The following is a 115,343-nucleotide window of genomic DNA, read 5'->3' on the forward strand; positions in this document are numbered from 1 at the left end:
CTATCCCCCGTTTTTCCACCGCCGCCTGGTACTTGCCGCAGTGTTTCATCTGGCAATCGATCTTGAAGCGTTCTACCAACGCCTTGAGGTAAGACTGACCACTGAGATTGAGCTTCAGGGTGGTCTTGGCAGTTGCGATATCGCCTATATAGTCTTCAGCGCCGATGTCATGGGGCAGGTCAATGGCGAAACCTGCGTTGCGTCCGGACGTGCCAAAACCGACTTCCTGTGCCTCGATGAGCACGATCGGCTGGTCTGGAAAATGCGACGCCAGTTGGCGAGCCGCGGCCAATCCGGTGTAACCGGCGCCCACGATTACCCACCGGGCTTGGGTATGCCCTTGATGGCCCGGCTTTACTTGCCGACCCTTGCTCAAGTGGTACCAGCCACAGGTGTTATCGTCAGCAGGCAGGGATGTTATTTTTGTCATGGGTTGAGTCCTGGTTCTCGCTGTATGGACTTGGCGGGATACAGCGGGCGCTACAGTTCATAGCGAAGTTCTTTTGAGGGCGGGTATCCAAATAATCGGCTGTAATTTCTACTGAAGTGGCTGGAAGACACGAAGCCGCAGGCAAGTGCCACATCCATGAGGGAAGACTTCGAATTCTGAATAAGGCGCCTTGCTTCGGTAATTCTAAGTTCCAGGTAATATTTCTGTGGCGTTGTTGAGAGCTGACCTTGAAAGAGCCGTTCCATCTGCCTCCGCGAAAGGCCGACGCAGCGGGAAAGTTGGACAGGGTCCAGAGGGTCCTCCAGGTTTGCCTCCATCAATTTGACGAGTTCGCGAAGGCGGCCAGTCAGCTTTTTAGTGTGGGTGGTTTCTATACTGCGGATTCGCGATTGATCGTAATCAAGTAAATCGATGACGGCGTCTGCAAGGGTACGGCCCGCGCATTTCTCCAACCATTTGATCATCATCTGAAAGGCACCGGCCGGGGTCGCGGCAGTGACGCGGTCCCGATCAAGCACCAGACTGTCCAATGTCACGCTTGCATGCGGTGAGCCTTCGGACAGGGCGAGGCGCTGTTCGGGATGAATGGCACAACGATAACCGTCCAGCAAGCCAGCTCTGCCCAGGTACCAGGCACCATTCCAAAGCCCCCCCAGCGTGATGGGAAGGTTGGCGAGCTTGAGCAGCAACGTATTGATCCAAGCCGGGACTGTCCGGGGTGATCTCAACCCCCCGCAGATGATGATCAGGTCAAGGTCGGCAAGGCGGATATCAGTAAGTGGGGTGTCAGGTCTTATAGGAATAGAAAGGTCACTCATGACCTCCGCGTGATTGTGGCTAAAGGTATGCATGCGGATGGAACCGGGCCGGATGACATTCGCGGTCACCAAAACATCAAGCGCCTGGGTAAAGCATGGCAGCGAAAAGTTATCCAGAAGTAGAAAGCCGACTTTTGATAAGGTCGGAGATGTTCCGCCGGGTCGGGTATATTGCAGATTACGATCTGCGAAGGTTGCACTGAAACCGGTGGATAAACTTTTCATGACGCTACCGCCTAGGCTGGGCCGTGAGCAATTTACGCTCTAGGCGCTTACATTGTTTTTATGTGCACGAAGTCGATGCCTGCAGAGATGCATTGAAATTTATTATTGAGCGCCCTTAACGTCCAGCAACATTTCTGGTCGCCAATGGATAACTCATGGTTATCCATTGGACGGCTTAAAGTTCTAACGGTACTCAATCTCGCAGGAAGCTGTCGTCGAATGGGTAGTGCGTAAGTAGCTCATACCCGGTTTCGGTGACCAGCAACTGGTTCTCAAGCTTGATGCCATCACGCCCCCCCACCTCGCCGATGTAGGCCTCTACGCACAATGCCATGCCGGGCTGCAGCTCCCCTTCGTAACCATAAGATTCGACATCCTCTGGATAGCGAATGCTGGGATACTCGTCACAGAGCCCAACACCATGAAAAAGCACGCCATAGCGCTGAGCACGACACGACTCCGGCAGCCGGTGGGCGCTCGCTGAGAGATCGGTGAAACGCACGCCTGGTTTGACCAACTCAGTGTTATGCATGATGTGCTCGTACGCGATACGGTATAAGCGCTTTTGCTCGGCCGTCGGCTCCCGGCCTCCACAGATCCAACTGCGAGACATGTCCACGCACATGCCATAAACGCCGATCAGGTCAGTATCAAACGACAGCAAGTCGCCATCGCTGAGGACGCGCGGCCCAGACTCCTGAAACCAGGGGTTGGTGCGGGGGCCGGAACTGAGAATGCGCGTTTCTATCCATTCGCCACCCCGGCGGATATTGCCTGCATGCAGCGCTGACCAGATATCATTTTCGGTGAGGCCTGCGCGCATGGTTTGCTGCATTTCAGCCACCGCTGCTTCGCAGGATGCTACCGCGCAACGCATGGCTTTGATTTCATCAGGCCCCTTGATCAGCCGGGCGAATTCGGTCACCTCTTGACCATTGAAAAGCTGTACGCCCAATGCATCCAGTGCGCGAACGCCCGCAACTTCTATTCGGTCCACGGCGAGACGGCGATTGGTGCCGGCGTGCGCGCGCAGCAGCTCATCAACCTGCGCGGCGAATCGACGCGCGTGCTCTTCGGTACGATCACCGGTTTCAAAGTAGAAGAACGATGCGCCGCTGCGCAGCTCCGTGACCAGTGGAAGGTGTGCGCTGAGGTGGTCGCAGCCATGGAAGTCCCATAGCACCACGTGGCCGCTAGCCGCCACGAAGCACGCGCGTGCTGGGTTATGGGTGGTCCATAGTTGCATGTTGGTGGTGTCAGTGGCGTAGCGGATATTAAGGGGATCGAACAGCAACACACCCGCCAGGTCGCGCTCGACCAGTTGTGCTCGAATGCGAGCCAACCGGTACTCCCTCATGGTCGGTAGGTGAGGGGGCTGCAACCCAAGTTGCTCCCACTCGGCAAAGGCCAAGGGTGTCGGACCGATCTCGCTCCGATCGTTGTCATCAACCGAACCATCTGCTTTGAGCGCTGTAGCACGGCGCCTGGCAGGATCGATACGACGCGCATCAGCGGTAATGGAAAAAGGCGATGACATCATGGTCTCCAGGCTATGTGTTTATTGTTCTGATGAATTTCCCTGACGCCGGATCGGGGGGCGTGCCGCTTGCAGATTCGCGCGGCAGGGCTGGCCGGGACGAGCGGTGAGGGCTGTGAAGCAGGTTCAACCTGCTTCACTTCTGCGGTTTCAGTTACTCGCCTGCGTGGCTGCGGCGCGGGCAGACTGCAGCCATGCATCAAATTGCTGGCGGTGCGCTGCGACCCATTCCTGCGCATGGCGCTGAACATCGGCAGGTTTCTTCTCACCCTGTTGCATCTTGAGGTTCTGCGCACTCTCATCTGCGGTGCTGATCTGCATGAGCGACAGGAATTTCAGCGCTGCAGGGTTCTCTTTGGCGAAGTCCTTGTTGAGCACGGCTTCTACCTTGTCGACCGCGAAGCCAAGGTTTTTGCCTTTATACGTGGTATCGACATTGTTGTTGCCGTCCGGCAGATCCGTTTTCGGCACCTCGAGCCAAACCACATCCTTGTCCTCAACCAGCACGGTGGCTATCCATTGCGGCACCCAGGTGAAGTAGAGGATGGGCTTTCCTTCCTTATAACGCGTGATGGTGTCTGCCATCAGGGCGAAGTAGGAGCCTTGGTTGACGTGTACGGTCTTGCTCAGGCCATAGGCTTTGATCTGATGATCAATGATCAGCTCGCAGCCCCAGCCCGGGTTGCAGCCGGTCAGGTCTGCCTTGCCATCGCCATCGGTGTCGAACAGCTTGGCGATCTCCGGGTTTTTCAAGTCTGTGATGTACTTGATGTTATGGGCATCGGCGGTTTTTTTGTCGATCAGGTAGCCCTGAAGCACCCCAGGCATGATTTCGCCTGTTTTCACCATCACGTCGTCGCCACCGGCCTGCTGGTAGAACTTGCCGTGCAACTTGTCCCACAGGTGCACGGTGAAGTCTGCGTCACCGTTGGCCAGCGCCATCATCATCACGCCGTACTCGGTTTCCTTGGGTTCCTCGACCTTGTAACCGAGCGCCCTCAAGCCAGCCATGGCTACCTCGCCGCGAAAACGTTCCTCTGCGATAGGTGGGAAGATCGGTGTGACCTTGACGCCCTCACCGGGTTGGTCTGCTGACGCGTTTGCGCACAATGCTGCCAGTGAAAGTGACACGGCGCCCGCGCCTTGCAGGAGGGCGCGCAGAAGTTTGAATTCAGACATCGTCGCTTACCTTGTTTTGGTCATTGTTTTGAATGCAGGCCTGTTGGGCGGTCAGGCTGAGTGCGGCTGCCTTGCGGGTCTGCCCGCACCATACAGGCGGGTGATCAGGCCCACCGGGCCAGTGTGATACCAGCGCAGGCTAGGGTCGGCAGCGGTACGCGCACCCATGGCTTGGGTTAGCCGGTCAAGGAAAATTGCCAGCAACACCAAGCCGACACCGCCAACCGTGGCGAGCCCCATGTCCAGGCGGCCAATGCCGCGCAGTACCATCTGCCCAAGGCCGCCGACCGAAATCATCGAGGCGATGACGACCATCGACAGCGACAGCATCAGCGTCTGATTGAGCCCTGCCATGATGGTCGAGGTCGCAAGGGGGAGCTGCACCCGGGTCAACATCTGCCGTGGTGTGCAACCGAAAGCGCGGGCAGCTTCGATCTTGTCTTCCGGCACTTGTCGGATACCCAGGTTGGTCAGGCGTACCAGCGGCGGCAGAGCAAACACGATGGTGACCAGTACACCGGGCACGTTGCCAATCCCGAACAGCATGACCACGGGTACCAGGTACACGAACGCGGGAAGTGTTTGCATGGCATCGAGTAATGGCCGTGTCACTTGCTCCAGGCGGTTGCTGCGAGCACACAGGATCCCTAACGGAATGCCGATAAGCGCGCAGAAAAATACCGAGGTCAGTACCAGGGCCAGGGTGGTCATCGAAGCAGACCAGACACCGATCAACCCGAGCAAGGTCAGCGTGATGAAACACAACAGTGCCATGCGCTTGCCCGCCAGCTGCCAGCCCAGCAGCGACGACAACAGGATGCCGATACTGGGCGGAATGCTTTGCAGAATGAACTCGATGCCGTTCAACACCTGATCGATCGGCCAGCGGATACCACGGAAGACATCGCGGAAGTGATGCACCAGGAAATTGAGTGTATGGGTGACCCAATCGCCAAGCGGGATAGCAACCGACTGAAAAGGGTCTAGGAAACTGAACTCGGACATCTGCACACTCCTCGTGAATCGTTGCCACAGACAGCGGTAGTCCGGCTGTGGGTATTTGACGTTCAGGACCGTGGCTAATTAATTGCGGCTCAAGGTCTGCAGAAGTTGGTTTTTCGACACTGTTCCCCTGAAGACTCCGTGGTGGTCGAGTACCGGCACGGGGTATGGCAGGCTGGCTGCAATGTTCAGTACTTCATGCAAAGGGGTGTCAAGGTAGACGGGGTGCTGCTCGTGGGCGTGGTGCCGGATGGCCTCGCTCGCGCTGTCATCGTGTGCATCGACAACCGCCAGCAGTTGCCCGTGATCGCCGAGCAGGTAACCGAAGTCGATGCCCGCTGCGAAGGTGGGTAAGTTGCCATTGGCACGGCAGGTTGCTGACGGATCCAAACGTGCGACATCGCCTGCTTTCAATACCCGCGAGCTGTCGAAGCCCTTGAAGAAGGTGCGCACGTAGTCATTCGCCGGCTGGTTGATGAGCTCCTGCGGGGTGCCTATCTGCACGACACGGCCACCCTCCATGATCGCGATGCGATGGCCGATGCGGATGGCTTCCTCAATGTCATGGGAAATGAAGATGATCGTGCGTTTCTGCTCAGCCTGCAGACGAATCAGTTCACCCTGCATTTCACTGCGGATCAGCGGGTCGAGAGCAGAAAATGCCTCATCCATCAGCAGAATCGTTGGGTCATTAGCCAATGCTCGCGCGAGGCCCACGCGTTGCTGCATGCCCCCGGAGAGCTGGTGCGGGTAACTGTGCTCGTGGCCAGCAAGGCCAACTTGGCAAAGGGCTTCACGAGCACGTTTGTTGCGCTCGGTCTCGCTGATGCCGGAAATCTCCAGGCCAAAGGCTGTGTTCTCCAACACGCTCATGTGTGGCATGAGGGCGAAAGATTGAAACACCATGCCCATTTCCTTGCGGCGTACGTCCAGCAGGGCTTTGTCCGAGAGGCCAGTAATTTCCTTGCCGTTCAGGTAGATGCTGCCCGACGTAGGCTCGATGAGACGATTGAACAATCGAACCATCGTGGACTTGCCGGAGCCAGACAGCCCCATGATGACGAATATTTCGCCGCGTTTAACTGAGAATGTGGCATCGAAAACGCCGATTACTTGGCCGGTTTTTTCGAATACCTCATGTTTACTGGCGCCCGCATGCACCATGTTCATTGCGACGTCCGCGTGGGGACCAAAAACTTTATAAATGTTTTTGACGGACAGGATTTCGTCAGCGTGAGTCATCGTTTCCCTCCAGGGTTTTGTGCCGTTGACGTTATCGTTGACGAACTGATAACGCGCGGTAGTGGCATGGAAGGGCAGTGTGGAACGTGTGTTTTACACATGAGGGGCTTTCCTGGTTTTTATTGTTGTGTGCCTGGAAACGGGCTTTTTTAAAAATCTATAAGCATCTCGGGTGTAGTACCACCAACATTTACACGCCTTCATGGATAACTTAAGGTTATAGACGGTGATGCGGGCGACAGCTTCAGTGCAATCGCGACAGCCGTGTAGTCATCCAAGCAGCGGCTGGGATAACCTCGGCCGCCTTTGGACCTGATCGTAAGGGAGCTATTATGTTGAGCCGGCACGTTGACCCAGACACCTTGCTGCTGCGTATGCCATCTTTGAGGGCAGTCAAGGCATTTGTCGCCGCCGCCAAATACCAAAGTTTTACCCGTGCCGCCGAAGCCCTGTGCGTTTCCCAAGCGGCCATCAGTCGCCAGATTCGTGAGCTCGAAACATTCTTGGGGGCGCAACTGTTCGTCCGGGTAGGGAGAACGGTTGAGCTGACGCCCGCAGGCTCGATTTTCTTCGAGGCCGCTCAGATGTCATTCGTCAACATCGCGCACGCTGCGGATAGAATCCGCAGTACGCCGACCGACAAACACGTACTTACAATCTGCTGTTCGCCCGCTTTTTCAGCGTTCTGGCTTTCGCACCATCTGCCCGAATTCCGAATCAATAATCCTGATATTGAACTCAATCTGTTCACTACCCAGAATTTCGTCAACATGGAACCAGGTGTTGAGCCTGACATCATTATTTCCAAAGTCTCCAAGGTGGGCTCAGGCTACAAGAGTTATCCGCTTTGCCATGACATCATCTATCCCGTCTGCTCGCCCGCCTTCCTGGCGCAACATCCAGAGGTCGCAACGCTTGAAGGATTGCGCGACAGTTCATTGCTTGATCTCAGTCCTTTCGGCAGGTCGGGCGTTTCCGAGCATGTGGATTGGAGTGTGTGGCTGGCGTTTCAGAACATTGATATCGACGAGCGCCCGCCCGAAAGCCCGCCTTTGTTTCATGCCAACGACTACAACCTGATCATCAACATGGTGCTTACCCATCAAGGCGTCGCCTTGGGTTGGAATCAGCTGGTGAGCGCGATGGTGGACAGAGGGGTTTTGGTGCGCCCGGTGCGTGAGCAGGTCACGTTGCGCAATAGCCTGCACTATCTGGCATGCCGCGAAGGCACGGATTATGACGAGGCGTGTCGCAGGGTACGTGACTGGGTGTTGTCGAAATTCACCCGCTGGAGTGTCTGAGCGCCCAGTCTGGGCCAGCGAGTGACCCATAACCTGCCCTTATCCATACGGGGTTGAAAAAGTCGTTTGTCGGCACTCCAGCACCTGCCTTAGCCTTGATCCAAGCATGGGTCAATATTGCCCGCACGCCGTGTTCAATGGCTGTTATGTGTTCACGGTGTTAGCGCCGAGGCCGGTAGCTGATCATTTCGGAATGGCAGTCTAAGAATAATGAGTAGGGCATGTTTATCATGCCCGAGCGGTTGATGAAGCGAGGATAATAATGAATAGCAAAGCGTCCGTTGTTGGCCTGATTAACAAGCGCAAAGCGCGCCATGCGTTGCCCCGCGAACTCTATATAGACCCTGATGTGTACCGTGCCGATCTCGAACATATCTGGCACACGGATTGGGTATTCGCTGGCCATACTTTTGAAATTGAGAAGCCGGGTCAATATTTCACCCTGCAGATTGGCGACTATCCTGTTGCCGTGGTAATGGGCAAGGACGGTAAGGTTCGTGCCTTCCACAATGCCTGTCGTCACCGCGGCGCAAAGGTCTGTGAGCAGGCTCAGGGCAAGGTTGCCAAGATGGTCTGCCCTTACCACAAGTGGACGTTCGAGCTAGATGGCAGCCTGCTGTTTGCAGGTAACATGGGTAGCGATTTTGACAAGACTCAGTACGGCCTGAAGACGGTTCACTGTGAAATCGTCCACACGTACATTTACGTGTGCGTCGCAGAAACGGCGCCAGATTTTGACAGTTTCCGCAGTTCGGTAAGCCCTTTCATCGCCCCTCACTTCCTGGATAACTGCAAGGTCGCATTCGAGTCGAACCTGATCGAAAAAGGCAACTGGAAGCTCGTCTTTGAAAACAACCGCGAGTGTTTCCACTGCGATGGTACCCACCCTGAGTTGATGAACTCCTTCGTCGAAAATCTTTCGGTAGCCGGCGTCGGCGGGGAAGATGACCCGGAACTGGCTATGCACTGGGATCGTTGTGAGCGTGCGGGGATGCCTAGCCGATTGGTTATGGACCCGAACGGCCGCTTCCGGATGACACGAATTCCGCTGTCGGCGGGTGCTGTCAGCTACACCATGGATGGCAAGCCTGCCGTTGCGGGCCGGCTGGACCAGAGCGGCGAAGAGAACATTGGCGCGCTGCTGTACTTCAATTATCCGTCTACCTGGAACCACTTCCTGGGCGACCATGCCTTGAGTTTCCGCGTACTGCCAATCGGCCCTGGTGAAACCTTGGTCACCACCAAATGGCTGGTGCCGAAAACGGCCGTGGAGGGCGTTGATTACGATCTAGACCGGCTCACCAAAGTGTGGCTCGCGACCAATGATCAGGATCGCAAGTTGGTAGAGGGGACCCATGCCGGTGTCAGTTCGCCGACGTACGAGCCTGGCCCCTTCTCCGACATTGCCGAGAATGGTGTTTGCCAGTTCGATGACTGGTACTGCGAGACCATGCTGACGCGGCTGCAGGGCCCCATTGCACTGCGGTCCGTGAGTTAAGCCCTGATTGGGTTCGGCGCGACCTTGAGCGAGTCGAACCCGCTTCTGTGTGAATCAATCTCGTGTCTGTCCATGCCGCGATATAGATAAGGCCGGCCCTACGCCCCTCTCGATTCTTCATCCCTGATCCTGTCCGGAGTGCCTGATACAAGAGACGTTTCGGTACTGCACGCAACGTTGTGTGAATTTGCCCACTGCTAACAATTACAAGAGGTAGCGCATGTCCGCATTTCCATTCCCCGGTATCAACTTGGCGATTACCACCCCCTTTGACGCGGATGGCAAAATCGACTTCGCCCGTTTTGAACATCTGATAGAGCGCTACCTCCACGCAGGCATACAAAGTTTTGTGCTCAGCTCTGGCACTGGCATGCATGTGTACCTCACCAGAGAAGAGTCGAGGCAACTCGTAGCCTTCGGCGCCAAGGCCATTGATGGTCGCGCCAAGGTGATAGTACAGACCTCTGCATTGCTGGTTGACGAAGTGGTGGAGCGCACCCGTCATGCCGCCGATTGCGGTGCTGATGGGGTAATGGTGTTACCCCCATTTTTCGAGGGGCCGACTGACGACCAGGGCATCATCGATTTCTATAGCAGCGTTGCCCAGGCGGGCCTGCCCATCATTGGCTACAACGTGCCGCAGGCGGTCGGGGTGGAAGTGAGCCCTGAACTGTTCGTCAAGTTGAGTGAAATCCCCAATTTCATTTCGGTCAAGGACAGCAGTGGCGACCTGATCGCCCAGGCAACGCTGGTGCGCACGGGCCTGCCGACCATGAACGGCGCCGATCCCCTGGCTGCCTACGCTTTGTATGCGGGCGCCGCAGGACTGATTTGGGGTGGCGCCAACATGGCGCCGCGTACCTGCGTTGCCTTCGTCAATGCCGCACTGGCTGGTGACTGGGTAGGTGCCCGGGAGATCTGGCGTAAGCTGGAGCCAGTGATGTCGCTGATCTGGCAGGGTGATTACGTGCAGTCTGTGTACGCAGCTGCCGAACTGACCGGCTACGGTGCTGGTATCCCGCGTCGCCCCCTCGCGCGGCTGGTGAGCGGCAAGTTTGCTGCCCTTGAGGCTGCGCTGGGTGACCTGATCGCGTCAGAGTCCGCTCACGCTTGAAGCAATTCAAAACATGATGGCATCGGATTGACAGGGCAGGGGAGCGAAGCATGACCGCGGTTACTCAGCAAACGAGTGTGTCAAACCACACCAGTGGCAGGCGAATAGGCCTCTGCCTTTGTCTGCTCTCAATGTTCATCTTCGCAGCCCAGGACGGTATCACCAAGGTGCTGGTCAAGGACCTTCCTATCGCGCAACTGGCTCTGTACGAAAAGTTTTGTGGGAGCGGCGGTGCGGCGATCCGACTTGCCCCGCGATCTGCCGCAACGCGGCAGCAAAGCCTGAGTTCGCGGCTTCTTTGACACCATTTGATATCGGGTACAGGAGCGCTTCGCACTCCATCGCGGGACAAGTCGGATCGCCGCACCGCCGCTCCCACAAAACTTTTCGTCAGGGCCTAGTCCGAAAGCGTGCCATATCCGCATCACGCTGGCAGGAGAGATGCCAGTCGCCTGACTCATTGAGCGAGTACTCCAATGGCTGGCATCTTTCGGCTTGGACTTCAGCACCTGATCCACGACAGCTTGCACTTGCTCATCAGTGATGCTGCGAGGCCGGCCTGAGCGCTGTTCGTCATTCAGGCCATCGAGCCGCAGTCGGCTGAACCGCACTCGCCAACGCGAAACGGTGTGTACCCCAATACCGAATCTGTTGGCTATAGAAGTACCCGACTCACCGCTTGCGCACGCCAAAATAATTTCGGCTCGAATTCGTGATTCGGCAGGCCCCTTGCGTTGCCGGGAGCGACGAAGCAACTCAGAGCGCTCTTCATCGCTCAACTCAATGGGAACAGCAGGTCGGCCAGTTTTCATATCGTTGCTCCAGTACTTTTGAGTGCTCAAAAGTCTAGCCCAAAATATGAGCGTTATTTCTGAAACACCACACTAGTCATGGTCCGTTACTGGGTCTTCCTGCTCTTCGCCTTGTGTTATGTGGCATTCAATGGAGGGGTGCGCAACGGGCTATTGCTACAGGCATTGAAATTCACGACTGCCGTGACACTGCAGCCATTCAATTACGCGTTGTTGGTATTTGCCTCGTTGATCGGTGTTTTCGTGTTCAGAGAAACGTTGGATACGTTGCTGGTAGTCGGCACCCTGCTCGTGATTTTTGGTGGGAAGTTCTCGGTTGGCCGAAACAAGACGAGCTGATACGCCGACCATTACCTGGTTCGATGTACATCTCAGCGCCAACGCTGAACCCTGTGGCCCAGCGCCAGGCAGCGGCCTGAAGGCCGCCGCTACGACCGCCCGATGCCCTCGGTGTGCATGATCTGCGCAATGATCGGCACCGGGGTCATCAGGTGCGAGTGCATCATGGCGCTGGCGCGCTTGGCATCGCGGGCCAGGATCGCCTCGACCAGCGCCGAATGCTCCTGGCGCTTGAGCTCAAGCGCCTGCTCGGAAAACACCGTCTGCGTCAGCCACAAATGGCGGTAACGCTCAGCCTGGTCGAACAGGTAGGTGCGGGCCTGCAGCAGGTGCTTGGAGCCGCACCCCGAGGCGATGGCGGTGTGAAACGCCTTGTGCCGTTCATCCCACACATCCAGCCGTTGCTCGCGGGTTTTCACCTCCACCACTTTGGCCAGGGTATGCGAACAGGCCAGCACCGACGCTTCCCAAGCGTCGTCGCCGCGTTCGATGGCCAGGCTGATGATCATGGCTTCCAGGTTGGCGCGGGCATCGTAGATGTCGTTCATCTCCGCCAGTGACATGGGCGCGACACGGTAGCCTTTCTGGCTGATGACAATCACCAGGTGCTCGGCCACCAACTGCGAAAGCGCCTCGCGCAGCGGCCCCACTCCCAGTTCGTAGCGGTCCTTGAGGGTGCTCATCAAGAGCTTCTCCCCAGGCTTGAACACGCCGCGGATGATGTCCTTCTTGAGCCTCTCATACCCGCTGAATGCTGAGTTTTGTCGGGGAGCGAGCGCTTCCAAAGTCCTGTTCCTCAAAACGTTTTGCCGATCATACCGAAACCGCTGGCGGACGAAAAACAATGGACATACAGGCGGATTATCTTCGTTTTATAAAAATGTAGACATTTTAAGCGGGTGGCGATATTTTTGCTTCGCCCGCACTGATCCAGATCACGACTGGACCGTGCTATCTCCTTTTTCTGCCAGGACCTAGCCATGAACGCTTTTACGCAGATCAACCAACCTGTGCTGCCGCTGCCGCTCGAACCGCGTGGTTACACCATCGCCCCGTCGAAGCAGTCGCCTCGTCTGCTTGAACTGACCTTTGCCCGCGAGACCGTGCAGGCGTTCGTCGAGGCTGTGGCCCAGTGGCCGGTGCAGGCGCTGGAATACAAGTCGTTTCTGCGTTTTCGGGTGGGCGAGATCCTCGACGAGCTGTGCCAGGGCACGCTGCGCCCGGTACTGCTCAACACCATCCTCGACCGCGCCAGTGGCGGCATGCTGATCACCCCGCTGGGGCTGGATGACGTGAGCCAGGCCGAGGACATGGTCAAGTTCACCACCGCCTGTGCGCACCTGATCGGCCGCTCCAACTACGACGCCATGAGCGGCCAGTACTACGCCCGCTTCGTGGTGGTGAACAGCGACAACTCCGACAGCTACCTGCGCCAGCCGCACCGCGTCATGGAGCTGCACAACGACGGCACCTTCGTGAATCAGATCACCGACTACGTGCTGATGCTGAAAATCGACGAAAGGAACATGGAAGGCGGCAACTCGCTGCTGCTGCACCTGGACGACTGGGAGCAGTGCGAGGCGTTCTTCCGCCACCCGCTGGCGCGCCGCGAGATGCGCTGGACCGCGCCGCCCAGCAAGAACGTGGCCGAGGACGTGTTCCATTCGGTATTTGACAACGACGCTGAAGGCCGGCCGACCATGCGCTACATCGACCAGTTCGTGCAGCCGGAAAACTTCGAGGAAGGCGTCTGGTTGAACGCCTTGTCCGAATCGCTGGAGGGCAGCGACAAGAAACTGTCCGTGCCGGTGGCGGTGGGCAGCTTCGTCTTGATCAATAATCTGTTCTGGCTCCACGGCCGCGACCGCTTCACACCGCACGACGGCCTGCGCCGCGAGCTGATGCGCCAACGCGGCTATGTCGCCTTCCCCAAGCCGCTGTACCAACGCGGCCAGTAAACACGGCGCGGGAGGTAACACTGTGTACGATTTCATCATCATCGGCGGTGGCATTGTGGGCATGTCCACCGCCATGCACCTGATCAAGGTGTACCCGGACGCCAAGATTCTCCTGCTGGAGAAGGAGTCCGGCCCGGCGCGCCACCAGACCGGGCACAACAGCGGGGTGATCCATGCCGGGGTGTACTACACCCCCGGCAGCCTCAAGGCACGCTTCTGCCTGGAAGGCAACAAGGCAACCAAGGCCTTCTGCACCCAGCACGGCATCGCCTTCGATGAATGCGGCAAGTTGCTGGTGGCCACCAACGACCTGGAAATGCAACGCATGAAGGCGTTGTGGGAACGCACCGCGGCCAATGGCCTGGAGCGCCAGTGGTTGTCGGCCGACGAGCTGCAAGAGCGCGAGCCCAATATCGTCGGCCTGGGCGGGATCTTCGTGCCCTCCAGCGGCATCGTCAATTACGCCGAGGTGACGGCGGCCATGGGCCGTGAGTTCCAGCGTGCCGGTGGCGAGATCCGCTACAGCGCCGAAGTGGTCGGCCTCGAGGAGCGCGCCAGCGAAGTGGTCGTGCGTACCCGCAGCGACGAGGTACACAGCCGCTTCCTGGTCACCTGTTCGGGGCTGATGGCCGACCGCGTGGTGAGCATGCTTGGCATCCGCACCCACTTTGTGATCTGCCCGTTCCGCGGCGAGTACTACTTGCTGCCCAAGCAGCACAACCAGATCGTCAACCACCTGATCTACCCGATTCCGGACCCGTCCATGCCGTTTCTGGGCGTGCACCTGACGCGCATGATCGACGGCACCGTGACCGTGGGCCCCAACGCGGTGCTGGCGATGAAGCGCGAAGGCTACCGCAAGGCCGACGTCAGCGTGGCGGACATGTTCCAGACCCTGACCACTCCCGGCATCCTCAAGGTGCTGGCCAAGAACCTGCGCCCGGGCCTGATCGAGATGAAGAATTCGCTGTTCAAGGGCGGCTACCTCAAGCAGGTGCAGAAGTACTGCCCGAGCATCACCAAGGATGACCTCACACCTTACCCGGCGGGTGTCCGGGCACAGGCGGTGTCACGCGATGGCAAGCTCATCGACGATTTCCTCTTCGTCAATTCGGCGCGCAGCGTGAACGTCTGCAATGCGCCATCGCCTGCCGCCACCTCGGCCATCCCGATCGGCGCCTACATCGTCGAGAAGGTCTGCGCACAAGTCGCCCTGCAGGGGGGCGGCTTGCCCAAGCCAGACCTGGCCGGCAAGCAGCGCGCTGCCGGCTGAGCAGGCCGGCAACCCCAGCGGATCTGCGTTTCGTTTTACTCAACCCGCCTGGCCCTACTCACCATTTAGGGCCGGGTGGGCTTTTTCGCGCCCGTGTTCGCTAGACGGCGCAGCGCGGGCATGACAAGAACAAGAAGGTAAGGCCATGCAAACAGACAAGAACAATTTGAGTCATGGGTTGAAATCGCGGCACGTCACCATGTTGTCCATCGCCGGGGTGATCGGCGCCGGCCTGTTCGTCGGCTCCGGTCGGGCCATCGCCGAGGCCGGGCCCGCCACCATCCTCGCGTATATCCTGGCCGGTGGGCTGGTGGTGCTGGTCATGCGCATGCTGGCCGAAATGGCGGTCGCCTCACCGGATACCGGCTCGTTTTCCACCTATGCCGACCTCGCCATCGGCAAGTGGGCCGGCTATACCATCGGTTGGCTGTACTGGTGGTTCTGGGTGCTGATCATCCCCATCGAGGCCAACATTGCCGCCACCATCATCAACACCTATGTGCCGCAGATGGAAATCTGGGTGCTGTCGTTGGTGATCACCCTGCTGCTGACGGCCACCAACCTGTTCAGCGTGAAGAACTACGGCGAGTTCGAGTTCTGGCTGGCGCTGGTCAAGGTCATTGCCATCGTCGCCTTCATCATTCTGGGCGCCTGCGCCATTTTCGGCCTGCTGCCCAGCGCCGGCGTCAGCGGTGTTTCGCGCCTGTGGGACACCGGCGGCTTCATGCCCAATGGCTTCGGCGCGGTACTCAGTGCCATGCTGATCACCATGTTCTCGTTCCTTGGGGCCGAGGTGGTGACCATTGCCGCCGCCGAGTCGGACGAGGCGGGCAAGCATATCTCCAAGGCCACCAACTCGGTGATCTGGCGGATCACGCTGTTCTACATCCTGTCGATCTTCATCGTCATCGCGCTGGTGCCCTGGACCGACCCGCGGTTGGCCACCGAGGGCTCCTACGTCACGGTGCTGGATACGCTTGGTGTGCCGCATGCCAAGGCCATCATCGACTTCGTCGTGCTGACCTCGGTCACCAGTTGCCTGAACTCGTCGCTGTACACCGCGTCGCGCATGGTCTATTCGCTGAGCCGTCGTGGTGATGCGCCGGCCTGTGCCCAAGTGACCAGCCGCAGCGGTACGCCGATTGTCGCGGTGCTGCTGTCCACCGGTGCGGCGTTTCTGGCGGTGATCGCCAATTACCTGGTGCCGGCCAAGGTGTTTGGCTTCCTGATGGCAAGCTCCGGCGCCATCGCCTTGCTGGTGTACCTGGTGATTGCTATTTCCCAGCTGCGCCTGCGCAAGCGCCTGACTGCGCAAGGCAAGACACTGAACTACCGCATGTGGCTGTTCCCATGGCTGACCTGGGCGGTGATCCTGTTCATCAGCAGCGTGCTGGTGGTGATGCTGTTGCGCCCGGACCATCGCCTTGAGGTGGTTTCCACCCTGGTGCTGGCGGTCTTCGTGGTGTGCTCGGGGTTGCTGATCACGCGCCGACGGGCGCGGGTGGCGCCAGGCAGCACCGTGGGGCAGGGCGCCTAGGCGGCCGGTAACAGACGAACGTTGCATCTCAGACGAGCAAGATCCATCAGGCTGTGAGAGGATGGCCGCCACCTCCACGGCTCGGCCACAGGACCCCAGAACTCAAGCCTGATGAAGACTCCAAAAAGAATCGAACCCCTGATCGAAGACGGCCTGGTCGACGAAGTACTGCGACCTCTGATGAGCGGCAAGGAAGCTGCGGTCTACGTGGTGCGCTGCGGTACCCAGGTGCGCTGCGCCAAGGTCTACAAAGAGGCCAACAAGCGTAGTTTCCGCCAGGCCGCCGAGTACCAGGAAGGCCGCAAGGTACGTAACAGCCGCCAGGCCCGCGCCATGGCCAAAGGCTCCAAGTACGGTCGTAAAGAGGCCGAAGATGCTTGGCAGAACGCTGAAGTGGCGGCCCTGTTCCGCCTGGCCAGCGCCGGTGTGCGGGTGCCCAAGCCTTACGATTTCCAGGATGGCGTACTGTTGATGGAGCTGGTGACGGACGCCGACGGCGACGCCGCCCCGCGCCTCAACGATGTGCACCTGGAAGCCGAAGAAGCTCGCGAATTCCACACATTCGTCATCCGCCAGATCGTCCTGATGCTCTGCGCAGGGCTGGTGCACGGCGACCTCTCCGAGTTCAACGTGCTGCTCGGCCCTGACGGCCCGGTGATCATCGACTTGCCACAAGCGGTGGATGCAGCCGGCAACAACCATGCCTTCAGCATGTTGCAACGTGATGTGTCGAACATGGCCCATTACTTCGGCCGCTTCGCCCCGGAGCTCAAGGACACCCGCTATGCCCAGGAAATGTGGGCGTTGTTCGAAGCGGGCGAACTGAAAGCGGACAGCCCGTTGACCGGCGTGTTCGCTGACGACGACGAGGAAGCCGACGTGGATGGCGTGTTGCGTGAAATCGAAGCCGCGCGGTTCGATGACGCCCGCCGCCGCGCCGCCTTGGCGGACGCCGAGCGTGGCCCGGTCAAGGGTGAAGAACCCCCTCCGCCCTGGATGCAGTAGTCCATTGGGGCCGCCTGGCGGCCCAACCCTGTGGCGCTGGCGAGGTTCAGTTCGCTGGCGGCACAAACCCGTTGCGCTGGTAGAACCGCTCCAGTTCATGGGCCTCAGGCTCAACCCCGGTGAAAATCCGCAGGTACTCTGGAATGAAGCGCATCCGCAGCGCCAGCGGTTCGTAGGTCTTCATGCTGATGTAGCCGATCTGCGCCAGGTAGATCGAGCGGGCGCGCGTGGCGGCGGCATCCTCGCTGAAGCCGAAGCGGTCGAACATCTGCTTCAGGGCCTCCATGCGCAGGGCGTCGGCCTCGACGATCTCGGCGGCTACCTGTTCCGACTGCAGGGCCCAACTGCGCATGGCGAATTCGAACTGCGAATCGAACAGTTCGCTGTTCAGCCAGCAATCGAACACATTGAGTATCGCCTCGCTGATCGACGCCGCATACGCCTGTGAATGGCTCACCAGGTTGCTGGTGTTCTTGCGCTTCCACTGCTCGATCAGCGCTGCCAGCAACGCCTCGCGGTCCTCGAAGTACCAATAGAAACTGGTGCGGGCAAGGTTGAGTTTTTTCGCCAGCGGCAATACCCGCACAGCATCCACCCCCGATTCCTTGAGGGTTTCGTAAGCGGCGTTCAGCCAGCTTTCGAGCGAACCGCGGGCGGCGAGTTCTGGGGTCTTCGAAGTCATGTTCATGGGCGCATTCTTCCGTATCCATGGCAGGCTGGCAAGCGCAATGTACACCTGTGTCTAATTAATTGACACCTATGTACATGGGGGCTAATGTCGTTTTTGCCTGATGCCCTGAACGCGAGAACAATCATGTCAAATGACCCGTTGCTTCAGCCGTACCAACTCAAGCACCTCACCTTGCGCAACCGCATCATCACCACCTCCCACGAACCGGCCTACCCCGAAGACGGCATGCCCAAGCAGCTGTACCGTGCCTACCATGTCGAGCGCGCCAAGGCCGGCGTGGCAATGACCATGACCGCCGGCTCCGCCGCCATTTCCCGAGACAGCCCGCCAGTGTTCAACAACGTGCTGGCCTACAAGGACGAGGTGGTCGGCTGGATGAAAGACCTCACCGACGAGTGCCACGAGCATGGCGCGGCGGTGATGATCCAGCTCACCCACCTGGGCCGGCGTACCCGCTGGGACAAAGGCGACTGGTTGCCAGTGGTGTCACCGTCGCACAACCAGGAGCCGGCGCACCGGGCCTTCCCCAAGCGCCTGGAGATCTGGGACATCGAGCGCATCATCAAGGACTACGCCGACGCTGCCGAACGCATGCAGGCCGCCGGGCTCGACGGCATCGAGCTGCAGGCCTACGGCCACCTGATGGACCAGTTCTGGTCACCGCTGACCAACGAGTTGCAGAACGTCTACGGCGGCTCCCTGGAAAACCGCCTGCGCTTCACCTTCGAAGTGCTCGCCGCGATTCGGCAGCGGGTGGGCGACGCGTTCATCGTCGGTATCCGCTACACCGGCGACGAAGTGCTGGCCGGCGGCTTGACCCGGCAGGAAGGCCTGCAGATTTCGCAGTTGCTCAAAAACAGCGGGATGATCGACTTTCTCAACGTGATACGCGGCAATATCGCCACCGACGCAGGCCTTACCGACATCATCCCGATCCAGGGCATGCGCAACGCCCCGCACCTGGACTTCGCCGGCGAGATCCGTTCGCTGACCGGCTTCCCGACCTTCCATGCGGCGAAGATCCCGGACGTGGCCACGGCCCGCCATGCCATCGCCGCAGGCCTGGTGGACATGGTCGGCATGACCCGCGCGCACATGACCGACCCGCACATCGTGCGCAAGATCATCGAAGGCCGCGAAGACCAGATCCGCCCCTGCGTCGGCGCCAACTATTGCCTGGACCGCATCTACCACGGTGGTGCCGCCTACTGTATTCACAACGCCGCCACCGGGCGCGAAACCAGCATGCCCCACGACATCGCCAAGGCGCCGGTGCGGCGCAAGGTGGTCATCGTCGGTGCCGGCCCGGCAGGGCTGGAGGCGGCGCGGGTGGCGGGCGAGCGTGGCCATGAAGTGGTGGTGTACGAGGTGGCTGACAAGGCCGGCGGGCAAATCCGCCTGACCGCGCAGTCCGAGCGGCGCAAGGAAATGATCAGCATCGTCGACTGGCGTCTGGCCCAGTGCGAGCGCCTGGGCGTGACCTTCCACTACAACGTGTGGGCCGACAGCCAGATCATCCTCGACGAGGCCGCCGATGTGGTCATCGTCGCGACCGGTGGGCTTCCCCATACCGAAGTGCTGGAGCACGGCAACGACCTGGTGGTGTCGAGCTGGGACATCATCTCCGGCGACGTGAAGCCTGGGCGCAACGTGCTGGTGTATGACGATGCCGGGGACCATGCCGCCCTGCAGGCCGCCGAGTTCATTGCGCAAAGCGGCGCACGCACCGAGATCATGACCCCCGACCGAACCTTCTCGCCAGAAGTCATGGGCATGAACCTGGTGCCCTACATGCGCACCCTGCAGCAACTGGACACGACCTTCACCGTCACCTGGCGGCTGAAGGCGGTACACAAGGGTGAAGCCGGCCTGCTGGCCAGCATCGGCACCGACTACAGCGAGCTGCGCCAGACCCGGCAAGTCGACCAGGTGGTGGTCAACCATGGCACCCGCCCGCTGGACGAGCTGTATTTCCAGCTGTGCCCGTTGTCCAGCAATGAAGGGGCGGTGGAGTACATGGACCTCATTGCCGGCCGCCCGCAAACTGTGGCACGGCGCAACGACGGGCGCTTCCAACTGTTTCGCATCGGCGACGCGGTGGCCTCGCGCAATACCCACGCGGCCATCTATGACGCGCTGCGCCTGGTGAAAGACCTCTGATCGGTACGCTGCACCTTAAAACTATAAACCCAGCACCACCCGCTGTTACTGCCCTGGCTCCAACAACGACAACGATATCCAGTGGAGAGTGTAACCATGCACATCGGTACCCAATCGACCGAGCAGCCCTGCCTGCTCGCCCCGTCATCCCTGCAGTTTCGCACCGACGCCAGCGTCACCGGCCATGCCCTGGCACCGGTAGACAGCGGCCTGCTCGCGGCCCAGGCCGCCATCGACCGCAAGGCCCTGCGCGAATACCGCCTGCAGCGTATTCGCCAGCAACTGCGTGCGCACGACTATGGCGGCATCCTGCTCGCCGACCCGATCAACATCCGCTATGCCACCGACACCAACAACCTTGGCCTGTGGGTGATGCACTCGCCCAGCCGTTATGTGTTCGTGCCCACGGAAGGGCCGGTGGTGCTGTTCGAGTTCACCAGCAGCCGGCACAACAGCGAGCACGTCGAGACCATCGACGAGATCCGCCCGGCGCTGCCCTGGTTGTACTTTCTGGCCGGCCCCAGGGTCGATGAGAAGGCGGCCTTGTGGGCGGCGGAAGTGGCCGAGCTGATGCTGCGCCACAGTGGCGGCAATCGCCGCCTGGCGGTTGACCGTTGTGACCCTTGGGGGGCCGAGAAGCTCAAGGCCAAAGGCATCGCGTTGTTCGACGCCCAGCCGTTGATGGAGCAGGCGCGGCTGATCAAGTCCGCCGAGGAAATCGCCAGCCATCGGGTGTCCATGGCCGTGTGCGACCTGGCCATCGCCCGCATGCGGGCCAGCCTGGTGCCGGGTATTACCGAAAACCAGCTGTGGAGCATCCTCCACGGCACCAACGTGGCCCAGGGCGGCGAGTGGGCCGAGAGCCGCCTGCTCAGCTCCGGTCCGCGCACCAACCCGTGGTTCCAGGACGCCACCGACAAAGTCATCGAGGCGGGCGAGATGGTCTGCTTCGACACCGACATGGTCGGCCCCGGCGGTTACCTGTCGGACATCTCGCGCAGCTTCGTCTGCCCTGGCAAACCAGTGACCGGGGCCCAGCGCGCGCTGCTCGACATTGCCTCGCAGCAGGTCAGCCATAACCTCCAGCTGCTGCGCCCGGGGCTTTCATTCCGCGAGTTCGCCGCGCACTGCTGGCCGGTGCCGCAGCGGTTCGAGCACAACCGCTACATGATGATGCTGCACGGGGTGGGCCTGGTCGACGAGTACCCCAGCGTGGCCTACGCCGTGGACTTTGCCGAATGGGGCTACGACGGCGTGTTCGAGGAGAACATGGTGGTCTCGGTCGAGAGCTACATCGGCGAGCAAGGCGGGCGCGAGGGCGTCAAGCTTGAAGAGCAGGTGCTGATCACCGCCCAGGGTGCGGTCAAGCTGTCGAGCACGCCGCTGGTCGACGACGACCGCTATTGAGGGGAGGGCCTGCACATGAACCCGATGAGTATCCCCCTGCGTCAGGTGCCGCCAGTGCCTGCAGTGAAGCCTGCGTTTCTGCGCCTGGAATCGCTTTACAAACAGTTTGGCAAATACGAGGTGCTGCACGACGTCAACTTCGAGATGAGCAAGGGCGAGGTCGTGGCCATCATTGGCCCCAGCGGCTCGGGCAAGAGCACCTTGTTGCGCTGCATCAATCAGCTTGAGCCGCCGACGCGTGGACGTATCCGCCTTGATGAGCTGGACATCGACGCCGCCACGCCGATGGCGCGGGCGGACCTTTTGAAACTGCGCCGGCGTATCGGCATGGTGTTCCAGTCGTTCAACCTGTTCCCGCACCTGACGGTGCTACGCAATGTCAGCCTGGCGCAGGTCCGAACCCTGGGGCGCAGTGAGCGCGAGGCCGATGCGCGCTCGATGCAGTTGCTGGAGCGCGTGGGCCTGGCGGACAAAGCCGGGCATTATCCGGCGCGCTGTTCGGGCGGGCAGCAGCAACGCATCGCCATCGCCCGCGCCCTGGCGCTGGAGCCGCAGTTGATGCTGTTCGATGAACCGACATCGGCACTGGACCCGGAGCTCGGTCTGGAGGTGCTGGCGGTGATGAAGGAGCTGGCCGGGGAGGGCATGTCGATGATCGTCGTGACCCACGAAATGCACTTTGCCGAGACCGTCTCCGACCGCGTGGTGGTCATGGCCGAGGGCCGCATCATCGAACAGGGCCCGAGTGCCCAGGTGATGCGCCAGCCACGCCATGAACGGGTGAGCAAGTTCCTCCAGGCTGTGAGGAACCGCTGATGAACGATATCCTCATGATGCTGCTGGCGGGCGTGCCGTGGACCGTGGGTGTGACCGTCTGCGCCTTTGCTGTCGGTGTGGTGCTGGGGTTCCCGCTGTGTGCGCTGCGCATGTCACAGGTGCCGTCGTTGCGGGTATTGGGCGCGGCTCTGGTGCTGACCTTGCGTTCGATCCCGCCGATCGTCTGGCTGTTCTTCATCTTTTTCGGCATTGGCGGCGGCTATGTCACGTTGTCGCCGTTTGTCGCAGCGGTGGTCGGCCTTGGCCTGATTACCGCCGCGCAGATGGCCGAGGTCTACCGGGGCGCCTTTGCGGCGATCCCCGATGGCCAGTATGAAGCCGCCCATGTGCTCAACCTGTCAGCGCCGCAGCGTTTCTTCGATGTGGTGTTGCCGCAGCTGGTGCGCATTTCCATCCCGACAGCGGCCACCTACGCCATCGGCCTGCTCAAGGACTCTGCGGTGGCGTCGACGCTGGGTGTCGCGGATATCAGCTTCCAGGCGTACCAGGTTTCGCAGCAAACCTTCCAGGGGCTGGGCGTGTACAGCGCGGCTGCGCTGGTGTACCTGGTGCTCAGCGTGCCGGTGGCGCTGGCTTCGCGCTGGTTGTCGAGCACCTTGCAACGGAGGATCAGCCTATGAACGCGCTGCTGACACTGTGGGCGCAGTGGTTTCCGGAGTTATGGAAGGGCTTTGTCCTGTCGTTGCAGGTGACCGCCATCAGCCTGCTGCTGGGCATCGCGCTGGGGCTGCTGCTGGCCCTGGGCGTAGGCGCCAGGGGCAAGGCCATACGCTACCCGGCGTTGATCATCGTCGAACTGGGGCGGGGGGCGCCGGCATTGATCCTGTTGCAGTACTTCTACTTCGGCCTGCCGTCGGTGAACCTGACCTTGACCTCGTTCTGGGCGGCCGTGCTGGCGTTGGCGTACTGCACGGCGGCGTACACCAGCGAGATCATCCGCGGCGGCATCGAGGCGGTTGCCCGTGGCCAGCACGAGGCGGCTGATGTGATTGGCCTGAACCGGGTCGATGCCCTGCGCTATGTGATCCTGCCCCAGGCCTTGCGGGTGGCGCTGCCGTCGTTGCTCGGCTTCTCGATCATGATGTTCCAGGCTTCTTCGCTGTGTTTCACCATCGCCTTGCCTGAGATCGTCAGCCGCGCCTCGGCCATCGGCTCCTCGACGTTCCAGTACATGCCGGTGCTGGTGCTGGCCGGGCTGATGTACGCGGCAGTCTGCGCGCCGGCCAGCCTGGGCGTGGCTGCCCTGGAGCGACGCTTGGCGCCCGGCGTGCAACCTGCTTGCTGATGCTGCTTTTACATTCACTTCCTGAAAGGTACCCGTGATGAAACCATTCAAGCGCGTTACCCGTTGCCTGAGCCTGTGCCTGGCCCTGGTCGGCAGCGCCCAGGCCATGGCCGAGTGCAAACCCACCCACACGTTCGAAACCCTGACCCCTGGTGTGCTCACCGTCGCGGCCTGGGTCTTCCCACCGTACTCGATCCCTGGCACCGGCCAGGCACTGGGCGGCGTTGATGGCGAGATCATCAAGCAGATCGCGGCCCGGGAGTGCCTGACCATCAAGGTCAGCGTGCTCGACCCCTCGGCGGCAATCCAGTCGGTGGTGGCCCGCCGTGCCGACGTGGTCATTGGCGACTGGTACCGCACGGCGGAGCGCGGCAAGGTGCTGGGGCTGTCGGCGCCGTTGTACCTGGACGTGATGGGCATCATCTCGCCCCAGGGCTATGCCAAGGTCAGCGAGCTGGAGGGCAAGCGCGTGGGGACGGTGCAGGGCTACCTGTGGGTCAGTGACCTGAAGACGGTGCTGGGCGACGACCTGGTGCTGTACCCCAACCCGGTGGCCATGGCCCAGGACCTGGCCTCGGGGCGCATCGAGGCCGGCATCGACAGCCATGCGGTGGCCGTCGCCTCGCAGCAGAAGGGGGCGTACAAGGGCGCCAGCATCAAAGTGTCCGAGCCGGATCCACGGGTCAAGGCGACCGAGCAACCGGGGCAAACCAGCATCCCTTACATGCTGAGCAACGTCGAACTGGGCAAGGCGCTGGATGCCAACATCCAGGCGTTGCATGGCAGTGGCGAGATTGCCCGCATACTTGAGGCGCATGGGCTGGATCGGCAGGCGGCAGATGTGGGGGCGCCGCGGTTGGTGGAGTGAAGTGCCTATACCGGCCTCTTCCCGGGTTTACCCGCGAAGAGGCACGGCTAATCCAGGCTATTACCCTTGATGCAAGACACAATCTCTTCATTCAGCCTTTTCACTGGGGCTCAACAGGCATATGGTGTACGCCGTCCATATTCCCTGGAGCTGTCATGTCCAACCGTTTCCCCTCCGTTCGTCCTCGTCGCTTGCGCCAGAACGAATCCCTGCGTTCGATCTTCCAGGAAACCGAGTTCCGCCTTGAAGACCTGATCCTGCCGATCTTCGTCGAAGAAGGCATCGATGATTTCGTGCCGATCACCAGCATGCCGGGTGTCAATCGCATCCCTGAAAAACGGCTGGCGCAAGAAATCGAGCGCTACGCCCGTGCCGGCATCAAGTCGGTGATGACCTTTGGCGTCTCGCACCACCTGGACGAGGTCGGCAGTGACACCTGGAACGAAAACGGCCTGGTGGCGCGCATGGCGCGGATCTGCAAGGACACCGTGCCGGAAATGGTGGTGATGTCCGACACCTGCTTCTGCGAATACACCAGCCACGGCCATTGCGGTGTGGTGCACGACCACGGTGTGGACAACGACGCCACCCTGGTCAACCTGGGCAAGCAGGCCGTGATCGCGGCCGCCGCCGGCGCCGACTTCATCGCGCCATCGGCGGCGATGGACGGCCAGGTCCAGGCGATTCGGGGTGCGCTGGATGCCGCAGGCTTCCATGACACGGCAATCATGGCCTATTCGACCAAATTCGCCTCGTCGCTCTATGGCCCGTTCCGCGAGGCCGGCGGTACCGCCCTCAAAGGCGACCGCAAGAGCTACCAGATGAACCCGATGAACCGCCGCGAAGCCGTGCGCGAATCGTTGCTCGACGAACAGGAAGGGGCCGATGTGCTGATGGTCAAACCGGCCGGCGCCTACCTTGACGTGATCGCCGACATCCGCGCTGCTTCGCGCCTGCCACTGGCGGCCTACCAGGTCAGTGGTGAATACGCGATGATCAAGTTCGGCGGCCTGGCCGGTGCCATCGATGAAGGGCGCGTGATGCGTGAAAGCATCGGTGCCATCAAGCGGGCGGGTGCCGACCTGATCCTGACCTACTTCGCCATGGACCTGGCGCGAGAAGGTATCTGATAGGGCCGCCTGCCTTGTGGGGGCGGCCTGTAGGAGCGGCCTTGCGTCGCGAAAGGGGCGCGTAGCGGCCCCAGGTTCTGTGGCGCAGCAAAAATCGCCGGGGCCGCTACGCAGCCCTTTCGCGACGCAAGGCCGCTCCTACAAGCCCCCAGCCTGCCCTGAAACTACAAAAATTCATTAAGCGCTGAATTATTTAGTGTCCCTTAGTCTCTGATGCCATAGAGCATTCAGCGACAGGGATATAAGCATGAAATCTCGCAAGAAAAGCGTCAAACCGATCGGCCTGAAAGACATCACCATCGTCGACGACGCCAAGATGCGCAAAGCGATCACCGCCGCCGCCTTGGGCAACGCGATGGAATGGTTCGACTTCGGCGTCTATGGCTTCGTCGCCTACGCACTCGGCAAGGTGTTCTTCCCCAACGCCGACCCCAGCGTGCAGATGATCGCCGCCTTGGCCACCTTCTCGGTACCCTTCCTGATCCGCCCGCTGGGCGGGTTGTTCTTTGGGGCACTGGGCGACAAGTTCGGCCGGCAGAAGATTCTCGCCGCCACCATCGTGATCATGTCGTTGAGCACCTTTGCCATCGGCCTGATACCGTCCTATGCCTCGATCGGCATCTGGGCGCCGATCCTGCTGCTGCTGGCCAAGATGGCCCAGGGCTTCTCGGTAGGCGGTGAATACACCGGGGCCTCGATTTTCGTCGCCGAGTACGCGCCCGACCGCAAGCGCGGCTTCCTCGGCAGTTGGCTGGATTTTGGCTCCATCGCAGGGTTTGTTCTCGGTGCGGGCGTGGTGGTGTTGATTTCCACCGTGCTGGGCGAGGAGCAGTTCCTTGAGTGGGGCTGGCGCCTGCCGTTCTTCCTGGCCTTGCCGCTGGGCATCATTGGCCTCTACCTGCGCCACGCGCTGGAGGAGACACCGGCATTCCAGCAGCACGTCGAAAAGCTCGAACAAGGCGACCGCGAAGGCCTGGCCTCCGGCCCCAAGGTGTCGTTCAAAGAGGTGGCCACCCAGCACTGGCGCAGCCTGGTGACCTGCGTTGGCGTGGTGATCGCCACCAACGTCACGTACTACATGCTGCTCACCTACATGCCCAGCTACCTGTCGCACAACCTGCACTACAGCGAAGACCACGGGGTGCTGATCATCATCGCGATCATGGTCGGCATGCTGTTCGTGCAGCCGATCATCGGGCTGCTCAGTGACAAGTTCGGGCGCCGGCCTTTCATCATGGTCGGCAGTGTCGGCCTGTTCGCGCTGGCTATCCCAGCCTTCATGCTGATCAACAGCGGCGTGCTTGGGCTGATTTTCGCCGGGCTGTTGATCATTGCCGTGCTGCTGAACTTCTTCATCGGCGTGATGGCATCGACATTGCCAGCGATGTTCCCCACGCACATTCGCTATAGCGCCCTGGCCAGCGCGTTCAACATCTCGGTACTGATCGCCGGCCTTACCCCGACCCTGGCCGCCTGGCTCGTAGAAAGCACGGGCAACCTGTACATGCCGGCCTACTACCTGATGGTGATTGCGGCCGTCGGCCTGGTCACCGGCCTGACCATGAAGGAAACCGCCAACAAACCCCTGCGCGGCGCGGCGCCTGCCGCGTCTGACATCGAGGAAGCACGCGAGCTGCTGCAGGAGCACCACGACAACATCGAGCAGAAAATCGAAGACATCGACACGCAGATTGCAGAGCTTGAGGCCAAACGCAAATTGCTGGTGCAGCAACATCCGCGTATCGAGTAAGGTACAAGGCCCTTTACTCAGTAGATAACTTATATGGCCGAGGGCTTTTCGGCGCTACCGCCACTCAATGGCTTGCGGGTGTTCGAGGTGGTATCACGCCACCTCAACTTCCGCCTGGCAGCGGACGAGCTGGGGGTAACCCAGGCGGCGGTGGCGCAGCAGGTTCGCGGGCTGGAGGCGAACCTTGGGGTCAAACTGTTCGAACGGTTGCCCAGGGGCCTGAGGCTAACCGGCGCCGGCCAGCGCTATAGCGCCGATATCCGCAGTGCGTTCGCTTTGATCGCCTCGGCTACCCAGGCGCTGCACCCCGATGCGTCCCACCTGACGGTCAGCGTTACGCCCACCTTTGCGGCGAAGTGGCTGATCCCTCGGCTGGCGTCACTTGCCCATGACCACCCCGATATCGACCTGCAGGTACTGGCCACTGATCGCCTCTCGCAGTTCCGCCCTGAGGGCGTGGATATCGCGGTGCGCTACGGCCGCCCACCGTTCGGCCCGGCCTTGCATGTCGAGCCTTTCCTCAAGCAACGCATCGTCGCCGTGGCAAGCCCTGGGCTACTAGCGCAACTGGGCAAGCCGGCTTCCCTTGACGACTTGCACCGCTTCGCGCTGCTGCACGATGCGCACAATTTCTGGCCAACCTTTATCGGCGAGGTCTTTGCGCAGCCGCTGTTGGCTGGGGCCAAGAATGTGCGCTTCAACCAGACATCGTTGGCGATCGATGCTGCAGTGGCCGGGCAGGGGCTCGCCTTGGCCAGCGACTTCTTCGTACGCAACGACATTGAAGCAGGGCGGTTGGCCTTGGTGTTCGAGCAGCAATTGGTGCTGGAGCGGGCGTTTTACCTGGTCTGGCCGCGCAATGCCTATCAAGCGCCAGCACTGGAGAGGGTGCGCAGCTGGTTGTTGCAACAGGCGCAGGCATCTGGTCAGTAGTTTTTCTATCGTCTATTGCATCAAGGTCGATGGCCGTATCATGCGCAGCATCTGATCAGCGTGGCATGTAGCCCAGTTGCCATGAGCGCGGAATGAACCGCGTCACCAAGGCCAGCAGGCACGCCAGCGCGCAACTGCCCGCCAGCGCCTGCAAGCCCAAGCGGTGCTCCAGCCAGGCGCCAAGGGCGGCGCCCAGCAGCATGCCGGCCCAAGGCACCAGCTGCACCCGCCAGCCATTGCGCCGCTCGCCCAGCACCCAGCGGCCCAGGCCGCGGCCGAAGCGGGACAGGGCACCGGTGACATAGGTCAGGCCGATGGGCAGGCCATTCACCTGCTCGACCACCGCATTGATCATGCCCATGGCCAGCGTCGCCGCAAGCAACGCCGGAAAGGTCGCGGCCAGCGGCCAGGCCGCAGCGCCACCCAGCAGCCCCGCGACCACCAGCAGTACCGGCCAGGCGCGGCGCCGAAAGCTGCGGGCCAGCAACACGCCCAGGGCATTACCGGCGACGAAGCCGAGTACCGCTCCGCTCAGGCGCAGCACCATGGCCGCATCCGCCTCACTGATCGCGACGGCCAGGCGGGTGGTGTTGCCGCTCATGAACGAAACAAAGTCGCCCAGGGCCAATAGGCCGATGGCATCGGTCATGCCGGCCAGCACCGACAGCCCGGCCACCAGCCCCAGGCCCACCCGGCCTCGCAGGCTGCGCAGCTTCAGCCGCCGCGCACTGTGCGATGTCAACGCGTTGGGCAGCATGTTCAGGGCAACAGCTTTTCGCGGGCCAGGGTACCCTTGAGGGTGCGTTCGACCACATCGACCAACACCATGGTCTGGTGGTCCACTTCGATGTTTAGCAGCTCGCCGGCCTGGTAGTTGGCGAAGGTGGTCTGGCGTAAGGTTTCGGGGATCAGGTTGATGGTGATGACGGTGTCTTCGACATCAGCGACGGTCAGGCTGCAGCCGTTCACACCAAGGAACCCGCGGGGGAACACGTACTTGGCCCACTCGGGCGGCATGCGGAACTTGATGAACGCACCGGTCGGTTGGATCGACAGTTCGACGATATCGGCGGTGGTGGCGATGTGGCCCGCCATCAAGTGGCCGCCGATCTCGGCGTTCATCTTGGCCGAGCGTTCGATGTTCACGCCCTGGCCAGCCTTCAAGCAGCGCAGGTTGGTGCGCTCCAGGGTGGCGTTCATGGCGTCGAATTTCACCTCGGTGCCGTCGATCTCGGTAACCGACAAGCAGGTACCCTCGACACTGACGCTGGCGCCGATCTTGAGTTCGTCGAGCAGCTCCGGGGTGAGGTCGAGGGTGAACTGCTTGTGGCCTGGGTAGGTGTTCACCGCAAGCAGAGGGCGGACGGCCTGGACGATGCCGGTGTACATGGAAGTTGCTCCTGGGCACGGGAAAATGAAGTCACCCGGAAACTAAGCCTGTGAAGCGGTAAAAGCAAGGTGGCCGCGACCGTTCAGACATGCCCGCTGCTGTTCACGATGCGCAGGCTCAGTGCCTCGTAAGGGTCCAGGTTCACCACCAGCCGCCCATCTTCGGTCAAGTCGCCCTCGACCGTTTCATTGATCATGTCCACCACCGGCCCCGGCGTGAAGCCGGTCAAGTGCAGCGCTTCGCTGATCACCGTCTGGCCAAAATTCAGCGCGCTGATCTGCACCCCGCGCCCGGCCGGCAGCTCGTGCACCATCACCAGCAACCCAGGGCTGCTGACCTCGGGCACCAGCACCTGGCGGCTGGTGGCGATACCGTAGGCCTGGCGCACGGCAAGCAGCTTCTTCACCTTGCTGGCGAATGAATCGGGGTGTTCCAGCTGGCTGTCGAGGCTGCCGTAAAGCGCGCGGGCACGGGGCATGCCGCGCACCGAGGCCTCGGCGTGCGGGGCAAGGCCGGCCAGGTCGTAGCCGCCGCGGTGGATCCAGCGGGTGTCGCCATCGAGCATGCGTTCTGCCACCGCCTCGGCGGGCAAGGGCAGGGCTCCGACCAGGTCCCAGCCGGACAGCGCCACCACGCCAGGCTGCATGGCGTTGTACATCACCAGCAGCAGGTGAATCTTCTGGATACGCTCGATATCCGCTGCGTTGATCTGATCGAGGTCGCGGATGCCGAGGGCGGCCGTGATCAGGCTGGCGGTGGTACAGGCGATGCCGTTGGTGACGAAGCGCAGGTTGTAAGGGGCATGTTCGCCCGACAGACGTTCGTAGATTTCTTCGCGAATGTGCTCTCGCAGGATGTTGCCGGGCAGGGTCTGGCCCTTGTACAGGTACATGTCGTGGGCGTGCAGGGTCCAGAAGTGCACCAGTTCGACGGTCAGCTCGTCATGGTTCTGCAAAGCATGGATCAACGAAGCCGGGTCGATGCCGAAACCGTGCATTTCCTTGAGCATCAGGCGCAGGAATTCGGTGTCGCCGGTCAGCAGCGCGTGCTGGTAGGCCGGGCGGGTGATGAAGTCGTAGGACAGGTCGGCGCCGCCCTTGGACATCAGGGCAATGTCGTCGATCGTCAGGTTCAGCTCCTGGAAGCTGAAACCGCCCGCCTTGCGAATCATGCCGCCAATCAGCTGGTTGCCGACGATCGACAGGGGGTGGCTCTCGGACCAGGCCGTGCCCTCAAGGCGGGTTTCCACCCCGAGAAACCCATTGGCGTCCAGGCGCAGGCCCCGCGCGCCAAGGCAGTCCAGCGCATGCAGGGCATCGCCGATAATCATCTGCTGGGCGGCAAATGTCGGGTCGAGCCAGTTGAGCGACGGCTGGCCTTCCTTGAAGTAGTGCAGGTACACCCAGCGCCGGGTCTTGCCGTCGACGCCGGTGACCGGCGGGGTGACGCTCCAGTCGGTCTCCTTGACCCCAGGCTCGAAGAAGATCACCCGCTGCAACTGGCCGACGATGTAGTGGCGTGCCTTGAGCGCATCGCACACGGCCGGCAGCAGGTTGATCGAATCGCGCCCTGCGGGTACGTCGGGCAGCAGCGGCCAGTCTTCCTCGCGCACCTCGACCATGTGGTAAAGCCCGGGGTAGGCGCCGTGGGCCAGTTCTGCCAGGCGGAAGTCGGCGCCTTTGCCAGTGTGCGAAGGGATCAGGTCATCGATGGTCACGGCGTTGTGCGCCGCGGCCATGCGGCTCATCTGGATCAGCTCCTGCTCGCTGCCGTAGAGCGGGTCGATGTCGAAGGTGATGCGGTCGAAGTTGCCGTCCACGCTGGGGGTGAACTCGCGGCCGCGCACGCCGCCAGACTGCTTGATCGGGCCGGTGTGCACGCCTTGTATGCCGATCTCCGACAAGCGCTTCCACAAGGCTTCGTGGGCCAGGGCCGAGAGCACCGAGCAGTCATCGGGGGCGATGATAGCGTCAGGGTAGACAGTGAGCCACACCGAGGCGATCTCGGTTGCGCGGCGGGGCTGGGCCTCGGCATAGGGGTTTTGCCACAGGCGCGATTGCCCCGAATACAAAAGGGCCCGCTGCTGGGAGGCCTTGAGCATGGAATGGTCTTCGAGCCACTGGATGTATGACGGGTCGGGTTGAGTCATCTCGCGTCCTCTCTGCGTGTCGGCACCGGCCACAGTTATGACGGCTTCGCACGCGGAACGTTCGCAATGCCTGCGCGGCGTGTTCCCAGGGGGAAAAGGGTCAGCGCCGCGCCGACAGCTGCTGCGGTGCCAGAAACGCACTGTGGAAGTAGTTGCGCAACGCCTGCATGGCCGGGCTGAACGCCCGCTCGCGGTGCCAGGCCAGGCCCACGCTCATCGGCGTCACCGGGTCGCTGATGGTCACCGTCTCGATCCGCTTGCCTTCCAGCGACCAGGGCCTGTGCACCAGGTCGGAGAGGATCGCCACGCCGCTGCCATTGGCCACCATGCTGCGCACGGCCTCCACCGAGCTGGTCCGCACGCGCACGCTGGGCCGCTGCCCGGCCTGCTCCCAGTAGCGCATGGCGCTTTGTTCGGCCTCGTCCACCGTCAGCAGAATGAACGGTTCGCCGGCCACATCCGCCAGGCTCACCGCAGAGCGCTCGCACAGCGGGTGGTGGCCGGGCAGCCACAGTCGGCGTTCGGAGTTGAAGAGGGTTTCCGAGACGATGTCCGGGTGGGTGAGGTTGGCGGTGAGCACCACAGCCATGTCGAAACGGCCCTCAAGCAGGCCCTGTTCGATGGCGCTGCGCTCCTGTTCATGCACGTGCAGGGTCACGTCCGGGTGCCAGTGTTCCAGCCGTTGCAGGTGGTGCGGCAGGAAGTAGCCCATCACGGTATAGCTGGCGGCCAGGCGCAGCAGGCCGCTGGCGCGCACGTCAGGCAGCGGGCTGTTCAGCGCGTCGTCCACGCTGCGCAGAATCACATAGGCCCGGTTGAGAAAATGCCGGCCAGCCTCGGTCAGGCTCATACCTTGGGCCGAGCGCTGGAACAGCAGCACACCGAGCATCGCCTCCAGTTCCTTGATCGCCGTGGTCACGGCCGATTGAGAGATGTTCAGGTGGATCGCCGCCTGGGAAATCTGGCCGATCTCGGCAGTGGCCACGAAGTAGCGGACCTGGCGCAGGGTCAGTGACACGGTTGGCTCCCGGTGTATCTGATTTTCAGAAGACACCCTATCTGTTTATAGATCTTCCCAAGGGGGAGAGGAGAATCTAACGTGGCTTTCACGCAGTCACAAGCACCAGGAGCTACATTCATGCAGGTGGTGGATTTCAATTCGGACATGGGAGAGGGATTCGGCCCGTGGACCATTGGTGACGGCGTCGACGAGGCGTTGATGGCTTTCATCAGCTCGGCCAACATTGCGACTGGCTTCCATGCCGGCGACCCGGGCACCATGCGCCGTACTGTCGAGCGGGCCAAGGCGCTAGGGGTGGCGGTCGGGGCACACCCGGGCTTTCGTGACCTGGTCGGTTTCGGCCGGCGACACATCAATGCCCCGGCCCAGGAGCTGGTCGACGACATGCTTTACCAACTGGGCGCGCTGCGTGAAATCGCCCGTGCCCAGGGGGTGACGCTGCAACACATCAAGCCCCACGGCGCGTTGTACATGCACTTGGCGCGCGATGAAGAGGCTGCACGGCTGCTGGTGCAGAACCTGCGTGTGATCGAACCGCAGTTGCTGCTGTACTGCATGCCGGGCTCGGTGATCTGCCGTGTCGCCCAGGCACTCGGGCAGCCGGTGATCCGCGAGTTCTATGCCGACCGCGAGTACGACATGAGCGGCTCTATCGTGTTCACCCGCAACGTGCGCAGCCATGACCCCAAGGCCGTCGCTGAGCGCGTGCTGCGGGCTTGCCAGCAAGGCCTGGTGCGCACGGTAGAGGGGCAGGACCTGGCCATCGAGTTCGATTCCATTTGCCTGCACAGTGATACCCCAGGGGCGCTCGACCTGGTCGAGGCCACGCGCCAGGCGCTCGATCGGGCGGGTATCGAGGTGCGTGCGCCACGCTGAGTTTTATCGGCACCCGGCGCTCAAAGGCCGGGGCCGTTGCATTGAGTTGTTTTCGCCTGCCTTTCTATAAAGATTCCAAGAAAAGGAACAGTCATGGCCGAGCCGGTTGCTTCAACCCCGATCCGCTACAGCTTCGGTGCCGACGAGCACCTGTTTGCCGAAGTCAGTGACAGCATGTCGTTGGAGGCCTTCTTCAAGGGCATGGCCGTCACCCGCGCGGTGGAGCGACTTGGCCTGGAGGGCGTACTCGACGTATGCCTCGCCAATGCCTCGTTCCAGATCCGCTTCGACCCTGACCGCATTGCCCCCCAGGCCCTGCTCGAAGCCGTACGCGGCGCCGAGGCAGAGGCGGTGGCCGAGCGCTCGCTGCAGACCCGCATTATCGAAATCCCGGTGCTGTACAACGACCCGTGGACCCACGAAACCCTGATGCGTTTTCGTGACCGTCACCAGGACCCGAGCAGCACTGACCTTGAGTATGCGGCGCAGGTCAACGGCCTGGCCGATGTCGAGGCGTTCATTGCCGCGCACAGTGGCGCGCCCTGGTTCGTGTCGATGGTCGGCTTCGTTGCCGGCCTACCGTTCATGTTCCAGATGGTCGAGCGCGAGCGGCAGTTGCAGGTGCCCAAGTACCTGCGTCCGCGTACCGACACACCCAAGTTGACCCTCGGCCATGGCGGTTGCTTCGGGTGCATCTACTCGGTGCGCGGAGCAGGCGGCTACCAGATGTTCGGCGTTACCCCGGCGCCGATCTACGACCCGCAGCAGACCTTGGCCTACCTCAAGGCGCACATGGTGTTCTTCCGCCCTGGGGACATCGTGCAGTTCAAGCCTATCGACCGCCGAACCTATGACCAGGCCGTTGCGGATGTGGAGGAGGGCCACTTCAACCTGCGCATTCGCCCGGTGACGTTTTCCCTGGATGCCTTCCTCGCCGACCCGGTCGGCTACCCCAAGACGCTGCAGGAGGTGCTGGCATGATCAAGGTACTCAAACCCGGCCTGGCCACATCGGTACAGGACCTTGGTCGCGAAGGCTATTACCACTTGGGCATTCCGCCGTCCGGGGCGCTCGACCAATATGCCCTGAGCGCCGCCAACCATCTGGTCGGCAACCCGGCAGGTGCAGCAGGGCTGGAATGCGCGCTGGTGGGACCAGAGCTTGAGTTCCAGCACGATGCGCTGGTGGCGGTATGCGGAGCGCAGATGCCCGCCTTGCTCGACGGCCGTGAGCAGCGCCCCGACACCGCGTTTGCGGTCAGGGCAGGGCAGGTGTTGCGTTTCGGCTTCCCCACCGCAGGTGCCCGGGCGTACCTGGCCGTGGCCGGCGGTATCGATGTACCCGAAGTGCTCGGCAGCCGTTCGACCTACGCCCTGGGTGCGTTGGGCGGGCTGCACGGGCGCAAGTTGATGGCGGGTGATGTATTGCCGGTCGGTGTGCCCAGCGGCAAGACCCGGGCTGGCGCGAGCCTGCCGATGGCCCTGCGCCAGGCGCTGGGTGGCGAGGTGGTAGTGCGGGTGGTGCCGGGGTTGTATTTCCATCGCCTGACCGACGCGGCGGCGCAGAGCTTCTTCACTCAGGCGTGGACCGTCGGCGCCGAGGCGGACCGTATCGGCTACCGCTACAAGGGCGCTAGCGCATTGAGCTTCCAGCCACGTGAGCAGCCGTTTGGCGCAGGCTCGGACCCCTCGAACATCGTCGACAGCTGCTATCCGATCGGTTCGATCCAGGTGCCAGCGGGGCTGGAGCCGATCATTCTGCACCGCGATGCGGTGTCGGGCGGCGGGTATGCCATGATCGGCACGGTGATCAGCGCCGACCTGGACCTGATCGGGCAGATGCAGCCCAATCAGCAGGCGCGGTTCTTGGCGGTGAGCCTGGAGCAGGCGTTGGAGGCACGGCGGTCGTACAAGAAGAAGCTGGGGTGCCTGGCCCGGTTGTTTGCTTGATTGCTGGGTGGGTTGAGTGACAGGCCATCGCTATTGCCGAGGGTCTAGTCGCTCGCCTGTATCAGGAAGCATCCTGCTCATACCCTCGCTCAGGTACCTCATTGGTATGACATAGTTCCACCAACCGCTCTTGTGTGCGTTACACCTGGCTAGATGCAGGCTGTCCACACATCGCTCAAAAGCTGCCACTGAAACTCGCAAACAAGCTGGCGTCCTGGGCCTCGCTCTGCAGGGTGGTCGTTGTAACTCCGATACTGGCGCTCACATCGCCTAACACTACCCGCACCCCCAGCAGCGCAGTCACGTAGTAACGGTCGAACTCCAGCCCCGGCACCCGATACGGGCCAGCTCCAGGTACGGTTTGCAGCCATGCGTTGGCCTGCTTGCTGCCTTCAAACGCCTGATCGTAGGTGATCTGTGCATAAGGCTCAAAACGACTTGCTCGTAGACGGGCCTGCCAACCAATTCGACCCACGGTCGAGTCAACCTTTTGATCGTAATAGCCCATGGCGGTGAAGCTTCTATTGCTCTCGACATAGTCATCTAACTCCACCCGCTGCCAGATGATTGCGGCCAGCGGCCCATGTCGCAAATCGCCCACATTGTCGAACTCATAACCTGTGTTAAGGGCCATCGTGAGGTTGTGCCCTTCTGGAGTACCGTTGTGGGTGTGGGTAGCAGGTCCGATCTGAACCTTACGGGTGACGTCATAATCCAGCCAGCTATAGCTGAGCTGGCCATTCACCCACATTCGCTCACCGTACCAGCCACTAAACAGGCCGAGGGTTGAGTCGGACTGCGTGTACCCCCCTTGATGCGCACCGAAGTTAGCCTCCATGCGACCAACACCGGCGAAGCCTCCCATTACAACGCCGTTGCGGGACCAATCGACGCCAAATAAACCAGCAGGGGCCGAGCCGTCGTACAGGCGTCCATGATCATAACGCTGAGTGTCGTTACGAAGGCTACCCCACCACGATGCCAATCTGGTCAGTCACTGTCGCACTGACCACGACTGGCACTTGGCTAGGGTCGACAATAGACGCCATGTCATTGATGCCGCCCCAGACCGTGTACAGCGCCCGGGGATCAGCGACACCACCAGTGGTCGAAAAGTACTGAGCCAGCTGGTCTGTCAACGAGGGGATCGGCCCAAGCTCACCGGCCGCCGGCATGCTCACTCGCGCACCACCCGCAGCGTAATTGTCGCCCGTCTGGCCATTGCCGTTGGCGCTTGCATCCACACCATAGTGGTCAGCCAAATGCTCTGACCAGACCTTGCCCGGATTGGTGGTCAACTTACCTAGCCCAGCTTGAACCCCAGGAGGTAGCAACGGCCGGTAATAGCCACTGTCGGTGTAACTGTCGCCCAGAAAAAGGGTGCGCGAGAAGGGCGCTTCTGTGGCAATTGAAGGCGTTGCGACGAAGAACAGCGCCGTAGCTGCACCAGCAAGTATGCACGTTCTGATCGACATGGAATCTTCCTGATGATGTCCAGACGGGGCCTTGATAGGGGCTCACGAGACAGTCCTTATCGAGCCGAACCATGGCGAATTTTGCGGCGATCATAGGCGTGCCTTACTAAGTGCTGCTACTGACAAAACTAACAGTTCCACGCTGCGTTCAGACGTGCCTGCAAAGACCCCATGTTCGGTCATGCCGTTGAAAATGGGGGCGGTAAGCACGTGCGTTACTCACCTCTACAAATCCGTTTGCCGCGCTGCGAGGCCACTTCCAGCGCCTGCCCATCCCGCTGTTTGCCCTGCCGTGCCAGGCCTTCAAGCTGGGGTATCAGCATGCCTTCCGGCAAATGCCGCCAGAACCGCCCGGGCATATGCAGGCGCAGCGCGTCCGGGTTGAGGCGGGCAGGGTTGAAGGTGTGGCGATAATAGGTGCGCCACAGTTCGGCGCCGGGGTCGTCGGCATGGCGCGCCCACTGCCGCCAGTCATCGGGGCAGTGGCGGCGGTAATCGAAGGCCTGGCCGTCGAAGCGGATGCCATCGGTGGGTGTGGCGATCAACCAGCGTTGTCGGCCCAGGCGGTCGGCGAAGTGCGCACTGGCATCGTGCAGGATGTCGTGGGCGGGCTCGTGATAGGCGACCAGGTCCAGCTGCAGTCGCTCGGCCAACGCCTCGGGCAGGGGGACAAAGCGCACGAAGGCATGCAGGTGGTGCGCCTCACGGCTGACCTGTTTGATCCGCCGGTGCAGCTCACTGCCCAGCCGGTCGCCCGCGAGCATGGCGGTGCGATCGCCATGGGCGACGCGCCAGAGCACTTCGTACAGCAGGTTCCAGCGTTGCGCGCCGCGATAGCAGGCGGCCTGTGCCAACTGGCTCAGTAACGCCGCCGGCACTTTGCCGCGAAACGGGCCGGGGCCTTCAGGCAGCGGTGCCGGCACGGCCAGCAGATCATCGATAGGGCCTTGTGACCAGGTCACCTCGGCCGGGTCGATGCCATGGCCGAGCAGCGTTCGGGCTTGGTCACGCCAGGTGGCGAAGTGGTTATCACAGTCGAGCGCGATCACCCCCACAACCCCATCTGCACAGGCGCTTGTGGCTCGCGCAGGCGTTCGCGCAGCAGGCCGCTGCGCAGCTCGGCCTGGGCCGGGCGGTAGTCGCTGGTGACAATGAACGGCCGGGCCTTGTCCAGTACGCAGCGCAGTTGGATCAGGTCGTCATAGCGGATGCGCCGTTCACGGCGCAGCGCCACCAGGCGCTGCACGCTGCGCAGGCCGATGCCCGGGATACGTGCCAGCAAGGCCGGTTCGGCGCGGTTAACATCCAGCGGGAAAACTTCGCGATTGGCCAGCGCCCAGGCCAGCTTGGGGTCGATGTCCAGTGCCAGGTTGCCGCTATGGCCCAGCAGTTCGCCGGCCTTGTAGCCATAGCCACGCAGCAGGAAGTCGGCCTGGTACAGGCGGTGTTCACGCAACAGCGGCGGCGCCGCCAGGGGCACGCTGCCTGGGCTGTCGGGGATCGGGCTGAAGGCCGAGTAGTACACACGCTTGAGGCCGTAACCCTGGTACAGCGACTCGGCATTGCGCAGCAGCGTGCTGTCATCGGTGGCGTCGGCGCCGACGATGACCTGGGTACTTTGCCCGGCGGGCGTGAAGCGCGGCGCCTTCGGCTCATTGGCCACGGCTTGCTGGCCTTGGTGGATGACTGCCATGGCCTGGCGGATGGTGTGCGCGTGTTTCTCCGGTGCCAGGCGTTTGAGGCTGGCATCGGTCGGCAGCTCGATGTTGACGCTCAGGCGGTCGGCCAGGCGCCCGGCTTCCTCGATCAGCAGCGGGTCGGCGTCGGGTATGGTCTTGAGGTGGATGTAGCCGCGGAAGTTGTGCTCGTCGCGCAGCAACCGTGCCACGCGGATCAGTTGCTCCATGGTGTAGTCGGCCGAGCGGATGATGCCCGAGCTGAGGAACAGGCCGCTGATGCAGTTGCGCCGGTAGAAGTCCAGGGTCAGGCGCACCACTTCTTCCGGGGTGAAGCGCGCCCGCGGTACGTTGCTGGAGCGGCGGTTGACGCAGTACTGGCAGTCGTACAGGCAGAAGTTGGTCAGCAGCACCTTGAGTAGCGACACGCAGCGGCCGTCCGGCGTATAGCTGTGGCAGATGCCCATGCCATTGGTGGCGCCCAGGCCGTCGCCGCCGCGCGAGCTGCGCTTGGGCGCACCGCTGCTGGCGCAGGAAGCATCGTACTTGGCGGCGTCGGCGAGAATGCCGAGTTTGGCGATGAGCTGCATGGTGGCTGACTCGAAACACTGAATATTCATACAGTATTTTGAGCGCGGCCTGATTGCAAGCCCCAGTGATCGAGGTGCCCCAGTAAAACCCTCAGCTAAGCTTGTGCTGGACTTTACGGACAGCTACGAGGCGTGCGGGAGAGGACATGAAAATCACGATCGATGCGAAGTGGGCGCTGGCCGGCCTGGCGCTGGCGATGGGCATGCTCAATGCCCAGGCGGCTGAAACCAAGAAGGTCGATGTGCTGCTGGTGGGCGGCGGTATCATGAGTTCGACCCTGGCTGTCTGGCTCAATGAGCTGGAGCCAGGCTGGTCGATGGAGATGGTCGAGCGCCTGGACAAGGTGGCCGAAGAAAGCTCCAACGGCTGGAACAACGCCGGTACCGGCCACTCGGCCCTGGCGGAGCTGAACTACACGCCAGAGAAGGATGGCAAGATCGACATCAGCAAGGCGGTGGAGATCAACGAGTCGTTCCAGGTGACCCGACAGTTTCTTGCCTGGCAGGTCAAGCAGGGCGTGTTGAAGAACCCCCACTCATTCATCAATACCACCCCGCACATGAGCTTTGTCTGGGGTGACGACAATATCCGCTTCCTGAAAAAGCGCTACGAGGCGTTGCAAGCCAGCCCGCTGTTCAAGCCGATGCAGTATTCCGAAGACCACGAACAGATCCGCAAATGGGTGCCTCTGATGATGGAGGGGCGCGACCCCAACCAGAAACTGGCCGTGACCTGGACGCCGATCGGCACCGACGTCAACTTTGGTGAGATCACCCGGCAGTACGTGGGCTACCTGCAGACCCGGCCAAACTTCGACCTCAAGCTGTCGACCGAGGTCCAGGACATTACCCGTAACGAAGATGGCTCCTGGCATGTGGAGTACAAGAACCTGAAGGACGGCAGCCAGGCCGCCACCGATGCGAAGTTCCTGTTCATCGGTGCAGGGGGCGCGGCGCTGCCGCTGTTGCAGAAGTCCGGTATCGATGAAGCCAAGGACTATGCCGGCTTCCCGGTGGGGGGGTCGTTTCTGGTAACCGACAACCCGGCCATTGCCCAGCGCCATATGGCCAAGGCCTACGGCATTGCGGCGAGCGGCGCCCCGCCCATGTCGGTGCCGCACCTGGATACCCGTGTGCTCGATGGCAAACGCATGATCCTGTTCGGCCCGTTCGCTACCTTCTCGACCAAGTTCCTCAAGCAGGGTTCGTTGCTTGACCTGTTCGCCAGCGCCAGTGTTCACAACGCCTGGCCGATGGTCAGGGTAGGGGTGCGCGAGTTCGACCTGGTGCAGTACCTGGTCGGTCAGGTCTTGCAGTCCGACGATGACCGTTTCGAAGCGCTGCGCACCTACTTCCCCGAAGCCAGGAAGGAAGACTGGCGCCTGTGGCAAGCCGGCCAGCGTGTACAGATCATCAAGAAAGACGAGGCCCAGGGTGGTGTGCTCAAGCTGGGTACCGAAGTGGTCACGTCCAAGGACGGCAGCATCGCCGGCCTGCTGGGGGCATCGCCTGGCGCCTCGACTGCGCCACCGATCATGCTGGATGTGTTGAACAAGGTGTTCAAGGACAAGGTGGCTTCAGCAGCCTGGCAGGCGAAGATCAAACAGATCGTGCCGTCCTATGGCATCCGGCTGAACGAGCATCCGGACAAGGTGCAGGAGGAGTGGACGTATACCAATGAGGTGCTGCAGCTGAATCCGCCGTCGGGTGGTGAAAGCCCAGGTGTCGCGCCATAACGCTGTCAGAGATGTTATGGCTGCAGGGGCCTCTTAGGTTCTGTACGAAAAGGAGGGTTATCCATCGTTATTTGATAGGTGCCTGTCTTAGGTTTGGAGGTGGGGCGGAGATCGAGCGCCGCCCGCGCGGCGCTCGATCTGATAGGCGCTGAAAATGACAAGCCAGGCACTTGGTGGCCCCGAATACAATCTCCAGGCATCCACAACCCCGCGTGGGGCCGGTAAGCCGGCCCCCACAAGTACGCTCAAAATTCTACACTTACATACAGCACGTCACGGCGAATGTCGCGGTGCGCGACACCATTCCCCGGACCACCGCCCCTCGGACCCGGACTTCCCCTGTCGACGGTGGCCTTCTTGCAGAGGAGGGCAGGTCATGGACGAGGCACGGCTTCACGAATTCATGGGCAAGCTGGTGGGTGACATGGGCGCTGCGGCGACCCTGGCAAATGTGATCCTGGGTGACGAACTCGGGTTGTACCGGGCGATGGCCGACAGCCAGCCGACCACGCCCGAAGCACTCGCGGCAAAGACCGGCTGCCACCCGCGGCTGGTCCGTGAATGGCTCAATGCCCAAGCGGCGTCGGGCTACATGGTTCACGACAAGGGCAGTTTCGTACTGCCCGAAGAACAGGCGATGGCCTTGGCGCTCGAAGACTCCCCGGCGTACATGGCCGGTGGCGCGGCGGTGGTGGCCGCCTTGTTCCACGACAAGGACAAGCTGGTCGCGGCCATGCGTGGCGACGGTGCGCTGGCCTGGGGCGACCATCACCCGTGCATGTTCAGCGGCACCGAACGGTTCTTCCGGCCGGGCTACCGAACGTTCCTGGTGGCCGAGTGGCTACCGGCGCTGGAGGGGGTGGTGGCCAAGCTGCAGGCGGGCGCCAAGGTGGCCGATGTGGGCTGTGGCCATGGCGCCTCGACGTTGGTCATGGCCCAGGCGTTTCCGGCATCGACCTTCGTCGGTTACGACTATCACGCGCCCTCCATCACCACCGCCAACCACCGGGCTGACGAGGCAGGTTTGGGCGCACGGGTGAGTTTTCAGCAGGCCACGGCGAAAAACTATCCAGGCCACGACCATGACCTGGTGTGTTTCTTCGATTGCCTGCACGACATGGGTGACCCGGTGGGCGCTGCGCGACACGCCTACGATGCCTTGAAGGCGGACGGCACGGTGATGCTGGTGGAACCCTATGCCGAGGACTCGCTGGAGGGCAACCTGACACCGGTCGGGCGCTTGTTCTATGCGGCGTCGACGTTTATCTGCACGCCCAACTCGCTGTCTCAGGAAGTGGGGCTGGGGCTGGGTGCCCAGGCTGGGGAGGCGCGGTTACGCGCGGTGTTCGAGGAGGCGGGTTTCACACGGTTCCGGCGCGCCACACAAACACCGTTCAACCTGATACTGGAGGCGCGCAAATAGCCGCCGCCCTTGCCGTCACCTGCGCCATTCGGCTTTTGCGCATTGTAATGCCGCGCCGTGGTCGTCAGAATCGCGCCCGGTTTTCGAGCAAGGGGCTTACGTTGAACGAACAGACACTCTCCATGCGCCTGGAGCGCGTGGCGGCGCATGTGCCGCAAGGCGCGCGCCTGGCCGATATCGGCTCGGACCATGGTTATCTGCCGGTAGCGTTGATGCTGCGTGGCGCCATCGAAGCAGGCGTGGCCGGTGAAGTGGCGCACACGCCCTTTGCCTCGGCCCAGCGCAACGTGCGCCGCAACGGCCTGGAGGCGCATATCACCATTCGCCTGGCCGATGGGCTGGACGCGATCGAAATGGCCGACCGGATCTCGGCCGTCAGCCTCTGCGGCATGGGTGGCAAAACCATGTGCGAGATTCTAGAGCGCGGTAAGCATCGCTTAAGTGGCAGCGAGCGCCTGATCCTGCAACCCAACGGCGATGAGTGCGAACTGCGCGGGTGGCTGATGCAAAACAGCTATCGGATCGTCAGTGAAGAGTTGTTGCGCGAAAACCGCTTCGACTACGAAATTATCGTCGCCGAACCTTGTGTGGCAGTGGCTTACACCGCCGAAGAGCTGTACTTCGGCCCGCTGCTGATGCGTGAAAAAGCTCCGGCGTTCGTGACCAAATGGCAGCGCATGCTGCGCCAGAAGCAGCAGACGTTGGCCAACTTCGAACGCGCTCGGGATGCGATACCCGAGGAAAAGCGCCGCGATTTCGCCCGGCAGATCAGCTGGATCAGCCAGGTACTGGCCTGACTCACTGCTGCGAGCAGTTGCCCATTTCCCGGTAGTTGACCTCGCGGGTACGGCCCTGGTGGTCGACATACACCATATGCGCAGTGCCGACCTGGCAGTCGGCAGCGTTGCTGGCCGGGGTGATGGAGATGACTTTGGCGACATCCAGCGGCATGCCGTATTCGTAGTTGCCCGTGCTGGCGGCCGGCTGCTGTGTGCCGGCGTCGGCAAAGGCGCCGAACGAGGCGAGGGTAGCGGCAAAGGCAAGGACGGCGATCAAACGTTTCATGGCAGGCTCCTTCTTCAATGTTTTACCAATGATGTATTCATTGGTGATCCACAATAAATGGGCTAAGCCGTGATAGATTCCTGCCTGGAACGTAAGAATAAGACCGATCAAGGAGCCCACCCCCCATGGACATGCTGCATGCCATGCGTACTTTCACCCGTGTGGTCGAATGCGGCAGCTTCGCCGCAGCCGCCAATGCCCTGGACATTTCTGCGGCACAGGTGTCGCGCATCGTTGCCGAGCTAGAGAACCAGCTACAGACCCGCCTGCTGCACCGCACCACGCGCCGTTTGCGCATGAGCGAGGCGGGCGAACGGTTTCTGGAGCGCGCGCGGCAAATCATGCTGCTGACCGAAGAAGCCGTCGGCGAGGCGCGAGGCGCGCACCTTACCCCCCGTGGGCGTTTGCGCCTGCACTGCCCGCATGGCCTGGGCCTGCTGCTGATGCCGCTGGTGGCGGGCTACAACGCGCTGTGCCCGGAGGTGGTGGTCGAGTTGACCTTGTCTCAGCGCAACCCGGACCCCTTGGCCGAAGGGCATGACGTGGTGATCACCGTGGACGAGGCCTTGCCGGACTCGCAGCTGATCGCCGTGCCGCTGGGCAACATTTTCAGCATCCCCTGCGCGGCACCCAGTTACCTGGAGACCTTTGGCGTGCCCGAGCGGCCGGAAGACCTGCATGGGCATCGCTGCCTGCGCATGGCGTACCCGATGTACGAAGGCGACTGGGTGTTCCCCCAAGGTGTCGATCACTGTGTGATCGCACCGCGCGACAGCTTCCTCACCAACGTGGCCGATGCGATGCTGTTGGCCAGCGAGCTGGGCATGGGCATCGGGCTGCTGCCGTTCTACACCGCCAGCCAGGCGATCGAGCAGGGGCGATTGCGCCGATTGTTGGCGCCGTATCGCCTGCGTGAGAGTGCGCTGTATGCGATCTATCCGTCGCGCCACTACCTGGATGCCAAGGTGCGTACCTGGATCGACTACCTCAAGGAGCAACTGCCCGCGCTGTTCGAAGGGCATGCGCGCATAGTGGATGACGCGCGCTACTGGCGCTGAGCCAGGTTGCGCGACCGCCCCAACAGCGGCCGCGCTAGCCGGCTGTTACAGTGAATAATGCTTGAGCTCCCGCGCAATCAGCATCCGCTGGATCTCGCTCGAACCCTCGTAGATCTGCGTGATACGCGCATCCCGATAATGGCGCTCTACCGGGTAGTCCTCCAGGTAACCATAACCGCCATGCACCTGGATGGCCATGGAGCACACCCGCTCGGCCATTTCCGAGGCGAACAGCTTGGCCTGCGAAGCCTCCGACAGGCACGGCTTGCCGGCACTGCGCAAGCGGGCCGCATGCAAGATCAGCAGGCGCGCGGCATTGACCTGCACCTGCATGTCGGCCAGCAGGTTGGCGATGCTCTGGTGCTCATTGATCGGCTTGCCAAACTGCACCCGGTCACGCGAGTAGGCCAGCGCCGCTTCGAACGCGGCGCGGGCGATGCCCAACGCTTGCGCGGCAATGCCGATACGCCCGCCTTCGAGGTTGGACAGGGCGATGGCCAGCCCCTTGCCACGCTCGCCGAGGATATTGGCGGCAGGGATGCGGCAGTTGTCCAGGGTCACCGCGCAGGTGTCGGAGGCGCGGATGCCCATCTTGTGCTCGCTGCGCTCGACCTTGAAACCAGGGTTGTCCGTGGGCACCAGAAAGGCCGAGAGGCCCTTCTTGCCCAGCGCCGGGTCGGTCACGGCGAAGACAATCGCCAAGCCCGCGCGACGGGCATTGCTGACAAACTGCTTGGCGCCGTTGATCACCCATTCGCCATTCACCAGCTCGGCACGCGTGCGCAGGTTGTGGGCCTCGGACCCAGCCTGGGGCTCGGTCAGGCAGAAGCAGCCAATCACCTCGCCAGTGGCCAGGCGCGGTAACCAGGCCTGCTGTTGCTCGGCAGTGCCATAGGCCAGCAGCGGGCCGCAGCCGACCGAGTTGTGAATGCTCATCATCGCCCCGGTGGCGCCACAACCGGCGGCGATCTCTTCCACGGCCAGGGCGTAGGCGACGTAGTCGGTGTAGCTGCCGCCAAAGGTGTCCGGGACGACCATGCCGAGCAGCCCCAGCTCGCCCATCTTGCGCACCACGCCATCATCGATCCAGCCGGCCTTTTCCCAGGCCTGGGCATGGGGCGCGATTTCGCCACGGGAAAAATCCCGGGCCATGTCGCGGATCATGATCTGTTCTTCGCTCAGTTCCAGGTCTTGCATCTGTGTACTCCCGGGCTCACAGGCCTTCGAAGAATTGGTCGACCCGCCGGCGCTCGAGCCCGGCCAGGGTCGGCGGGTTCCAGCGCGGCTGTTTGTCCTTGTCGATGATCAGGGCGCGCACTCCCTCGACGATGTCGCCGTACTGGAACCACTGGCGGTCCAGGTGCAGTTCCATGGCAAAGCACGCTTCAAGCGCCAGGTGGCGGCCGCGGCGCAGCATCTCCAGGGTAACCGCCATGGCCAGTGGCGAGCGGCTTTCCAGCTGGTCGGCGGTGGCCAGGGCCCACTGGTGGCTGTCGCCGATGCTCACGGCGCGCAGCTGCTCGATGATCGCCGGCAGGTCGGGGAGGGCGAAGAAGTGGTCGATGATCGGGCGCAGCTTCTGCAGTGGTGCGTCGTCCAGTACCTGGGTGCCGAGTTTGGCCAGCAGGCTTTGCAGGTCCTTGAGCGGGTGGTCACCGAAGGCCAGCTTGTCCAGGCCCTGGTCGAGGGCGCTGAGGGCGTCACTGCTCACGTACCAGTCGGCCAGCCCGCAATAGAGGGCATCGGCTGCCTGGATCTGGCTGCCGGTAACACCGAGGTAAATGCCCAGTTCACCCGGGATGCGCGGGAGGAAATAGCTGCCGCCAACGTCCGGGAAATAGCCGATGCCGACCTCTGGCATGCCCAGCCGGCTGCGTTCGGTGACCACACGCAGGTCACACCCCTGAGCCAGGCCCATGCCGCCCCCGAGGGTGAAGCCGTCCATCAGTACCAGCACCGGTTTGCGGTAGTGATGGATGCACAGGTCGAGCGCGTATTCCTCGACGAAAAAGTCTTCGTGCAGGTTGTCGCCGTTTTTGTAGCTGTCGTGCAGCGAGCGGATATCGCCACCGGCGCAGAACCCTTTAGGCCCTTCGCCGCGCAGCACCACGGCGCGCACCTGCGGGTCTTCTGCCCACTGGTCCAAGTGCTGGCGCAGGCTGCGGACCATGTCCAGGGTGAGGGCATTGAGGCCGGCGGGGCGGTTCAGGGTCAGATGGCCAATCTGGTTACGGACCTCGGCCAAGACATGATCCGTTGCCGAAGTGTGAGCATGCGCGGTCATCGCGTTCTCCCTGCTTTGTTATTGATTTTCCAAGTGAAGTCTGGAGTTCGCTGGAGGATAGCTGGATCCTGTCATGCGAATTTGCCGTGCACAATCGGTAAATCTGCAGGGGTGTCCTGCATTTTTGTCACTCTAGCAGTCTGTTAAGGGCCTGGTGGGCGTGGATGAGCCCCCAATTATTAACTTTAGCGTAACGATCGCGCACCCAGCTTGATTGATGCCCATGCCCGCACCGCCCTAAGGTGACCCCACGACAGCGAACCCGTGGAGTCACCATGACAACAACGAAGAATCCACCGCCGCAATGGTCGCGGAGGCGCGCCGAGAAGCAGCGCCGCCTCGACCGGGCCCGCCACCTCGCCGACGGCGTGGTGCTGCCCACCGACCGTATCGTCGAGGCCCTGGAGCTGTTGCTCGCCCCCGGAGACCGGGTGGTACTGGAAGGCAACAACCAGAAGCAGGCCGATTTCCTATCGCGCTCACTGGCCAAGGTGGACCCAGCGCGCCTGCACGACCTGCACATGATCATGCCCAGCGTCAGCCGTGCCGAGCACCTGGACCTGTTCGAGCGTGGCATCGCCCGCAAGCTCGACTTCTCGTTCGCCGGGCCACAAAGCCTGCGCATCGGGCAGTTGCTGGAAGACGGCCTGCTCGAAGTCGGCGCCATCCACACCTACATCGAGCTTTACTCGCGGCTGCTGGTGGACCTTATCCCCAACGTGACACTGGTCGCAGGCTTCATGGCCGACCGTGATGGCAACCTCTATACCGGCCCCAGCACCGAAGACACCCCGGCTCTGGTGGAGCCTTGCGCGTTCAGCGATGGCATCGTCATCGCCCAGGTCAACCAGCTGGTGGATCGGGTCGACGACCTGCCGCGCGTCGATATCCCTGCGTCCTGGGTCGACTTCGTGGTGGTCGCCGACCAGCCGTTCTACATCGAGCCGCTGTTTACCCGCGACCCGCGCCACATCAAGCCGGTGCATGTGCTGATGGCGATGATGGCGATCCGTGGCATCTATGAAAAACACCAGGTGCAGTCGCTGAACCACGGGATCGGCTTCAACACCGCGGCCATCGAACTGATCTTGCCGACCTACGGCCAATCCCTGGGCCTGAAAGGCAAGATCTGCCGCAACTGGACGCTCAACCCTCACCCCACCCTGATACCCGCCATCGAGACCGGCTGGGTCGAAAGCGTGCATTGCTTCGGCACCGAGCTGGGCATGGAGGACTACATCGCCCAGCGCCCGGATGTGTTCTTCACCGGCCGCGATGGCTCGCTGCGCTCCAACCGCATGATGTGCCAGCTGGCCGGGCAATACGCCGTCGACCTGTTCATCGGAGCCACCTTGCAGGTGGATGGCGATGGCCATTCCTCGACCGTGACCCGCGGCCGCCTGGCCGGCTTTGGCGGTGCGCCGAACATGGGCCATGACCCCCGCGGCCGCCGCCACGCAACCCCGGCCTGGCTCGACATGACCGTGCCCGAGACAATGCTCGAACGCGGCCGCAAGCTGGTGGTGCAGATGGTCGAAACCTATCAGGAGGGCGGCAAGCCCACCTTCGTCGAAACCCTCGATGCAGTCGAAGTGGCGAAAAAAGCCGGCATGCCCCTGGCCCCTGTGATGATCTACGGCGATGACGTCACCCACCTGCTTACCGAAGAAGGCATCGCCTACCTGTACAAGGCGCGCTCCCTCGAAGAGCGCCGGCAGATGATCGCTGCCGTAGCCGGCGTCACCGCCATTGGCCTGCGGCACGACCCCAAAGACACCCAACGCCTGCGCCAGCAAGGCCTGGTGGCATTGCCCGAAGACCTCGGCATCCGCCGCACCGACGCCAGCCGCGAGCTGCTGGCCGCGCGCAGTATTGCCGACCTGGTCGACTGGTCTGGCGGCCTGTACAACCCGCCCGCACGGTTCAGGAGCTGGTGATGAAAGCACTCAACCTGCACACCTTGCCCCTGGCCGACCGCCTGGCCGACCTGGCAGTCGATGCGCTGATCGACGAAGCCGACCTGTCGCCCAAACCGGGCCTGGTAGACGGTCGCAGCAACGGTGCCCACACGGACATGACGCTGGCGTTGATGCATGCCTCGGCGTTGGCCCTGTGGCCCTGCCTGCGGCAGATGGCCGAAGCGGCCGAGGCCATTGGCGAGATCGGCGTGCCCTTGCGCGCAGCCCTGGGCCGGATTGGCCGTGAGGGCGAAGCGGCGATGCTGGCGACCACGGGCGGGGTGAACACCCACCGCGGCGCGATCTGGGCCTTGGGCCTGCTGGTGGCCGCCAGTGCGCTGGATGCCCAGGCCGGCCCCGCTGCATTGGCCGCCCGCGCCGGGCGCATTGCACTGATCGACGACCCAGGCGCAACCCCTGAAGACAGCCATGGTGTGCAGATACAGCGCCGCTATGGCAGCGGCGGTGCCCGTGAGCAGGCGCAGTTGGGGTTCCCTGCTGTGATCACTCACGGCCTGCCGCAACTGCACCGCAGCCGTGCTGCCGGCGCCCGTGAAAACCAAGCACGGCTCGATGCCTTGCTCGCGATCATGGCGGCCCTGGCCGACACCTGTGTGCTTTGGCGTGCCGGGCCGCAAGGGCTGGCCACGGTCCAGCAGGGCGCCCGTGCCGTGCTGGAGGCGGGTGGCAGTGCCACCCTGGCCGGGCGCCGGCAGCTGCGCCGGCTGGACCAGCAGTTGCTGCACCTGAATGCCTCACCGGGCGGCGCCGCCGATCTGCTGGCCGCCTGCCTGTTCCTCGACAACGCCGGGAGCCTGTGACATGGAAACCCTGACCTTTCAATTCGCCGCCGCCGAACCTGGCCGTGGCCGCACCGTGGTGGGCTGCGTCAGCTCCGGCGACCTGGAGGTGCTGATCGAGCCCGGCACCGCCGGCAGCCTGCAGATTCAGGTCGTAACCTCGGTCAACGGCAGCGGCGCCCGCTGGGCGCAACTGTTCCAGCGCCTGTTCGAAGGCCGCCAGTGGCCCGCTGTGAACATCGACATCCATGACTTCGGCGCCACCCCTGGCGTGGTGCGCCTGCGGCTGGAGCAAGGCTTCGAGGAGATCGCCCCATGACGGACATCCAACGCTTGCTGCAAAGCCGCAGCTTTGTCGAACTGGGCGCGCGCCAGCGGGCCCGCGCCGTACTCGACCCGGGTAGCTTCCGCGAACTGCTCGGCCCGTTCGACCGGCTCATGTCGCCCTGGCTGCCACGCCAGGGCATCGTGCCCCAGGCCGATGATGGCGTGGTCATCGCCAAGGGCCGCCTGAACGGCCGCCATACCGTGCTCGCCGCTATCGAAGGGGGCTTCCAGGGTGGCAGCATGGGCGAGGTGGGCGGGGCCAAGATCGCCGGTGCCTTGGAGCTGGCCATCGAAGACAACCGCAACGGCACGCCGACCAGCGCCGTGTTGCTGCTGGAAACCGGTGGCGTGCGCTTGCAGGAGGCCAACCTTGGGCTGGCGGCGATTGCCGAGATCCAGGCCGCGATCGTGGCGTTGCGCAGCTACCAGCCGGTCATCGGCCTTATCGCAGGTGCGGTCGGCTGCTTCGGCGGCATGTCCATCGCTGCCGGGCTGTGCAGCCACTTGCTGGTCACCCGCGAGGCGCGCCTGGGCCTCAATGGCCCGCAGGTGATCGAGCAGGAAGCGGGCATCGGCGAATACGACGCCAAGGACCGGCCCTTCATCTGGAGCCTCACCGGTGGCGAGCAGCGCCATGCCAGCGGGCTGGTGGATGGCTACGTCGCCGACGATGTGGATGCCATCCGCCAGCAGCTTCTGCAACTGCTCGACACCCCAGCCACAGACCGGGCCAGCCGCCATGCCTGGTTCCTTGAGCGGCTGTCGCGCCTGGGCGATGACTGCCCGCAACTGGATGCCGCCGCCGTGCGCACCCTCTATCAAGGAGAAACCCAATGAACCGTGCCTCGAACTGGCTGCCGGGCCTGGCCGGCGGCCAAGCGTTGCCGGGCTACCCTGCGTCGCTGCAGGTGATCGACGGCGAACTGGACAACCGCCTGGCCCGCTTCATTGCTGTGGTGCCAGATGCGCACAACCCGTTCCCCCGGGCCCGCGCGGGTGAAGTAGGCCTGCTGGAAGGCTGGGGGTTGGCCAAGGCGGTGAGCGAGGCGGTCGAGGCCGACCGCCACGGCGAGAAGCGCGCGATTGTCGCGGTCATCGATGTGCCGAGCCAGGCCTATGGACGCCGCGAAGAAGCGTTGGGCATTCACCAGGCCCTGGCCGGTGCGGTGCAGGCGTATGCCCGGGCGCGCCTGGCCGGGCACCCGGTGATTGGCTTGCTGGTCGGCAAGGCGATGTCGGGTGCTTTTCTGGCGCATGGCTATCAAGCCCAGCGCCTGATCGCGTTGGATGACGCCGGGGTGATGGTGCATGCCATGGGCAAGGCCGCCGCCGCGCGCATTACCCTGCGCAGCGTCGAAGCGCTGGAAGCCCTGGCCGCAGAGGTGCCGCCGATGGCTTACGACCTCGACAGCTACGCCTCGCTGGGTTTGCTGTGGCGACGCCTTGGCGTGGACAACGCCGAGACGCCAAGCGCCGACGACCTGGCCCGGGTGCGTACGTGCCTGGCCGACGCTGTGCGCGATATCGGCAGCTCGACCGACCTGTCATCGCGGCTGACGGGCGAGAATCGGCGGGCGTCGCGCGAGGTGCGCGAGCACCTGCGTCGTCAGTGGCAGGGGGCCTGAGATGAGCACGCCACGCCCACACGACCTGCTCTGGGGCTTGCCCCTGTCTGCGCTGCCTGACGATACCCCGCAGTGGGCGCTGCAGGTGGTGGCATGCGGCCAACCTGTGGTGGTGCGCCGTGCAGCCTGCGCTGACGGCTGGGTGGCGGTGGGCGTACGCGGGCAAAGCCGGGATCAGCGGCTGGGCACGCAGATGCGCCTGGGCGATATCCAGCGTCTGCAAAGCCCTGAGGCATTGCGCGGGTGCGCGCCGAGCCCTTGGCCTGCACTACAGGCCTTGGCCTCGGCGGCCCCGGTGCTCGACACCTGCGGGCTGGCCTGGGGCCCGACGGGTGGGGTGGGCTATCAGTTGGCCACGGGTATCAACGTGCTGCACCTGGCCAGCGATCTGGACCTGGTGCTGCGTGCACCGCACCCTTTGACGCGCGCAAAGGCCCTGGAACTGCTGGACATCCTCGACTGCGCACCGTGCCGCATTGATGTGCAGCTGGAAACACCGGCAGGCGCCGTCGCCCTGCGCGAGTGGGCAGGTTGTGCCCGGCGCGTACTGCTCAAATCGCCGCTCGGCGCGCGCCTGGTCAGCGACCCCTGGGCTGCCCTGGAGTGCGCGGCATGAGCAGCCTGTTCGCGTTCCCCGGCCAAGGTGCTCAGCAGGTGGGCATGTTGCATCGTCTGCCTGACGGCGCCGGTCAATTACTGGAAGAGGCCAGTGATACCTTGGGCCAGAGCGCCCTGGGCCTGGACAGCCAGGAGGCCCTGCAGGGCACCCGTGCGGTGCAGCTTTGCCTGCTGCTGAGCGGGGTTGCCTGGGCCCGTTGGCTGATGCAGCGCAGCCCTGCGCCGGACTACGTGGCCGGCTTGTCGATTGGCGCCTATCCCGCTGCGGTTGCGGCGGGTGCCCTGGGGTTCGCCGATGCTGTGCGGCTGGTGGCCCTGCGTGGCGAACTGATGCAGTGCGCCTATCCGCACGGTTACGGTATGACCGCACTCAGCGGCCTCGACCTGGCTAGCGTCGAGCGTTTGCTGAGGGCGGTGGGCGGTGAGGTCTACGTCGCCAACCTCAACAGTGAGAACCAGATCGTCATTGCCGGCAGCGAGGCGGCCATGGCCGCGGTGGCACGCCGCGCGCGCAGCCTGGGCCAAGGCGTCGCACGGCGCCTGGCGGTGAGCGTGCCATCCCATTGCCCGCTGCTCGCCGGCCCGGCTGCAGAGCTTGCCAAGGCCTTTGCCACGGTCGAGCTGCGCCGGCCTGCGATCACCTACCTGAGTGGCAGCAGTGCACGGCCAATCTTCGATACACAGCGCTTGCGCGACGACCTGGCCGGCAACATGGCACAGGTGGTGGATTGGCGTGCCACGTTGCGCAACGCCTATGAACGCGGTGTACGCCTGCACCTGGAAATACCGCCGGGCAGTGTGCTCAGCGGCCTGGCCCGGCCGGTGTTTGAACAGGGCAGGGTGGTGAGCGTGGAAGGCACCCGACCGGATACCCTCGACGCGCTGCTGCGCCAGGAGGTGGCCCAGAACCGATGATGGCAGGCTGGAGCGATGCCTGTAGGAGCGGCCTTGTGTCGCGAAAGGCCGCAAAGCGGCCCCGACAATCTGGCAACTCCCACATTGACCGCGTGAGCCGCGCAAGTGTGTGTTTACGAAGAACAACAACAAGCAACTTCGACACTACCTGAGGACAACAACAATGATTATCTATGGTGTGGCTCTGCTGGCGGTATGCACGCTTGCCGGCGTCATCGTCGGCGACTTCCTGGGCGTGCTGCTGGGTGTCAAATCCAACGTGGGCGGGGTCGGCATCGCCATGATCCTGCTGATTTGTGCGCGGCTGTACAGGCAGCGCCATGGCGGCATGAGCAAGGAGTGCGAGTTCGGCGTCGGCTTCTGGGGCGCCATGTACATCCCGGTGGTGGTGGCCATGGCCGCCCAACAGAATGTGGTAACCGCCCTGCATGGCGGGCCGGTGGCGTTGCTGGCGGCGATCGGCGCGGTACTGGTGTGCGGTGCGACCATCGCGCTGATCAGCCGCAGCCACCGCGGCGAACCCTTGCCCGCGCTTGAGCCTGCCCCCGAAACCCAGGTGCAGGTTGCCCCTGCAGGAGGTCGTTGATCATGTGGCCAATCATGGACAATGCCCTGGAACACAACGGCCTGATCACGGCCTTCGCGGTGGTCGGTGCGATCATGTGGTTGTCGGTACTGATGTCGAAATACCTGACCTTCGGCCGGGTGCACGGCTCGGCGATTGCCATCGTCATCGGCCTGGTGCTGGCCTGGGTGGGCGGCACTGTTACCGGCGGGCAAAAAGGCCTGGCGGACATGGCGCTGTTCTCAGGCATCGGCCTGATGGGCGGGGCGATGCTGCGAGACTTCGCCATCGTCGCCACGGCCTTCGAAGTGCAGGCCACCGAAGCCCGCAAGGCCGGGATGATTGGCGCCGTGGCGTTGCTGCTGGGCACGGTACTGCCGTTTATTGTCGGTGCGGCGGTCGCCTATGCGTTCGGTTACCGCGATGCCGTGAGCATGACCACCATCGGTGCGGGCGCCGTCACCTATATCGTCGGGCCAGTGACGGGCGCGGCCCTGGGTGCCAGCTCCGATGTGATGGCGTTGTCGATTGCCACGGGGTTGATCAAGGCGATTCTGGTCATGGTGTTCACGCCGGTATCGGCGCGCCTGCTGGCCCTGGACAACCCGCGTTCGGCCATGGTGTTCGGCGGTTTGGCCGGGACGGTGTCGGGGGTGACGGCAGGGTTGGCGGCAACGGACCGGCGGCTGGTGCCCTACGGCGCGTTGACAGCGACATTCCATACCGGGCTGGGCTGCCTGATGGGGCCTTCGATCTTGTATTTCTGTGTGCGTGGGTTGATGGGTTAAGGCGATGGGCTGCGCAGCAGCCCCATCCCCCGAATCGGGGAAAGCCGTTGGGGAATCCTCCCCAATCTGTTTCGGTTGATCGCATAACACATTGAAATTAATAGTAATTCACATGTGGCATATACCTTGCTGAACCTCCTCGCAGAGTTCCTGTGTTCCGGAGGTGCAGCATGTCGACCCCGCTCAAAGGCCCCGTCCTGTCATCATTCTTCCTGGCCCTGCTTGGCTGGGAAGCGACCAGCGAGGCAGCTGTGCAGTGCCAGCGCACCTTGGTTGCCAATGTGGTGGCACTGGACCAGCCGCTGATGTTCAACCGCCTCGGCGCGCAAAACGCCAATGGCATGATGTTCGCCTTGCGCGAGGATGTGGTGGACGAGCACCAGGTCCCGCTCGGCAAAGGTGGCGCCGCCGTGCCTGGTAAAGTCACTTTGCGCCCGGACAAGCGTCCACGGCCAATCGTGTTGCGCGTGGCGGCAGGCGATTGCCTCACCGTCAACCTGACCAACCTGCTGGCTTACCAGGCCAACCCCAACAAGCACGGCATCGACCACGAAGAGAACGAGGCCGAAGGTGAGGAGGAGGAAGGGCCGGAAACCGAATTCGAAAACGAAGGCGGTGAGCACTTCGTTGCCGATGAGCAAGTCAGCGACCGCCACGTAGGCTTTCAGGTCAACGGCATGCAAGCGGTCAACAGCATTGGCGATATTGCTGCCAACACCGGCCGCAACGGCAACTTCCTGGTGTCACCGGGCAATACCCGCAGCTACACCCTGTATGCCGAACGCGAAGGGGCGTTCGCCGCCACCAGCCAAGGCGCGACCTTCGGCGGCCAGGGCGGTGCCGGCAACGTTGCCAATGGCTTGTTCGGCCAGGTGGTGGTGGTGCCCAAAGGCGGGCGCACCTTCCGCAACACCCTCACAGAAGAAGAGATGCGCCTGGCCAGCACCGGCCGCACCGCCACTGGCCAACCGGTTATCGATTACCAGGCACGCTACCCGCAGGCCGAGCCTTGGATCACCGAAGGCAAGGCCGGTAAACCGATCATCGCCATGGTCGATGGCAACGAGATCCTCAACAGCGAGACCGATGCCATTGTCATGGGCCCCAACCCCGATGGCAGCTTCCCGCGTTCGACCTATCCGCTTGAAAGCGTCAACAAACGTAACCCGGCGCTGCCCAACCGGCTGGACGCGTTCCGTGATTTCGCCTCGCAGTTCGCCGACGAAGTGGCCGCAACCCAGGCCTTCCCCGGTTACTGGGCCGACCCGATCATGGGCCATGTACTGGAGCCGACCCGTGATTCATTCATGATCAACTACGGCTCTGGGGGCATGGGTGCCGAAGTGGTGGCCAACCGCCTGGGCGTGGGCCCGATGCACGACTGCTTGTCCTGCGCCTACGAGGAGTTCTTCCTCAGCGCCCACACCGTGGGCGATATCGGCACGCTGGTGGATGTGCCGGCCAACGTTGGCCTGGAGAACATCCGCCCAGGCGAGACGCCGCCGGCCAGTGCCATCGGCGTCAAGGCCAGCATGGCCCTGTACCCGTCAGAACCGGCCAACGTCCACCACAGCTACATTGGTGACTTCACCAAGTTCCGCAACACGCACAACGGTCACGAACAGCACATCTTCCATTTGCACGGGCACCAGTGGCTGTTCAACCCCAACGACGATAACTCCGACTACGTCGACGCCCAGGGTATCGGCCCGGGCATCGGCTACACCTACGAGATCGCCAACGGTGGCTCTGGCAACCGTAACCGGGTGGCCGGCGATGCCATCTATCACTGCCACTTCTACCCGCACTTCGCCCAGGGCATGTGGGCCATGTGGCGGGTGCACGATGTGTTCGAGGAAGGCACCCGGCTGGAGGTCAGTGGCCAGGCCGCGAACGGCTACCACAGCACCCCGTTTGCCCTGCGCAGCGGCAAACCGGCGGTTGGCGCGCGGGCCTTGCCCGACGGTGAAATCATTGCGGGCACACCCATCCCCGCCATCGTCCCACTGCCTGGCAAAGCCATGGCGCCCATGCCGGGCAAGGTGGTCGTGGTACCCAAGCTTGCCGAGCAACGGGTGGCAGCCAATGACGAGGAGGATGACGACGGCGAGGAGGGCGACGATGACCATGGCCATGGGGTAGCTGAACCCAAGGCCGTCGGCTCGCTGGCACTGGTCGACCGCAGCGAGAGCAACCGTAACGCCGACGGCACCTTGAAAAACCCCGGTTATCCGTTCTGGATCGGTGGCATGGAAAGCAGCGTCGGCCAACGGCCTCCCACCCCGCCGCTGGACATGCTCGACCCTGCACTGGCCCAGCAACTCAAGAACAGCGGCAACGCCCTGTGGGCCAACCTGGACGCCAACCAGGTCGATGGTTGGGATGGTGGCCTCGGCCGGCATGCACTGGATGGTGTTTCGGCAGGGGGTGAAGCACAGACCACCACCACCAAGCTGGATTTCTCCAAGGTGGTGCACAAAGCCAAGCCGATCTACCTGCCCGAAGAGGGCACGGAAGTCGAGCAGGCAGCCATGAAGTTCCACGCCAAGGCCGAGCACCCCAGCTATGCGCTGATACCCGGCAGCCAACCGGTGGCGCGTAACTTCCGCACCAACGGCGCCCTGCCGACCGCCGGTGCGCCGTTCTTCGAACCCTGCATGGACGACCGTGGCAAGCGCCTCACCCAGTCGTCGGGTGTGGGCGAGTACGCCAGCGGCGAGAGCCTGACCGGCATGAACTTCCGCGGCGCTTCTACCTTCACCGCCGACCGCCCGCGCATCTACAAGGGCGCCAATATCCAGTTCGATGCGGTCTACAACAAGGTCGGCTACCACTTCCCGCAGGCACGCATCATCGCCCTCTGGGAAGATGCCTGGCCGGTGATCACCAAGCAGCGCCCGCCAGAGCCGTTGGTGATGCGCATGAACACTTTCGACTGCACCATGTACCAGCACACCAACCTGATCCCCTCCATTTATGAGATGGACGACTACCAGGTACGCACCCCGACCGACGTGATCGGCCAGCATATTCACCTGCCCAAGTGGGACCTCACCGCAGCCGACGGTTCGGCCAACGGCTGGAACTACGAGGACGGCATCCTCTCGCCCGGCAGCGTGGTCGAGCGCGTGCATGCCATTCGTGCCTACAACGGTTGCACCGAAGGCGACAGCCGGGACGGTACCGCCGCCTGCCCGAAAGCCAAGCAACACCCTTACTTCGGGCGTTTCGGCCGGGCCGACTGGCTGGGCGCGCGCACGGCGATGCAACGTTGGTTCGCCGACCCGGTGGTCAACGTGCATAACGTCGACCGTGGCCTGGGCACCATCTTCACCCACGACCACCTTGGCCCATCGACCCACCAGCAGTTGGGCCTTTACGCCACGGTACTGGCCGAGCCTGCCGGCTCTACCTGGTACCACGCCGAAACCGGCGAGCAGCTGTACAACCCGTCTCGCCAGGACGGCGGGCCGACCTCGTGGCAGGCGGTGATCAAGACCGGTGACCATGACGGCGATGGCCGTAACGACAGCTACCGCGAGTTCTTCCTCGAGTACAGCGACTTCCAGCATGCCTATGAAGCGGGCGTGTACGTTGGCGCGGGGCCCGACGGTATTCCCAATGGCCAGTCGTACCCGGCCACTGCCGACAGCTTCCGCTACGCCATCAACCCACCGGTACGGCAGAAGGCCTCGTCGCTGCTCGAATCGGTGGTCGAGTCGCGTGGCGGGCTGAGCCCAGGATGCCCGACGCGGCCGTGCCCACAGGCCATTTCGGTGGATGACCCTGGCATGTTCGTCGTCAACTACCGTAACGAGCCGTTGGCCCTGCGGGTGTTCGACCCCAACAAGGTGGCCCCGGACGGCAAGCGTGGCATGCAGGCCGACGGCCTGGGCGGCGACCTCAGCTATGCCTTGCAAAGCCGCATTGACCGCGCGATCCCGGCGATGAACATGGCGCCTTCGGCGATCACCTCGGCGGTGGGCCCCACCGGTGGCACCACGGTATTCCCGCCGCACATCAACACCGCCGGCAGCGAACCCGGCGACCCGTTCACGCCAATGTTGCGCACCTACTCGGGCGACAACGTGCGGCTGCGTATGCATGCCGGTGGCCATGAAGAGGAGCACAACGTCACCTTGCACGGGGTCAAGTGGCTGCAGAACGGCTCGGGCTTTGGCAGCAGCTCCAACTCGGGGTGGAAAGCGTCGCAGATGATCGGCATCTCCGAGCAACTGGGCTTCATGGCGCCGGTGTCGATGATCTCCAGCTCCGCCGCCACCAACGGCGACTACCTGTACTCGCTGGACGCGGCATTGGAAGGCTACTGGAATGGCATCTGGGGCATCATGCGCAACTACACCACCTTGCGCCCGGACCTGTTCCCGCTGTCGAACAACCCGCAGCCGGTGGCCATGCGCAACACCGTGAACTTTGACGGCATCTGCCCGAAAACCACGGCCAACGTCAATGGCATCGGCACCCGGACGACGGTCAAGCGCAACTACGAGATCGTCGCCGCACTGGCCAACGATATCCTCGAGAACCGCCACGGCGTCAGCATCGCCGACCCGGCGGGGGTTGGCCAGCATGTCGGTGGCCCGCTCAAGGCCGCCGGCGGCACCCTGGTGTTCAACAGCCGCACCACCAGCATCCCGCAGGTCACGGTGGTCGACGAGGAGGACGGCACTACCTTCACCGTCGGCGGCCACAGCGCGCCGCTGCACGACCCGACCGCTGTGCTGTATGTGCGCAAGGCAGACCTGGATGCCAGCACCGGCAAGCTCAAGCCCGGCGTGCCGGTAGAGCCGCTGGTGCTGCGCGCCAGCGCCGGTGACTGCATCAGCATCACCCTGGAAAACCGCCTGCCGCTGGTGATGCCCGACCTGCCGAGCACCGCAGTGATGCAGAACGTGGTCAAACGTGACCGCAACGGCAGCGAAGGCTCCACCGCCTTCAACAACAACCTGATGCGGCCTTCCAGCCATGTGGGCCTGCATGCCCAGTTGCTGGCCTACGACATCACCAAGTCCGACGGTGCCAACGTTGGCCTCAACCCGGTGCAGACCGTGCCGCCGCGTGCCGGCAACAGCGGCGCCTACCCGTCCAAGGTGTACCAGTACTACGCCGGCCACCTGGAGCGCGAAGGCAAACCGGTGCTGCAACTGGGCCGTACGGTAGACAACATCAACACCACGGCGATCGAGTTCGGCGGCCTCAACCTGACCCCGTCGGACTTCATCAAGCAACCGCAAAAAGGCCTGGTGGGTGCTATGAGCATCCTGCCGCAGGCTGCCACTTTCACCGAGGACACCGCCAGCCGTGCCCAGGCGACAGTGAAAGTCAGCGGCCAGCCCGACTACCGCGACTTTGTCACGGTGTGGCAGCGCTCGATGAACATGCGCTGGGCTGATGGCCGGCCTGTGGAAGGTATCGCTACTGAGGGCAATGGCGTGCCGGGCGACCCTAAAGACAACGGCAACATGGCCATGAACTACAAGACCGAACCGTTGTGGCTACGCTTCGGCATGGCGCCGGACGCACCCTTCGGCCACGCCGACGGCAATGGCTTTGCCGATGTGCCAAATGCCCACATGGCCTACAGCAACGCCCTGGTCGGTGGCGACCCGCAAACGCCGGTGCTGTGGGCCAAGCCTGGCCAGCCGGCGCGCAGCCATGTGCTGATGCCAAGCGGTGGCAGCCGCGGCATCACCTACCAGCTGGACGGGCACCTGTGGCCGCTGCACGCCTACCAGGCCGAGAAGAATGACGTCAATGGCTACCCGATGAGCCTGCCCGGCATCGGCTCGGTGCGCTTCGGTTACAACCCGATGTCCATCTACATCGGTGCCCAGGAAAGCGTACTGCCGGCAGCGCACTTCAGCTTCATGCTGCCCAGCGCAGGCGGGGCCAACGCGGTGCCGGGGGACTACCTGTTCCGCGACTACGCCGCCTACGGCAACCTCTCGGGGTTGTGGGGGATCTTGCGGGTAACCAACGAAGCGCCGCCGGCAACGGCTGCAGCACAATAACGACATGGGAGCGCGAGCATGAACAAGAAGACTCGCCCTGCTTACTTGGGGGTACTGCTGGGGGTAGCGCTGATCGGCCTGGGCGTTGCCTATGAAAAACTCTGGTGCGACCCGCGCGAGCTGTTGCAGGAGCCTGCCGACCCGCAGGCACTGCATCGGCTCAGCCGGGACGGCGTGACCGTGGAGTTCGAGGCCCGCCCGCTGGCCGGGGGCGAGCTGCGCGAAGACGCCTTTGCCAGCATCCGCTTCAAGGTCAGCGACCAGACCAGCGGCCAGCCGCTGTCGGGCATGGCGCCGGGGGCCTGGATCGACCCGGCCCAGTCGGCACCGGTCGGCGATCGTGACCAAAGCTGCAAGGCCCGTGTCGCACTGTTCTTGAAAAGCAGCATTGGCGCCCGGCCGTTGCTCGACCTCAACAGCTACTTCCTGTTGATGCTGAACAAGGACGCCAGCCTGACGGTGATCGACCCGACGGTGTCGGTGGGCGGTGTCACCAGCACCATGGCCCGCATCGAATTGCCAGGCAGCCCCATGGACTGGGCGGCCACCGGCGACGACAAACAGGTGTTCGTGTCGATCCCCGAGCGCGGCAAGGTGTCGGTGATCGACACCGAAACCTTCACCCGCGTGGCGGACCTGGACGCCGGCGAGCAACCGACGCGGGTGGTGCTGCAACCTGACCAGCACCGGCTTTGGGTGGGCAATAACAGCAGTGACCCGGCCAAGGGTGGGGTAACGGTGATCGATGTGCCCGGGCGCAGTACGCTCAAGTCCTTCGCCACCGGCTCCGGGCACCACGAGATCGCCTTCAGCAGCGACTCGCGCTCCGCCTACGTCAGCAACCGCGACAGCGGCACCCTGAGCATCATCGACATCCCCGAAATGCGCCTGACCAAGACCCTGGAGGTGGGCCCGCACCCGCTGTCGGTGAGCTACTCGGCGTTGTCCCAGGCGGTCTACGTGGTCGACGGCAGGGAAGGCACGGTGCGGGTATTCGATGGCCGTAGCCATCAATTGCGCCACACCCTCACGGCCGAACAGGGCCTGGGCCCGATGCGCTTCAGCAGTGACGGGCGCTACGGCATCGTGCTCAACACCCTGGAAAACCAGGCCCTGGTGATCGACGCCAGTACCGACACGCTGATCCACCGCATCCCGGTGGCGGCCGAACCGTATCAGCTGACCTTCACCAAGGGCTATGCCTACGTGCGCGGCCTGGCCTCGCCGAGGGTCAGCATGATCAACCTGGGCAGCCTTGGGCAGGGGCGTTCGCCGATCGTCCAAGGCTTCGACGCAGGCCCCGCCGCGCCGCGCCAGGCCGGCGACCTGCCGCTGGCCCAGGGGCTGTCGGTATCGCGTGACGACAACTCGGTGTTCGTGGTCAACCCAGTGGACAACACCACTTACTTCTACGCCGAGGGCATGAACGCGCCGATGTCTGGCTACAACAACCGCGGCCATCAGGCCCGCGCCGCCATCGTCGTCGACCGCAGCCTGCGCGAGGTGGCCCCAGGGGTGTACGGCTCGACGGTGAAAATGCCGGCAGCCGGCAAGTTCGACGTGGCCTTCCTGCTCAACCAGCCGCAGATCATTCACTGCTTCAGCACCGATGTCGCCGCAGCGCCGAATGCCCGCAAGCACAAGGGCGCGCATGCCGAGTTTCTCGGCCTTGAACAGCCGCTGCCGCAGCACAGCGCCTTCACCGCGCGGGTGCGCATCGTTGGCGATGACGGCGAGCCGCGGCTGGGCCTGAGCGACCTGAGCCTGCGCTATTTCCTGGCGCCGTCGTCGATGCCGCGCAACCTGCGCCTCGAAGAAGTGGGCGAGGGCATCTACCAGGCTGCATTGACCCTGCCTGAAGCCGGCGCCTGGTACCTGCATGTGCAGTCGCCGTCGCTTGGCCGCAAGTTTGCCGAAGAAAACTACACCAGCCTGCGCGTCCTGCCGGTTTCGGTCTCCACGGCTGCCCAAGGGGACGCTACCCAGATGCAAATAAGGAGTGTGCGATGAACGCCAAGCATGCTTTTACACGGCTGGGCCTGAGCCTGGCGCTGCCACTGATGTTGTCCAGCAACCTGGCCCTGGCCCACGCCGGGCATGACCACGGCGGCCCTGCCGAGCAACCGCCCGCCGCGCGACAGGAGAAGGCCAGCTTGCGCTTCGCCGATGTCTCGCTGCTCGACCAGGACGGCATGCCGGTGCGCCTGGAGAAGGACCTGGTCGGGGATCACCTGGTGGTGATGGGGTTCATCTACACCAGCTGCACCACGGTGTGCCCAGTGGTGTCGTCGATCATGGGCAAGGTCCAGCAGCAGTTGGGCGGCCGTGTCGGCGATGAGATCCACCTGGTGTCGATCAGCGTCGACCCGCAGCGCGATGACGCCAAGCGCCTGCAGCACTACGCCAAGGCCTTTCAGAAAGGCCCAGGCTGGAGCTGGCTGACCGGTACGCCGTACGCCATCACCGAAACCCTCAAAGGCCTGGGCAGCTTCAGCGCCGACCTGAGCCAGCACCCGCCGCTGATCCTGGTGGGTGATGGCCGCAGCGGGCACTGGACCCGCTACTACGGCTTCACCGACCCGACGGTATTGGTCGCGGAGATCAACCGCCTGAGCGCCCGCCGGGTGCATGCCAAAAGCACGGCCATTGCCGAGCACAGCGCCGAACCCATCGCCGACCATAACGAGGTGCAACCATGAGCCATTCGACCTCTCGCCGCGTCGGTATGCGCAGTTTCGACTGGCTGGTATTGGGCGGCTGCCTGTGGATTCTCGCCTCGGTGGCCTTCGCCCATGACGGCCATGCGCCCCAGGCCCCCGAACCACAGCCCGCGCCCCAGGCGATGAGCAGTGGCGGCGGTACCCGCGATGCGCAGACCTGGTTCACCGATACCGTGCTCAAGGACCAGAACGGCCGCGAGCTGCGCTTTTACAGTGATGTGCTGAAGGACAAGGTGGTGATGCTCAACGTGATCTTCACCCACTGCACCGACGCCTGCCCGCTGATCACCCGCAAACTGCGGGAGGTGCGTGAGGCCATGGGGACGGTTTTGGCAGGGCAGGTGACCTTCGTCTCGATCAGCAGCGACCCGCTCAACGACACCCCGGCGGCGCTCAAGGCCTTTGCCCAGAAGCAGGGTGTGGATGGCCCCAACTGGTTGTTCCTGACGGGCGACAAGGCCAGTGTCGACCTGGTACTGGGCCGTATCGGCCAGTTCCTGCCCAGCCCCGAGCAGCATTCCACGCAACTGATTGCCGGTGACGTGGCAGGCAAGCGCTGGAGCAAGATCCGCCCGGATGCACCACCTGTGGCGATCGCCCAGCGCATGCAGCTGCTGACCCAACCCCTGGCGGGTCGGTGAACATCATGAGTGCAGGCGGGTTTGGCCGCGCATACAACGCCCTGCTGTTGACGCTAGGTTTAAGCGTTGCCAGCTCAGCCTTCGCCCTTGACCTCACCGAGCACGAACAGGCTGGCAAACGCCTGTACCGCGAAGGCCTGTCAAGCAGTGACGCGCAATTGCTGGCGCGGGTGGGCGCCAGCGACATGAGCGTGCCGGCCAGCGTGCTGCCCTGCGCCAGTTGCCACGGCAGCGACGGGCGCGGCCGCGCCGAGGGCGGTGTTCGCCCACCTAGCCTCGACTGGCAGCGCCTGGCACTGGGGCAGGGCGAGCGCCAGGCCAACGGGCGCAGTTACCCGGGTTACACTGACGCCAGCCTTGCCAGGGCGATCCAGCGGGGCGTGGACCCTGCCGGCAACCACCTCGACACCGCCATGCCGCGTTTCGAACTGACCCTGGCCGACCAGCGCAACCTCACGGCCTATCTCAAACGCCTGGCCGAGGACCGCGACCCGGGCGTGGAGGAGGGCGTACTGCGGCTGGGGACGTTGCTCCCCGCTTCTGGGCCGCTGGCCGAAGCGGGGCATGTGGTGCGCGCGGTGCTTGAAGACGGCTTGGCGCAACTCAATCAGCAAGGCGGTGTGCATGGGCGGCGCCTGGAGCTGGTGGTGCTCGACCCCGGCAGCGACCCAAACAGCGCCGAACAGGCCCTGCGCCAGCTGTTGGAACACGAGCAGGTGTTCAGCCTGATCACTCCCCTGGCACCGATGCTTGACCAGCGTCTGGCGCCCGTGCTGGCGCAACAGAATGTGCCGCTGATCGGCAGCACCCCGCGCAGTGGCGGCAGTGCGCAGATCTTCGACCCTCTGCCGGGCTTGCCCGTGCAACTGCTGAGCCTGGCCGGCCATGCCCGCGAAGCCTTGGGCCTCGGCCCGGATGGCCTGCGCGTGGTCTACGCCGGTAACGAGCAAGCGCCGCTGGCCGAGCAGGTGCGCGAGCAGCTTGTGCAGCAAGGCTGGGCACCTGGCGCCATCCAGGCCTTCGATGGCCAGGCCGTGGCCGGCCAGGGCATCGTCTTTCTCGGCCGCGCCCAGGCCTTTGCCGACCTGGCCACAGCGCTGCAGGCGGCAGGTCGCAAACCGTACTTGTTCGCGGCCTCCAGCCAGGTGGTCGGGGGGCTGGCAAGCCTGTCTGAGCAGTGGTCGCAACGGGTCTTCCTGGCTTATCCGTTCGTACCCGAAGACTGGACCGAACAGGGCCTGGCAACCCTGGCCGGCCTGCAGCAACGCCAGGGCCTCGACCCACGCCAGGCGTCCTTGCAGGTCAATACCCTGTGCGCCCTGCGCCTGCTTACCGAAGCCCTCAAGCAGATTGGCCGGGATGCCAGCCGCGAGCAGTTGATCACGGCCCTGGAAGGCCTGCACGATGTCACGACCGGCCTGACCCCGGCCCTGGGCTTTGGCCCCGGCCGTCGGCAGGGCATGGCCGGTGCCCATGTGGTGGCAGTGGCCTTGCCCGGGCCGCGATTCACCTCGGTTACCCCATACCGGCCTGTGCCGGACGCCCTTTGAGCGGAGGTTGCCATGCGTACCCTGTTGTTGTGCCTGTTGTTGCTGACCACCACGGCGAGCTGGGCCGATGTGCCGGCAGCGCGGGTGAACGGTGTGCAGATCGATGCCATGCGCCTGGAGCGTTACTTCACGGAATACCTCGAAGCCCAGGGGCGGGCGGTAGCCAGCATCCGCAACCCGACGCTGTACAAACGCCTGCGTGACCAGGCCTTGGATGAGCTGATCGACAAGGAGCTGTTGTGGCAGGAAGCCCAGCGCCAGGGCATCGCCATCAGTGACGCACAGGTAGCTGCCCATGTCGGCGAAGTGGAGGCTGCATTCGGCAGCCCGACAGTGTTCGAGCGGCGGCTGGCGGAGGCGGGTTTCAATAGGGCAGAGTACGCTCAGTACACCCGTCACGAGATGGCAGCCCAGCAGCTGTATGCCCAACTGAGTGCGGTCGACGCGCCCAGCCAGGCACAAGTAGAGGCCTTCTACGAGGCCAATCGGCAAACCCTGCAAGGAGCGCAGAACCAAAGTGATAATCCTTCTGTCATACGAGAACAGGGCCTGCGCTTGGCCAGGGCCACGCTCATCGGGCAATTGCAGGCGCAGGCTCGGCAAACCGTGCGCCAACGTTTGCGCGAATCCGCTAAAGTGGAAATCGCCGACTGAGGCCCGCAATGGTGTTCCCCCAAAGCTGGGGGATAACGACTTGGCAAAGTGCCATCAGGTCCCCCGGATGTGGGGAACTGGGCGAGCCCGGCTGCGCGCAGCAGGCTGGGCGCCCTCGGGCAGCCTTGCCAGATCAACGACTTACAGTGGTGCAGCATGACTATTCACGCCTGGCACGAAGCCTGCTCAAGCCTTATCGAGGCCGCACTTCGCAGACCGGGTAACCGGGCAGTATTGGGGAGTCGACCTTGGTGAACAGAGTATTGGTAGTCGATGACGAACAGACCCTCGCGCAGAACCTGCAAGCGTATTTGCAGGCGCAAGGCCTGGATGTTCATGTTGCCCACGACGGTGCCAGTGGTATCGAGCAGGCTGAAAGCCTGGCACCGCAAGTGATCGTGCTGGATTACCGCTTGCCCGACATGGAGGGGTTTCAGGTTCTGGAGACCGTGCGCAAGAACAGGCAGTGCCATTTCGTGCTGATCACCGCCCACCCGACCGCCGAGGTCCGTGAGCGCGCCGCCGAACTTGGTGTGACCCATGTCCTGTTCAAGCCGTTCCCGTTGGCGGAACTGGCCCGCGCGATCTTCGACCTGATGGGCATCGAGCGCCGGCGCAGGGCCACGGACAACCCGGCAGAAGGGTTCGTCGAACGACGCCAGACCAGGAACGAATCGTTCCCCCTGCAGTTGTACGATGGTAGCTGGGTACTGGCCGACCGCCGCCGCAATGGCGCAAAGCCCCCAGGTGCTGACGACGAACAACTGCTCACAGGGGAATAGCGGCGCCCGCTACCCTGGCTGAGCCAGCCTGCGACGCGCCCCCTGAGCGGAGTCGCAGGCCATGTCCGAAGCAGTCGATACAGCCGCCACACCCCTGCAGCCAGCACAGCCACTGTGTGCCTACCCGCGTGAGCTGCTGGCCCAGGCCCGTCTGCAAGCCGGTGACGAACGCCTGCTCAACTGCCTGGAACGCCTGGCCAACGACACCCCAGGCACCTTCACCCACCGCCTGGGCATCACCCTGCATTACCCGGTGCTGCACAGCCAAGCCCTGCTGGCCAGCAGCCCACGCTTCGACAAGGTCAGCCTGGCCCAGTGCCTGAAACGCGAATTCGTGCTGATCGAGCGCGAAGGCGAACTGCTGGGCGTGTTCGCCGACCCCTTCGACTCTTCGCGCCTGGCCTGGATCGACGATGTGCTGCAAGGCGCGCCACTGTACCTGGCCCACGCCGCCGAGCTGGCGACGTTTCTGGCCCGCCACGAAGAAAGCTTCCATGCCGTCGATGCCCTTGACCACGACAGCGAAGCCAGCAGCGAAAGCGACCCGCTGCAACGCCTGTCGCTGACCAGCATCAGCGAAGACCAGAGCCGGGTGGTGAAACTGGTCAACTCGACCCTCTACGACGCCCTCAAGCTGCACGCCAGCGACATCCACCTGGGCATGACCGGCCAGGGCCTGACCATCAAGTATCGCATCGACGGTGTGCTCAACGGTGCCGGCAAGGCCAGCGGCAGCGCTTTCGCCGACCAGGTGATCTCGCGCATCAAGGTCATGGCCGAGCTCGACATCGGTGAGAAGCGCGTGCCCCAGGACGGCCGGTTCAAGGTTGCCGTGGGCGAACGGCAGATCGACTTCCGCGTCTCGATCATGCCCAGCATTTTTGGTGAAGACGCCGTGCTGCGGGTGCTCGACAAACAGGACCTGTCCGACAAGGTCAGCGGTGTGCAGCTGCAGGCCCTGGGGTTTGCCGACGACACCCTGCGCGCCCTGCGCCGGCTGGCCGCCGAGCCCTACGGCATGATCCTGGTCACCGGTCCTACCGGCAGCGGCAAGACCACCACCCTGTACGCCATGATCAGCGAGATCAACCATGGCGTGGACAAGATCATCACCATCGAAGACCCGGTCGAATATCAACTGCCCGGTGTGTTGCAGATACCGGTCAACGAAAAGAAGGGCCTGACCTTTGCCCGCGGCCTGCGTTCGATCCTGCGCCACGACCCGGACAAGATCCTGGTTGGCGAGATCCGCGACCCCGACACCGCACAGATCGCCGTGCAGTCGGCCCTGACCGGGCACCTGGTGTTCACCACCATTCACGCCAACAACGTCTTCGATGTGATCGGCCGCTTCAGCCAGATGCAGGTCGACCCCTACAGCTTCGTCTCGGCGCTCAACGCCATCCTGGCCCAGCGCCTGATTCGCCTGGCCTGCCCGCACTGCGCCACAGCCTGCGAGGCGGACGATGAAACCCTGCAGGCCTCAGGCCTGACCCGCGCCGCCGTGGCCGGCTGGACGTTTGTCCGCGTCCAGGGTTGCGGGCAGTGCCGCGGCAGTGGCTTTCGCGGCCGCAGTGCCATTGCCGAGCTGCTGCACCTGGACGACGACCTGCGGCAGATGATCGTCGAACGCCGCCCCCTGTCGCAGATCAAGACACTCGCCTGCCAGCGCGGCCTGCGCTTGCTGCGCGCCTCGGCCCTGGACCTGGTCCGTGAAGGCCGCACCACCCTTGAGGAGATCAACCGTGTCACATTTATCGCGTGATCGTGGTGCTCATAGATACTGTGCCGTGCTCGGCGCCGAGGGTGTAGGCCTGGGCCGCTGGCACGCCAACCAACAGCAGTGGCTAGGCAGCCGCGAGTTCAGCTGCGAGGCGGCCCAACCGGCCTGGGAGGCCGCCGTCGAGGCGCTGGCCGCGCTGCTTGCCGAGCACGCCGTGCGCGGTGCCCAGTTGCGGGTATTGCTGTCGGCCCGTTACAGCCGCTTCTGCCTGGTGCCCTGGAGCGATGCCATCGGCCACCCGCGCGAACTCGATGCCTATGCGCGGGCCTGCTTTGAAAACCTCTACGGGCAGTCGCTGGGCGACTGGCGCATCGTCCTCTCGCCAGAGCCAGCAGGCGCCGCACGCATTGCCACGGCGCTGCCGGAGGCCTTGCTGCAACGGCTGCAGGCACTGGGGCGGGAAAGCCGGCTGCAGCTGCGTTCGGTGCAGCCGTACCTGATGGCCGCCTACAACCGTTGCTCGGCGCAGCTGGGGCAGGGCGACTTCCTGTTCGTCCTCGCCGAGCCACGCCGCAGCGTGCTGCTGCTGGCCGCCGGAGGGGCCTGGCAGCAGGTGCTGGCGCAAGGCTGTGCCGACAACGACCAGGCCCTGCAGGCGCTGATCGAACGCACCTGCGAGTTGTACGGGGAGCATCTGCCACGGGTGTACCTGCATGCGCCCGGCCGGGGCGACGTGCCGCAATTGGCGGCGGTGCAGCTGTGCCAACCGGCCAGCGAAGCCGACCCGTTGTGCGCCATGTGGCGGGCGGTGGCCTGACATGCGCCGCCTCGACCTGGAATTCCAGCCCCGGCGCAGCGGCGCCTTGGCCTGGTCGCTACTGGCCCTGGGTTGCGCCGTGGTGGCCGCCCTGGTGGTGCTGCAACAACGCTTGCAGGTCGAGCAGGTCGACCTGGAAGGCCGCCTGCACAGCCTGGAACTGCAACTGGGCCGGCGCCCGGCCACTGCGGCCCCGCAAAGCAGTGCTGCCAGCCGCGAACAGGCCGAGCGCCTGGCGCAGATGCGCAGTGTCTCGCAGCAGCTGCAACGGCCTTGGCAGCAGCTGTTCGCCATGCTCGAAGCGCAGCCGCAGGACGACGTCGCGCTGCTTGGCCTGACCCCGGATGCACGCAAGGGCCAGGTACGCATCGCCGCCGAGGCGCGCAACCTGGAGGCGATGCTGCAGTACCACCAGCGCCTGGAGGCCAGCGCCGAGCTCAGCGATGTTTCCTTGCTCAACCACGAGGTGATGGTGGGCCAGCCGGAGCACCCGGTGCGTTTCACCCTTACCGCTACCTGGGAGACCGGCCATGCGCGTCCCTGACCCGCTGAGCAGCCTGATCATGCAGGAACGCCTGCGCCGCATCGGCCCGGTGGGCCTTGCCGCTGTCGCCGTTGGCCTGCTGGCCGTCGGCGTGGCATTGGCCGCTGTGTTGCCGCACTGGCAAACCGTGCGCGAACTGCGCGCCAGCGAGGCGGACGCCAGCGTGCAAGTGGGGCGGGTGCAGCGGGGCGAGCTGAAGATCGCGGTCAAACCCGAGCAGCAGGCCCTCGACACGCTGCGCCAGCAACTGCCTGGGCAGCCGCAGGCCAGCGAGCTGATCGAGCGCCTGTATCACCTGGCCAGTGCCGAGCACATCAGCCTGGCACGCGGCGAATATGCCTTGGGCATCGACCCGAAAACCCAGTTGGCGCGCTACCAGATCGTGCTGCCGGTGCGCGGCAGCTATCCGCAGATCCGCGGCTTCCTCAAGGGCCTGCTGGGCCAGCTGCCAACCTTGGTGCTGGAAGACCTCGAGCTGCAACGCAAACGCATCGGCGACAGCGAGCTCAACGCCCGCCTGCGCATGACCCTCTACTTGTCGAGGTCGTGATGAAGACTCAACGTGCGGTGATCTGGGCCGGGTTTCTAGGGCTTTCTGCCGCGTTGGCGTGGGCGCCGGAGCATTGGTTCGGCCAAGAGGACAGTGTGGGGCTGTTCGCGGGCAAGCCCGCTGCTACAGGTTCTGTGAGTACCCCTGACCGTGTGGAAGCGGACACATCGGGGCGCGGAGCTGCCGCGAAGGGGCCGGAACGGGTTTCTACCGATCTGTTCCCGAGCCAGCGCTGGAGCAAACCGCAGACCCTGGCCACCGTCACCGAACAACCGGTCATTGCCACCCCTGTGGTGGTTGCCGCACCCACCGCCCCGGCGCTGCCTTTCCAGTTCGTCGGCCGCCTGGGCGATCGCGACGACCTGCAGGTGTTTCTGCAGAGCGGCGAAAAACTGTACGTCGTGCGCCAGGGCGACGTCATCGAAGACACCTACCGCCTCGATCGGGTCTCGGCCAACGAGCTGGACCTGGTCTACCTGCCTTTGCACCAGTCGCAGACCTTGTCTGTCGGGAGCGCACCATGAAGTCGTCAAAGCTGTGCAAGCCTGCTCCGTTCCTGCTTCTGGCGCTGTGCGTGGCCGTCGCAGGCTGTGGCTCCAGTGCGGTACGTGAAGACAGCGCAGAACTGATGAAGGAGGGGCAGTACGAAGCCGGGATCGCGCGTCTGGAAGAGGCCCTGCGTGAAGACCCGCGCGACACCGAGCTGAACATCGCCCTGGCCCATGGCCGCCAGGCGGCGGTCGAGGCGCTGCTGAGCCAGGCCGACAGCGACCGCATCCGCCACGATTTCGCCGGTGCGCGCATGGGCTATGGCCGGGTGCTGAGCATCGAACCGAACAACCGCCGCGCCCAGGAAGGCATCCGCCAGCTGGAGCTGATCCGCACCCTCGACGAACGTGTCGCCCTTGGCCAGGCGGCCCTGCGCCAGGGCGACCTGTTCGGCGCCGAGCGCTACATGCGCGAAGTGCTGCGCCTGGACCCGCAGAACCAGAAGGGCATGACCCTGCGCAGTGACATCGAGAACGTCCAGGCGCGCACCGCGCAGCCGTTCCCGCAGCTGCGCAGCAAGCTGGAACGCCCGGTGACCCTGGAGTTTCGCGACGCCAACCTGAAGACCATCTTCGAAGTGCTGTCCCAGGTCGCCGGCATCAACTTCATCTTCGACAAGGACCTGCGCCCGGACATGAAGGCCACCATCTTCGTTCGCGACGTGCGCATCGAGGACGCCGTGGCTCTGCTGCTGGAGCAGAACCAGCTACGCCAGAAGATCGTCAACGACAACACCCTGATGATCTACCCCGACTCGCCGCAAAAGACCAAGGACTATCAGGAACTGGTCATGCGCACGTTCTACCTGACCAGCATCGACGCCAACACGGCGCTGAACATGGTCAAGACCATGCTCAAGACCCGTGACGTGTTCGTCGACGAGCGCCTCAACACCCTGACCATGCGCGACAGCCCCGATGCCGTGCGCATGGCCGAAAAGCTGCTGCAGTCCCAGGACCAGTCCAACCCCGAGGTGGTGCTGGAAGTGGAGGTGATGGAGGTGGCCACTTCGCGCATCCTTGACCTCGGCCTGCAATGGCCCAACACCTTCGGCGTGCTGACCTCCGACGGCAAGTCGGTCAGCGTGCTCGACCAACTGCGCGGCATCGACTCCAGCCGCATCAGCATCTCGCCGGCGCCGCAGGCCAAGATCAATGCCCAGGACAAAGACATCAACACCCTGGCAAGCCCGGTGATTCGCGTCAGCAACCGCGAGCAGGCGCGTATCCACATTGGCCAGCGGGTGCCGATCATCAGCGCCACCTCGGTGCCTTCGACCCAGGGCCCGGTGATTACCGAGAGTGTCACCTACCTGGATGTGGGCTTGAAGCTCGAAGTGCAGCCGACCGTGCACTTGAACAACGAAGTGGCGATCAAGATCGCACTCGAAGTGAGCAACGCCACCCCGCTGGAAGCCACGCGCCAGGGCACCATCCCGGTCCAGGTCGATACCCGCAACGCCCAGACCAGCCTGCGCCTGCACGACGGCGAAACCCAGGTGCTGGCCGGGCTGGTGCGCAACGACCACAACGCCAGCGGCAACAAGATCCCGGGCCTTGGCGACATTCCCGGCCTGGGCCGGTTGTTCGGCAGCAACAAGGACGACATGAGCAAGTCTGAACTGGTGCTGGCGATCACCCCGCGCATCGTCCGCAACCTGCCGTACCAGAGCCCGTCTGACATGGAGTTCGCCACCGGCACCGAGTCGAGCCTGCAAGTGCGGCAAATGGCGCCACTGCCACCGATGGAGGTGCCGGGCACTGCGCCGTCCAGTGACAAGCCGGTGGTCGAAAGCCAGATGGCCGTAGTGCCCGCCAACGGGAGCCCACGGCCATGAAACGCCGCGTGCAAGGCTTCAGCCTGATCGAGGTGGTGCTGACCCTGGCACTGCTCGGGCTGCTCGCCAGCATGGCCGCGCCGCTGACCGAAACCGTGGTACGCCGTGGCAAGGAGCAACAGCTGCGCGAGGCGCTGTACCAGATCCGCGATGCCATCGACGCCTACAAGCGTGCCTTCGACGCCGGTTACATCGAAAAGCGCCTGGATGCCAGCGGTTACCCGCCAAACCTGCAGGTGCTGGTCGAAGGCGTGCGCGATGTGCGCAGTGCCAAAGGGGCCAAGTTCTACTTCCTGCGGCGCATCCCCCACGACCCGCTGCTGGCGGCCAAGGATGACGACGAGGGGGCCTGGGGCCTGCGTGCCTACGACAGCAGCCCCGACAGCCCGCGTGAAGGCGAAGACGTCTTCGACGTGTACTCCAAGGCCCGTGGCAAAGGCCTCAACAACATCCCCTACGGGCAATGGTGACGGCCATGAAACGCAGCCAAGGCTTCACCCTGATCGAACTGCTGGTGGTGATGGCGATCATCGCCACGCTGATGACCATCGCCATGCCGCGTTACTTCAACAGCCTGGAGAGCTCCCGCGAGGCCACGCTGCGCCAGAGCCTGGCGGTGCTGCGCGAGTCGCTGGACCACTTCTACGGCGACACCGGGCACTACCCCGATTCGCTGGAGCAACTGGTGGAGCTGCGCTACCTGCGCAACCCCCCGGTCGACCCGATCACCGAACGCAGCGATGCCTGGCAACTGCTGCCGCCGCCAGAAGGCGTGGCCGGCGGTGTGGCCGATATCAAGAGCGGTGCTACAGGGAGGGCGCGTGATGGCAGCCTCTATGCCGAATGGTAAGGCCTGTGCCGGCTTCACCTACCTGGGTGTGCTGCTGTTGATTGCGGTCAGCAGCGTGGCCTTGGCCGCCACCGGGACAGTCTGGTCGAGCGTTGCCCGGCGCGATCACGAGCGCCAGTTGCTGTGGGTGGGCAGCCAGTATGCCCAGGCCCTGCGCAGCTACTACCGCGCCTCGCCGGGTTTGGCCCAGTACCCGCAGGAGCTGGCCGACCTGCTGCAGGACAACCGTTTTCCCGAGGCCAAGCGGCATATCCGCAGGCTCTACCCGGACCCGATCACCAACAGCGACGACTGGGGCCTGCTGCGCTCGATCGATGGCCGCATCACCGGCGTACACAGCCGCTCGGATGCCACGCCGTTCAAGCACAGTGGTTTTGCCGCCGAGTGGTCGGGCTTCGAAGGGCTGGAACACTACAGCGACTGGCAGTTTGTCGCCGAGCAGGCGTTCGCCGACAGCCCCAACGGTGCCCAGCCCCAGGCCGGCGCGGGAGACACGCCATGAAACGCCTGGCTGCGCTGTGCCTGAGCCTGCTGCTGGCGGCATCGCCCTGCAGCCTGCTGAAGGCGGCTGAGGAGGACGAGATGATGGGCTTCATCGTCGACAACACCATCTCGCACATCGGCCACGACTTTTACTACTACTTCGCCGACCGCCTGCGTGCCACCAGCCGCCTGGATTTCAACCTGGTGGTGCGCGAACGCCCGGATGCCCGCTGGGGCAGCCTGGTTACCGTGGAGTTCGAGCGCGAAGTGCTGTACCGGCGCTTTCTGCCACCCAACACCACGGAACTCAAAGACGAGGCTGTCGCGGCCGCCGACCTGGTCAAGCAGCAGATCATTCAACGCAAGCTGCAACGCTTGCTGCAGGACACCACCGATCTGGAGAGGGACGAGCTATGAAAACCCGCATTCCCCATTGCATCGCCGCCTGCCTGTTGGCCAGCGCCTGTGCCGCCCAGGCCACGGAGCTGGTGTACACCCCGGTCAACCCGGCCTTCGGTGGCAACCCGCTCAACGGCACCTGGCTGCTGAACAACGCCCAGGCACAGAACGACTACGACGACCCCGACCTCAAGGACCGTGCTTCCGCCTTTTCGGGCACCACGGCCCTGGAGCGCTTCAGCAACCAGTTGGAGTCGCGAATGCTCTCGCAGTTGCTGGACAACATCAGTAATGGCAGCACGGGCAGCATGGCTACCGATGCCTTCCTGATCGATGTGATCGACGACTCGGGTGCCTTGAGCATCAAGGTCACCGACCGCGTCACCGGAGAAATCTCGATCATTGAGGTCAGCGGCCTGAACCCCTGAGAGGGAAGGGCTTTGAGTTGGGGAGAGAACACCATGAAACGTCTGTTGAGCACATTGCTGATCCTCGCCGCCCTGCACGGCCTGCAAGGCTGCAGCCTGCGCGACCCTATGTCGGCCGAACAGGACTCGGAAACCCCGACCCTGACCCCTCGGGCCTCGACCTACTACGACCTGATCAACATGCCACGCCCCAAAGGCCGGCTGATGGCGGTGGTGTATGGCTTCCGTGACCAGACTGGGCAGTACAAGCCGACCCCGGCCAGTTCGTTCTCGACCAGCGTCACCCAGGGCGCGGCCAGCATGTTGATGGATGCCCTGAGTGCCAGTGGCTGGTTCGTGGTGCTGGAGCGTGAAGGCCTGCAGAACCTGCTGACCGAGCGCAAGATCATCCGCGCCTCGCAGAAGAAGCCGGATGTGGCGGAGAACATCATGGGTGAGCTGCCACCGCTGCAGGCGGCCAACCTGATGCTTGAAGGCGGCATCATCGCCTACGACACCAACGTGCGCAGTGGCGGGGAAGGGGCGCGTTACCTGGGCATCGACATCTCCCGCGAATACCGGGTCGACCAGGTGACCGTGAACCTGCGCGCGGTGGACGTACGCACCGGGCAGGTGCTGGCCAACGTGATGACCAGCAAGACCATCTATTCGGTGGGGCGCAGTGCGGGGGTGTTCAAGTTCATCGAGTTCAAGAAGTTGCTGGAGGCGGAGGTGGGGTACACCACCAATGAACCCGCGCAGCTTTGTGTGTTGTCGGCGATCGAGGCGGCGGTGGGGCATTTGCTGGCGCAGGGGATCGAGCGGCGGTTGTGGCAGGTGCAGGGGGATGCCGACAAGGGGGCGGTGGAGAAGTACCTGAGTCAGTCTCAGTCTCAGTTGCAGTGACCGGGGCCGTGATTCTGATTTTTGCTTCGTCGGTGGATTTTCAGCGCTTTGGATATCGAACGCTGAAGCTCCCCTGCAATGCCCCTGAGGCCCAAACGCAAGGCGGGCCTCATCAGGAAAAACAGCAAGCAGGTGCTCGCTCAGAAGGTGTATTCCAGCGAGCCAAGGATCGCACTCTGCAGGCGTCGCTCGACAATCGGGCTGTCAGCCGCCTCCTTGGACAAATACTGCACGTCCAGCAGCGTCGAGAATGTGGTGTGCTCGCTGATTGGCATGGTCCACGCCAGGTACAGCCCGGTACTGACCAATCCGCCCTTGGCGTCATAGGCCTGGAAGCGGCTCTGCAATGCTTGGCCGGCGGTGACGCCATACCAGGTCTGCATATAGTTCTTGTCGCCAAACAGACTGGTCAGGCCAAGGTCGAGCGAACCATATGGGCCTTCATACACGTTGGTACCTACGCTCAGTTCCAGGGAGGTGAACGCCTTGCCAGCGTCGTTGTGATCGTCTTCCTCCAATGCGTGTTCCAACGTCGCGCCGAGGACAACGGGGCCTACGTCATAGCTGCCGCTGATGCCGAACTGAGCCCGGGACTTGATATCGCCCATGCCTTTAAGCCTGTTCGAACCCGCATGACTGCTGCTTTTCTTGTCTTTTACAGGGATGTCCGTAGGGGTGACGTTAATGTCGTCGGGGCTGTGAAGTGCTCGAATAAAAGTTCGAGGCGCCATTTTTAATGCAGTTTTGCATTATTTTGATGGGCTATCTTGATAAGCATCATTCAATAATATTGGGTGTTCATGAGTGCTCTTGTTCGCCACGCGCGGTAGGGGCTGAAGCAGCGTCAGTTTCGGGCCAGTTATTCCTGAGGTATCGGCGCGCGCCCCCCTGGCGCCCGCCTCAATATCGCGTCGTACAAACAAGGCAGTCGCGCGCAAATGCCACAGACCTCATTGGCCCGAAACAGATGTGGGAGCGGGCTTGCCCCGCGAAGCGCCGCGCGGGCGGCGCTCGATCTCGAGAGCGCTGAAGATCTCCCGCAATACCCCTGAAGGCCCCAACCCCAACCTCCCGACAGCAGCCTGATGACGCCAGCCCATTTCTCCCGCACACTGCGGAAAAATTCCCAAGCCCGTTCCCCTCTACCGTGCGGGGCGCAGCCGGAGTAGAAAATGGCGCGACAACAAATAACAAACGCCCAAGACCCACTACACGAATCCCGCCAGGCCCGGCTCAAGCTGGCCAGCGAAGGCGAGCTGCCGCTGGGCGTGCTGCGCGACGAAATCGACGCGTCCTGGCGCCGCAGCCTCGGCCATGGCCTGGACTGCCTGCAAGGCGAACAGGTTGGCCTGGGCCTTGAACAAGGCCACGACCTGCGCATGCTGCTGGAGCGCAACCGCCTGCTGGTCGATGCCGTCACCCCCGAACTGGACTACCTGGTCTCGCGCCAGGGCAAAGCGGGCATCATCATCCTCGGCGATGCCCAGGCCAATGTGCTGGCCATCGAAGGCCAGACCCACGTGCTCACCCGCGAAGGCCTGCGCGACCTGCACCCCGGCAGTTGCTGGAGCGAGTCCTTGCGCGGCACCAACGCCATCGGCACGGCCGTGGTGGAAGGGCGGCCGACCCTGATCAACTGTGGCGAACACTACCTCGATCGCCTCAGCCCGTTTTCCTGTACTTCGGTACCGCTGCGCGACCCGCGTGGCGAGGTGATCGGTGTGCTCGACATCACCCGCGAAGGGGTGATGGCGCAACCCCAGGACAGCCTGTCTACGCTGATGCTGGCTGCAGGCAATATCGAAAGCCGGCTGTTCGGCCTGTGCCACCCAGAGCAACTGGTACTGGCCTTCCACAGCCGTGCGCAGTACCTCAACAGTGCCTGGCACGGCCTCTTGGCGCTGAGCATGGACGGCGAAGTATTGGCAGCCAACGACAGTGCCTGCCAACTGCTGCAGGTGCCGCGCCAGCAACTGCTCGGCCGGCGTAGCAGCGAGCTGCTGGGTGAACGTTCACCCGCCTTCATCGCCCGGCTGTGGCAGGGCGCTGTAAGCAGTGTGCAGACGGCCAAGGGCGAATTCTTCTTCCGTGCTTTGCAACTGCCGCGCCATGGCCAACTGAGCGGCAGTGTGGCGGTGAGCAAACCGGTGCCGGCCACCCAGTCGCCTGCGCTGGAGGCTCTGGCCGGCGGCGACCCGCGTCTGGCGCGCAACCTGCGCATGGCCCGGCAAGGGCTGGGCAATGGCCTGCCGGTGCTGCTGCTGGGCGAGACCGGCACCGGCAAGGAAGTCGTCGCCCGCGCGCTGCATCAGGCCAGCCCACGGGCTGAAAAGCCATTTGTAGCGGTCAACTGCGCGGCCATTCCCGAAGGGCTGATCGAGTCTGAACTGTTCGGTTACCGCGAAGGGGCATTCACAGGTTCGCGCCGTGGCGGGATGGTCGGACGGCTGATGCAAGCCCATGGCGGCACGCTGTTCCTCGACGAGATCGGCGACATGCCGCTGGCCCTGCAGGCCAGGTTGTTGCGGGTCTTGCAGGAGCGCCGGGTGGCGCCGCTGGGCGCAGGCGACGAGCAGGACATCGATGTGGCACTGATCTGCGCCACCCACCGCGACCTCAAGCGTCTGGTGCTCGAACAGCATTTTCGCGAAGACCTCTACTACCGGGTCAACGGCGTATCGATGCGCTTGCCGGCCCTGCGCGAGCGTGATGACCTGGGCGGGATCATCCAGGGCCTGCTGGACAAGTTCGGCGCCAAAGGGGTGACCCTCGACCCGGCACTTGCCGCCTTGCTCGAAGGTTTCGACTGGCCGGGCAACATCCGCCAATTGGAGATGGTCTTGCGCACCGCGCTGGCCATGCGAGAGGACGGCGAGCAGGTGCTGACCCTCGATCACCTCACCGATTGCCTGCTGGATGAACTGGCCACGGGCACAACGCCGTCCGGCAGCCTCAAGGACAACGAACTGGACCTGATCCGCACTGCCCTGGGCCGCCACCAGGGCAATGTCTCGGCCGCCGCCGAGGCCCTGGGTATCAGCCGCGCGACGCTGTACCGCAAGCTCAAGCAGCTGCGTAGCTGACATGGGCGGCCTGTTCGCAAGGCTGGTAGAGACCAGCGACCCTGTACTCATGCGCCAGGCTCTGGCCTGGCTGTATGGTTTCGTGCGCCCCCATCGGCGCGCCATCGGCGTGTTGTTGGGCTTGTCCCTGGGCGCCTCGCTGCTGGCCCTGGCGCAACCCTGGCTGGTCAAGACCCTGATCGACGAAGGCCTGCTGGCCAAGGACTACCAGACGCTCTGGCACATGGCGGCGATCATGATCGGGGCGGGCCTGCTCGGCACCGTGCTGGCCGGGGTCAACCGCTACCTGCATACACGCTTGTCCGGGCGCATTCTGTTTGCCCTGCGCGACGACCTGTACCGCCACCTGCAGCAGTTGTCGCCGACCTTCTATGGGCGGCGGCGCCTCGGCGACATCCTCTCGCGGCTGGACGGCGACGTTGCCGAAATCCAGCGCTTTGCCGTCGACTCGCTGTTTTCGGCGGTGTCGGCCGTGATCGGCCTGGTCGGCGCAGTGGCCCTGATGCTGATGCTGTCCTGGCAGTTGTCGCTGCTGCTGGCACTGCTGATCCCGATCGAAGTGCTGTGGCTGCGCTGGATGCGGCGCAAGGTCGAGCGCGAGGTACGCAGCCTGCGCGAGCGCTCGGCGGACGTGTCGTCGTTCCTGGTCGAGACGCTGCCCGCCATGAAGTTCATCCAGGCGGCCGGCCAGCAGGGGCGGGAAGCCGGGCGCCTCGACCAGTTGGGCCAGGGCTACATGAGCCAGTTGCTCAAGGTCCAGGTGACCGAGTTCTTTACCCAGGCGATACCCGGCACGCTGACCTCGTGGTGCCGCGCCTGCGCCTTTCTGGTGGGCGGCTGGTGGGTGATCCAGGGCACCTGGCAGCTGGGCGCGCTGATCGCGTTTTCCACCTACATGGGCATGGCGGTGGGGCCGGTGCAAAGCCTGTTGGGCTTGTATGTGGCGGTGCAGCGCATGGCCGTTAGTCTGGGGCGGGTGATGGAACTCAAGCAGGAAGCCTTGGCCGTGCGCCAGGCGGATACGCCACGGCCGATACCCGACGGGCCAGGCGAGTTGCGCCTGGAAGCCTTGCACTTTGCCCATGACGGGCGCCAGGGCGCGGTGCTGAACAACCTGAATGTGTGCGTGCCGGGTGGCCTGAAGGTTGCCATCAGCGGCGCTTCGGGGGTTGGCAAGTCGACCCTGATCGACCTGCTGCAACGCTTCTACGACCCCGATGCCGGGCGCATCCTGCTGGACGGTACCGACCTGCGCGAGCTGGACCTGGCGGCGCTGCGTCGGCGCATCGCCGTGGTCAGCCAGGACATCGTGCTGTTCCGTGGCACCTTGGCGCAGAACCTCGCCTACGGGGTGCCCCAGGCCAGCCGCGCGGAGCTTGAACGGGTAGTGCGCCTGGCACGCCTGGACAGCCTGGTCGAAAGCCTGCCGTTGGGGCTGGACGGCTTGCTGGGCGAGCGCGGCCAGCAGTTGTCCGGCGGCCAGAAACAACGTATCGCCATTGCCCGCGCGGTGTTGCAGGCCCCGGCGATACTGGTGCTGGACGAGGCCACCTCGGCGGTGGACGAAGCGACTGAGCGGGAAGTGATCGCGGCCATCGACCAGTTGTTCGCTGGGAGCACCCGCATCCTGATCAGCCACCGTGCCTCGACCCTGGCCGATGCCGACCTGCACTTGCAGTTGCGTGACGGGCAGTTGCAGGTCTTGCCCCAGGAGGCCATCAGGCATGGGCACTGAGCTGCGGGTCGGGGTTATCGACAGTGGCTGCTCGTCGGCCCAGGCCGTGCAAGTGGTGGGCGCGCGGCGGTTCTGGCTGGAGCAAGGCCAACTGCGCGAAGGTGAAACGCTGCCTGACCAGCTGGGGCACGGCAGCGCTGTCGTCGCGGGCTTGCTGCGTGAATCAGGCCCCGTTCCGCTGCTGGTGGCTCAGGTGTTCAACGCGCAGGCGAGCACCAGTGCGTTGCAGGTGGCGGCTGCGGTGTTATGGCTGGTGGAAGAGGGCGCGACACTGATCAACCTCAGCCTTGGCCTGCATCAGGACCGGCCGGTGCTGCATCAGGCCTGTGCCGAGGCCCAGGCCGCCGGCGTGCTGCTGTGCGCCTCCAGCCCGGCACAGGGCGGCGCGGTCTACCCGGCGAGCTACCCAGGCGTGATCCGCATGACCGGCGATGCCCGCTGTGCAGCGGGGCAGTGGTCGTGGCTCGGCAGCACCCAGGCCGACTTCGGTGGCGCTGTGGGCGCAGGCGGCCTGGCCGGTGCAAGCCTGGGCTGTGCGGCCTTGACCGGTCGGGTGGCGGCGTTGCTGCGGGAACGGCCGGGCCTGCAACGCCAGCAGGTGTTCGACTGGTTGCGCGCCCATGCCACGTTCAATGGCCCTGAGCGGCGAGTTGCCGAAGATGTCTGAGCCACGCATCCTGGTGCTGGGCGCCGGCCCTGCAGGGGCGGCCACGGCCATCGGTTTGCGGCGCCTGGGCTACCCGGTCACGGTGGTCTCTGAATGGCGCCGCTTTGCTGCGGTCGAAGGCGTTTCACAACGGGTACTGGAAGGTTTGCGCCACGCAGGCCTTGGCGGCGCGCTGAGGCAGGCAGCGATGCCGGCAAGCCGGCAGGTGCGCTGGAACGGCCAGCACCTGCAGATGAACCAGGAGTTTCTGCTCGACAGGCAACGCTTTGACCGGGCACTGCGTGACGATTTGCTCAGTGCCGGCGTGACCGTGGTCGAGGGCCGGGTGCGTGAGGTGTCGCAACAAGACGGGCACCGTGTGCGCCTTGACGATGGCCAGGTACTGGCGGCGCAGTTTCTGGTCGAAGCCCGCGGCCGCCAGGCACCGCTAGCCGCCGACCGCCTGCGAGGGCCGGAGACGGTCAGCCTCCTCAACACCTGGCAAGGTCGCCCAGGCGTGCCGGCATCGGCGGTGGAAAGCCTGGAGGACGGCTGGGCGTGGATGGCCCGCCTGGAAGATGGCCGCTGCTACTGGCAGGTCACCCTGGACGCCGCAGGGCTGCCGGGCAAGGCGGCTTTGGCTGACTCTTGCGCCAACCGCCGACGGCACAGCGCGCTGGTGGCCGAGCTGTTCGATGAGCAGGCGCTGGCACCGGCGCAGGTACATGCGCGCAGCAGCACGGCGATCCTGGCGGGCGACTGTGCCGCAGAGAGCTGGCTGCGGGTGGGTGATGCGGCGATGGCGGTAGACCCCTTGTCGGGCAACGGCATTTTCCAGTCGCTGTCCTCGGCGCTGCAGGCGCCTGTGGTCATCAACACCCTGTTGCGCCGGCCCGAGCGGGCGGCGTTGGCGCTGCAGTTTCATCGGCAGCGGGTCGAGCAACTGTTCCTGCGCTTTGCCCGCATCGGTCGGGATTTCTATGCCCAGGAGCAAGGCCGGGCCGGGCAACCGTTCTGGGACGGTCGCCAGGGGTGGCCGGATGCACAACCGCTGCACACGGCCGCGGACTGGCAGGCGGTACGGGTGGCGCGGCGACCGGTACTGCGTGACGGGCTGGTGGACGAAGCCGAGGTGGTGGTGACGGCGGACCAGCCGCTTGGGGTCTGGCATTTGCAGGGCGTGGAACTGGCGCCGCTGGTACGCAGGTTGCAGGCTGGCCAGGCGCTAAATGCTGTGCTTGCGGGGCAGCCGCAGGAGCAGCAGATGTGGGTGCGGCGTTGGCTCGTTGAACAGGGCTATGGTTGAGAACCCGGGGGCGTTTCACGCCCCCACAATTGTTGTTTTTGCGCGGCCTGTGCCGGCCGCTTCGCGGGTGAACCCGCTGCCACAGGTACCCCACAGCTTTCGCGTTCAGTGGTGTACCTGTGCAAGGGCCGGTAGCGGCTGAAGGTCAGAGCTTGATCAACACCGACTTGAGTTCGGTGTAGTGCTCGATGGCCGCCGCACCCATTTCGCGGCCGACGCCGGACATCTTGTAGCCACCGAACGGCAGGGCAGGATCGAGCGCGCTGTGGCAGTTGACCCACACCGACCCGGACTTGATCCGCGGAATCATCCGATGCACCGCCCCCAGGTCGTTCGACCAGATGCTCGCCCCCAGCCCATAGGGGTTGTCGTTGGCCATGCCGATCACCTCGTCGATGTCATCGAACGGCATCGCCACCAGCACCGGCCCGAAGATTTCTTCCTGCACCAGGCGGTGGCGCTGATCGACATCGACGATGACGGTCGGCTTGACGAAGTACCCCGGCCCGAAGCTTTCGCCACCGCAGGCAATGGTTGCGCCCAGCTCGCGGCCGAGCTCGATGTAGCCGGTGACGCGGTCCTGCTGCTTGGCCGAGATCAGCGGGCCCATTTGCACCGCTGGGTCCAACCCGCTGCCGAGCTTCATGCCGTTGGCAATGCCGGCGATGTCGGCCACCACGTTGTCGAAGTGCTTGCGGTGCACGTACAGCCGCGAGCCTGCGCAGCACACTTGGCCCTGGTTGAAGAAGATTGCCGTGGCGGCGCCGGCGGCGGCTTCTTGCAGGTTGGCGTCGGGCATGACGATGGTCGGCGACTTGCCGCCGAGTTCCAGGGTGACGCGGGTCATGTTGTCCATGGCCGCTTTGCCGATCAGCTTGCCGACTTCGGTCGAACCGGTGAAGGTCAGCTTGTCGACGCCCGGGTGGCGGCTGAGCGCCGCACCGGCATTCAGGCCGGTGCCGGTAATCACGTTGAGCACGCCGGCCGGGTAGCCGGCTTCGTCCACCAGTTCGGCCAGTTTGAGCGCGGTCAGTGGGGTTTCGTCGGCGGGCTTGAGCACCACCGTGCAGCCGGTGGCCAAGGCCGGGCCCAGCTTCCAGCAGGCCAGCAGCAGCGGGAAGTTCCAGGCGACGATGGCGCCCACCACGCCAACCGCCTCGCGGCGGACAAAGCCGTGGAACTGGTCGTTGGGCATCAACGGCATCGAAGCTTCGACGGTGCTACCCTCGATCTTGGTGGCCCAGCCGGCCATGTAGCGCAAGAAATCGATGGCCAACTGCACGTCCATGACCTTGGCCACGGCGGCGCTCTTACCGTTGTTCAGGCACTCAAGCTCAGCCAGTTGTTGCGCATCGCGCTCCATGAGGTCGGCCAGACGCCACAGCATGTTCTGGCGCTCTCGCGGGCGCAGGCGGCTCCACGGCGAATCGTCGAAGGCCTGGCGCGCGGCACGTACGGCGCGGTCGACATCTTCGGCGTCGGCGGCGGGCACCTCACCGAGCACCTCGCCAGTGGCCGGGTTGCGAAACGACAGGGTGCGCCCGCTGGCGGCGTCCTGCCAGTCGGCGCCGATGCGCATCTTCAGCTTGCGTTCGAGGAAGGCGCGGGTGGCGGGCAGGATGGGCAGTTCGGAAAGCATGGGGCAGTGCCTCTTGTCATTGGAATGTGAGAGGCGGTTGCGCAATGGCCGTGCCAAGGTCGCCGATCGGGTCCAAGGGCTTGAGGCGCTTGGGGTTTGCCGCCGTGCAAGGTTGCGATTGCAGGGTTGCGCTGTTGCACATTGAGACGCTGTGAGACGGTGGTGAAACACTGCCTGCACTGGCCTCTTCGCGGGGCAGGGCCCTGTCTCAACATGAAACACACTGTCGCGAAATGGCACGCTCCGACAAGGCTCAGGTTCGCCTTCGCGACCGTTATAAACCTACTAAGAGGCTGAAATTCAACACATTTGAAGCAGGTGGCACAGTTCCTGTATCGCCATAGTCACATGCACATCTGCTGTACCAAAGCGTGCAAAAACGATAAAAACAACAACCGTGGAGGTCTGACCTTGAAGACGACTCGACTCCGGCGGCATGCGGGCAAACTGGCGCTGGTCGCCGCCGCGCTGCTGAGCACCCAGGCCATGGCGGCCGAGCAGGGCCCGAGCCTGTTGCAAACCAAGTGCATGGGTTGCCATATCCCCGAGGGCAACGACAACTACAGCCGCATCAGCCATCAGCGCAAGACGCCCGAAGGCTGGCTGATGAGCATCGCCCGCATGCAGGTCATGCACGGCCTGCAGATCAGCGACGATGATCGGCGCACCCTGGTCAAGTACCTGGCCGACAAGCAGGGCCTGGCGCCCAGTGAAACCGACGGCGTGCGTTACGCCATGGAGCGCCGGCTGAACACGGTCGAGCACTTCGACCAACAGCTCAGTGAAACCTGTGGCCGTTGCCACTCCGGTGCCCGGGTCGCCTTGCAACGCCGCCCGGCCCAGGAATGGGAACACCTGGTCAACTTCCACCTCGGCCAATGGCCGTCCCTCGAATACCAGGCCCAGGCCCGCGATCGCGACTGGCTGGAAATCGCCCTCAAGCAAGTGGTGCCGGACCTGGCCAAGCGCTTCCCGCTCGACAGCCCGGCCTGGGCCCAATGGCAGCAGGCCCGGCCCAAGGCCGATGCGTTGCCAGGGCAGTGGGCGTTCAGCGGCCACATGTTGGCCAAAGGCGATGTACGCGGGGTGATGACTGTCAGCGCGGGGGAGGGCGACACCTTCAAGGTCGAGGTCAACGGCAGCTACGCCGACGGTACGCCGTTCACGGGCAGCGGCTCGGCGATTCTCTACAACGGCTATGAATGGCGCGGCAACGTGAAAGTCGGCGACAGCAACCTGCGCCAGGTATTCGCGGCCCTGGATGGCGAGATGAAAGGCCGCATGTTCGAGGCCGATCACGATGAGCGCGGCCTGGATTTCAGCGCCGTGAAAGCGGGCAAGGCACGCCTGCTGGCAGTACAGCCGGCGTACATCAAGGTGGGTGCCGAGAGCGAGATCACCCTGGTCGGCAGCGGCCTGTCGGGCAAGCCGGAACTGGGCGCAGGTGTTGAAGTGACCGAAGTACTTGAGGCCACGCCGACCCTGATGCGGGTCAAGGCGCGCGCGGCGGCAGACGCCAAGCCAGGCCAGCGAGAAGTGGTGGTGGGCGCGCTCAAGGGCGTCAACCTGGCGGTGTACGACAAGGTCGACGAGGTCAAGGTGGTGCCGGCGTTCTCCATCGCCCGCATCGGCGAGAACGGCGCTTCGGTACCGAAGGTGCAAGGGCGTTTCGAAGCCGAAGCCTGGGGCAAGGACGCCAGCGGCCAGCCGCTGCGCATCGGTTACCTGCCGGCCAAGTGGAAGGTCGAGCCGTTCAACGAGCGTGCAGTCGAGGACGAGGACGTCAAGTTCGCCGGCCAGATGCAGGCCGACGGGGTCTTCGTGCCCGGCGGCGCAGGGCCTAACCCGGCACGCAAGATGATGACCAACAACGCGGGCAACCTGAAGGTCATTGCCACCCTGGCTGACGGCGGCCAGACCGGCGAGGGCCACATGATCGTCACCGTCCAACGCTGGAACAACCCGCCCTTGCCATAAGGCAGGTGTGAACGCGTTTTCCAACGGATCGATTATCGGAGGTCGCCATGGGCGCACAATTGAACCTGGTCGAACGCAACCTGCACGAAGTGCAGGTCGATGCCGACCGCATGCTGTTTCATATCCCAAGCAGCTCGCTGTTTGCCACTGACGCGGTAACCGGCGGCATCATCGACACCCTGCGCCAGCAAGGCTGCTCTGCCGAAGAGCTGATGCAGCGCCTCGGCCAGCAGTTTGCCGGCGTCGATATCGAAGAGACCCTGCGCGAGCTGATCGCCCTGGAAGTGGTCAGCGACGGCTCGCCACTGACGCCGGAAATCGCCCTCAAGCAGGTCGAGCGTACGGCGTTGAACACGGTGGTGCTCAACGTCAACACCGGCTGCAACCTCAGTTGCACCTACTGCTACAAGGAGGACCTGGACAAACCTTCGGCCGGCAAGAAGATGAGTACCGCCACCGCCGAGGCATCGGTGGAGATGCTGCTCAAGGAATCGCCCGACGAGCAACGCTACAGCGTGGTGTTCTTCGGCGGGGAGCCGTTGTCCAACCGGCCTTTGATCGAGCACATGGTGGCCTACTGCGAGCGGCGTTTTGCCGAGGCTGGCAAGCAGGTGGAGTTCATCATGACCACCAACGCCACCTTGCTGACCGAAGAGATCATCGACTGGCTCAACGCCCATCGCTTCGGCTTGTCGATCAGTATCGACGGGCCCAAGACCGTGCATGACCGCAACCGCATCACCGTGGGCGGGCAGGGCACCTACGACGTGGTGCGGCGCAAGGCCGAGATGCTGCTGTCGCGCTACAACAGCCGCCCGGTGGGGGCGCGGGTGACCCTGACCCGCGGCATCACCGATGTCGAGACCATCTGGCATCACCTGTTCAACGAGTTGGGCTTTGCAGAGGTCGGTTTCGCTCCGGTGACCTCCGGCGACCTGTCGGCGTTCAACCTCACCGGCGACGAGCTGGTGCAGGTGTTCGCCAATATGAAAACCCTGGGCCGACGCTACCTGGAAGCAGCGCTGGAGCACCGCAACATCGGCTTCTCCAACTTGCACCAGCTGATCACCGACATCCACGAAGGCCACAAGAAAGCCCTGCCATGCGGCGCCGGGTTGAAGATGCTGGCGGTAGACCACGAAGGCGAGCTGAACCTGTGCCACCGCTTCACCGGCTCCAGCCTGCCGACCTTTGGCAATGTGCACCAAGGCGTCAAACAAGCGCAGCTCAATGACTTCCTGTCGCAACGCCTGGACCGCAGCAACACGGGGTGCGAAAGCTGCCGTATCCGCAACCTGTGCTCCGGCGGCTGCTACCACGAAAGCTACGCACGCTACGGCGACCCGCAGCACCCCACCTACCACTACTGCGAACTGATGCGCGACTGGGTCGACTTCGGCATCGAAGTCTACAGCCGCATCATGGCCGCCAACCCGGCCTTCATCGACCGCTATATCACCCCGCGGAAGGCGCATTGACATGAAGCATTTGAAGCCCCTGAACAACAAGGCGCGCATCCTCGAACAGGCCGCTGCCGAAGACCGTGTTGAAGAGGTCATGGCGATGAGCGCGGTGGCGGGCTGTACCGCCACCACCGACCCGGGTTGGGAGGTGGACGCCTTCGGTGGCGTGAGCTCGCTGTGCCAGCCCATGGAGGCCGACCTCTATGGCTGTTCCGACCCCTGCTGGTGGCCGGCCCAGGTGCCGGACATGATGAGCACCTACCAGGACTGGAACGCCCAGGCGACCAACTCCCAGGACGACTGGCGCAACCTTGGCACCGTGTTCCCGAAAGACAAGTGACCGGCCCAACAAGAATGACAAGGGGAAACCGCATGAAACCTGGACTCTGCGCGCAGCTCGCGCTCACCGTCGCCACCACGGCCAGCGCCTGGGCGGTACAGGCTGACGACACCGGGCCGGCCTTGAAGGCTGGCCATGAATACCTGATCGTGACCAACTACCCGAACAACCTGCACGTGGTCGATGTGGCCACGGATGCGGTGTACAAGAGCTGCCGCATGCCTGACGCGTTCGGCCCCGGCACCGCGATGATGGCGCCCGACAACCGCACCGCCTATGTGCTCAACAACCATTACGGCGACCTCTACGGCATCGACCTGGACACCTGCAAGACCACCTTCCACGCCAGTTTGTCCAGTGTGCCCGGGGAGGTCGGCAAATCGATGTATTCCTTTGCCATCAGCCCGGACGGTAAAGAGGTGTATGCCACGGTCAACCCGACCCAGCGGCTGAACGATCACTATGTGGTCAAGCCGCCGCGCCTGGAGGTGTTCCGCACCGCCGATGGCCTCGATGCCAAACCTGCGCGTACCTTCCCGATGCCGCGCCAGGTGTACCTGATGCGCGCCGCCGACGATGGCAGCCTGTTCGTGGCCGGCCCGGACATCTACAAGATGGACGTGCAAACCGGCAGGTACGAGGTGGCATTGCCGTTGCGCAACTGGAACCGGCCCGGCTACAGCGCCCCGGACGTGCTGTATTTCTGGCCGCACCAGAGCGCCCGGCACGAGTTCTCGATGCTCTATACCATCGCCAAGTTCAAGGACGACAAGCAGGACCCGGCCACCGCCGAGCTGCTCTATGGTTACCTGAGTGTGGACCTGAAGACCGGCAAGACCCACACCCAGGAGTTTGCCGACCTGACCGAGCTGTACTTCACCGGGTTGCGTTCGCCGAAGGATCCGAACCAGATCTACGGTGTGCTCAACCGCCTGGCGCGGTATGACATCAAGGAACGCAAACTGATCAAGGCAGCTAACCTTGAACACACCTATTACTGCGTGGCCTTCGACAAGAAGGGCGACAAGCTGTACCTGGGCGGCACCTTCAACGACCTGGCGGTGTTCGACCCGCAGACGCTGGAGAAAGTGAAGAACATCAAGCTGCCGGGTGGGGACATGTCGACCACTACGCCGCAAGTGTTTGTCAGGTAGGGCGGATAAACCCGCTCCCACAGGGCGTGCAGTACCTGTGGGGGCGGTGTTGCCTGCGCAAGGGCCGGCCAATCAACACAAGAACAACAAGAGCGCACCCATGACCCAGCCAAGCTACTCCCAGGGCGACCAGGGCAAGGCCTTGCTTACCCAATGCATCGGCGACGCCTTCGACACCACCGTGGCCCGCTTCCCCGACCGCGAAGCCCTGGTCGTTCACCACCAATCATTGCGCTACACCTGGCGGCAACTGGCCGCAGCCGTCGACCAGCACGCCCGCGCGCTCATGGCCCTGGGCGTGCAACCGGGCGACCGCCTGGGCATCTGGGCCCCCAACTGTGCCCAGTGGTGTATCACCCAGTTCGCCAGCGCCAAGGTCGGGGCAATCCTGGTCAACATCAACCCGGCCTACCGCACAAGCGAACTGGACTACGCCCTGGTCCAGTCGGGTTGCCGTTGGGTGATCTGCGCCGACGCCTTCAAGACTTCCGATTACCACGCCATGCTGCTCGGCCTGGTCCCGGGCCTTGCCCATGGCACGCCGGGCGCACTGGCCTGCGAGCGCTTCCCCGAACTGCGCGGGGTGGTGAGCCTGGCTGCGGCACCGCCGCCGGGCTTTATGGCCTGGGACGCCTTGCAGGCCCGCGCCGATGCCGTCAGCGCCGAGGCCCTTGCGGCGCGCCAGGCGCAACTGCACTGTGACGACCCGATCAACATCCAGTACACCTCCGGCACTACCGGCTTCCCCAAGGGCGCCACGCTGAGCCACAGCAACATCCTCAACAATGGCTACATGGTCGGCGAAAGCCTCGGCCTGACCGAGCATGATCGCTTGGTGGTGCCGGTACCGCTGTACCACTGCTTTGGCATGGTCATGGCCAACCTGGGCTGCATGACCCATGGCAGTACGCTGATCTACCCCAACGATGCGTTCGACCCGTTGGCCACGTTACGCGCGGTCGCCGAAGAGAAGGCCACGGCACTGTACGGCGTACCGACCATGTTCATCGCCGAACTGGATCACCCGCAACGTCACGCGTTCGACCTCTTGAGCCTGCGCACCGGCATCATGGCCGGCGCTACCTGCCCGATCGAAGTCATGCGCCGGGTCATCGACGAGATGCACATGGCCGAGGTGCAGATTGCCTATGGCATGACCGAAACCAGCCCGGTGTCATTGCAGACCGGCGCCAATGATGACCTGGAGCGGCGGGTGAGCAGTGTCGGGCGGACCCAGCCGTGGCTGGAGAACAAGGTCGTCGATGGCGATGGCCACAGCGTGCCGCGCGGTGAGATCGGCGAGCTCTGTACCCGTGGTTACAGCGTGATGCTGGGCTACTGGAACAACCCCAAGGCCACGGCCGAAAGCATCGATGCCGAAGGCTGGATGCATACCGGTGACCTGGCGGTGATGGACGAGCAGGGCTATGTGCGCATCGTCGGGCGCAGCAAGGACATGATCATTCGGGGCGGCGAGAACATCTACCCGCGTGAGCTGGAGGAGTTTTTCTTCACTCACCCGGCGGTCGCCGACGTGCAGGTGATTGGCGTGCCGTGCAGCAAGTATGGCGAGGAGATCGTTGCCTGGGTGCGGTTGCATCCGGGGCATGCGGCCACTGGAGACGAGCTGCGCGAATGGGCAAGGGCGCGGATTGCCCATTTCAAGGTGCCGCGCTACTTCCGTTTTGTCGATGAGTTCCCGATGACGGTGACCGGCAAGGTGCAGAAGTTCAGAATGCGCGAGATCAGCGTCGGGGAGCTGTCGGCTGGTTAATGCGTGGAGGAAATCGACCCTTCAGCCCTGCAGCAGGTCAGGGCTATTGAAATTGCTCAACCTGCGGTCACCCTCGGCACACTCCAGCCCCTGCACCGGCTCAAGCAGCAGGGCCTTCTGCAAACTCCGCTCACCGGCCGCCCAGGCCTGTTGCAGCATCGGTAACAGCCTGCGCGGCAATACACTGAACATCGGTTGCCAGTAACCGCCCTGGCGCACCATCGCCGCACTGTTGCCAGTCACCGCCAACTGCAGCAATTCCTCGATCAACACTGGGTCGATCAGCGGCGCATCGCAAGCCAGCACCACCACCCATTCGTGCCGCGCCGCGGCAAGGCCGGCGATCACCCCGGCCAACGGCCCGGGGAAGTCCGGGTCGGCGTCCCCGACCAACTGGTCGGCATAGGCCCGATAGGCCGCCTGGTTGCGGTTGCAGGATATCACCAGGTCATCGCTCAACGGCCGCACCACGCGCTGTACATGCGCCACCAGCGGCTCGCCCTTCCAGGCCAGCAACCCCTTGTCGCGGCCGCCCATGCGCTGGCCACGGCCGCCGGCGAGGATGAGAACAGAACAGCAGGGCAAGGGGGGGCAGGTCATCGGGCAGTTTCCAAGGTTCAAGGCTTGGCAACCTCCCATGCCTGGAAGTGAAAGTCCAGATTGGCAGAACAACAGGGTGCGCGACCTGACATTTTTACCAGTTGTGGGCTTACCCCAATGGGGCCCTAAATACGCCGACGGCGCTGTCCTGGGGACAAGCCTGCAAACCAAGGAGCGAGTCTATGAACAAAGGCGAACTGACCAAGTCCATCGCGGAAAAGGCAGAAGTCTCAAAGTTGAAGGCTGCAAAAGCCCTCGATGCTTTCATTGAAGAAGTTACCCAAGCGTTGACGACGGGAGACCAGGTTGCCCTGATTGGCTTCGGTACTTTCAAGTTGAAGCACAGGCCTGCTCGGGTTGGCCGAAATCCTCGGACCAAGGCGCCGCTGGATATCCCTGCAGCAAACAAGGCTGCTTTCACAGCGGGCACGAAGCTAAAGGCGGCGGTTAACAACAAGTAGCGGGTTAACCAGAACAGGAGCGTGGAGCGCAACGCCAACGCTCCTGTTCATCGGCTTACCCCGACCTGTCAGCCTTCAGTGGCGTGGCTGGCTCGCGCTTCAGGCTTGGCCTTACCCCGCCCGGCCAGGCGCATCACCACCACGAAGAACACGGGCACGAACACCACCGCCAGGGTTGCGCTGAGCATGCCGCCGATCACCCCGATACCAATCGCCTGCTGGCTCGCCGAGCTGGCGCCGGTGGCGACGGCCAGGGGGACCACGCCGAGGATGAAGGCCAGCGAGGTCATGACGATCGGCCGCAGGCGCAGGCGGGCTGCCTGTACCGCAGCGTCCACGGCATCGACGCCTTGGTCCATCAGGCTCTTGGCGAACTCGATGATGAGGATCGCGTTCTTTGCCGAAAGGCCGATCAGGGTGATCACGCCGACCTTGAAGAACACGTCATTGGGCATGCCGCACAGGGTTACGGCCAGCACCGCACCGAGCACACCGAGCGGAACTACCAACAGCACGGCGGTCGGGATCGACCAGCTTTCGTACAGCGCTGCCAGGCACAGGAACACCACCAGCAGCGACAGCGCCATCAGCATCGGTGCTTGGCTGCCGGACAGCCGCTCTTGCAGGGACAGGCCGGTCCATTCCAGGCCCGCACCGGCGGGCAGTTGCGCGACCAGGCGCTCGACTTCGGCCATGGCTTCGCCCGAGCTGTAGCCCGCGGCCGGTTCACCGGAGATCGAAACCGCCGGGTAACCGTTGTAGCGCGTCAGTTGTACCGGGCCGCTGACCCATTTCGCCTGAACGAAGGCCCCCAGCGGTACCATCTTGCCGCTGCTGTTGCGCACGTGGATTTTCAGCAGGTCTTCGACCTGGCTGCGCTGGTCGCCCTCGGCCTGCACCACCACCCGCTGCATACGGCCCTGGTTGGGGAAGTCGTTGACGTAGCTGGAGCCTACGGCGGTATCCAGCACTGCGCCGATGTCGGCGAACGACACACCCAGGGCATTGGCTTGGCGACGGTCGATTTCCAGTTGCACCTGTGGGCTTTCGGCCAGCGAAGCCTCGCGCACGTTGGTCAGCACCTTGCTCTTGCCGGCATTGGCCAGCAATGCATCGCGCGCGGCCATCAGTTCAGTGTGGCCCATGCCACCCCGGTCCTGCAGGCGGAACTCGAAACCGGTCGACTCACCCAGGCCATCGATAGGGGGCGGCAGTACAGCGTAGGCCACGGCATCCTTGAGCTGGGTGAAGGCCATAGTGGCGCGGTCGGCGATCGACTGGGCGCTGTCGTCGGCACCGCGCTCGGACCAGTCCTTGAGCGTGGTGAAGGCCAGCGCCGCGTTCTGCCCGCTGCCGGAGAAGCTGAAGCCGAGGATCAGCGTGGTGTTGCCTACACCCGGTTCTTCGGCGTTATGCGCCTCGATCTGGGCGGCCACCTGCTCGGTGCGCATGCGGCTGGCACCGGGCGGCAGCTGGATGTCGGTGATGGTGTAGCCCTGGTCTTCGGTCGGCAGGAACGCTGTGGGCAGCTGGCTGAAGCCATAGCCCAGCACGGCCAGCAGCACGCCATACACCAGCAAGTAACGGCCGCTGCGTTTGAGCGCGTGCACGACCCAGCGCTGGTAGCCGTTGCTCATGCTATCGAAGCGCCGGTTGAACCAGCCGAAGAAGCCCTTGCGTTCGTGGTGCTCACCTTTGGCCAGCGGCTTGAGCAGGGTGGCGCACAGGGCAGGGGTCAGGCTCAGGGCAAGAAACGCCGAGAACAGAATCGACACCGCCATGGACACCGAGAACTGCTGGTAGATCACCCCCACCGAACCTTTCATGAAGGCCATGGGCAGGAACACCGCCACTAGCACCAGGGTGATGCCGACGATCGCCCCGCTGATCTGGCCCATGGCCTTGCGCGTGGCTTGCTTGGGCGGCAGGCCTTCTTCGGCCATGATCCGCTCGACGTTTTCCACCACCACGATGGCATCGTCGACCAGGATGCCGATGGCCAGCACCATGCCGAACAGGGTCAGCACGTTGACCGAGAAGCCCATGGCCATCATCACGGCGAAGGTGCCCATCAGTGCCACCGGCACCACCAGCGTCGGGATCAGCGTGTAGCGAAGGTTCTGCAGGAACAGGAACATCACCGCGAACACCAGCAACATGGCCTCGAACAGGGTGTTGATCACCTGCTGGATGGACACCTTGACGAAGGGCGAGGTGTCGTAAGGGATGTCGTATTTCACCCCCTCCGGGAAGTAGCGCGACAACTCCTGCATTTTCGCCCGCACCAGGTCGGCGGTTTCCATGGCGTTGGCGCCAGGGGCCAACTGCACGCTGAAGGCGGTGGCCGGCTTGCCATTCAGGCGCGTGCCGTACTGGTATTCCTGGGCGCCGATCTCGACCCGGGCGACATCGCCGATGGTCACGCTGGAGCCGTCCGCGTTGGCGCGCAACACGATGGCCGCGAATTCCTCGGGGGTGCTCAGCTGGCCCTTGACCAGCACGTTGGCGGTGATTTCCTGGGTGCCACGGGCGGGCAGGTCACCAATGCTGCCGGGGGCGACCTGGGCGTTCTGTGCGCTGATGGCGTCGGCTACGTCGTTAGGCGTGAGGTTGAAGCCGATCAGCTTGCTCGGGTCGATCCAGATCCGCATGGCGCGCTCGGAGCCATACAACTGGGCCTTGCCGACGCCTTTCAGGCGACGGATTTCGTTCATCACGTTGCGCGCGAGGATATCCGACAGGGCGGTTTCGTCGAGCTTGCCGTCTTCCGAGGTCAGGGTGGCCAGCAGCAGGAAGCCGGTGGATACCTTTTCCACTTGCAGGCCCTGCTGGGTCACGGGGCGGGGCAGGCGCGACTCGACCACCTTCAGGCGGTTCTGCACATCGACCTGGGCCAGGTCGGGGTGGGTGCCAGGCTCGAAGGTGGCGGTGATGGTGGCGCTGCCCAGGCTGCTTTGCGACTCGAAATACAACAGGTTGTCGGCACCGTTGAGCTCCTGCTCGATCAGGCTGACCACGCTTTCGTCCATGGTCGCCGCCGAGGCGCCAGGGTACACGGCATAGATTTCCACCTGTGGCGGGGCCACGTTGGGGTACTGGGCCACCGGCAACTGCGGGATGGCCAAGGCGCCGGCCAGCAGGATGAACAACGCGACCACCCAGGCGAACACCGGGCGGTCAATGAAGAAATGCGGCATGGGTCAGCCCCTCACTGGCTGTTGTGCTGTGCGATGGGCGGCGCGCCGGGCGCTGTGCCCTGGCTCGCTTCGACCTGCACCTGGTCGCCGGCCTTGACGTGCTGCAGGCCTTCGATAACCACTTGTTCACCGGGCGCCAAGCCTTCGCTGACGACCCAGCGGTCGCCCTGGGCATTGCCCAGCACCACCTGACGGTCGCTGATGCGGGCCTGCGGGTCGACCACCAGCACTTTCGGCACGCCGGCACTGTCACGCAGGATGGCGCGCTGCGGCACGCTGAGGCCTTTGGGCTGCACCGCCTGCTCCAGGCGCACGCGCACGTAGCTACCTGGCAGCAGGTCGAGGTCCGGGTTGGGGAATTCGCTGCGCAGGGTGATCTGGTTGGTGCTCGGGTCGACGCTGATGTCGGAGAACAGCAACTTGCCGGGCAACGGGTAGGCGCTGCCATCGTCCTGGATCAGGGTGGCGCGGGCCTGGCCGTCGCCGACCTGCTGCAGCTCGCCGGCACGCAGGGCACGGCGCAGGGCGTTGAGCTCGCGGGTCGACTGGGTGACGTCGGCGTGAATCGGGTCCAGTTGCTGGATGGTGGCCAGGGGCGTGCTCTCGTTTTGCCCAACCAGTGCACCTTCGGTCACCAGCGCACGGCCGATTCGCCCAGAGATCGGCGCGGTTACCGTGGCATAACCCAGGTTCAGGCGGGCGCGCTCCAGGGCGGCCTTGGCTTCGGACACTTCGGCGTCGGCCTGCAGGAAGCTGGCCCGGGCATTGTCGTATTCCTGGCGGCTCACGGCCTTTTCGTCGACCAGCTCGCGGTAGCGTTGCTCTTGCAGGCGCGCTTGATACAGGTTGGCCTGGGCCTTGGCCAGGGTGGCGCGGGCGCTGTCGTGGTCGGCCTTGAACGGCGCCGGGTCGATCAGAAACAGCACGTCGCCTTGCTTGACGTCGCTGCCTTCACGGTACACCCGCTTGAGCACCACGCCGGCCACCCGTGCGCGCACTTCGGCAGTGCGCGGGGCGAGGATCCGGCCGCTGAGCTCGCTGCTGATGGCCAGTGGCTGCAATTGCAGGGTTTCCACGCGGACGTGGGGGGCGGGGGTTTTTTCTTCCTGCTCGTTGCTGTCGCCACAGCCGGCCAGGGAGATGCTCAGAAACGCCAGTAGCGCCACGGGGCGCAGGCGAGGAATACGGGTAATAAGCATACGGATCTTCCGATGATGACCGTGCGTATGCTAAGGCAGACGGCGTTCCGGTGCCTGTTAATACCTGTAGGACGTGTGTGAAAAAGTGTGAAGAAAAATCCTGTCGCTATAGGGGATTCTATATTCTGCCTGTAACCCTGTGTGCTGGACCCTTCGCCGGTAAGCCCGCGAAGAGGCCGGCGACGTCTTCACTGAACGCTACCCAAACGCCTATGCCGAATATTCTCCTGGTCGAGGACGACAGCGCTCTGTCCGAACTGATCGCCAGCTACCTGCAACGCAACGACTTTCATGTCCGGGTGATCGCCCGCGGCGATCATGTGCTGGAGGCCTTGCGCCAGGACAAACCCGACCTGGTCATCCTCGATCTGATGCTGCCAGGTATCGATGGCCTGCAGGTGTGCCGCCTGCTGCGCCAGGAATCGCAGAGCCTGCCGATCCTGATGCTGACGGCCCGCGACGACAGCCACGACCAGGTGCTGGGCCTGGAGATGGGCGCCGACGACTACGTGACCAAACCGTGCGAGCCCCGTGTGCTGCTGGCGCGTGTACGGACCTTGCTGCGCCGCAGCGGCGTTCACGAGCCGCGCCTGGACAGCGAGCAGATCCTGGTCGGCTGCTTGCGCATCGACCTGGCCGAGCGCCTGGTCAGCTGGCGCGGTGAAGAAGTGGAGCTTTCCAGCGGCGAATACAACCTGTTGGTGGTGCTGGCGCGCAATGCCGGTGAAGTGCTCAGCCGCGACCGCATCCTCCAGCAATTGCGCGGCATCGAGTTCAACGGCACCGACCGCTCGGTGGATGTCGCCATTTCCAAGCTGCGCCGCAAGTTCGACGACAGCGCTGGCGAGGCCCGCAAGATCAAGACCGTGTGGGGCAAAGGTTACCTATTCAGCCGCGTCGAGTGGGAGTGCTGACCGAGTATGCTGAAGATCCTGGTGCGCCTCTACCTGGTGATCATCGTCGCCTACGCCGGTGCGCTGCTGTTCATCCCCGACACTATCGTCGGGCTGTTCCATGATCGCTTCATGGCCTACAACCTGGACCAGGCCAAAGGCGTGCAGTCGCTGATCGTGCGCCAGTTCCAGCAAGCCCCGCGCGAGCGCTGGCCAGCGGTGGAGCAAGACCTGGCAGACGCCTTCGCACCGCTCGAAATCAAGCTGCTGCGCAGGGACCAGGCCGAGCTGAGCGAGGATGAACAGGCGCGCCTGGAGCACGGGTCGTACGCCGTGCGCATCGCCGACTGGGGCTATTACGAGACGGTGCTGGCACCGCTCGACAAGGACTGGTTGGTGCGCCTGCATGCACCCCCGGACCCACTGGACATCAACGTGCTGTCGTGGGGCGTCACCGTGTTGATCGGCGCGGCCATGCTCGGTTGCCTGCTGCTGTGGGTATGGCCGCACTGGCGCGACCTGGAGCGGCTCAAAGAGACCGCCCGGCGCCTGGGCCAGGGGCAGATGGCGGAACGCACGCACATCTCGCCGCACTCGAACATCGGCGAACTGGCCGGGGTGTTCGACACCATGGCCAGCGACCTGGAGCGCCACGTCAACCAGCAGCGCGAGCTGCTCAATGCGGTATCCCATGAGCTGCGCACACCGCTGACTCGCCTGGACTTCGGCCTTGTGCTGCTGTTCGACGAGGTGCCGCCCACCAGCCGCAAGCGCCTGCTGGAGCTGGTTGGGCACGTGCGTGAGCTGGACGAATTGGTGCTCGAGCTACTGTCCTACAGCCGCCTGTACAACGCCGACCAGGCCCGTGAGCGGGTCGAGGTGTCGTTGCTGGAGCTGGTCGACAGTGTGCTTGGCGGCTTTGCCGAAGAGCTCGACAGCCGCGGCATCCAGTGGGAAGTGCGTGCCGAGCGTGAGCTGCCGCGGTTCGTGCTCGACCCACGGCTGACAGCCCGGGCGGTGCAGAACCTGGTGCGCAATGCGATGCGTTATTGCGACGAAAACCTGTTGTTGAGGTTGCGGCTTGAAGAGGACGGCGCTTGCCTGCTGACGGTCGAGGACGACGGGATCGGCATTCCGGTTGAAGAACGTGAGCGGATCTTCCAGCCGTTCTATCGCCTGGACCGTAGCCGTGACCGCAATACCGGTGGTTTCGGCCTGGGGCTGGCGATCAGCCGGAGGGCCATCGAAGGGCAGGGCGGCACGTTGACGGTGGCGCAGTCTGCGCTGGGCGGGGCGCAGTTCAGGATTCGCCTGCCTGCGGGTGGGTAGGTTCGCTCTGCTGGGCAGTCCACAGCACGAAGCGATCTTTACCGTTGTGCTTGGCCTCATATAACGCCTGATCCGCCTTGACCAGCGCCCTGGTCAAGGTATCTGCAGGGTCCACCCGGGCCAGCCCGATGCTGATCGTCACCGGATGCGCCCCCCGGTCTTCACGTACACGCCTGCACAACGCCGCAACCTGTCGATCGGCAGCCGGCTGATCCAGCCCATGGAAGAAGATTACGAACTCCTCGCCGCCGAGCCTGGCGAATTCATGGCCTACGATTGACGCCTTGATGTGCTGAGCCACGCGCTTGAGCACCTCATCGCCAACATCATGCCCAAACCGGTCGTTGACCTGCTTGAAGTTGTCGATGTCGTAAGCCTGGTCGAGCAGCACCTTGGACATATAAAAGTTGTGCAGCTTGGCCTGGCGGATACGCAGGTAGCTGTAGATGACCAGGCCGCTGATGAACAGCGCGTAGCTGATCAGCATGGCGGCTACCAGGTCTTGCAGGTCGATGTTGGTGCCGTAGAACGGGCTGAGGAGGGTCCAGGTGGTGGCCATGGCGCAGTTGAGCATCGGTGAGCTCCTTTGAGGCATGCAGGCTCATGCGTGGTCCTCGTACGGCTCCCTGGACGAAGGTGCATGACGTGTCGCTGCGTGCACGGCATTTGTACAAGCAGCCCAATACAGGGTTGTCCAATACGTGCTGGGCAGGCCACAGCGGCGCACAGTGCGGTCGAGCCTTTTATTGAACGGTTAGTCAGATATGAATTTCAGCCTTTTTCTTGTGGGCCACATCTTGTAGCTTGGTAGGTCGTTTTTCAGGGAGCTGAACATGCAAGGCAAGGCACGCAAAATCGTCCAGGCCATCCTCTACGAAGCCATCGCCGTGGCCTGCGTGGCCCCAGCGCTGGAACTGGCGTTTGATGCCGGTATGGCCCAATCGGCCGCGCTGTCGGTGCTCATGTCGGGCATTGCCATGAGCTGGAACATGGCCTTCAACTGGGCGTTCGAGCGCTGGGAGGCGCGTCAGCAGCAGCGTAAGCGCACCTTCATGCGCCGGGTCTTGCATGCCTTGGGTTTTGAAGGCGGGCTGGTGGTGATTCTGCTGCCGCTGGTGGCGTGGTGGCTGGATGTGAGCCTGTGGGCGGCGTTTCTGACCAACCTGGCGTTGTTCGTGTTCTTCTTCGTCTATGCCTTCGTGTTCCAGTGGGGCTTCGACAAGGTCTTCGATGTGCCGCTTTCGGCGCAGCAGGCAAAGTGTTGACTTGCTGCCATGCGGCGGGATAAGTTCTTACCCCATGAACACATTCCCGCACGTGAACGCCATTATTATTACCGCCATTATCAGTTTGGCGGGCTAGCGCGTACGTGCACCTAACCCGCCCTGGAGGCGGGTTTTTACTCTCTGACTCCTGGGCACCGTGAAAACAGCCAAGGAGTCATCGATGACCAGCTTCAGCGCCAACCTGCGTACCCCGCCCACGCCCCAGCAGCTACTCTCGCAGCAGGTGCGGCGCATTCTCTCAGCGCCCGTCTACGACCTGGCCATCGAAACACCGCTGCAGCCAGCGCCAGCGCTGTCTGCCAGCCTTGGCAACCAGGTGTTGCTCAAGCGTGAAGACCTGCAACCCACGTTCTCGTTCAAGATCCGCGGTGCCTACACGCGGCTGTCGCGTCTGACAGCGGCCCAGCGTGAACGCGGGGTGATCACCGCGTCGGCGGGCAACCACGCCCAGGGCGTCGCCCTGGCAGCTTCGCACCTGGGCCTGAAAGCCACCATCGTCATGCCAACCACCACACCTTCGCTGAAGGTCGAAGGGGTGCGTTCGCGGGGTGGCCACGTGGTGCAGTACGGTGAGAGCTTCCCCCACGCACTGGCCCATGCCCTGCAGCTGGCCGAGCAAGAGGGCGCTACCTTCGTGCCACCCTTCGATGACCCGGACGTGATCGCCGGGCAAGGTACGGTGGCCATGGAGATCCTGCGCCAGCACCCGGGTGATCTGCATGCGATCTTCGTCCCGGTGGGCGGTGGCGGGTTGGTGGCGGGCATTGCCGCCTACGTGAAATACCTGCGGCCCGAGGTCAAGGTGATCGGCGTCGAGCCGGAAGACTCCAACTGCCTGCAGGCTGCGCTGGCCGCAGGCGAACGGGTGATCCTGCCCCAGGTCGGCACGTTTGCCGATGGTGTGGCGGTGGCGCAGATCGGTGCCCATTGCTTCGAGCTGTGCCGGCACTTCGTCGATGAGGTGGTGACCGTCAACAGCGATGAGCTGTGCGCGGCGATCAAGGACATCTACGACGACACCCGCTCGATCACCGAGCCTTCCGGTGCCCTGGCCGTGGCCGGTATCAAGAAGTATGTGGCCCGCGAGGGTGTGCAGGGGCAGACCCTGGTCGCCATCGACTCCGGCGCCAACGTCAATTTCGACCGCCTGCGGCATGTGGCCGAGCGGGCAGAACTGGGCGAGCAGCGCGAGGCGATCATCGCCGTGACCATCCCCGAGCAACCGGGCAGCTTCCGCGCCTTCTGCCAGGCACTGGGCAAACGCCAGATCACCGAGTTCAACTACCGCTACTACCCGGGCAAGGAAGCGCGTCTGTTTGTCGGGGTGCAGACCCACCCGCTGCACGACCCACGTGAAAAGCTGCTGGCCAGCCTCGCCGAGCAGGGTTACAGCGTACTCGACCTGACCGACAACGAACTGGCCAAGCTGCATGTGCGCCACACCGTGGGCGGGCATGCCGCGCCTGGGGCGGATGAGCGTGTGCTGCGCTTCGAGTTCCCGGAGCGGCCAGGTGCGCTGCTGGGCTTCCTGGAGCGGTTGGGCAAACGTTGGAACATCAGCCTGTTCCATTACCGCAACCATGGCGCCGCAGAAGCGCGGGTATTTGCTGCACTTGAAGTGCCGGCCGATGAGCAGGCGAGGTTGCCCCAGGCACTGGACGAGATGGGGTATCGCTATTGGGACGAGACCGAGAACCCGGCTTACCAGCTGTTTCTTGGTTGATCTGAGTACAACCTCAGGTGTTGGACGCACATCCAACACCTGAGGGTTTCAGCGCTCCCGCATGAAGAAACCCGCCACAAACTTGCGGAAGGTCTCCAGGCTCTTGAAGTCGGCGTAGCGCTTGAAGTTCTCGGCATCCGGCTCGGGGCCGATCGGTTGCTCCAGCAGCGACACTGACAGCACCCGGTCCTGATCCGACGTCAGGACCAGTTCATCCATCACCTGGCCGCCGATCACCGGTCGGCGCATCTGCACCTTCACACCCTTGCTGGCCATCCAGTCGATCAGCGACACCAGCGCCTTGAGCGGCTCGCGCTCTTCATCGCGGTACACCGGGAACAGGTGGGCACGCGACAGCACCGGTACGCTGGCCACATGGATCAGTTCGTAGAAATGGCTACCGGCGCTGGTGGGCGAGTACAGCGCCAATGCCAACAGGGGGCCGGCCGTGCGGTTGCCGCCCCAATAGAGGTGATGGCCCTGGAAGTCGAACCCCTCGTCGCTGCGGTTGTTGAACAGCTTGCGCCCTTTGATCTGGTCGACACAGTCGAGCATCAGGCCATGCCGGCGGTGGTTGCCGAACACGGTGGCCTCGCGCAGCCGGGCCTTGAGCATCATCATGTGCTTCATGTCCAGGCGGGTTTCCAGGTAGTTGCTGGCCGGCACCCGCTCCAGCAGCGGGTAGCGGCTGGCAACGCTGCGCAATTCGGCAAACTGCCCGGTGAGGTCTTTTTTCAGGTGGGTGGCGTAGAGGTTCAGGCCGCTGATCTCGACCCAGGTCAGCAACAGCGACAGCAACCGTTGCTGTTCGCGCCGCTCATTGCCATCACCGCCGCCGTTGTCCTGGGCCGGGCGAAAGTCACCGATCAGGCGCAACGGTGTATCGGGTGGCAGCCACGCGGCGGGTGGTGCAGGGTCGTCTTCGCGCTCTGCGGCTTCACGCTCGTCCTTGGTGAACGGGCAGCCCGGTGCATGCTCGGCGGTACCGGGGTTGTTTTTCAAAAACAGCGTGCCGGTGCTGCCATTGAGGGTCACGTTGAGCACCGGCAGGGCGTCTTTGCGGCAGTCGCAGGCCAGCCACTGGTTGGCGTTACGCACCTTCATCAGCAACTGGTTGGCCTGCAGCAGCCGTGGGCCGACGAGCGTCCCTGTGCTGAAGCCAACCAGCAGTTCTTCTTCGGCGGGTGTGAGGCTGCGCACCTGCGCGGCGGTTTTATCGATGATACGCATTGACGGGCAGCTCCAAGCTACGAGCCCCAAGCTTCAAGCAAAGCGCTTTCACTTTCAACTTGAGGCGCGCAGCCGGCGGCTTAGTTGCCACTGAACAGTTTGGCCGCGCGGGCACGGATTTCTTCCGGGGTGAGGTCCTCTTTGTGCGTGGAGATGAACCACAGGTTGCCGAACGGGTCTTTCAGGGTGCCGCTGCGGTCACCGTAGAACTGATCCTGCAGCGGCCGCAGCGCAGTGGCACCCGCTGCAATGGCCTGGGCGTAGACCTGGTCGCAGTCTTCGACGTACAGGTGCAGGCCGATGGCCGCGCCATCGACATGCTGGCTGGCGGTAAGCCCGCCCTCCATGTCGCACGGGTCGGCGAGCATCAGTGACGAGTCGCCAATCTTCAGCTCGGCGTGACCGACGCGGCCGTCAGGGCCGTCGAGGCGGAACATTTCGATGGCGCCGAAGGCCTGCTTGTAGAAGTCGATGGCCTTGGCGGCGTCCTTGATACCTAGGTAAGGGGTGATGCTGTGCTGGCCTTCGGGGATGGGTTTGGCTGACATGGTATGGCCTCCTTTTGCATTGGCAGTGCTGGCCGCTTGCGAGGGCAAGGCCGACACTGATCGCGAAGCTGTATGTTTATACAGCTTGGCGACCAATGCAAATGCCATTTCTCCATTAAGCGCTGGCGGGTTAGAAGATGTAGTCGGTGGTCAGGAAGCTCGATTGGCGATTGCGGATGATCTCACTGATCAGCGCTTTGTTGGCTTCCTGGAACTTGGTCGCCACCAGCGTGCGGATCGAGAACACGCGCAAAGCGTCATGCACCGACAGCGTACCTTCGGCGCTGTTCTTGCGGCCGTTGAACGGGTAGGTGTCTGGCCCGCGCTGGCACTGGGCGTTGATGTTGATGCGGCCGACCTGGTTGGCAAAGGTATCGACCAGGCTGCCGATGGTCGCCGGGTCGTTGCCGAACAAGCTCAGCTGCTGCCCGTAATCGGAGTCGAGCACGTAGTCGATGACGGTCTGCAGGTCGCGGTAGGGCACCACCGGCACCAGCGGCCCGAACTGCTCTTCGTGGTACACGCGCATTTCATGGTTCACCGGGTAGAGCAGGGCGGGGTAGAAGAACGAGCCGCGGCTCTGCCCGCCGCCTTCGTTGATGACGCGGGCGCCCTTGGCCGTGGCATCGGCCACCAGGCCGTCGAGGTAGTCGACCTTGCCCGGCTCCGGCAAAGGCGTCAGCGCGACGCCTGGCTCCCACGGCATGCCCGGCTTGAGCGCGGCCAGCTTGCGCTGGAATTTGTCCAGGAAGACCTCGACCACATCCTCGTGGACGAACAGTATCTTCAGCGCAGTGCAGCGTTGGCCGTTGAATGACAGGGCGCCGGTGACGGCCTCTTCGACGGCGTTGTCCAGGTCGACCTGGGGCAGCACGATGCCGGGGTTCTTGGCGTCCAGGCCGAGCGCCGCGCGCAGGCGGTGTGGGCGTGGGTGCAGTTTCTTCAGGTCGCTGGCGGCTTTGTGGGTACCGATGAAGGCGAACACGTCGACCAGGCCGCTGGCCATGAGCGCGCTGACGGTCTCGCGGCCGCGGCCATAGATGACGTTGATCACCCCAGGCGGGAAGCTGTCGCGGAAAGCTTCGAGCAACGGGCGAATCAGCAGCACGCCAAACTTGGCCGGCTTGAACACCACGGTATTGCCCATGATCAGCGCGGGGATCAACGTTGTGAAGGTTTCATTGAGGGGATAGTTGTATGGCCCCATGCACAGTGCCACGCCCAGTGGCGCCCGACGGATCTGGCCAAGGGTGCCTTGTTCGAGCTCGAAACGGCTTGAGCGGCGGTCGAGGTCCTTGAGTGCATTGATGGTGTCGACGATGTAGTCGCAGGTGCGGTCGAACTCTTTTTCCGAGTCCTTGAGGTTCTTGCCGATTTCCCACATCAGCAGTTTGACCACCGCCTGGCGCTGTTCGCGCATGCGTGCAAGGAAGCTTTCGACGTGCTGTATGCGCTCGGCCACGCGCATCGTTGGCCAGGCGCCGCGGCCTTTGTCGTAGGCCTGCACGGCGGCATCCAGCGCGGTAAGGGCGGTGTCGGCGTCAAGCAGCGGGGCGCTGCCGAGCACGACCTGCTGCTCGCCGTCGGCCTGCTTCAGCCAGACCGGGCTGCGCACCGTGGCCAGCGGGCCGTCCCAGCGCTTGAGCTGGCCGTTCACCAAGTAGTCGCGTTGTTCCAGGGGGGCTTCCAGGCGCCAGGTGTCGGGGATGTTGTCGGCAGTGGGGAAGAGTGAATCGAGCAGACGGTTCATGGGTACTGCACCTCACATATCTGAGCGGATTGCGTGCCAGGTGAAACGCTTCAGCTTCGAGCATGCACCGGCCGCAGGAAAAACACCAGTCTGGCTCAACATTGCCTGCGCTGCGCCGATACAGCACTAACCGAGTGCGTGCGCAGGCCTATGATCACATCCAGCCCCCCGTTTTGCGATGAACAGACGTGCGCACTGCTGGCTTCGCCGCTGTTCTGGTTGGTCGTTGCCGCCACGGGCTTGCTTGGCCTGTACGCCGTGCGGCTCAAGCGCAAGCAGCGCCATCTGCAGCAGCAAAACCGCGAGCTGCACCACTCACAGGCGCAGTTCGAGCGCTTGGCGCACTACGACACCATCACCGGGTTGCCCAACCGGGTGCTGTTCCAGCGGCAACTGGCCGAGGCCATCAACAAGGGGCACGGCCTGGCCGTGTTGGTACTCGACATCGACGGTTTCAAACAGGTCAACGACAGCCTCGGCCATGCCATGGGCGACCTGCTGCTGCAACAAGCCACCGCACGTTTTCTGCAGGAACTGGACCTGCACGACCGCGTCTGCCGCTTGGGCGGCGACGAGTTCGTGTTCATGCTCCAGGGCACTCAGGGCCAGATAAGCCACCAACTGTGCCACCTGCTGCGCTGCCTGCAACGGCCGTTCGACCTCAAGGGCAATGCCGCGTTGGTTACCGGCAGCATCGGCCTGGCCTGGTGCCCGCAGCACGGCGAAGGTGTCGACAACCTACTGCGCCACGCCGATACCGCCATGTATGCCGCCAAGGAAAGCGGGCGTAACACCTGGCGGCCCTACCACCCGGACATGACCGCGCGCTTACAGCAACGCCTGGAACTGGAGCGCAATTTGCGCCGGGCGCTGAACAACGATGAGTTCGAGCTTTGGTACCAGCCCAAAGTGGACCTGTTCAGCGGCAGGCTGGAGGGTGTCGAGGCGCTGCTGCGCTGGCGCGATCCGCAAGCCGGCCTGGTATCACCGGCCGAGTTCATCCCCTTGGCAGAACGTACCGGGTTGATCATCCCCGTGGGTGAGCGGGTGCTGGAACTGGCCTGTGCGCAGTTGGCGGCATGGCGTATGGACGATTGCCTGCCGGGACCGCTGGCGATCAACGTCGCGGCGCTGCAGATCGAGCGCAGCGATTATGTGTCGAGCCTGGCGGTGGCCCTGGAGCGCCATGGGTTGCCCGCCCATCTGCTGGAAGTGGAGATTACCGAGAGCCTGCTGATGGAGAGCCAGCAGCAAGCCTGTGCGGTGCTGGCGCAATTGCAGGCCATGGGGGTGGCCACTGCGGTGGATGACTTCGGTACCGGCTATTCATCACTGGCCTACCTGCGCGCGCTGCCTATCGATCACCTGAAGATCGACCGCGCGTTCATCAAGGACTTGCCGGTTGACGATGATGCCGTGGCCATTGCCCGCGCCATCATCGACCTGGGGCATGCCCTGGGGTACCGCATTACCGCAGAGGGTATCGAAACCCAGGAGCAGTACGACTTTCTGCGCAATGCCGGGTGCGATCAGGGGCAAGGTTACCTGATGGGGCGGCCGATGCCCGCCGCCGAATTGCACGGCTGGATAGCGCGCAACCCGCGCCGGCAGCGCCTGTCACCTGGGTGACAGGCGCGGCTGCTGATCACTTCACAGTGGCAGTTGGAACAGGTTGGCTGGCGGGTGGGTCAGCCATTCTTCGCGCAGTACCTGATCAGCATCGATGGCTGCCAGGCGGCGCCAGAATTCCGCTCGCGCTTGCTGGGGCTGGCTTCGAAAAAAATCGTCGCCGAGCAGTGGCCTGAGGTCGCGACGATACTGCAGCGGAAAGCGCTGCCAAAGTGCGGCTTCCTCAGGCCCGGTTTGCTCGAAGAACTCGTCATAGTCACTTTCACTTACCAGCAGATCGACCTGATGGGCCGTGTTGTAAGCATCAATTTGTGCAAGCACGCTTTCGCCGAGCCATTCACTTTCCAGGCATAGGGCCTGGGCGGACGGTTCCGGGAGGCTGAAGCCGTCGGGCAATTTCAGGAACTGGTTGCCCGACATGTCCAGGACCATAGGTTCGGCGATCCGCTCCAGGCCTGCGGGTAACTCGGTCAGCCCGCAATCATTCAGGAACAGGGTTTTCAGGTGATCAAGCCCATTCAAGTCAGGGGCCTCCAGCAGTGGGTTGCCCGAAAGGTCGAGGACTACGAGCCCGGAGCATTGATTCAAGGATGCTTGTGCGCGGTAGTCCCAAGTGATGCGGTTGTTGTCCAGGTCGAGCCAGGTCAATCGACCAGGGTTGGCCAAACGGGGTAGTGAATTGAAGCGGCATTTGGACAGCAACAAACGTCTCAGCCAGGGAAGGCGCTCATGGAGCACTGCGGGCAACTGGCTGAGCGAGGGGTTATTGCTCAGCGACAAGTGCTCCACATGGGTGAAGTCGTCCGGCAAGACCAGGCTGGCCAAATCCTGGTCTTCAAGCTCCAGGCCGGAAAGGTCGAGGCTGTAGATGCGCCCCCCGTCCCCGAGCGAAACCGTCGAGAGGCGCCGCCAGGCGTTGACGATCGGGCGGATCGCTCGCTGCCGCTGGTGTGGGCGCTGCGGGTCGAGGCGGGCCCACTCGTGCAGGTCGCGGCGCAGGGTATCCAGACGTTGCTGCAGGTCGCGCAGTCTTTGTGTGGGGGAGAGAAGGGAATTGTCCTCAGTCTCATCATCTTCTTGCCCGCTTTCAAGCGCATCCTCGATCTCTGAATCGGTGGCATTGGGGTACAGACGGCGGTAGGCCCCGGCCAGTGAACTCGTTTGGCGCGGGTGCGGTGGTTCGGGGTCAAGCGGGCGCCCCCCACGTAGCTGGCCGGGGAGCGCGCGTCGCATGGCGCCATGCCCCCACAGTCTTTGCGCAAGGGCCTCCCTGTTTTCGTTGGCCCAGCTCTGGATGCGCTGGCGTATCGAACCCCCATCTGCCACGGTGATCGCCAGTGCGCCACGATCGGCCTGCGGCAGCGCCTGTTCGATTGCGCGGCACAGGTCCTGGTCCCGCGTGGCGGGGGCAGGGCGCTGCCCCAGGTCAGCTTCATAGCCTTCTGTAGACCTGATGACCCGGCAGATGCGCCTGGCCTGGTCACTGCCAACACTGTCGAGCAGCGGGCCTTCGGGGCTACCGGCACGCAGCTCCAGGCGTACATCGCGCGGCCAGTCAGGCCAGTCAGCGAGGGCGCTGAACAGCAGGCGTTCGCTTTCGGCACTGGCCCGAGCCGGCACCAGCACGCCTTCCAAGGCACGTACAAGAGGCAGTTCGCTGTGTGTATGTTCAATTTGTTGGCGCAGCCAGGCAGGTAACGTTGCGTCGTGTTCCCAGGCCAGTGCTTCTACAGCGTCCAGTGGCGCCAGCAAGCGCCTGGCCAGTGCGGCCGACAGGCGAGGGTAGGCCTGCAGTAACCGATCTGTTGCGGGCTCGATGGGCCCCTCGCCGTTATACAGGCGCGCGAACAAGGCCTCTGGCGCGTCGCCACCCAGTGCTTGCGCCTCGGCTTGCGCGGCCATGCGCTGCAAGGTGTCGAGCAACAACACAGGTGCCGGCTGCCCCTCGAGGTGTACGCGGCGCAAGCTGGCTGCATCGCTACCACTGATGCGGCCTGCCAGGGTAAGTTGGTCTGCCGTCAGCGCAGGGTAGTCTTGCCCCAAACGACGTATCAGTACCGCGAACGACCACTGTGATGGCTGTTCATGACAGCCGCGCCAAGCGCCCTGTTCGTTGTGTTCCAGCGGGGGTTGCCAAGCGTCTTGCACATGGGGGTGGACGATACGCCATTGCTGTAATTCATTGTCCAGGCGTTGCTCGTAGAGATGGCCATCCATGCGAATGAAATACTGGCCGTCGAGCAGGTACTGGCCCTGTGCGTTGGCTTGTACGTGCTCCGGTAACGGCTGGTCGCTGCGGTAAGGTGTGAGATCAGGTTGCCAGAGCTTGTAGCCGCCATCGCTGCTGCGCACCTCCTGCAGCTGCTCCAGCAGCGGGCTTTTGAACAGCTTCGGCACCACGTGGCCTGCAGTCGCCAAGCCAGCGGCAAGTGCCAGACTCAGCCCGGCCGCCTCCAGATGGCCCAGTGCCAAATGGCGATCACCCTGATGCCAGGCTTCATAACCCTCGTACACTTCGCCAAGCAGTTGGCACGCTGTCACCGCCAGCATCAGCGTGCCCACGGCAGGAATGAAGAAACCGGCCAGGTTGAGCGCATCCAGGCCACGGTCTTCCCACGCTTGCAGACGGCTCGCCCGCGCCTTGGCATCGGCTTCAGCCGTCGGCACCGCCAGTTGGCGTGCTTCGCGCTTGAGGCGGTCTACGTGCTGCGCCTGATAGAAACCGAATGGCTCCTCGGTGATGGCTAGCCGCGTCGGGCGCAGGTCTGCATGACTGGCCCGCGACCATGCCTGGTCGTCGGCAGACGTGCCCGAGGCATCAAGGTTTTGGTGCAGCAAGTCGAGAAAGTGTTGATGCTGGCTCTGCTCAATGTAAGCCATGAACATCTGCCGGGTGGCGGGCTCCAGCAACAGGGCCGCCAATGCGTCGTGAACTGCATCAAGATCGGTAACTAGCCGCAGCGCCTCGTGGCCGGGCAGATAGAGCAGCAGCCCGGCGCGCCCTGCTTCGATCAGCATGACCTCGTGCAGCGTGATACCGAATAACGCCAGTTGCCAGCACGGCAGATTATCGCCCTGCAACAAAAGGTCGACGTGGTCACGCGTGGCACCGCTCAGTTCATGGCGCAGGTAGGCCAGGTCGGCAGCCAGGCGCAACCGGTCCTTGTACACGGCTATTGCCTGCTCACGTACCGGGGGCTTGGCGAAATGCTGATCCAGATGAGTCTGGTATTGCCCCCCTAAGTCCAGTGTGCGACACAGCGCGGCGAACGAAGCGGGTGCCAGTGGCAATGGATCCACCAGGTAGTGCTCCGTGGGCATCGCAAAGTGCGATGCGGGCGTTTGCGCGCCGGTGAACGCGATGCCCTGCACCTCGGCGGCTGTTACATGAATATTGGCGCTCAGGGCGATGGCACTTTGGGGCGTGAAGGACTCGTCGTCGGCGAAGTTCTGCAGTGCGGCTTGCAGCAGATTGTCGCGTCGATGACTGTAAAGCGTGCGCAGCCCTATCCAATGCCAGGTGCTTTCTACCCGAAGCAGCTCAGTGCCACGCAAGGGTGCCGTGCAGCCCCGCTCGGCGAGGCAAGCTTTGAGTCGCGATTCAGCGAATTCGGCAACTTGTTCAAGCCCCCGCAGCGAGCGAGCGAGCGTGGCTTGCGAGCGTAACAGGCGCGATTGGCTACGCTGTACAGCCTCGCGAAGAGCAGGGGCGGCATTGGCGAACCAGTCCTGGGTGAAATAGGCCGGTACATGGCTTTGTTTCAAACGCTGCCATTGAGAGGCCGCTATTCGATGGGCCCAGGCAGGAAGCTGTTGCTTGAGCAGGTCTTGATGGGGGGCGAGCGTAGAGAGGGCGGGCATGTGGATGCTCCTTTATGAGGAGCCAGTATCAAACGGCAATTGCTAATAACCAGGTGGTAGCCGAGTAGTGCGCTTAACTGAACATACGTCATGGGTTAGCGTCATAAAGTCATCAAATGCAAACAAGAAATTTGACGTCATAAAATAGGTGTTCATGCTGTCAAAGTGCCGCTTGCCAAAGCATGGCCTTGCATCTTAAATTGTTACTGAATGTGAGAGTGATGTTTCGTAAGCAATCTTTTATATATCAGCGCGTTGGGTGTGTTTATTGCAGTCAACTGTGATCTTTTGCTGATCTGCCCTTAGACAACATCAAAGGATGTCGAACCAGCATGAAAGAGAACTTGGCGGCTGTTGCACGAAAACTCATCTCTCCCTCCACGCGCTACGAGATCAGGTTGCTCTCCAGCAAAATACGAGAAGTGCTTGGGCGAGCCTGTTTTTGGCGGTGGGAAGTCGCGAGGTTCCGGCTGCAGCAGGAAAGCCCCTACGAAATCCTCTACATCGGCCGTAAGCATCAGCGCGAGATGGCCAAGTTGCTGATTGGTGGCAAGGTACCGGGCACCGGCGCGGTGGCCGCCGGCAGTGCAGAGCCTGAAGCGTCGACCCATGTGGTGCTGGTGAGTGAATTGCCCACCACCGGGGCCTTGTCGGTGCCGCACTACCTGAGCGCCGTGGTACCGCTGGGGCGCCCGCTGGAGGACATTACCGCACGCTACGACAGCGAATTGCGCCGCAGCATTCGCAAGAACCGACCGCTCTACCAGATGAGGCGGACACTGTCGGATGAAGAAATCGCAATGGCCGACAGCCAGCTACTGCGCCCCTATGCCACCGCAAGGCAAGGTATTCATGCCGCGCAGTTCCCCACAGACGATGTGTTTCGCATCGCCAAGCATGTAGGGCGTCTGGACCTGATCACCTTGGGGGACGAAGTCATTGGTTGTCACCTGGGGTGTGAAGTGACGCGCGGCGGCAAACGTTATTGGAGCACGCTGCGTTTTGGTTATAGCGAGGCGGTGTTTTCAGATGCGAAAAAACTGCGGGAAGTGAACTCTATCACCACGTTCATGGCGTTGGAGTGGGCGTTGCAACACGGCTTTGATTATTACGATATCGGCCTGTGCCTGGCGCGGCCGGATGACGGCTTGCTGAAATGGAAGAGAAGGCGCGGCGGCGATATCGATTCGTTGGGCAACCATGCCTACCTGTTCGTCAGGCTACCCAAGACCGGCACGGCGAAGTTTCTTTGGGAAACCCCGATGTTCGCTGTCGAAGGCGACAAACTGACCCTGCACCTGGGCTTGCCAGATGGGCCGAGTGAGGAAGAGGTCGCCAGCCGATACCACGAAATGGTATTTGGCGGGCTGCACAAGATCTACCTCTATGGCACCGCCGGTTCGGGGGAGTCCTTTATTGAAACCTTGCGCACGCGTTACGCCAACTTACAGTCGCCGCCGACGATGGAAAGGGTCACATCCAACTGATTCAGAGCGCCAGTGGCCACGCCACCCGGGGGAGCAGCTTCATGGGAAGCGATATGTCGAAATTCAGCGCACCGTCCGCCGGCAAACGGCATAAGTGGACCCTCGCTGCCTACAAGTACATGGCACGTAAGCGACTCGCCCGCAATTCGGCGGTCGACCTGAAAAGCATCGCGTCAAAAAGCTGGGAGATTGCGCCGGGTGAAACAACGCTCTCCCCGCCAGCATTCTTTTTGCCCAATCAGCTCGAGCGGGTGACGGGGTGGGAGGCCAAGCGGTTTTACCCCTATGTGCATCCTGCGCGCACCATGGAAGGCGGCCTCAGCGTTGTGCAGGGGCCTACACGCGGCTACTTGATCAAGGACGTCTGGCTCATAGACGGGGCTCTCTACAAGGGCAAGGCCAGCCATTGGTTATCGTTGAAACCCAGTACCTTTCCGCGGGTTGTCGTCGAGAACGAAATCGAACGAGCGGCCATCTATTGCACGCAAAATGGCAATTCGTGGTTTGGCACCTGGTTGATGGAAGACTGTGTCACTTACGCACTGGCCCGTAACGAGGGCGTACCGGTGACCACGGCGCCATCAGCCCGCTACCCGTTGTTTTCCCAGGCGCCTGCCTATGAAGATTGGTTAGACATGAAGCCCCTACGTCTGCGCAGTGCGTTTTTCCGTGAACTGGTGCTGTTTGACGATCAGAGCAATAACCGCAGCCGGCATTTACGCTACCGGGCCATGGGTGAAAAACTGCTTTCGCACGTCAACCATGAGCCGCACCCCGGCGTGTTCATTTTGCGTGGGGGCGACGGCGACTTGCGTTTCCTGCGTAATGAAAAGGCGATTGCAGAGCACCTGCGCCAGACCCGGGGCTTTCGCGTTGTCGATCCACTGAAGACCGACGTGCCGAGCATTATTGCAGCCTGTGCCGGCGCCAGAGTGGTGGTCGGGGTTGAAGGCAGCCAGTTGGTTCACGGCGTCAACGTGCTGCAAACCGGCGGCAGCGTGTTGACGTTGCAGCCTCCGAACCGTTTTGTCAGCTATTACAAGTACCTGACGGATCGCGACCAGCAGCACTTCGGCTTTGTGGTGGGCATGCCGGAGGGCGATGGCTTCAGGATCGACATCGAGGAAGTGGAACGCACCCTCGATCTGATGCCCTTATAGTCCGTGTCAGTGCCTGGTTGAAAAGCGCCAGATTTCGGTTCGCAAGCTCAACGATTGGCATTTGCCTTCTCACCGATGAAACGCACTCGGTTCCACGCTTAACGCCTTCCCTTGCCGATATCGCACACCGCTGGGGTCTTCCGGGCGGCCGAGGTTTTAGAAAATTTAGGCATTTCAGTCTCTTACAGCGAAGTGGAAAGTGTCAGGCAACTGCCTTGGGCGCTTGCATTTTTTGTGTGACGGCATTTTGACGAAGTCACCCCTCGTTCATTGAGATTTATTATGGTGTCGGATCATTGACGTAGTGTCATTGTGCCCATAAGCTCAAATCAACAGCGAGGAAGTCTCCCGCTAAACCCAAATATAAATACTTTTATTATCCTCTATATAGGAGGGGGTTATGCGCTCGACACTGTTCATAAAATCAATATTCTTGTTGGTGCTTTTAAGTGGCGCAGCACGCGCTGCTGATTCTTATGTCAATCAAAACAGTGTCATTCCTGTCGCAACGGCAGGTTGGTTCTTCGCCTTCGCGGTGATTGGTTTTGTGGCGGTTGCCAATAGAAGAAAGATTTAAACACGCAACGCGTCGGCAGGGTAAAGTACGTCTTTAACGGTTGTTCAATAGCACACGCATTCAGTGCCGTCGGTAATTTGACGACTGTGCTTTGATGCACGACTTTTCGCTGCCGCGGGCGGCTTGTCAATTTTCCAACTGTTGCTATATTCCAGTAGCTAGTAATTGCCAATAGCCGTAGGGTAGCGCAGCGTGCTGGTGGGTCAGGGCTTCGCAGCGTCAGTTACAGGGCCTCCAGGATGGTTGAGGCCGTCGCAGCAGGTGGTACGGTTGCGAAGTGGAGCGAGAGTTTGTGTGCCGTTCTCATTCAGTGCTCTTTGTCGGGCCAATAGGCCGGAGGGACCCTCATGGTACGTTCATTGTGTTCCGCTTTTTGCGTGCTGATGCTGTGGTCCGGTACCGGCAACGCCCTCGAAAATAACGCAAGTTACCTGCTCAGCCCTGGCGACGTGGTCATGGTGTCTGTCTGGCAAGAGGAGAGCCTGCGTCAGGAGGCCACCGTACTTCCCGATGGCAGTATCACCTTCCCCTTGGCCGGGCGAATCGATGTCGCCGGCCTCGATGTCACGGCAGTCGAAAAACAGGTCGCTGCCAAACTCGAAAAATTCCTCCCCGACCCGAACGTCAGCGTTGTCGTCAAGAGCATCGCCGGCAACCTGGTCTATGTGCAGGGCAAGGTGATCAAGCCCGGGCCCGTGCAGATGGCGGGCCCCACGGCCGTATTGCAGGCCTTGAGCATGTCGGGTGGTTTGGACAAATTCGCTGACGAAAGCGCCATCAAGGTGGTCCGTGTCGACAAGGGCAGACAACAGATTCTGCCCGTGCGATATAAGGACCTGGTTTCCGGGCGTGACATGTCCACCAACATCCAACTTCAGGCTGGCGATACGCTGGTCGTTCCTTGATCTTGCCTTAATAAGAACACTTAATGCCTCTTCTAAGAACAACTAGCATTGCAACGGCAATCTTGGTCTTGCCGTTTACGGACGCGGTCCAGGCAGCAAATTGGCAGTCCTCGGTGGTGGTGCCGTCCTCGGTCGAATACGACAGCAACCCCTTGTTGCTGTCGTCTGAAGAAAAGGGTGTGACGCGCACGATCATCGCGCCCGACTACACCCTGGTCGGTACCTTCGACCGCGACGAGTTGCGCTTGGGTCTTGGCATGCAGGTGTTGCGCTCGTCCGACACCGACATCGTCGACGACCGCGAAGA

99 protein-coding genes and 3 pseudogenes (2 of these 102 running past the window's edge) are annotated in these 115,343 nt (G+C 63.3%); 72 read left to right on the forward strand and 30 right to left on the reverse strand.

The genetic code is table 11. From position 1 onward, the window contains the following. The 6 genes from LJX93_RS11950 to LJX93_RS11975 all read right to left on the reverse strand — a co-directional run. A protein-coding gene (locus LJX93_RS11950) for an NAD(P)/FAD-dependent oxidoreductase (RefSeq protein WP_033697513.1) crosses the window boundary here: on the reverse strand, positions 1-430 show its beginning. It extends 890 nt beyond the left edge of the window; the window shows 430 of its 1,320 coding nt (coding positions 1-430); its start codon is at positions 428-430; its stop codon lies beyond the left edge, outside the window. Positions 431-480: 50 nt separating this feature from the next. Then, positions 481-1,494, reverse strand: a complete 1,014-nt coding sequence (locus LJX93_RS11955; protein ID WP_033697514.1) for a GlxA family transcriptional regulator — start codon at positions 1,492-1,494, stop codon at positions 481-483. Between the two features lie 193 nt (positions 1,495-1,687). Further along, the gene (gene dddP, locus LJX93_RS11960) at positions 1,688-3,031 is read right to left on the reverse strand and encodes a dimethylsulfonioproprionate lyase DddP (protein ID WP_047583983.1); all 1,344 of its coding nucleotides are present in this window, start codon (positions 3,029-3,031) and stop codon (positions 1,688-1,690) included. A gap of 150 nt (positions 3,032-3,181) precedes the next feature. Beyond that, the gene (proX, locus tag LJX93_RS11965) at positions 3,182-4,210 is read right to left on the reverse strand and encodes a glycine betaine/L-proline ABC transporter substrate-binding protein ProX (RefSeq protein WP_227697224.1); all 1,029 of its coding nucleotides are present in this window, start codon (positions 4,208-4,210) and stop codon (positions 3,182-3,184) included. Positions 4,211-4,261: 51 nt separating this feature from the next. Further along, positions 4,262-5,215 carry a glycine betaine/L-proline ABC transporter permease ProW gene (proW, locus tag LJX93_RS11970; protein ID WP_047583982.1) on the reverse strand — a complete coding sequence of 318 codons (954 nt, stop codon included), beginning with the start codon at positions 5,213-5,215 and terminating at the stop codon, positions 4,262-4,264. 78 nt (positions 5,216-5,293) lie between these two features. Continuing rightward, entirely contained in the window at positions 5,294-6,454 is a 1,161-nt protein-coding gene (locus LJX93_RS11975; protein ID WP_033697519.1) for a quaternary amine ABC transporter ATP-binding protein, read from the reverse strand. Between the two features lie 335 nt (positions 6,455-6,789). On the opposite strand from LJX93_RS11975, the gene LJX93_RS11980 reads away from it, so the two are divergent. The 3 genes from LJX93_RS11980 (at position 6,790) to LJX93_RS11990 (ending at position 10,367) form a co-directional block, all read left to right on the forward strand. Further along, positions 6,790-7,755: a LysR family transcriptional regulator gene (locus LJX93_RS11980; RefSeq protein ID WP_033700014.1), complete on the forward strand. Its 966-nt coding sequence runs from the start codon at positions 6,790-6,792 to the stop codon at positions 7,753-7,755. A gap of 262 nt (positions 7,756-8,017) precedes the next feature. Then, positions 8,018-9,253 (forward strand): aromatic ring-hydroxylating oxygenase subunit alpha, encoded by a 1,236-nt coding sequence (locus LJX93_RS11985; RefSeq protein ID WP_033697520.1) that lies wholly within the window; start codon positions 8,018-8,020, stop codon positions 9,251-9,253. 250 nt (positions 9,254-9,503) lie between these two features. After that, complete coding sequence (locus LJX93_RS11990) at positions 9,504-10,367, forward strand: dihydrodipicolinate synthase family protein (protein WP_236643932.1); 864 nt, start codon at positions 9,504-9,506, stop codon at positions 10,365-10,367. A gap of 392 nt (positions 10,368-10,759) precedes the next feature. Here the strand turns inward: LJX93_RS11990 and LJX93_RS11995 are convergent. Next, positions 10,760-11,179 (reverse strand): annotated as a pseudogene (locus LJX93_RS11995) (helix-turn-helix domain-containing protein); the annotation flags it as partial. Positions 11,180-11,257: 78 nt separating this feature from the next. Between LJX93_RS11995 and LJX93_RS12000 the strand changes: the two are divergent. Continuing rightward, positions 11,258-11,518 (forward strand): EamA family transporter, encoded by a 261-nt coding sequence (locus LJX93_RS12000; RefSeq protein WP_033697522.1) that lies wholly within the window; start codon positions 11,258-11,260, stop codon positions 11,516-11,518. Positions 11,519-11,607: 89 nt separating this feature from the next. On the opposite strand, the gene csiR is transcribed toward LJX93_RS12000, so the two are convergent. Further along, positions 11,608-12,303 (reverse strand): DNA-binding transcriptional regulator CsiR, encoded by a 696-nt coding sequence (csiR, locus tag LJX93_RS12005; protein WP_047583363.1) that lies wholly within the window; start codon positions 12,301-12,303, stop codon positions 11,608-11,610. Between the two features lie 195 nt (positions 12,304-12,498). Between csiR and glaH the strand changes: the two genes are divergently transcribed. The 4 genes from glaH (at position 12,499) to LJX93_RS12025 (ending at position 17,291) form a co-directional block, all read left to right on the forward strand. Further along, a complete protein-coding gene (gene glaH, locus LJX93_RS12010; RefSeq protein ID WP_033697526.1) occupies positions 12,499-13,476 on the forward strand; it encodes a glutarate dioxygenase GlaH in 978 nt (325 codons plus the stop codon). A gap of 22 nt (positions 13,477-13,498) precedes the next feature. After that, on the forward strand, positions 13,499-14,749 hold the full coding sequence (lhgO, locus tag LJX93_RS12015; protein WP_033697527.1) for an L-2-hydroxyglutarate oxidase: 1,251 nt from the start codon (positions 13,499-13,501) through the stop codon (positions 14,747-14,749). Positions 14,750-14,894: 145 nt separating this feature from the next. Beyond that, entirely contained in the window at positions 14,895-16,286 is a 1,392-nt protein-coding gene (gabP, locus tag LJX93_RS12020) for a GABA permease (RefSeq protein ID WP_033697528.1), read from the forward strand. Between the two features lie 111 nt (positions 16,287-16,397). Then, entirely contained in the window at positions 16,398-17,291 is an 894-nt protein-coding gene (locus LJX93_RS12025; protein WP_033697531.1) for a PA4780 family RIO1-like protein kinase, read from the forward strand. A 46-nt stretch (positions 17,292-17,337) separates the two neighbouring features. On the opposite strand, the gene LJX93_RS12030 is transcribed toward LJX93_RS12025, so the two are convergent. Then, entirely contained in the window at positions 17,338-17,979 is a 642-nt protein-coding gene (locus tag LJX93_RS12030; protein ID WP_047583361.1) for a TetR/AcrR family transcriptional regulator, read from the reverse strand. 126 nt (positions 17,980-18,105) lie between these two features. Between LJX93_RS12030 and LJX93_RS12035 the strand changes: the two genes are divergently transcribed. From LJX93_RS12035 to LJX93_RS12075, 9 genes are all read left to right on the forward strand, one after another. Next, a complete protein-coding gene (locus LJX93_RS12035) occupies positions 18,106-20,142 on the forward strand; it encodes an NADH:flavin oxidoreductase (protein WP_033697535.1) in 2,037 nt (678 codons plus the stop codon). Positions 20,143-20,238: 96 nt separating this feature from the next. Beyond that, complete coding sequence (locus LJX93_RS12040; RefSeq protein ID WP_156310358.1) at positions 20,239-21,549, forward strand: M24 family metallopeptidase; 1,311 nt, start codon at positions 20,239-20,241, stop codon at positions 21,547-21,549. A gap of 24 nt (positions 21,550-21,573) precedes the next feature. Continuing rightward, entirely contained in the window at positions 21,574-22,365 is a 792-nt protein-coding gene (locus tag LJX93_RS12045; RefSeq protein ID WP_152604613.1) for an amino acid ABC transporter ATP-binding protein, read from the forward strand. After that, complete coding sequence (locus LJX93_RS12050; RefSeq protein WP_033697539.1) at positions 22,365-23,006, forward strand: amino acid ABC transporter permease; 642 nt, start codon at positions 22,365-22,367, stop codon at positions 23,004-23,006. Before LJX93_RS12045 ends, LJX93_RS12050 begins: the two co-directional genes overlap by 1 nt. Continuing rightward, positions 23,003-23,671 carry an amino acid ABC transporter permease gene (locus LJX93_RS12055; protein ID WP_033697540.1) on the forward strand — a complete coding sequence of 223 codons (669 nt, stop codon included), beginning with the start codon at positions 23,003-23,005 and terminating at the stop codon, positions 23,669-23,671. The genes LJX93_RS12050 and LJX93_RS12055 overlap by 4 nt, the downstream gene beginning before the upstream one ends. A 34-nt stretch (positions 23,672-23,705) precedes the next feature. After that, the gene (locus LJX93_RS12060; protein ID WP_227697225.1) at positions 23,706-24,539 is read left to right on the forward strand and encodes a substrate-binding periplasmic protein; all 834 of its coding nucleotides are present in this window, start codon (positions 23,706-23,708) and stop codon (positions 24,537-24,539) included. 155 nt (positions 24,540-24,694) lie between these two features. Beyond that, positions 24,695-25,669: a porphobilinogen synthase gene (hemB, locus tag LJX93_RS12065; RefSeq protein WP_227697226.1), complete on the forward strand. Its 975-nt coding sequence runs from the start codon at positions 24,695-24,697 to the stop codon at positions 25,667-25,669. Between the two features lie 247 nt (positions 25,670-25,916). Next, positions 25,917-27,419, forward strand: a complete 1,503-nt coding sequence (gene proP, locus LJX93_RS12070; RefSeq protein WP_033697543.1) for a glycine betaine/L-proline transporter ProP — start codon at positions 25,917-25,919, stop codon at positions 27,417-27,419. 33 nt (positions 27,420-27,452) lie between these two features. Continuing rightward, on the forward strand, positions 27,453-28,352 hold the full coding sequence (locus LJX93_RS12075; RefSeq protein ID WP_156310350.1) for a LysR substrate-binding domain-containing protein: 900 nt from the start codon (positions 27,453-27,455) through the stop codon (positions 28,350-28,352). Between the two features lie 55 nt (positions 28,353-28,407). On the opposite strand, the gene LJX93_RS12080 is transcribed toward LJX93_RS12075, so the two are convergent. The 4 genes from LJX93_RS12080 to LJX93_RS12095 form a co-directional block, all read right to left on the reverse strand. Then, positions 28,408-29,109 carry a YoaK family protein gene (locus LJX93_RS12080; RefSeq protein ID WP_033697545.1) on the reverse strand — a complete coding sequence of 234 codons (702 nt, stop codon included), beginning with the start codon at positions 29,107-29,109 and terminating at the stop codon, positions 28,408-28,410. 2 nt (positions 29,110-29,111) lie between these two features. Further along, a complete protein-coding gene (locus LJX93_RS12085) occupies positions 29,112-29,741 on the reverse strand; it encodes a riboflavin synthase (RefSeq protein WP_047583355.1) in 630 nt (209 codons plus the stop codon). Positions 29,742-29,824: 83 nt separating this feature from the next. Next, entirely contained in the window at positions 29,825-31,891 is a 2,067-nt protein-coding gene (gene treS / locus LJX93_RS12090; protein WP_227697227.1) for a maltose alpha-D-glucosyltransferase, read from the reverse strand. A 100-nt stretch (positions 31,892-31,991) separates the two neighbouring features. Then, a complete protein-coding gene (locus LJX93_RS12095; protein ID WP_033697548.1) occupies positions 31,992-32,909 on the reverse strand; it encodes a LysR family transcriptional regulator in 918 nt (305 codons plus the stop codon). A 120-nt stretch (positions 32,910-33,029) separates the two neighbouring features. Here LJX93_RS12095 and LJX93_RS12100 point away from each other — a divergent pair, with 120 nt between their 5' ends. The 3 genes from LJX93_RS12100 (at position 33,030) to LJX93_RS12110 (ending at position 35,737) form a co-directional block, all read left to right on the forward strand. Next, positions 33,030-33,788, forward strand: a complete 759-nt coding sequence (locus tag LJX93_RS12100; protein ID WP_095065026.1) for a 5-oxoprolinase subunit PxpA — start codon at positions 33,030-33,032, stop codon at positions 33,786-33,788. Positions 33,789-33,881: 93 nt separating this feature from the next. Beyond that, positions 33,882-34,769 (forward strand): 5-oxoprolinase subunit B family protein, encoded by an 888-nt coding sequence (locus LJX93_RS12105; RefSeq protein WP_227697228.1) that lies wholly within the window; start codon positions 33,882-33,884, stop codon positions 34,767-34,769. Then, positions 34,766-35,737, forward strand: a complete 972-nt coding sequence (locus LJX93_RS12110; protein ID WP_227697229.1) for a biotin-dependent carboxyltransferase family protein — start codon at positions 34,766-34,768, stop codon at positions 35,735-35,737. The genes LJX93_RS12105 and LJX93_RS12110 overlap by 4 nt, the downstream gene beginning before the upstream one ends. Positions 35,738-35,912: 175 nt before the next feature. Here the strand turns inward: LJX93_RS12110 and LJX93_RS12115 are convergent, their stop codons facing one another. The 4 genes from LJX93_RS12115 to LJX93_RS12130 all read right to left on the reverse strand — a co-directional run bounded on the left by LJX93_RS12115 (position 35,913) and on the right by LJX93_RS12130 (position 39,478). Continuing rightward, positions 35,913-36,722, reverse strand: a complete 810-nt coding sequence (locus tag LJX93_RS12115; RefSeq protein ID WP_227697230.1) for an autotransporter outer membrane beta-barrel domain-containing protein — start codon at positions 36,720-36,722, stop codon at positions 35,913-35,915. Continuing rightward, positions 36,703-37,212, reverse strand: coding sequence for an SGNH/GDSL hydrolase family protein (locus LJX93_RS12120; protein ID WP_227697231.1), 510 nt, complete (start codon positions 37,210-37,212; stop codon positions 36,703-36,705). The genes LJX93_RS12115 and LJX93_RS12120 overlap by 20 nt, the downstream gene beginning before the upstream one ends. A gap of 215 nt (positions 37,213-37,427) precedes the next feature. After that, entirely contained in the window at positions 37,428-38,267 is an 840-nt protein-coding gene (locus LJX93_RS12125; RefSeq protein WP_033697553.1) for a TIGR03915 family putative DNA repair protein, read from the reverse strand. Then, positions 38,258-39,478, reverse strand: coding sequence for a putative DNA modification/repair radical SAM protein (locus LJX93_RS12130; protein ID WP_095065032.1), 1,221 nt, complete (start codon positions 39,476-39,478; stop codon positions 38,258-38,260). Before LJX93_RS12130 ends, LJX93_RS12125 begins: the two co-directional genes overlap by 10 nt. A 146-nt stretch (positions 39,479-39,624) precedes the next feature. On the opposite strand from LJX93_RS12130, the gene mqo reads away from it, so the two are divergent. From mqo to LJX93_RS12145, 3 genes are all read left to right on the forward strand, one after another. Further along, entirely contained in the window at positions 39,625-41,214 is a 1,590-nt protein-coding gene (gene mqo, locus LJX93_RS12135; protein WP_033697555.1) for a malate dehydrogenase (quinone), read from the forward strand. 376 nt (positions 41,215-41,590) lie between these two features. Further along, on the forward strand, positions 41,591-42,637 hold the full coding sequence (locus LJX93_RS12140; RefSeq protein ID WP_033697556.1) for a class I SAM-dependent methyltransferase: 1,047 nt from the start codon (positions 41,591-41,593) through the stop codon (positions 42,635-42,637). Between the two features lie 101 nt (positions 42,638-42,738). Further along, complete coding sequence (locus tag LJX93_RS12145) at positions 42,739-43,434, forward strand: tRNA (adenine(22)-N(1))-methyltransferase (protein ID WP_156310338.1); 696 nt, start codon at positions 42,739-42,741, stop codon at positions 43,432-43,434. A gap of 1 nt (position 43,435) precedes the next feature. Here the strand turns inward: LJX93_RS12145 and LJX93_RS12150 are convergent, their stop codons facing one another. Then, complete coding sequence (locus LJX93_RS12150) at positions 43,436-43,702, reverse strand: DUF2790 domain-containing protein (RefSeq protein WP_047583349.1); 267 nt, start codon at positions 43,700-43,702, stop codon at positions 43,436-43,438. 125 nt (positions 43,703-43,827) lie between these two features. On the opposite strand from LJX93_RS12150, the gene LJX93_RS12155 reads away from it, so the two are divergent. Continuing rightward, positions 43,828-44,760: a LysR family transcriptional regulator gene (locus LJX93_RS12155; RefSeq protein ID WP_033697559.1), complete on the forward strand. Its 933-nt coding sequence runs from the start codon at positions 43,828-43,830 to the stop codon at positions 44,758-44,760. Positions 44,761-44,805: 45 nt separating this feature from the next. On the opposite strand, the gene LJX93_RS12160 is transcribed toward LJX93_RS12155, so the two are convergent. Both LJX93_RS12160 and LJX93_RS12165 read right to left on the reverse strand, forming a co-directional pair. Further along, on the reverse strand, positions 44,806-45,957 hold the full coding sequence (locus tag LJX93_RS12160) for an acyl-CoA dehydrogenase family protein (RefSeq protein ID WP_033697560.1): 1,152 nt from the start codon (positions 45,955-45,957) through the stop codon (positions 44,806-44,808). 16 nt (positions 45,958-45,973) lie between these two features. Next, positions 45,974-47,044 carry an enoyl-CoA hydratase/isomerase family protein gene (locus LJX93_RS12165; RefSeq protein WP_033697561.1) on the reverse strand — a complete coding sequence of 357 codons (1,071 nt, stop codon included), beginning with the start codon at positions 47,042-47,044 and terminating at the stop codon, positions 45,974-45,976. Between the two features lie 275 nt (positions 47,045-47,319). Here LJX93_RS12165 and mdcA point away from each other — a divergent pair, with 275 nt between their 5' ends. The 28 genes from mdcA to LJX93_RS12305 all read left to right on the forward strand — a co-directional run bounded on the left by mdcA (position 47,320) and on the right by LJX93_RS12305 (position 76,084). Then, positions 47,320-48,981: a malonate decarboxylase subunit alpha gene (gene mdcA, locus LJX93_RS12170; protein ID WP_033697562.1), complete on the forward strand. Its 1,662-nt coding sequence runs from the start codon at positions 47,320-47,322 to the stop codon at positions 48,979-48,981. Beyond that, positions 48,981-49,823, forward strand: a complete 843-nt coding sequence (locus LJX93_RS12175) for a triphosphoribosyl-dephospho-CoA synthase (protein ID WP_227697232.1) — start codon at positions 48,981-48,983, stop codon at positions 49,821-49,823. Before mdcA ends, LJX93_RS12175 begins: the two co-directional genes overlap by 1 nt. 1 nt (position 49,824) lies before the next feature. Beyond that, positions 49,825-50,121: a malonate decarboxylase subunit delta gene (locus tag LJX93_RS12180; protein WP_033697564.1), complete on the forward strand. Its 297-nt coding sequence runs from the start codon at positions 49,825-49,827 to the stop codon at positions 50,119-50,121. After that, positions 50,118-50,966 (forward strand): biotin-independent malonate decarboxylase subunit beta, encoded by an 849-nt coding sequence (locus LJX93_RS12185; RefSeq protein ID WP_033697565.1) that lies wholly within the window; start codon positions 50,118-50,120, stop codon positions 50,964-50,966. Before LJX93_RS12180 ends, LJX93_RS12185 begins: the two co-directional genes overlap by 4 nt. Beyond that, positions 50,963-51,754, forward strand: a complete 792-nt coding sequence (mdcE, locus tag LJX93_RS12190) for a biotin-independent malonate decarboxylase subunit gamma (protein ID WP_033697566.1) — start codon at positions 50,963-50,965, stop codon at positions 51,752-51,754. The genes LJX93_RS12185 and mdcE overlap by 4 nt, the downstream gene beginning before the upstream one ends. 1 nt (position 51,755) lies before the next feature. Next, on the forward strand, positions 51,756-52,370 hold the full coding sequence (locus LJX93_RS12195) for a malonate decarboxylase holo-ACP synthase (protein WP_033697568.1): 615 nt from the start codon (positions 51,756-51,758) through the stop codon (positions 52,368-52,370). Continuing rightward, the gene (gene mdcH, locus LJX93_RS12200) at positions 52,367-53,287 is read left to right on the forward strand and encodes a malonate decarboxylase subunit epsilon (protein ID WP_033697569.1); all 921 of its coding nucleotides are present in this window, start codon (positions 52,367-52,369) and stop codon (positions 53,285-53,287) included. The genes LJX93_RS12195 and mdcH overlap by 4 nt, the downstream gene beginning before the upstream one ends. Positions 53,288-53,450: 163 nt before the next feature. Continuing rightward, positions 53,451-53,873, forward strand: coding sequence for a malonate transporter subunit MadL (madL, locus tag LJX93_RS12205; RefSeq protein WP_033697572.1), 423 nt, complete (start codon positions 53,451-53,453; stop codon positions 53,871-53,873). A 2-nt stretch (positions 53,874-53,875) separates the two neighbouring features. Beyond that, on the forward strand, positions 53,876-54,640 hold the full coding sequence (gene madM / locus LJX93_RS12210; RefSeq protein ID WP_033697574.1) for a malonate transporter subunit MadM: 765 nt from the start codon (positions 53,876-53,878) through the stop codon (positions 54,638-54,640). 170 nt (positions 54,641-54,810) lie between these two features. After that, complete coding sequence (gene mnxG / locus LJX93_RS12215) at positions 54,811-60,672, forward strand: manganese-oxidizing multicopper oxidase MnxG (RefSeq protein ID WP_227697233.1); 5,862 nt, start codon at positions 54,811-54,813, stop codon at positions 60,670-60,672. An 18-nt stretch (positions 60,673-60,690) separates the two neighbouring features. Further along, entirely contained in the window at positions 60,691-62,682 is a 1,992-nt protein-coding gene (locus LJX93_RS12220) for a YncE family protein (RefSeq protein WP_227697234.1), read from the forward strand. After that, positions 62,679-63,371, forward strand: coding sequence for an SCO family protein (locus tag LJX93_RS12225; RefSeq protein WP_033697582.1), 693 nt, complete (start codon positions 62,679-62,681; stop codon positions 63,369-63,371). The genes LJX93_RS12220 and LJX93_RS12225 overlap by 4 nt, the downstream gene beginning before the upstream one ends. Beyond that, the gene (locus LJX93_RS12230; RefSeq protein ID WP_227697235.1) at positions 63,368-64,033 is read left to right on the forward strand and encodes an SCO family protein; all 666 of its coding nucleotides are present in this window, start codon (positions 63,368-63,370) and stop codon (positions 64,031-64,033) included. Before LJX93_RS12225 ends, LJX93_RS12230 begins: the two co-directional genes overlap by 4 nt. A 5-nt stretch (positions 64,034-64,038) precedes the next feature. Then, entirely contained in the window at positions 64,039-65,583 is a 1,545-nt protein-coding gene (locus LJX93_RS12235) for an ABC transporter substrate-binding protein (RefSeq protein ID WP_050506101.1), read from the forward strand. Between the two features lie 12 nt (positions 65,584-65,595). Further along, a complete protein-coding gene (locus tag LJX93_RS12240) occupies positions 65,596-66,237 on the forward strand; it encodes a SurA N-terminal domain-containing protein (protein WP_047583343.1) in 642 nt (213 codons plus the stop codon). Positions 66,238-66,485: 248 nt separating this feature from the next. After that, positions 66,486-67,019, forward strand: coding sequence for a response regulator (locus LJX93_RS12245; RefSeq protein ID WP_033697588.1), 534 nt, complete (start codon positions 66,486-66,488; stop codon positions 67,017-67,019). 61 nt (positions 67,020-67,080) lie between these two features. Continuing rightward, positions 67,081-68,784, forward strand: coding sequence for a GspE/PulE family protein (locus LJX93_RS12250; protein WP_227697236.1), 1,704 nt, complete (start codon positions 67,081-67,083; stop codon positions 68,782-68,784). Further along, entirely contained in the window at positions 68,765-69,559 is a 795-nt protein-coding gene (locus LJX93_RS12255; protein ID WP_033697590.1) for a hypothetical protein, read from the forward strand. Before LJX93_RS12250 ends, LJX93_RS12255 begins: the two co-directional genes overlap by 20 nt. Before the next feature lies 1 nt (position 69,560). Continuing rightward, the gene (locus tag LJX93_RS12260) at positions 69,561-70,103 is read left to right on the forward strand and encodes a pilus assembly protein (protein ID WP_156310325.1); all 543 of its coding nucleotides are present in this window, start codon (positions 69,561-69,563) and stop codon (positions 70,101-70,103) included. Continuing rightward, positions 70,090-70,653, forward strand: coding sequence for a type 4a pilus biogenesis protein PilO (gene pilO, locus LJX93_RS12265; RefSeq protein ID WP_033697594.1), 564 nt, complete (start codon positions 70,090-70,092; stop codon positions 70,651-70,653). The genes LJX93_RS12260 and pilO overlap by 14 nt, the downstream gene beginning before the upstream one ends. Continuing rightward, positions 70,653-71,177, forward strand: a complete 525-nt coding sequence (locus LJX93_RS12270; protein ID WP_033697596.1) for a hypothetical protein — start codon at positions 70,653-70,655, stop codon at positions 71,175-71,177. Before pilO ends, LJX93_RS12270 begins: the two co-directional genes overlap by 1 nt. Then, positions 71,174-73,039 (forward strand): secretin N-terminal domain-containing protein, encoded by a 1,866-nt coding sequence (locus LJX93_RS12275; protein WP_227697237.1) that lies wholly within the window; start codon positions 71,174-71,176, stop codon positions 73,037-73,039. Before LJX93_RS12270 ends, LJX93_RS12275 begins: the two co-directional genes overlap by 4 nt. Next, positions 73,036-73,509, forward strand: coding sequence for a type II secretion system protein (locus tag LJX93_RS12280; protein ID WP_033697600.1), 474 nt, complete (start codon positions 73,036-73,038; stop codon positions 73,507-73,509). The genes LJX93_RS12275 and LJX93_RS12280 overlap by 4 nt, the downstream gene beginning before the upstream one ends. Positions 73,510-73,514: 5 nt before the next feature. Further along, complete coding sequence (locus tag LJX93_RS12285) at positions 73,515-73,889, forward strand: type II secretion system protein (protein WP_227697238.1); 375 nt, start codon at positions 73,515-73,517, stop codon at positions 73,887-73,889. Then, on the forward strand, positions 73,864-74,391 hold the full coding sequence (locus LJX93_RS12290) for a type II secretion system protein (RefSeq protein WP_033697603.1): 528 nt from the start codon (positions 73,864-73,866) through the stop codon (positions 74,389-74,391). The genes LJX93_RS12285 and LJX93_RS12290 overlap by 26 nt, the downstream gene beginning before the upstream one ends. Beyond that, positions 74,388-74,789 carry a curli production assembly/transport protein CsgE gene (gene csgE, locus LJX93_RS12295; RefSeq protein ID WP_033697604.1) on the forward strand — a complete coding sequence of 134 codons (402 nt, stop codon included), beginning with the start codon at positions 74,388-74,390 and terminating at the stop codon, positions 74,787-74,789. The genes LJX93_RS12290 and csgE overlap by 4 nt, the downstream gene beginning before the upstream one ends. Further along, positions 74,786-75,199 (forward strand): curli assembly protein CsgF, encoded by a 414-nt coding sequence (locus LJX93_RS12300; protein ID WP_033697605.1) that lies wholly within the window; start codon positions 74,786-74,788, stop codon positions 75,197-75,199. Before csgE ends, LJX93_RS12300 begins: the two co-directional genes overlap by 4 nt. Before the next feature lie 33 nt (positions 75,200-75,232). Then, the gene (locus tag LJX93_RS12305) at positions 75,233-76,084 is read left to right on the forward strand and encodes a CsgG/HfaB family protein (RefSeq protein WP_033697606.1); all 852 of its coding nucleotides are present in this window, start codon (positions 75,233-75,235) and stop codon (positions 76,082-76,084) included. A 140-nt stretch (positions 76,085-76,224) separates the two neighbouring features. Here LJX93_RS12305 and LJX93_RS12310 read toward each other — a convergent pair. Continuing rightward, positions 76,225-76,740: pseudogene (locus LJX93_RS12310) on the reverse strand (MipA/OmpV family protein); the annotation flags it as partial. A 516-nt stretch (positions 76,741-77,256) separates the two neighbouring features. Between LJX93_RS12310 and LJX93_RS12315 the strand changes: the two are divergent. From LJX93_RS12315 to LJX93_RS12330, 4 genes are read left to right on the forward strand one after another with little or no spacing between them, the layout of a single operon-like run. Next, complete coding sequence (locus LJX93_RS12315) at positions 77,257-79,167, forward strand: sigma-54-dependent Fis family transcriptional regulator (protein WP_033697607.1); 1,911 nt, start codon at positions 77,257-77,259, stop codon at positions 79,165-79,167. 1 nt (position 79,168) lies between these two features. Next, positions 79,169-80,902: an ABC transporter ATP-binding protein gene (locus tag LJX93_RS12320; RefSeq protein ID WP_033697608.1), complete on the forward strand. Its 1,734-nt coding sequence runs from the start codon at positions 79,169-79,171 to the stop codon at positions 80,900-80,902. Next, a complete protein-coding gene (locus LJX93_RS12325) occupies positions 80,892-81,569 on the forward strand; it encodes a S8 family serine peptidase (RefSeq protein WP_227697239.1) in 678 nt (225 codons plus the stop codon). Before LJX93_RS12320 ends, LJX93_RS12325 begins: the two co-directional genes overlap by 11 nt. Further along, positions 81,562-82,854, forward strand: coding sequence for an NAD(P)/FAD-dependent oxidoreductase (locus LJX93_RS12330; protein ID WP_033697610.1), 1,293 nt, complete (start codon positions 81,562-81,564; stop codon positions 82,852-82,854). Before LJX93_RS12325 ends, LJX93_RS12330 begins: the two co-directional genes overlap by 8 nt. A gap of 145 nt (positions 82,855-82,999) precedes the next feature. On the opposite strand, the gene LJX93_RS12335 is transcribed toward LJX93_RS12330, so the two are convergent. Next, a complete protein-coding gene (locus LJX93_RS12335; RefSeq protein ID WP_033697611.1) occupies positions 83,000-84,493 on the reverse strand; it encodes an aldehyde dehydrogenase family protein in 1,494 nt (497 codons plus the stop codon). Positions 84,494-84,904: 411 nt separating this feature from the next. Between LJX93_RS12335 and peaA the strand changes: the two genes are divergently transcribed. The 5 genes from peaA to LJX93_RS12360 all read left to right on the forward strand — a co-directional run bounded on the left by peaA (position 84,905) and on the right by LJX93_RS12360 (position 91,201). After that, positions 84,905-86,470: a quinohemoprotein amine dehydrogenase subunit alpha gene (peaA, locus tag LJX93_RS12340; protein ID WP_047583358.1), complete on the forward strand. Its 1,566-nt coding sequence runs from the start codon at positions 84,905-84,907 to the stop codon at positions 86,468-86,470. A gap of 47 nt (positions 86,471-86,517) precedes the next feature. Next, positions 86,518-87,948 carry a quinohemoprotein amine dehydrogenase maturation protein gene (gene peaB, locus LJX93_RS12345; RefSeq protein ID WP_033697612.1) on the forward strand — a complete coding sequence of 477 codons (1,431 nt, stop codon included), beginning with the start codon at positions 86,518-86,520 and terminating at the stop codon, positions 87,946-87,948. 1 nt (position 87,949) lies between these two features. Continuing rightward, complete coding sequence (gene qhpC / locus LJX93_RS12350; protein WP_008091708.1) at positions 87,950-88,273, forward strand: quinohemoprotein amine dehydrogenase subunit gamma; 324 nt, start codon at positions 87,950-87,952, stop codon at positions 88,271-88,273. Between the two features lie 32 nt (positions 88,274-88,305). Next, a complete protein-coding gene (gene peaD, locus LJX93_RS12355) occupies positions 88,306-89,427 on the forward strand; it encodes a quinohemoprotein amine dehydrogenase subunit beta (RefSeq protein ID WP_033697614.1) in 1,122 nt (373 codons plus the stop codon). A gap of 100 nt (positions 89,428-89,527) precedes the next feature. Then, entirely contained in the window at positions 89,528-91,201 is a 1,674-nt protein-coding gene (locus LJX93_RS12360) for a fatty acid CoA ligase family protein (RefSeq protein WP_227697240.1), read from the forward strand. A 21-nt stretch (positions 91,202-91,222) separates the two neighbouring features. On the opposite strand, the gene mobA is transcribed toward LJX93_RS12360, so the two are convergent. Next, complete coding sequence (gene mobA / locus LJX93_RS12365) at positions 91,223-91,801, reverse strand: molybdenum cofactor guanylyltransferase MobA (RefSeq protein ID WP_033697616.1); 579 nt, start codon at positions 91,799-91,801, stop codon at positions 91,223-91,225. A gap of 182 nt (positions 91,802-91,983) precedes the next feature. Between mobA and LJX93_RS12370 the strand changes: the two genes are divergently transcribed. After that, positions 91,984-92,262 (forward strand): HU family DNA-binding protein, encoded by a 279-nt coding sequence (locus LJX93_RS12370; RefSeq protein WP_047583335.1) that lies wholly within the window; start codon positions 91,984-91,986, stop codon positions 92,260-92,262. A gap of 68 nt (positions 92,263-92,330) precedes the next feature. On the opposite strand, the gene LJX93_RS12375 is transcribed toward LJX93_RS12370, so the two are convergent. Together LJX93_RS12375 and LJX93_RS12380 are read right to left on the reverse strand one after the other, a co-directional pair. Beyond that, positions 92,331-95,459, reverse strand: coding sequence for an efflux RND transporter permease subunit (locus LJX93_RS12375; RefSeq protein WP_047583334.1), 3,129 nt, complete (start codon positions 95,457-95,459; stop codon positions 92,331-92,333). Between the two features lie 11 nt (positions 95,460-95,470). Further along, positions 95,471-96,658, reverse strand: a complete 1,188-nt coding sequence (locus tag LJX93_RS12380; RefSeq protein WP_033697619.1) for an efflux RND transporter periplasmic adaptor subunit — start codon at positions 96,656-96,658, stop codon at positions 95,471-95,473. Between the two features lie 212 nt (positions 96,659-96,870). On the opposite strand from LJX93_RS12380, the gene LJX93_RS12385 reads away from it, so the two are divergent. Together LJX93_RS12385 and LJX93_RS12390 are read left to right on the forward strand one after the other, a co-directional pair. After that, positions 96,871-97,572, forward strand: a complete 702-nt coding sequence (locus LJX93_RS12385) for a response regulator transcription factor (RefSeq protein WP_033697621.1) — start codon at positions 96,871-96,873, stop codon at positions 97,570-97,572. 6 nt (positions 97,573-97,578) lie between these two features. Continuing rightward, positions 97,579-98,880, forward strand: a complete 1,302-nt coding sequence (locus tag LJX93_RS12390) for an ATP-binding protein (protein ID WP_033697623.1) — start codon at positions 97,579-97,581, stop codon at positions 98,878-98,880. Here the strand turns inward: LJX93_RS12390 and LJX93_RS12395 are convergent. Then, positions 98,852-99,445 (reverse strand): annotated as a pseudogene (locus LJX93_RS12395) (GGDEF domain-containing protein); the annotation flags it as partial. The gene LJX93_RS12390 and the pseudogene LJX93_RS12395 overlap by 29 nt on opposite strands. 268 nt (positions 99,446-99,713) lie before the next feature. Between LJX93_RS12395 and LJX93_RS12400 the strand changes: the two are divergent. Together LJX93_RS12400 and ilvA are read left to right on the forward strand one after the other, a co-directional pair. After that, a complete protein-coding gene (locus LJX93_RS12400; protein WP_156310305.1) occupies positions 99,714-100,145 on the forward strand; it encodes a PACE efflux transporter in 432 nt (143 codons plus the stop codon). A gap of 181 nt (positions 100,146-100,326) precedes the next feature. Then, a complete protein-coding gene (gene ilvA / locus LJX93_RS12405; protein ID WP_156310303.1) occupies positions 100,327-101,889 on the forward strand; it encodes a threonine ammonia-lyase, biosynthetic in 1,563 nt (520 codons plus the stop codon). A gap of 48 nt (positions 101,890-101,937) precedes the next feature. Here the strand turns inward: ilvA and LJX93_RS12410 are convergent, their stop codons facing one another. The 3 genes from LJX93_RS12410 to LJX93_RS12420 form a co-directional block, all read right to left on the reverse strand. Then, positions 101,938-103,119: a hypothetical protein gene (locus LJX93_RS12410; RefSeq protein WP_033697629.1), complete on the reverse strand. Its 1,182-nt coding sequence runs from the start codon at positions 103,117-103,119 to the stop codon at positions 101,938-101,940. An 80-nt stretch (positions 103,120-103,199) separates the two neighbouring features. Next, on the reverse strand, positions 103,200-103,667 hold the full coding sequence (locus tag LJX93_RS12415) for a VOC family protein (protein ID WP_033697631.1): 468 nt from the start codon (positions 103,665-103,667) through the stop codon (positions 103,200-103,202). A 130-nt stretch (positions 103,668-103,797) separates the two neighbouring features. After that, positions 103,798-105,417 (reverse strand): NADP-dependent glyceraldehyde-3-phosphate dehydrogenase, encoded by a 1,620-nt coding sequence (locus LJX93_RS12420; protein WP_033697633.1) that lies wholly within the window; start codon positions 105,415-105,417, stop codon positions 103,798-103,800. A 150-nt stretch (positions 105,418-105,567) separates the two neighbouring features. On the opposite strand from LJX93_RS12420, the gene LJX93_RS12425 reads away from it, so the two are divergent. After that, complete coding sequence (locus LJX93_RS12425; protein WP_081874708.1) at positions 105,568-107,046, forward strand: putative bifunctional diguanylate cyclase/phosphodiesterase; 1,479 nt, start codon at positions 105,568-105,570, stop codon at positions 107,044-107,046. 21 nt (positions 107,047-107,067) lie between these two features. On the opposite strand, the gene LJX93_RS12430 is transcribed toward LJX93_RS12425, so the two are convergent. Beyond that, on the reverse strand, positions 107,068-110,907 hold the full coding sequence (locus LJX93_RS12430; RefSeq protein WP_227697241.1) for a leucine-rich repeat domain-containing protein: 3,840 nt from the start codon (positions 110,905-110,907) through the stop codon (positions 107,068-107,070). Positions 110,908-111,239: 332 nt separating this feature from the next. Between LJX93_RS12430 and LJX93_RS12435 the strand changes: the two genes are divergently transcribed. The 5 genes from LJX93_RS12435 to LJX93_RS12455 form a co-directional block, all read left to right on the forward strand. After that, positions 111,240-112,394, forward strand: coding sequence for a hypothetical protein (locus LJX93_RS12435; protein ID WP_156310299.1), 1,155 nt, complete (start codon positions 111,240-111,242; stop codon positions 112,392-112,394). A 41-nt stretch (positions 112,395-112,435) separates the two neighbouring features. Then, the gene (locus LJX93_RS12440) at positions 112,436-113,554 is read left to right on the forward strand and encodes a glycosyltransferase 61 family protein (RefSeq protein WP_033697636.1); all 1,119 of its coding nucleotides are present in this window, start codon (positions 112,436-112,438) and stop codon (positions 113,552-113,554) included. 400 nt (positions 113,555-113,954) lie between these two features. After that, on the forward strand, positions 113,955-114,131 hold the full coding sequence (eppA, locus tag LJX93_RS12445) for an EPS-associated small membrane protein EppA (RefSeq protein ID WP_077068395.1): 177 nt from the start codon (positions 113,955-113,957) through the stop codon (positions 114,129-114,131). Between the two features lie 347 nt (positions 114,132-114,478). Next, positions 114,479-115,036: a polysaccharide biosynthesis/export family protein gene (locus tag LJX93_RS12450; protein ID WP_033697637.1), complete on the forward strand. Its 558-nt coding sequence runs from the start codon at positions 114,479-114,481 to the stop codon at positions 115,034-115,036. 23 nt (positions 115,037-115,059) lie between these two features. Beyond that, positions 115,060-115,343 carry the beginning of a surface lipoprotein assembly modifier gene (locus LJX93_RS12455; RefSeq protein ID WP_033697639.1) on the forward strand. Its footprint extends 832 nt past the window's final position, so 284 of the gene's 1,116 nt are visible here — the first part of the coding sequence; the start codon lies at positions 115,060-115,062; the stop codon falls past the right edge of the window.

The sequence above is a fragment of the Pseudomonas sp. HN2-3 genome, from assembly GCF_020691745.1.
Classification (GTDB): Bacteria; Pseudomonadota; Gammaproteobacteria; order Pseudomonadales; family Pseudomonadaceae; genus Aquipseudomonas; species Aquipseudomonas capeferrum.

Coding starts and splice junctions, on each gene's coding strand:
- LJX93_RS11955 (WP_033697514.1), bottom strand. CDS start 1,494: ATGAAAAGTTTATCCACCGGTTTCAGTGCAACCTTCGCAGATCGTAAT.
- dddP (WP_047583983.1), bottom strand. CDS start 3,031: ATGTCATCGCCTTTTTCCATTACCGCTGATGCGCGTCGTATCGATCCT.
- proX (WP_227697224.1), bottom strand. CDS start 4,210: ATGTCTGAATTCAAACTTCTGCGCGCCCTCCTGCAAGGCGCGGGCGCC.
- proW (WP_047583982.1), bottom strand. CDS start 5,215: ATGTCCGAGTTCAGTTTCCTAGACCCTTTTCAGTCGGTTGCTATCCCG.
- LJX93_RS11975 (WP_033697519.1), bottom strand. CDS start 6,454: ATGACTCACGCTGACGAAATCCTGTCCGTCAAAAACATTTATAAAGTT.
- LJX93_RS11985 (WP_033697520.1), top strand. CDS start 8,018: ATGAATAGCAAAGCGTCCGTTGTTGGCCTGATTAACAAGCGCAAAGCG.
- LJX93_RS12000 (WP_033697522.1), top strand. CDS start 11,258: ATGGTCCGTTACTGGGTCTTCCTGCTCTTCGCCTTGTGTTATGTGGCA.
- glaH (WP_033697526.1), top strand. CDS start 12,499: ATGAACGCTTTTACGCAGATCAACCAACCTGTGCTGCCGCTGCCGCTC.
- gabP (WP_033697528.1), top strand. CDS start 14,895: ATGCAAACAGACAAGAACAATTTGAGTCATGGGTTGAAATCGCGGCAC.
- LJX93_RS12025 (WP_033697531.1), top strand. CDS start 16,398: ATGAAGACTCCAAAAAGAATCGAACCCCTGATCGAAGACGGCCTGGTC.
- LJX93_RS12030 (WP_047583361.1), bottom strand. CDS start 17,979: ATGAACATGACTTCGAAGACCCCAGAACTCGCCGCCCGCGGTTCGCTC.
- LJX93_RS12035 (WP_033697535.1), top strand. CDS start 18,106: ATGTCAAATGACCCGTTGCTTCAGCCGTACCAACTCAAGCACCTCACC.
- LJX93_RS12040 (WP_156310358.1), top strand. CDS start 20,239: ATGCACATCGGTACCCAATCGACCGAGCAGCCCTGCCTGCTCGCCCCG.
- LJX93_RS12045 (WP_152604613.1), top strand. CDS start 21,574: ATGAGTATCCCCCTGCGTCAGGTGCCGCCAGTGCCTGCAGTGAAGCCT.
- LJX93_RS12050 (WP_033697539.1), top strand. CDS start 22,365: ATGAACGATATCCTCATGATGCTGCTGGCGGGCGTGCCGTGGACCGTG.
- LJX93_RS12055 (WP_033697540.1), top strand. CDS start 23,003: ATGAACGCGCTGCTGACACTGTGGGCGCAGTGGTTTCCGGAGTTATGG.
- hemB (WP_227697226.1), top strand. CDS start 24,695: ATGTCCAACCGTTTCCCCTCCGTTCGTCCTCGTCGCTTGCGCCAGAAC.
- proP (WP_033697543.1), top strand. CDS start 25,917: ATGAAATCTCGCAAGAAAAGCGTCAAACCGATCGGCCTGAAAGACATC.
- LJX93_RS12075 (WP_156310350.1), top strand. CDS start 27,453: ATGGCCGAGGGCTTTTCGGCGCTACCGCCACTCAATGGCTTGCGGGTG.
- LJX93_RS12080 (WP_033697545.1), bottom strand. CDS start 29,109: ATGCTGCCCAACGCGTTGACATCGCACAGTGCGCGGCGGCTGAAGCTG.
- LJX93_RS12085 (WP_047583355.1), bottom strand. CDS start 29,741: ATGTACACCGGCATCGTCCAGGCCGTCCGCCCTCTGCTTGCGGTGAAC.
- treS (WP_227697227.1), bottom strand. CDS start 31,891: ATGACTCAACCCGACCCGTCATACATCCAGTGGCTCGAAGACCATTCC.
- LJX93_RS12100 (WP_095065026.1), top strand. CDS start 33,030: ATGCAGGTGGTGGATTTCAATTCGGACATGGGAGAGGGATTCGGCCCG.
- LJX93_RS12105 (WP_227697228.1), top strand. CDS start 33,882: ATGGCCGAGCCGGTTGCTTCAACCCCGATCCGCTACAGCTTCGGTGCC.
- LJX93_RS12110 (WP_227697229.1), top strand. CDS start 34,766: ATGATCAAGGTACTCAAACCCGGCCTGGCCACATCGGTACAGGACCTT.
- LJX93_RS12120 (WP_227697231.1), bottom strand. CDS start 37,212: ATGTCGATCAGAACGTGCATACTTGCTGGTGCAGCTACGGCGCTGTTC.
- LJX93_RS12130 (WP_095065032.1), bottom strand. CDS start 39,478: ATGCAGCTCATCGCCAAACTCGGCATTCTCGCCGACGCCGCCAAGTAC.
- mqo (WP_033697555.1), top strand. CDS start 39,625: ATGAAAATCACGATCGATGCGAAGTGGGCGCTGGCCGGCCTGGCGCTG.
- LJX93_RS12140 (WP_033697556.1), top strand. CDS start 41,591: ATGGACGAGGCACGGCTTCACGAATTCATGGGCAAGCTGGTGGGTGAC.
- LJX93_RS12150 (WP_047583349.1), bottom strand. CDS start 43,702: ATGAAACGTTTGATCGCCGTCCTTGCCTTTGCCGCTACCCTCGCCTCG.
- LJX93_RS12155 (WP_033697559.1), top strand. CDS start 43,828: ATGGACATGCTGCATGCCATGCGTACTTTCACCCGTGTGGTCGAATGC.
- LJX93_RS12160 (WP_033697560.1), bottom strand. CDS start 45,957: ATGCAAGACCTGGAACTGAGCGAAGAACAGATCATGATCCGCGACATG.
- LJX93_RS12165 (WP_033697561.1), bottom strand. CDS start 47,044: ATGACCGCGCATGCTCACACTTCGGCAACGGATCATGTCTTGGCCGAG.
- mdcA (WP_033697562.1), top strand. CDS start 47,320: ATGACAACAACGAAGAATCCACCGCCGCAATGGTCGCGGAGGCGCGCC.
- LJX93_RS12175 (WP_227697232.1), top strand. CDS start 48,981: ATGAAAGCACTCAACCTGCACACCTTGCCCCTGGCCGACCGCCTGGCC.
- LJX93_RS12180 (WP_033697564.1), top strand. CDS start 49,825: ATGGAAACCCTGACCTTTCAATTCGCCGCCGCCGAACCTGGCCGTGGC.
- LJX93_RS12185 (WP_033697565.1), top strand. CDS start 50,118: ATGACGGACATCCAACGCTTGCTGCAAAGCCGCAGCTTTGTCGAACTG.
- mdcE (WP_033697566.1), top strand. CDS start 50,963: ATGAACCGTGCCTCGAACTGGCTGCCGGGCCTGGCCGGCGGCCAAGCG.
- LJX93_RS12195 (WP_033697568.1), top strand. CDS start 51,756: ATGAGCACGCCACGCCCACACGACCTGCTCTGGGGCTTGCCCCTGTCT.
- mdcH (WP_033697569.1), top strand. CDS start 52,367: ATGAGCAGCCTGTTCGCGTTCCCCGGCCAAGGTGCTCAGCAGGTGGGC.
- madL (WP_033697572.1), top strand. CDS start 53,451: ATGATTATCTATGGTGTGGCTCTGCTGGCGGTATGCACGCTTGCCGGC.
- madM (WP_033697574.1), top strand. CDS start 53,876: ATGTGGCCAATCATGGACAATGCCCTGGAACACAACGGCCTGATCACG.
- mnxG (WP_227697233.1), top strand. CDS start 54,811: ATGTCGACCCCGCTCAAAGGCCCCGTCCTGTCATCATTCTTCCTGGCC.
- LJX93_RS12220 (WP_227697234.1), top strand. CDS start 60,691: ATGAACAAGAAGACTCGCCCTGCTTACTTGGGGGTACTGCTGGGGGTA.
- LJX93_RS12225 (WP_033697582.1), top strand. CDS start 62,679: ATGAACGCCAAGCATGCTTTTACACGGCTGGGCCTGAGCCTGGCGCTG.
- LJX93_RS12230 (WP_227697235.1), top strand. CDS start 63,368: ATGAGCCATTCGACCTCTCGCCGCGTCGGTATGCGCAGTTTCGACTGG.
- LJX93_RS12235 (WP_050506101.1), top strand. CDS start 64,039: ATGAGTGCAGGCGGGTTTGGCCGCGCATACAACGCCCTGCTGTTGACG.
- LJX93_RS12240 (WP_047583343.1), top strand. CDS start 65,596: ATGCGTACCCTGTTGTTGTGCCTGTTGTTGCTGACCACCACGGCGAGC.
- LJX93_RS12250 (WP_227697236.1), top strand. CDS start 67,081: ATGTCCGAAGCAGTCGATACAGCCGCCACACCCCTGCAGCCAGCACAG.
- LJX93_RS12260 (WP_156310325.1), top strand. CDS start 69,561: ATGCGCCGCCTCGACCTGGAATTCCAGCCCCGGCGCAGCGGCGCCTTG.
- pilO (WP_033697594.1), top strand. CDS start 70,090: ATGCGCGTCCCTGACCCGCTGAGCAGCCTGATCATGCAGGAACGCCTG.
- LJX93_RS12270 (WP_033697596.1), top strand. CDS start 70,653: ATGAAGACTCAACGTGCGGTGATCTGGGCCGGGTTTCTAGGGCTTTCT.
- LJX93_RS12275 (WP_227697237.1), top strand. CDS start 71,174: ATGAAGTCGTCAAAGCTGTGCAAGCCTGCTCCGTTCCTGCTTCTGGCG.
- LJX93_RS12280 (WP_033697600.1), top strand. CDS start 73,036: ATGAAACGCCGCGTGCAAGGCTTCAGCCTGATCGAGGTGGTGCTGACC.
- LJX93_RS12285 (WP_227697238.1), top strand. CDS start 73,515: ATGAAACGCAGCCAAGGCTTCACCCTGATCGAACTGCTGGTGGTGATG.
- LJX93_RS12290 (WP_033697603.1), top strand. CDS start 73,864: ATGGCAGCCTCTATGCCGAATGGTAAGGCCTGTGCCGGCTTCACCTAC.
- csgE (WP_033697604.1), top strand. CDS start 74,388: ATGAAACGCCTGGCTGCGCTGTGCCTGAGCCTGCTGCTGGCGGCATCG.
- LJX93_RS12300 (WP_033697605.1), top strand. CDS start 74,786: ATGAAAACCCGCATTCCCCATTGCATCGCCGCCTGCCTGTTGGCCAGC.
- LJX93_RS12305 (WP_033697606.1), top strand. CDS start 75,233: ATGAAACGTCTGTTGAGCACATTGCTGATCCTCGCCGCCCTGCACGGC.
- LJX93_RS12315 (WP_033697607.1), top strand. CDS start 77,257: ATGGCGCGACAACAAATAACAAACGCCCAAGACCCACTACACGAATCC.
- LJX93_RS12320 (WP_033697608.1), top strand. CDS start 79,169: ATGGGCGGCCTGTTCGCAAGGCTGGTAGAGACCAGCGACCCTGTACTC.
- LJX93_RS12325 (WP_227697239.1), top strand. CDS start 80,892: ATGGGCACTGAGCTGCGGGTCGGGGTTATCGACAGTGGCTGCTCGTCG.
- LJX93_RS12330 (WP_033697610.1), top strand. CDS start 81,562: ATGTCTGAGCCACGCATCCTGGTGCTGGGCGCCGGCCCTGCAGGGGCG.
- LJX93_RS12335 (WP_033697611.1), bottom strand. CDS start 84,493: ATGCTTTCCGAACTGCCCATCCTGCCCGCCACCCGCGCCTTCCTCGAA.
- peaB (WP_033697612.1), top strand. CDS start 86,518: ATGGGCGCACAATTGAACCTGGTCGAACGCAACCTGCACGAAGTGCAG.
- qhpC (WP_008091708.1), top strand. CDS start 87,950: ATGAAGCATTTGAAGCCCCTGAACAACAAGGCGCGCATCCTCGAACAG.
- peaD (WP_033697614.1), top strand. CDS start 88,306: ATGAAACCTGGACTCTGCGCGCAGCTCGCGCTCACCGTCGCCACCACG.
- LJX93_RS12360 (WP_227697240.1), top strand. CDS start 89,528: ATGACCCAGCCAAGCTACTCCCAGGGCGACCAGGGCAAGGCCTTGCTT.
- mobA (WP_033697616.1), bottom strand. CDS start 91,801: ATGACCTGCCCCCCCTTGCCCTGCTGTTCTGTTCTCATCCTCGCCGGC.
- LJX93_RS12370 (WP_047583335.1), top strand. CDS start 91,984: ATGAACAAAGGCGAACTGACCAAGTCCATCGCGGAAAAGGCAGAAGTC.
- LJX93_RS12375 (WP_047583334.1), bottom strand. CDS start 95,459: ATGCCGCATTTCTTCATTGACCGCCCGGTGTTCGCCTGGGTGGTCGCG.
- LJX93_RS12380 (WP_033697619.1), bottom strand. CDS start 96,658: ATGCTTATTACCCGTATTCCTCGCCTGCGCCCCGTGGCGCTACTGGCG.
- LJX93_RS12385 (WP_033697621.1), top strand. CDS start 96,871: ATGCCGAATATTCTCCTGGTCGAGGACGACAGCGCTCTGTCCGAACTG.
- LJX93_RS12390 (WP_033697623.1), top strand. CDS start 97,579: ATGCTGAAGATCCTGGTGCGCCTCTACCTGGTGATCATCGTCGCCTAC.
- LJX93_RS12400 (WP_156310305.1), top strand. CDS start 99,714: ATGCAAGGCAAGGCACGCAAAATCGTCCAGGCCATCCTCTACGAAGCC.
- ilvA (WP_156310303.1), top strand. CDS start 100,327: ATGACCAGCTTCAGCGCCAACCTGCGTACCCCGCCCACGCCCCAGCAG.
- LJX93_RS12410 (WP_033697629.1), bottom strand. CDS start 103,119: ATGCGTATCATCGATAAAACCGCCGCGCAGGTGCGCAGCCTCACACCC.
- LJX93_RS12415 (WP_033697631.1), bottom strand. CDS start 103,667: ATGTCAGCCAAACCCATCCCCGAAGGCCAGCACAGCATCACCCCTTAC.
- LJX93_RS12420 (WP_033697633.1), bottom strand. CDS start 105,417: ATGAACCGTCTGCTCGATTCACTCTTCCCCACTGCCGACAACATCCCC.
- LJX93_RS12425 (WP_081874708.1), top strand. CDS start 105,568: ATGATCACATCCAGCCCCCCGTTTTGCGATGAACAGACGTGCGCACTG.
- LJX93_RS12430 (WP_227697241.1), bottom strand. CDS start 110,907: ATGCCCGCCCTCTCTACGCTCGCCCCCCATCAAGACCTGCTCAAGCAA.
- LJX93_RS12435 (WP_156310299.1), top strand. CDS start 111,240: ATGAAAGAGAACTTGGCGGCTGTTGCACGAAAACTCATCTCTCCCTCC.
- LJX93_RS12440 (WP_033697636.1), top strand. CDS start 112,436: ATGGGAAGCGATATGTCGAAATTCAGCGCACCGTCCGCCGGCAAACGG.
- eppA (WP_077068395.1), top strand. CDS start 113,955: ATGCGCTCGACACTGTTCATAAAATCAATATTCTTGTTGGTGCTTTTA.
- LJX93_RS12450 (WP_033697637.1), top strand. CDS start 114,479: ATGGTACGTTCATTGTGTTCCGCTTTTTGCGTGCTGATGCTGTGGTCC.